Source organism: Parapedobacter deserti (assembly GCF_042646065.1).
Classification (GTDB): domain Bacteria; phylum Bacteroidota; class Bacteroidia; order Sphingobacteriales; family Sphingobacteriaceae; genus Parapedobacter; species Parapedobacter deserti.
This window is the reverse complement of sequence record NZ_JBHRTA010000022.1, coordinates 173,014-278,764: the sequence shown is the minus strand read 5'-3', so window position 1 is coordinate 278,764 and position 105,751 is coordinate 173,014. Positions and strand designations below refer to the sequence as shown.

The following is a 105,751-nucleotide window of genomic DNA, read 5'->3' as shown; positions in this document are numbered from 1 at the left end:
GTAAACATGTACTCTCTACGCTCCTTCATAATCATATTATTTGTGGGCGTAAAACTACAGCCGATCAGTTAATCAGAAAATATGTACTTGGTAGGCCGGATACATTGGAACGGGTTCACTTCATGTTTCTTGCAGATAGCGAAGAAGGAATAGATCATGGCTGCCCGTTGGGCGGCTTCGTGGCTGCCTGCAAAGAGGTAGTTCTTACGTCCAATCGCCACGGGCCTTATTGCGTTTTCGACAAGGTTGTTGTCGATATGCAGGTTTCCATCGTATAAATAGGCCGACAGTCCATCCCACCGGGCATACGCATAGGCCATGGCTTTACCTATCTGGCTTTTGGGCAGGGTGGATTTTATTTCTTCAAAAATCCATTTCCCCAGCTCGTTGATTACCGGTAGCGACTCGGTCAGCCGCAGTTCCTTGATCTGTTCGGCGGCCAGTTTTTCTTCCCGGGCCTTCCGTTCCACCGCATAGAGCTGCTGGATCAACAGCAGCGCCTTTTCCGCCCGAACTTTGTCATTGTCTAAGGCCCGCTCGAATTCTCTTCGTGCATGTGCCCAGCAGGCCAGGTGGATTACGTTTTTGCTCCGTGCATATTTCTCGTACACCGCATACCCATCTGTCTGCAGGTACCCCCTGAAGCTGCCCAATATGGGCAACGGGGCGCTGCTGCCCCGGGTGGGGCTGTAATCGAAAAGTACCGTTCCTTCCAGCGGGGCATGGTACACCCAATAGTATCCCTGGTGGGCCGCGCCTTTTTTATCGCTGTCCAGCACTTTGATGGGGTCGAGTAGGTAAGGGGAATTTCACCCCGAACCTCTCACAGCACCGTGCGTGACAGTCTCCCGTCACACGGCGCTTCCAAATCAGCTTTTACTTTATTTAGTACGGTCTGGCAAGCGTCCAGTGGATGAATAGTTTTGGGTTCTGGTTATAGATTTTCCTCAACCACTGATGTGCTCTCCTTCTTCCCATCTTTTTACGTCTCATAACCCATCGTACCAACTTGAGGTTAATCCAATACCAAAGTCCGTACACCGTCCATCTTGAATACACACAGTAGTAATTAATCCAACCTCTGGCCATTGCGTTCAGGCGTTGGGCGATGTCTTGCAGCTTTCCCATGAAACGCCTGTTCACTACACTCTTCACTTTCTCTCGAACGGATTTCTTCGCATCCTGACTCATACACGGAAAATACGTAAGTTTCCAGCCGTTTTTGGTTGGCCTGCCCAATGGTCGAAATGTATGACCAAGGAAGGTGAACGAAACCGGTACTGGATTTGACTCTCTGTGGATCGAGTTTTTGCAGTATACGATTTTTGTTTTCTCGCTGTTGAGTTCAAGTTTGCACTCCTTCATACGCTTGGTTACCGCATTCTTGATAAATACAGCCTGATTCCAAGTGGTACAGTGGATGATGGCGTCGTCGCAATACCTTTGAAAAGGCATATTACTGTGATGCTTTTCCATCCATTTGTCGAAAACGAAGTGCAGGAAGATGTTGGCCAGTAGAGGACTTATCACTCCACCCTGAGGTGTCCCTTTTTCGCGTTTGTGCACTTTACCCTCACGTACTACGCCCACTTCAAGCCAGCGTTCGATGTACATAATTATCCATTTCTCATCGGTATATACACGCACGGCTTTCATGAGTAGTTCGTGATCAATGTTATCGAAGAAGCCACGAATGTCCAGGTCCACAACCCAGCTGTAGTACCCACAGTTCCGCACCGTTTTAGCCAGCGCATCATGCGCACTCTTGTTCGGACGATAACCGTAGCTGTCCTGATGGAAACTCGCCTCCACCTTGGGTTCAAGATAGCTTTTGACAACCTGTTGGGCTACCCGGTCTGACACCGTAGGTATTCCGAGTCCTCGATAACCTCCACTTTTCTTGGGAATTTGCACTTCCCTTACTGCTTTGGGATGGTAACTGCCCGAGGTCATACGGTTCCAGATTTTATATAGATTACCCGCTAACCGTTCCTCAAACTGTTCCAGACTCTGCGTATCAATCCCAGCACTCCCCTTATTTGCCCGTACTTTTCGGTAAGCATCCAACACCATTTTCTTGGTGATTGGATGTTGCTTTGTTTCATAGTAATCAATCATCCGTTTTACTGTTGTTGTTTATATGAAACTGATCTGGTCACTCCCTTTCCTCCATTTCCATTACAGAAGTTTCATCGGTACTACGGAGTGATCCGTCCCTATGGAAGGCTTTGGCAATTTTGACCTTGTACATGTGTTGCACTTGTGTCCTTGCCTTGGCATCCTCCCATAAGTTCCCTTGTTCCATACGAACACGAACACATCCCCGCCAGTGGCCCCACGGCCCAGACCGGAGGACAACAGCCCGCAAAGCCCGTCGAAACTTTTCCGCATATCGCAATGCCCGTTGTATAAGTAATAACGGTGAGAGGAACCCAGGCTGAACATCAGGCAAGGGCAATCAGCCCGGACAAAAGCCCCAGATCGGCCGAAGGAACTTCCAGCCGTACACCGTTGGGGTAAACAACGGATAAAACAGGATGGCCTGCATTACGCGGTGAACCCATCGGAATGAAACCGCTCTCACCGCCGGACGCATTCTCCTTCCAGCGACTGATCCAATAACTGAACTTACCCAGGGTGATGCCATGCTGCAGACAGAACTCCTGCCGGGTCAAACCACTCTCACGCCACTGGCGGACAAGGGTAAACATATAGTCTCTACGCTCTTTCATATCAAAAATATTTGGGCGTAAAGCTAACGACGATCAATTAATCCGAAAAGATGCAGTTGGTCGGGCGGATACGAAGCTTCCGCCGCTCATACTCCTGACCGTCTTTTTACTCTTGCCGTTACGGCGGTTGGACACACCGGAGGCTTTTTCCTCCCCCAGATGGTTCTCCAGCTCGCCATCGAGCATCGACTCCAATAGGTGTTTCATCAGTGGTGCAAAAACACCGTCCGTGCCACCGGCTTTCTTACCAGCGTACAAACCTTCCATCGCTTCCTGCTTGAAGCGCTCAAAGTCAAATGGGGTTTTCTCTTTCATTAACATGTCACTTGATATTTCGAATTTAACTATTTATTCGTTTTATCCAGTGACACAGTTGGCGTTACACTCTCTCGCTAGGTTTATTTATTGTGAACGCGTCCGTTGTAACTTCGGAGCGTCATATATGGGGTCAAAAGATTGAAACCTACGCAAAAACTCCCAGTCATAATCTTTATCGGTAGTTGGCGATTCATATCTACCAGGATCGCCGTAGGTTTTATTCCCCCATTCGTCTCTTATGGTTACTCCATAACTCGCTCTCACTTGGTTTTCACCAAGATTTTTCAGCTGGAACGGATGTGCCAACTCGGATTCACTTGGACTGATATCGTAAAAAGGATTCATGATTTTTTAGGCTTGTCATACAGATATAGGTTAACCTAGCAATTTAAACTAATTCATTTTACACTTTTTTAGCCTCCTCTGCTTCTTGAACGTTTGCCTTTTTCAACCCTCTCAATTTCCCCAATAGGCTTTCATATTGATAAACCGCCTTTAGAATTTCTTGTGTAAATTCAATGGAGACTTCGATTTCTTCCTTGCCAATTTCTCCGAATGTGTTAGATTCTATATGGGCTGCATCATTACCTAAAAGCCTTAATTCCTGCATTCCATCCCTTAGTTCTTTAGGAACGACTATTTTGGTGCTTAAATCTTGCAGCCGATCATAAAGAGTTTTTCCTACAGCCCCTCGGTCTTTACAAATTTCTTCCAATGTTTTGCGAATCATTATAGCGGAAGCTATAAAGCAATTGTTTGAGTGGCAGGATATTGCTTCAGAAAAGGCATTTAAAATTTTCTCTGGTATATTTTCCTTATTAAATGGGATTGTTGAATTAGGATAGGTAATATTTACTAATCCAACATGGTCTGCTATAAAGAACAAATGTCCGTGACATTCAGCATTTGGACATCTTCTTAAACCAAGGAAATAAGATAGGACCGATTCCTCTAATGCGAGCACATCCTTTATACCACTTAGTCTTTCAAAAGTGCCATAATGGCCACAATGAGGACATCTTAACGCAACATTTGCCCACTTATCTTCTGATCTTGTTTTAGTAAGTAAAACTTTCATTATTCCAGGGTCTGGTTACGTCTCCTTATCCAACAACTTCATAATCTTTTCATTCATCGCGATTACGTTTTCTACCAGTTTCGTGATAAGTTTGGTTTGTTCTTCGTTGGTTGTGTGAAAGGTGCTGTTCTCTTGAATCGCAATAGGAGAGTGTGGCGAATTGCTATTTTCCACTACATGTCCGGAGTCAGATGCCATTAATTGCAAGGGGTCAATATTCAAAAATTCAGCTACACCTTGAATGATTTCAACGGTTATTTTGTTTTCCCCACGCTCATATTTGGTATAATTGGCTTCCGTCATGCTGAGGTGTTCAGCTACCTCCAACGCTTTCTTTTCCCTGAATTTACGATGCTTTGCAAAATTGCGTCCAATAGCTTTATTTTCAAGGATGGTAAATTGGTTTTCTTCATTTAGTTCGGCCATAGTTACTACGGTTAGATTAAACAACTATTTATAGAGGTAAAACTACTAAAAAAAGTAGCATGCGCAAATTTATTTTTTCAACTTTGTAAAAGTAAGGCTTTAGGAAATGGCTTTACGAATGATTGATAGGATTTTTATCGAGTTGCATTAAGAAAAGGAATAATACATTTTATTAACTTTGTCACCCAATAACGAAATTTAGAGGGTGCTCACAAAAAGCCTCGTGATCGTACAAAGCGTAGGAAACTTTAAGAACACAAGGGCGTGAGTGAGCACCCGGACACCCCATAGCCTGGGGATCCGGGTCAACTTGCGGTTTTGTGTTCCAGGTGCTACCTTTGGTAGTAGCTGCTTCGGCAGTGCCGTCCTACGCGGTCCGTTTGTACGATCAGACCAAAAGTGGCCCGGCTCCTTCGGGAGTTTCACCACCCTAGGACAGCGAGGTTTTGATATTTATCAAAACCTATGGAACCACACAAGCAACATGAGCTAACCAAGCAAACGCCTAAAAAGGGGGAGCATCGCCATTCGGTTCGATCCCGGCCCTGGGTACTATCAACATCCAATCTTTACAAAAATACAGTCAAAGCACCCGTTTGATTCGGTTTAAGAAACCTGAATTAACCATTTTTCTTACACCTAAAAAAACATTAGATGAAGCAATTTTTACGCTTAAGGGGCTTGTATTGCCTAAAGCGAACACAAGCAATTGACCATATACATCAACAATACGCATCGGATAAGCGAAATATTTGCGCAGTAGACTCGCAAACACGTTCGGCTTTTCTTCGTACTTTCTTCCCACTTTCTCCTGACATCTGCTATGGATTGGCTAAGGCCTGGCTAACCCGTCGCTATAAAATCGTTAGCCACCGCATGGCTAGGGGATACCCAGGGGATAGCGGACGGCAGAACAGGGTCAGGAGAAAGTCGGGTAAAGGTATGTCCGCGGTTGGGAGAGCCCAGTCAATCCCGTGCTTGAGCCCACCTTCCCTTACCCTTCCTTCGGGTCCTATCCCCATATGTCCCGCATATACTTCGGTAAAAAGGCCCAAAAGCGACACTTTAGCGAAGGGTAAGCGGCTATATAGCGGGAGAAAGGAACATACGGATAGGCAAGGAATGGGGTGGAGACTTGCTGGAGCCTGCTTGGGGTTTGCTTCGGAGCTTGGGTTGAGCTCCGTGCTAACTCGTTCTGCACTCCATCGACGCCGACCAAGCCAAGCCCAGTCGGAGTCCAAACCAAGACCAAACCAAGTCCAGTCGGAGCTCCGAAGCCATACCGAAGAAATCCCTAACAAAAGACGTGGCCATCGGCATGGCAGTCGAAAAGATATCGAAGACTCATGTGTTTGTACCCATGCGAAGGCCCCAGCCCGTAGCGGGCTGGGCCTCGCTTTGGGGTTGGTGGTGTTGCTGCTATGCGGCATCGCGAAAGCGCAATTCCACCAGCCTTCCGAAGTGACCGTACGGATCGGAGAGACTTTGCCCGAGAGCTTCTTTGAAACCGTTCACCAAGCGGTAAACATGCAAACAGGGGAGAAGGCAACGGTCCGGCTGGCTGACCACCGGGATAAACTGATCATCCTTGATTTCTGGGCAAGCTGGTGCGGTCCGTGCATCCATTCGCTCAATAAACTGGATAGCCTCACTCGCCACGATGGTGACGGATATGTCGTAATTCCCGTCACCTACCAATCCATTGACGAAGCATCCCGCGCCTATGAAAAATACGGCTGGCATTTCAACGGAATTGTTGGCGACACTACGCTGGGAAAAATATTTCCGCATAGTGGCATACCGCACATGGTGTGGGTAAAAGACGGCAAGGTTGCAGCAATGCCCCAAACACAATTCGTTACAGCGGAAAGCATCGGTGAAATGCTGGACAACCGTATTCCGGATATCCCGATGGCCAAATTGATATATAACCCAACAAATCCGCTTAGTACAGACAATGAATCGTACAGTGGAAAACTGTTGTATACGGCTGAGCTCACTGCGGGGGACCCCCGGTTCCAGCAACAACGGCTTGGTTTGGTACATCAAGATGGCATGCTGATCCTGAGCGGGGTAAATCTCCCTTTGGTTGAAAGCCTGCTTTTCGGTGCATATCGGTCTTCTATTGCGCCTGGTCTCGGGCCCCACAACGGAATTGTTTTTGAAACAGGGGATAAAGTCGATTCGTTGTTGCGCATGCCGCGCCCGCTGATTACCCAATACGATGATCCGGACGACTACCGCAGTGCCTATGAAACATGGGTGCGGACGTTCCGGTATTCCTACCGCGTCGCGATTCCCGAGGAAATGGGCGAGGATGCGGCATATGTTGCCATGCAGCAGGATATTGTCCGCTTTATTTACAAACGATTTGGATTGCGGGTCTCCATCGAAAACCGTCCGGATCCGGTACTGGTTATCAACCAACACGAAACAGCAAACTAAACTCTCTTCTTACTCATCATGAAATCTTTCTTATTCATTCTTTTTGCCATGGCCGCCTTTTGCCTGTCCGGCCATGCCCAGACCATGCTTTCCGGAACGGTGACCAATGCGGAAGGCCAGCCGGTAGCGGGCGCAACACTGACTGTACTGGGAAGTGGCGCCATCGGAAAGACGGCTACGGGCGGTCGTTTTTCGCTTGCATTGAGCCGCCTGCCTGACACATTGCTGGTGAGCCATCTCGGTTACCAGAGCTATCGCATAGTGATTGGTACGCACACAGAAAATCCGCTGCAAATCGTCCTGCAGACCGGCAGCCACGACCTCGAGGAGGTAATGGTCAACACAGGCTATTACCAGGTTCCGAAAGAGCGCGCTACGGGTTCTTTCGTACAGATTGACAACCGGCTGCTGAACGACATGGTAACCACCAACATACTCGACCGGCTTGAGGGCGTAGTGAACGGGATGGATATGGACCGCCGGGAAATTTTCGGGGAAAACCCCACGGCGCAGTCGCCGGGTATCCGGGTACGGGGCATTGCTACACTTGAATCGAACGAATCGCCGTTAATAGTGGTCGATAACTTCCCATATGAGGCGGATATCAGCACGATCAATCCGAACGATGTGGAAAGCATCACGGTGCTTAAAGATGCCGCTGCCGCGTCGATATGGGGCGCAAGGGCAGGAAATGGGGTAATTGTGGTCACTACAAAAAAAGGGAGATACAACGACAGGACCACTATTTCAGTGACCTCGAACGTGACCATAGGCGAAGAGCCGGACTTATTCTACAACAACCGGTATCTGCCGGCAGCTACGGTGATGGAAATCGAGGAAACACTGTTTAACCGTGGGGATGTATACCCTGAGGAACCGCAGACGGTGACCCCACCCTACGTCGAGCTGCTTATCAAACAACGCGACGGGGAAATATCCGATGCGGAATTCAACAGACAAAAAGCTGTGCTCCAACATACAGATACACGCGCCGACGCTCTGAAGTACCTTTATCAACCGAGCGTGAACCAGCAATATGCCCTAAATATACGGGGTGGAAGCGCCAACTACCGGTACTATGTATCGGGCGGATATGACAATAACCGGCAATCTGTGGTGGGCAACGGCATCCGACGACTGAACCTCGCTATCCAGAATTCATTGCGCGTGGCTAAAAACCTCGAACTGGATGCCGCGCTTTGGTACACCGGACAACAAAGCCAGAACGATGGCATTACGTATACACACGGATTGTCATCCGGTACGTTGGTGGGTATATCGCCCTACCAGCGGCTTGCGGACGAAGCGGGCAATCCGCTGGCCATACCGAGGGATATCCGCGCAGCCTATGCGGATGGCGCCCCATCCGAAGGGCTGGTGGACTGGAACTACCGGCCACTGGACGAAATCCGATTGGCAGATAACCATAGCAAGTCAACGGAAATCCGGCTTAACACCGGATTGGCGTACCGCTTTTTAAACGCGTTCAACCTGCATGTGAAATATCAGTATATCCGGTCCCAAAGTGAAGGGTACTCCTACTATTCACCGGATACCTATTTCGTTAGGAACTTGGTAAACCGCTTTACGCAGGAGGATGGCTTGCGGGTGATTCCAGCTGGTGGAATACTGGACGGCAGGCCGGATACAGAATCGCTGAGCCATTCCGGTCGTGCCCAACTGGACTTTCAGAAAACCATTGCCGGCAATCACGAACTGACTGCCTTGGCAGGTGCCGAAATCCGGCAACGGGTAGCCGAGACATTGCCGGGGTATCGCATGTACGACTATGACCGCAGCACGTTTATCGGTACGGCAAACCTCGATTATTCGCGGTATTATCCGGTACGACCCGTGGGCGCGATGATGATACCAGGCCCAGCGGCCGTGCACCAGCGGCTCACCGATAGGTTTATCTCCTATTTCGTGAACGGGGCTGATACCTATCGGGGCAAATATACAATCTCTGGCAGCCTGAGGTGGGATGCATCGAATCTGTTTGGCGTTAAAACGAATCAGAAAGGCGTGCCGCTATGGTCTGCCGGGGGATCGTGGGAGTTAAGCAGGGAGAACTTCTACCGCTTCAAGCCGCTGCCCTATGTGCGCATGCGGGTAACTTACGGCAGCAGCGGTAACATAAATCCCGATGTAAGTGCATTTCCCATATTCAGCTATGCCGGAACGGATATACGGACGGGCTTTCCCCGTGCGGCGCTGACCAGTGCCGGCAATCCGGACCTGCGGTGGGAAAAGGTAAACACATTTAATGCGGGTGTGGATATGGGGTGGCTAGCCAATCGTATTACAGGCAGCGTGGAGTATTACCTGAAGAATGCTTATGACCTGATCGGGGTGGATTTTATGGATCCGACGTCGGGGATTATCAAAGGTGCAGTGCCGGCGCTGGAAAACCGGATAAACTATGCGGATCTGCGAACGCATGGGGTGGATATCCAGCTCAACGCCGGCATACTGAAAACCGGATTCCGTTGGGATGCCGGGGTGATTTTCAACTATAACCGCAACAGGATTACACACTATAGTACAGCGGAGGTTAACAACATCAGCACCTATTTTGTGTCGCCTCCACCTACGGCAGGCCAATCCAAGGATGTGGTGTATATGCTTCCGTGGTATGGCCTGGATGGACAGACCGGCAAGTCGTTGGTGATGGTAGATGGCGAGCTCGGGATGGATTATCAGGCCTACTATTCAAGTCGGACGGTAGACGATTTGCTGGTGGCCGGAGTCAGTGCGCCGCCGTATTTCGGCTCGCTGCGCAACACCTTTTCATACCACGGCTTCCAGCTATCCGCTAATATGATCTGGAAAGCGGGCCATGTATTCCGGCGCTCATCGCTCACTCCGGGCGCCGAATACAACGGGCCGGGCAACTACCATATGGATTATTTCCGTCGCTGGCAGAAACCGGGCGATGAGCGGTTTACAGATGTGCCTGCTGCCTCCGATACCTATGATACCTATGAGGCTTCGGCATATAGCCGGTCGGCTGCATTGATCACGCCGGGGCATTACTTACGGCTGCAAGATGTAAACCTGAGCTACACATATAGCGGCGATCGATTGAAGGCAGCCGGACTGAAGCAAATCAAACTCTTCTGCTATGTACGGAATGTGGGGCTGTTATGGACGAAAAACAATGTGGGGATCGACCCGGAGTACATCGATGTGGCCTATCCTGCACCACGTACGTATGCTTTGGGTATCAATGTAGAATTTTAATATAGACCATTATGATGAATATCAGATTGCAGCTTATCATGGGCGTACTCATAAGCGGTTGCCTGGCGTGTGGAAAGGAATTTTTGGACATTAAGCGCGACCAATCACAGGTCATTCCTGAACGGATTGAACACCTGCAGGCGTTGCTGGACGATGCGCATCGGACCATGAACGCCAATTCCAGCCATGAGCTGGGCGTGATCGGCGCAGACGAACTGGAACTGGACTTTCAGGTCTGGCAAAATATTCCGAATAGGCCGTACGAGAAAAATGGTTACATCTGGGCGGACGACGTTTACGAGGGCAATGAGGTCAATGATTGGAACAACGCCTACAGAAGGATTCTCTTTGCCAATACCGCCTTGGAAGGCATTGAAAAAATAACGCCCGCCGAAAGCGAAACAGCGGCGTGGAACAATGTAAAGGGTAGTGCACTTTTCTTCCGGGCGCTCAATTACTACCAGCTGGCCCAATTGTTTTGCAAACCCTTTGACGAAGTTACCGCTGATCGTGATCCGGGATTGCCTTTGCGGCTCGTGCCGGATATAACTGCGCAGAAAGGCAGGGGCACCTTGCGGCAGACCTATCAACAGCTCATTGGGGATCTGGAGAATGCACAACCGTATTTGCCGGAAATACCGATAAATTCCCATCGGCCGGGCAAGGCGGCTGTTTATGCGCTACTGGCGCGTGTATACCTCCAAATAGGCGATTATGAAGAAGCACTAAGATTTGCAGACCTGTGCCTTTCCATCCAGCACGGACTGGTCGATCTGAACGATCTGCCGCTGACGGCGAATTATACATTTCCGACTTACGGTCTGGGTAATCCGGAAGTTATTTTCATGTGCAGCATGACCAACATTGCCGTCGTAACGTCGTCACGCATGAATGTTGGCCGCGCGGTTCTTGAACTCTATTCGGATCATGATTTACGGAAGGCGGCGTATTTCAGGGAAGGCACCAACGGTAATATTCTCTTCAAAGGTTCATACATGGGGTCCGGAGGGCTGTTTACCGGCCTGGCGGTAGATGAAGTGCTGCTTATCCGGGCAGAATGCCGCGCCAGGACGGGTTCGTTGGAAGCGGCGATGCAGGATATGAATAGTTTACTGAAGATGCGGTACGCAGAAGAGCATTACGTACCCCTTGATGATCGGAACCGGGCAACGCTGTTGGATTTTATCATCGAGGAACGGATGCGTGAACTTGTGTTGCGCGGCATAAGGTGGGAAGACCTTAGACGGCTGAACAAGGAGCCGGTGTTTGCAAAAACAATCAGAAAAGTGTTAGGCGAAGATGTGTATTCGCTGGGGCCAGGTGATAACAGGTATGTATGGCCGCTTCCGGATAACGCGATAGACCTTGGGGGATATCTGCAAAACGATCGATAATATGAAAAACCCGTTGGAAAGACCATCACGGTATTCCCAACGGGCATCTTCAATTTTAGGATTACAACTCCCTTTGCGCATGCTCCTGGATGCTCACACCCGCGGGCAGGCTGGTGAGGGCTGTACCATCAGCAATAGGAGTACTTGAAGGATTGTTCAACTGCACAGCACATGTGTTGCCTGCGTTTGTTGTGTTGCAATCGGGATCAGCTGGCTCCTCGGTTTCAGGACCTGAAATCTTCAGGTTGCTGTCGGAATAGTCATCCTCGTTCGCATCAATCCGTTCTACGAAGTACCATTGAGCGGCATTCTTTGAACCGCTCATTTCATTCGCCTTGAATGCCGAAAACCCGACAAACGTGGCCGCCAGGGCCAACATGAAAAAGTACTGTTTAATGTATGTTATGGTTTTATTTACCATGTTATGGACTTTTCTTTCGCATTTGGAAAAAAAGCACCCCAAAAAAAGGTTTTGTTTGTAATTGCAATTTGCTTTGCGCGGTTTGCTTTTTGCAAGGTGCGAATAAGCATATTGCGTGTCTATATATACCCGGTCACTGACGTGGAGATTCCGGTCACGTGCCTCCGCGCTTACCCTAGGCAAGTGCGTATTGCGTACTGTGTACAGGCAGGGTAAAGTGCTAATAAGGCCCTGCGCCTGAAGAGTGCGAACCTCCTTGGAAAACGCTTATGGAACGTAGACACACTTGGTTGGTCAGTGGTGCGCCCTGAAACGGGGGATAATCGATCCGCTTGCCGGAATAATTGGGCCGGCTTGCGGTATGGCCTGCGACGGCCACCCCGACGTGCAGGCCACGTGAGCCATATGCCGATGATAGCCAACAGGAGGGCAACCCCATTAAACCAAAGGTGCTCCTCCCAGGTGAGCCCGCTGATGACTGACCCACAACCGCATGGGCGCTTTTCGTACCAGCCCAGCACACCGAAACCGATGAACAGCGTGAAAGCCAGCATCAGGATGGCCGAAAGCCACATGCCTTGATGCGTGCGCCGCCGGTTCCGTGGCCAGGCGAGCAGCACGGCCGCTCCCAGCTCGGCCAGTGGCAGTAGCCAAAACAGGATATCGGCGCTCCATCCGGGAATCGGCTGACGCCGCAGGGTGCTGTGGAACCCCGCAAGGTCCCACAGCTTCTCTACGGCCACCGACACCCACAACGCCAGGAACGCCAACCTGATCATACCTAATAGGATGGATTTCTTTTCCATAGTCCTTGCTTTTTCTTGATGGTGCGAATGCGTTCGGCAACCACCTGCCTCATGTCGCCGAGCCTGCCATTTTTAGTGCGTTGTGAATCGGTAGCGGTATAAAACCAGAACAGGCTGTCCAGCCAGGCGATGCTGTCTGGATCGGTCACCACCGAGCACTGACGATAGCCCATGGATTTGATGCCGAAGCGCCACTCCACGATGCCTGCGGTTTCCGACAGGTAGGCCACCCGTTTATCCTGGGGGTGGTTGTGGTACAGCTGGATGATGAAGGGCGATGCATAGGTGTCGGCATAGACCACGTTGCCGAATCCATGCAGCCAGTCAAGTGCCAGTTGGCTGGTGTGCTCGCGGAATAGCCGCTGCCAGAAGGCTTGGATCATCGCTGGTGTGGTGGCGGAGCTGGGGTGTCTGGATTTTTCGAGCAATGTTTGAATCGTTTTCATCACATTATACTTTAGTTATGAAAACAAAGGTATACTCACAACCAGTCTGTTAAGTTGTCGCGTATAGACAAACGGTTTAGCAATTCGTGTCGGTTTTGGACAACTGGAGTGCAACACGATAGGCTTGAGGTGAGAGACCGTGATGTTTGGTGAACGCCTTGCTAAAAGCTGCAGTGTGATTATAGCCAAAGATATCGGCGATCTCGTAAATGGGCAGATCGGGGTGATCTGTGAGGTAAGTGCCTGCAGCTTCCATATGCACTTGTTTGATGTAAGCGCTTGGCGCGAGTTGCGTGCCGTTTTTGAAAAGGCGCTCTAATTTTTTGGGTGTGATGTGAAATTGATCAGCTATTTCTTTCGGTTCGGGCGCTTGATGGGTTTCGGAAATAACGGATGCAATGTGGGGTTTTATTTCTTTTAGTTTTTCTTCGTCATAGTGGACTTGCCCCTTGCCGTAGAGCAACCCCTTGAAAGCGGAGAACACCCCTTGTAAGTGGGTCTGCAGGTGTTGGTTGAAGTCTTTGCGGCGATTGATACTGGAGGGGCTGGTTAGCTTGATAAGGCGGCGCATAAACAGGGAGTCGGCTTGGACGGATGGACAGTAGTAGTCGTCCGACTTTGGATTGCCCGCCAACAGTGCGGTCAATTCGGCAAAGTCTTCGCCAATAACGGCCAGCTGTGCCGTATGAATGGTGATACTGATGAGTCGCCCAACGTGAGCAGGTACTCGGATAGTATACCGCTGCCCACCGATACGGGCGAGGTAAGCGGTGCCAGGGGCTGATGCCGCCCAATTTGATGGGATGGATGATCCGAAGTGAAAGTGCCCCTCTAAAACGATGGAAAGTACGTAAAGGGGTTGCCGCACGGGTTGGGTAGACAGCAGGAGCGGTTTGGCACTTTGAGTTTCCAGCAAATCAATGGTGAGTAGGCTGTTCCCATAGTATTGCCGGGTGCCGGTGAATGCCGCTGGCTGCGGGTGGTGGTAAACCACGGTGTTGGCAAAAGGGATGGGATGAGCGCATAGCGGGGCGTGATCGCCGAACCGGTAATGGGTTTCGGCGACTTGGAAGGGAAAGTCTATATGGAATAAAACAGACACGCCTCGTAGCTTACCTTGCAAAGGTAGCCGCAGGAGTAAAAGGCCGTATTAACCCGCGTTAAGCGATTTGGTTAACCCGGTTAACCAAAGGCCGTTTTTCTTCCCTAAAAGGCAAGGAGCATGCTCAACGGATGGCGCGGCGGGGTCGGATTGTTCCCCTTCATTTCGCGGAGAATGCGGCTGAGGGATCCCGGAGCAATGCCCACATATGCGGCACGGTGTTTCTTGGGAATGCTATCCAGCAAATCGCCAAAGTCTTCGACCATATGCGCGTACCGTTCTTGGGCTTCGTATTGGTGCAGATTGCGGTCATAGCTGTTCAAGTATATGTTTTGCTTTTTCATGAGCGTTCTGAGGGCTGTTTTTACTTCCGGCACGCGCTCGATAAGTAGTTTAATATCGGCCAGGCTTAATGAGTATACATCGGTGTGCTGTTCGACGGAGATGTCAAACCGGGCCGGTTTTTTTTTGAGCAACGCCCGCCAATCGGTCATCAACGCAGGTTTCAGCCATAGGTAAGGGGCTACCGGAAACAGGTTGCGAAAGCTCTCGCGCGAGCCCATCGCAAAACCGGATAGCTTGATGTATAATTTGCGCGGAATATGATCCTTGAGTATTAATTGGCGCGCGGCCGTGCTATGTTCTTTGCGTAGTAGCGGCGTGAGCAGTACGACAATTTCGGAGTTGAATGAGTTGAGTGCGTCGCAGTTGGCTATCAGTTGTTCAATAAAAAAGTCAAGTACTTGTGTATTCATTGGATGGAATTTTGGTGTGTTTGTAAAATGGGATTTGTTCGTTCAAGATGCGCTTTCAATTGCAGCCATTGCGCAGCGCATAGCATGACGGTGCCGCGTGTTTCGAAGAAGGCGTCGTAGTCGGTTTTCCGCTGGTGCTGCAAGGCAGCCACCCATTCGGGATCGAGCTGATCCTCGCAGGTGCAAGGTTCGCCTTTGGGTAGGACCACCGCCAACGCCACGCCAGTAGGAAGACAAACACACCTATTGGGTTGATGCCAAAATCGCGTAGCCAGCAGCACAGCCAGATAGCGATATGCTTTAAACCGTGTGCGAAGCGTTTCATATGCAATAACACTTTGTTTCAACCTTAAAATTAGGTAGCGTAAGGCAGAAAAAAGAAGCTTTTGCATTGAGTTTCCGCAGATGGTACAGGTTTGTCATCCAATGGTAGCGGATGGTACATGGGCGGTAGCGTTTGGTCTACTTTTTTGCAAGCGCCATCGGGCGTTTCGCGTCCGCCGATTGGCCAAATGTGTCCGGAAAACTGGCTATTCGTGCGCCATTTTGCCGAACCACAAAAATATGTGGTTGCACGTATAAACTACGATGCTTAACTTTGGGTTAAGAAGTATGACCAATATGAGTATATGGATTGATGACGGCCCGGTGACGGGTGCCTAAGCCTATTTTGGTGTTGCACGCGTATCCGGCATTTAATGAAACGGATATGCAGAAACACAGTACTTATTTTTCTTTCTTTTCGCTGAAACATGCTTGGCTGACGCTGGGGCTGTCCTTTTTTGGTGCCTCGCTGCTCTATGGCGATGGCATGGGCCTCCGCTGGGCATTGATCTTTGCTAACCGCCACTACCTGATCGTCTTTTCGGTGGTATTTGCCGTTTCATTCACTGCCGTGACGCTGGTTGACTTCGCTACATCCGCGCTGAATGGATTTGGATGGGCAAATCGTAGGGCGGCCCGCCGCGGCTGGATGCAGGTTGCCGTAGGGGTAGTAGGGGTAGGGATATTGACCTACGGATTGCAGTGGCTGCTGTTTGAGTGGGTGCTTGATGGTGTTTTCAGGTTTTCGCCAAATGCTTTTTTCTTAATGGTGTACTTGCTGCACATGGTCTTGGTCAACCTTGTGGTGTTATTCATCCACGGCATACTGCGGCTCAAACCTACCGGAGCTACGCCGAAAGGCAGTTATTTGACCCACCTGCTTACCCTCGAAGGCAACATCCCGGCAACGGCCGTCCGGTTTTGCTATCATCATCGGCATAAAATGAATCGCGTATGCCTGCGTGACGCGGAGAAGCGATCGGATCCGGTGCTGGAAAACACGCTCGACGAGTTGGAGATGCTGTTGGACCCCGATGAGTTTATGCGCGTGGCACCCGACCTACTTATCCATCAATCGGCCATTTTGGATGATGGCGTGCGGCTTCCGAACCGCAACCGCCAGGTGCGGCTAGTGATGCCGTACACGAAAATAGGTAGCGATGGAGTAGAACGCGAAATCGCCGAAGTGTCGATCAGTCGACGGCGGGTAAGCCGGTTCGACCAATGGCGTAAGGCCTATCGTATGCAAGATCAGCAGTTGTTAAGGTATTGAACGCAGTTAAAAAATACCCGGGCCGGCTGCTGCTCCGGCCCGGTGTATTTGCCATCAGGTGCTGCTGGAACCCGATGGATGACTGTGCTTATTGACGGGCTTGGCCACCGGGGTTCGGAAGGTCTGCACAAATTTTGAAATATCTGAAGCTAAACTTTGAAATATCCGAAAGCAACTTTAAGTATATCTATTTTGAGCGGCCGGAGCGCATGTTCATATTACCACCACAATTGTCCCAAGACGGAACGCTGCTTTAATACCAAAAGTCTGGTGACGGGCCGATGGACGTCTGGTCTTAGATTCTTCCAATGCTTAGTTTACGACTCGCTGCGCGATGAGTGAAATCAAATCGGACGCGACACGATTTGGCTACATCATTCGTTGATTTAGCTACGTCAAGAACTTGGTTGCGGCGCACCTTTGTATCCATGGTTTTAAACATAAAAATTTTAGAAAAATGGATGGTATCAAAGGAAAAGTAGTAGCCATTACCGGAGCGAGTAGTGGCATTGGTGAAGCAATTGCACGGCATTTGGCGGGGCTGGGTGCCAGGGTGGCGTTGGGGGCAAGGCGTGTAGATAATTTGAAAGACGGCCAGTTTGTAAACATTACTTCGGTTGGCGACCGCTGGGTAGGGCCTACCTCTACGGTGTACAGCGCTACGAAATTTGCTGTTCGGGCCATTTCGGATGGGCTGCGCCAGGAAGTAAGCGGCAATATCAGGGTTACGCTGGTAGCGCCCGGAGCAACGGAATCCGAATTAGCGGAAAGCATTTCGGACCCTGCTTTGAAGCAACTGGCTATTGAAAAGTTTAGGACAGATTTACTGCCTGCCGCGGCTATTGCCCGCGCAGTAGCGTATGCCGTATCACAGCCTGCGGATGTGGATGTCAACGAAATTGTTGTAAGGCCTACAGCCCAAAAAGCGTTATAAGAAAAACCTTAAATTAGCAGGATGGAAAAGACATTTCGCTTTAATTCAATAGCTGAGTTTCATGCCTTTTGTAATTTGCCCGCCTTAATAGAACTCGGTGCACGCATGGACGCGATCATTATCTAAGCGGTAACGCATGTTGCTTTGCAGCAGCATTCAATTTCCGTTGTTTGATGAATTGATAGATTGAACCAACCACAAAAAGCAGTAGAACGATTCCAAGTGTTTGTGCAATCAGTGGATCGGTTGGCCCTTTTGCAACGGGACGCCCAACGGGAACACAGGTTAACGTTTGGTTGACTGGTTTGCGTCCATTTTTTGTTTTACTCAATATATTGAGTAATTTTACTCACTGTATTGAGTAAAATCTTAATCATGTTTGCAAGGCCTTATTTACAAACACTTAAGTCTCGGATTAGCGAACCTAGAAATTTTATTCAGGTGGTCATGGGTCCCCGCCAAGTGGGAAAAACTACACTTGTCACCCAATTGACGGCCAGCTATCAGCACGCTTTTCATTTCGTTACGGCTGATGCGGTGCCGGCAGCAGGGACCGTTTGGTTGGAGCAACAATGGGAAACAGCAAGGCTGATGATGAAGCAACAGCAAGCTTCGGAATTTTTGCTCGTGATCGACGAAATTCAGAAGATTGAAAATTGGAGCGAAACGGTCAAATTATTGTGGGATACCGATACCCGTGAGGGGCACAATATGAAGGTTATCCTATTAGGTTCTTCCCGGCTTTTGTTGCAACAAGGGCTTACCGAATCATTGGCTGGTAGGTTTGAGACATCCTATTTGGGGCATTGGTCTTTTAGCGAAATGCGGGACGCGTTTGGGTGGGATGTAGCGACGTATGTATGGTTTGGCGGATATCCTGGAGCTGCATTGCTTAAAGGCGACGAGGACCGTTGGAAAAGGTATGTACATGATTCGTTGATTGAGACAAGTATTTCGCGCGATATCCTGATGCTGACGCGTGTAGACAAACCGGCATTGATGAGGCGGTTGTTCGAGATGGGATGTGTCTATTCGGGAAAAATAGTGGCCTATTCCAAAATGCTGGGCCAGCTCGTAGATGCCGGTAACACGACGACCTTAGCGCATTACCTGGATTTGCTGAACACGGCCGGTTTACTCGGCGGTTTGGAAAAGTATGACCCCAAATTAATCCGTAAACGCTCATCCAGTCCGAAATTCCAGGTACACAATACGGCGTTGATCAGCGCGCAGCGGGATGAGCAGTTTTCAGAAATCCGCCAAAAGCCGGATGAATGGGGACATATGGTGGAATCTGCCGTTGGGGCGCATTTAATCAATAGCGCCTATACCGGAGGATATCAAATTCACTATTGGCGGGAAGGGGGACATGAAGTCGACTTTGTATTGGAACGGCGGGGCAAGGTGGTGGGACTGGAAGTGAAGAGCGGAAAAACGCAGACCGGTGTTAGCATGCCTGCATTCCGAAAAGCTGTAGAACCGGATAAAGTGTTGTTGATCGGGGCATCAGGGATTCCTTGGGAGACGTTTCTGGCGATGGATCCGCTTGAGCTATTTTGAGGTAGCGAAAATCAGTTCCCGATCCGTTTCTGTTCTTCCTCCGCACTCTGCTCGATCTTCCGGTTGCTAAAGGTTTTGCCGGAAGTAAAGGTATAGCTGAAAGAAAGCCCTACCGTTCGGGTAGGCCGTTTCTGGTAAAAATACACGGTGGCGCCACGGTCTTGAGTGACTTCCCGTTCACGTGCCGTGTTGAAAATATCCGTCACATTCAGCCGCAGCCGGGCTTGATTGTTCCATAGGCGTTTGGTGAAGCCGATGTCTACGCTACAGTAATCCGCCATATCCGAGTTGGCGGTGAGGTAAGGCGATCGGTAGAAAGCAAACAAGTCGGCATCACCAATCTTTTTAATTGTGAACACCTGATAGGTACTGATGTTGAAGGAGGTATTGCGGTAATCGGCTTCCGCTATTTGGTAGCGCAGGTAGTACAAATTTAGGTTGTTGGTCATCGACCACCAGGAGCGCACTTTCACCGGTGCATATACACTGGTGCCAAAGCGGTGGCTGTTGCCGAAATTCCGAATTTGATATTCAATCATCTTATCGACCGTTTCCGCGTACTGGGCCATTGTGTTGCTGGTCGTTGCGTAATAGACGTCCCACGATAGCCCGCCGGCCAGGGTTATTCCCGCTTCCACGCGGTCGGTATATTCGGGCAGCAGGTCGGGGTTTCCGATCTGGGCAAGGAAATCGTAGAACTGCAATCGATAGGGGTTAAGGGCTGTGAATGAGGGCCTGCTCAACCTGCGGGTATAGTTGAGCACAAGTGACTTTCTGCCCGCGCTGTCCAGCCGGTGCAAAAGAAATACCGATGGAAACAGGTTGACATACGAACGCCGGAAGCGGATGTCTGCACTTACGGAATTGCCATCCATAATGGTCTGCTCGGCCCGGATTCCAACCTGCGCGCTAAAACGCTTGAATTGGCGTTCGAGCGCGGCATAGCCCATCAATAGCTGCTCCTGATACCGGAAGCGGTTGCTTCGGCCGGGGTCAAGTAGCCATGGGCCGGATTCAAATTGTTCATGTATGACCTCATTATCCCGATCGGTATTCGTGAACTTCAGTCCGGCTTTGAGCTGTGTGGCGGCCAGCCATTGGGTGTAGTCGGTTTGCGCACTATACAGGCGTGTGGTACTGGGCGTTGCATTGTGGAACACGGCATCCCGTTGCGGGTCGGTGTAGCTGGAGCGGAACTGATTGGTATTCGGATTTTCGCTGTGCAGGTAATCTGTAATCAACTTTAGCCCCGAGCCGAGGCTATCCGTTTTCCAGCTGTAGTTCAACGTGGCGCTATTCAATTCCGGCGTGCGTGTCCAAGCCGATGTGGCAGATCCTTCCGTGATGCTTTGCGGATCGATCAACGCGATGTCCGTATCAAACCGCTGGCGTAGGTTGCCCCGATTGAGGTTGGTTTGCAGGCCAATGGATTGATTAGCCGCAAACTCATAGATGGCACCCAAGCGCAGCATGGTCTGCTGGTTGTTGTTTTCACGATTGGTAAAGCTATTGTATGCATGCTGGTCTGGATAACGGATATCGTTGGTGGCGATATAGGAACTTCGATCTTTACCATAACCGCCCGTCCCGAATACGTATAAACTCTTGATTTTATAGTTGAAGGTAGCACCCATGTTGTACGCAGGCCGGTCCACTTGCTGACGATACTGCGTATTCAGCGTGCCGGTAAATCCTTCATCGCGCCCGCGTCTCAATACGATGTGCACGATGCCGCCGGAACCTTCGGCCTCAAATTCCGCGGGTGGATTGGGGAGGATTTCGATCTTCGCGATGTCTTCCGACCGCAAGGTACGGAGGTACTCTGCCAGATCGGCTCCAGACATGCGCTGCACCACGTCATTGATCATGACCATCACTGATTGCCCACGTAAACTGATATTACCATTGGGGTCTACCCACAATCCGGGTGATTTTTGGAGGATTTCCAGGCCGTTGCTCCCGGTTTCCAGTACGCTGCCCTCCACGTTCACAATGAACCGATCAGCCCGTCGTTCAACGGGCGGCCGCTTGGCTTGGACCTGCACTTCCGCCAGTAGACGGTTGTCCCGTTTCAGGATAATTGCCGCGAGTTGCGCCGTATCAGGATACACAAAGGCGAACGCCACGGGTTGGAAACCGATGGAGCTTGCCTTGACGGTATAGGATTGCCCCGCGATGAATGCATGCCGAAGACTGAAATGACCTTGCCGATCTGTGGTACTTCCGGTGAGAAAGCGGTCGGCCGTGTACAATCCGACCGATGCAAAGGCGAGCGGGCGGTCGACACTATCGCGTACATGACCCCGGATCCGTATGCCTTTAGCCTTGGCGGGCTGTATGCCATGCAGTTTCAGGCTACTCACCACGAGCGTTTTGTCGGAAAGCTCGCGGTAAAACAGGTCATGCCCGGGCAGGACCTGTTGAAGCAGCTCATCAATTGCGTATCCACCGGCGGCAACGGATACCGCCATGCTATCGGTGACCACATCGTTGCTGTACACTACATGGTATTTGGATTGCCGGGCAATGATTTCCAACACCGCGACGAGCGAACGCTGTTCATAATTAATCCGGATCGATCCGCTTTGGGCGGCAAGCCGATAACTGCTTAGCAGCAGCAAAAAGACAAGCAGATAAGTAGGCTTTCTCAAAGTCTATTCGATTACAATCCGATTTTCCGTTTCAAAGCGATACGTGAATGGATAGGCTGTCTGCAATACCTTCAATATGTTTTCCAAGGATGTGTCGTCATCAAATGCACCGGTGAATCGGACATCATTTAGTTTTTCAGGACGCACAACGAATTGTACCTTGAATTTTTTACTGATCCGGCGAAGCACGCTTTCCATCGTTTCCACATGGAAGGTAAGGGAATCCGCCGCAGGCCACCAACCCAGTTCGTTTAAGAGCGAATCTTTTGAAAAAGTGGTCAATGCCGCTTGGGTTTGATTGCGCCTGACTTCCAGTTGCTGCATGGGGGATAAGCGAACGGTGGAGTCGTTGCCCGCGGTGCCATCCCGTACGCCGGATACTTCGACGGCGCCTTCAAGCAACGCGACAGTTGCCGAAGGAGCATCTTCATAGGCACGTACCTGAAAAGTGGTGCCCACCACCCGTACCTGTAACGGACCAGCGTGGACAACCAGCGGAAGCGCGCTGTTTTTTGCGACCTCAAAATAGGCTTCTCCGGCCAAGTTGATGGTGCGGTTGTGCTTACCGAAATCGGTATTGTATTGCAGGATAGAGAAAGGGTTTAGAACGATGAATGTGCCATCCGCCAGAGTGATGAACTGTCTGTCCGTTTCCGTTTTGATTGCTGTGAATGCCGGTTCGGCAGGCGACAGGAAGCGCCAGTACAGGGTAATTCCAGTGCCGATGCAAAACAAAATCATGGCGGCCAGTCGTAGCCAGCCACCGCGTCTGCTGATCCGGCCCGGTAGCGCTTCCTGATCAGCCGACTCGTGGGCGACATCCGGAGATTTCTCTGATTCTTCGGCCTCGATGGCTTCCCATAGCCCCGCTAACTTGATGCGATTGGCCATGGTCGGCCGCCGCTTTGTCTGGAAATACAGTTCCAAAACTTCCGCCTGCCGTTTGTAGTCCGTATTCGTATCCAGGATTTCCCTTAGCTTACGCTCCTCTTCCGGCGGCAGCGAGCCCGAAAGTTTTCGGGAAAGTAATTGTAAAAACATTTCTTTATCCATATGGCCTCCTCAGATAACTAAGAAAAAAAATCGACTGGCGCGCCCATGATTGGCATTGCCGGCATCGAAATAGCGTTCCACCACTTCGTTAAGTTGCTTAACGGCCCGATAGACCTGGTTTTCGACCGTACGCACGGAGAGGCCCAACAGTTCGGCCACTTCCCGGCATTTTAGCCGATCTTCTTTAACCATCCGGAAAACCGTCTGGCGTTGGTGGGGCATCAGGTCTACCGCTTCCTCCAAAAGCGACAACAATTCTTTGTACTCCAGCAATTGCTCGGGATTGGCGATTACTGCTGTTTGCAGGCTTGCCTGATCCACTTCATCGATCGGAACCCGCGCATGCCTGTTTTCCCTTTTCAGGTACGTGAGGCAGGCGTTCTTTACCGATTGATAAAGGTAGCGGGTGGGATTGTTGATTTCGTGGAGCGACCCCTTGCGCAGCCAAACCTGCACGAACAGCTCCGAAACCAACTCGTCTGCCGCTTCCTCGCGCTTAACGTACTGTTGCGCAAACTGCTTCAAGTTGTCAAAATGCAGGAGATACAGCTGATCGAACGCCTGTTTTTCGCCGCGCTGTATGCGTGCAAAAAGTGTCCCGGTACTTGTGTGATCCTGCGCCATTGTATGTCTATGTCGCTTCCAATGCTCGGCGTACATTGCCGTAGCGGTCAATCAACCGCCCGGCTGACTGACTATCCAATCCCTTTTCTTCCATCAACATGGTGATGCCGCGCTGCTTTAGTTTGTAATTAGACAGCTGCATATCCACCATCTTGTTTCCTTTAACCCTGCCCAAGCGGATCATGACGGTGGTGCTGATCATGTTTAATACCATTTTTTGGGCCGTACCGGCCTTCATGCGGGTGGAGCCGGTGATCAATTCCGGTCCGGTCAGCACAGCGATCGGATAGGTTGCTTCCGCGGCCATGGGTGTATGGGCATTGCAAACCAAACATCCGGTAAGTAGACCATGGCGGTTGGCCTGTTGCAAGGCGCCGAGTGTATACGGCGTGCTACCCGATGCAGCAATGGCGAATAAGGTATCCCGTTCATGGATGGCAATCGCCGTCAGATCTTTCCAAGCCTGCTCCACGTTGTCTTCAGCAAACTCCACCGGCTTCCGGATGGCCTCGTCGCCTCCTGCAAGGATACCCATCACCCGGTCTGCAGGCACGCCAAACGTAGGGGGGCATTCCGAAGCATCGAGCACACCTAACCGCCCGCTTGTGCCTGCCCCGATGTATACCAGTCGCCCGCCTTTCTCCATGCGCGGCACAACAGCTTCAACGAATGCCTCGATTTGCGGGAGAGCCTGCTGAACCGCCAAGGCAACCTGGTTGTCTTCCTGATTGATCTGTCGCAGCAACGTGCCGACCGATTGCTTTTCGAGGTCTGTGTACCGGGATGATTGTTCTGTCAGTTTTTCCATTGCTCCTTTTTTACGCCTGGCGCCTTTAATGCTTAGCCGCAATAATTATCGTGATCGCCAAGCTGTATATGGATAAGACGAAAAAAAAGAAGAAATTACTCATCTCCACGCAAAAATAACTACGCGTACCGCCAGATCTCCAGGTTCGAGGGCCATATCGGAATGTCGGTCGTGTTCGACCGTTGGGGTCTGCACGAGGGTGGCTCGTGGGTGCTTCGGTTACCATTTGCTTAGTCCTGCCTTAGTCTTCGATTACCATTTCCTTACCTCGGCTTTACCAGTTGCTTACCAGTTCTTTACCATTTTCTTACCAAAGCTTTACCAAAGGTATACCAATTCTTTACCAATTGCTTGCCAAAGGGGTAAATAAAAGGTATGCCAATCCTAAATGAAGTGTATGCGGTTAAAGATGATTTTAGCTAAATTTGCTTCATGAAAATCTCAGATTAGCAAAGCACAAATAGACAGTGATCGAATAGTCAACCGGCTGTTCCAGGGTTATATTTGTTAATTTTTAGCTATATTGAGATGAAAAACTTCTTTGAAAGTCCATTTAAGGGCAAAATCATAAAAGACCATATTACCAATCCGAATATTATTGCCGGAAAGTATTCCTACTATTCGGGCTACTACCATGGGCATCCGTTTGATGACTGTGCCCGATATTTGTTTCCCGACCGGAGTGATGTAGACCAGCTGATTATCGGGGCGTTCTGTTCGATCGGAAGCGGCGTCAGTTTTATCATGGCCGGCAACCAAGGCCATCGGCACGATTGGATATCCAGCTTCCCATTTCACTACATGCCCGAGGTCGAAGCATTCAACGGTGCCATCGACGGATTTGCCAACGCGGGGAATACTGTTGTTGGAAACGATGTATGGATCGGAAGTGAGGCAATGATTATGCCCGGTGTCCGCATCGGCAATGGGGCAGTGATCGGGAGCCGGGCCTTGGTTACAAAAGACGCGGAACCCTATGCCATCGTCGGCGGCAACCCAGCCAGGGTTATAAAAAAGCGATTCAGCGATCAGGACATCGCAATGCTCTTAGCGATTAGCTGGTGGGATTGGGACGAGGACCTGTTGTCAGGGGCTATCCCCATCATCTGCTCGGGTAATGTTCCTGCACTTTACGCCTATTACCATAACTGCGTTGGCTGACAGATTCAGGTGCAAGCATCGATAGGTGCTGCGTCAAAGTAATTTTTCACTAAACAAAGTTTTAATAAGCTTGTTTTTTTTAAGGCGATATGCAATTTAGAACGTTGTTTAGATGAAAGCCGAAAAGTTACCTATCGTACGCTTTGCGCCCAGAGGTGCGGATAGCTTTTATGAGACTGTAACCGGAAGGGTTGCAGCTTATTTCAAAAACAATCATATTTCTCCCTATGCAAATACAGCAATGTGGGTAAAGACGTTCTTTATGCTGCTGCTTTACGTTGCGCCTTATATATTAATGGTCACGGGCAAGGCAGCCGGCAATTATTGGCTGTATTTTACGTTGTGGTTCTTAATGGGGTGGGGAATGGTAGGTATCGGGACTTCAGTCATGCACGATGCCAATCATGGGACTTATTCACCAAATAAGAAAGTGAACAGCTTAATCGGGCACATCTTGGAAATTGTGGGGGGGTATTCCGTGACATGGAAGATCCAGCATAATCTTTTACATCATACCTACACCAACATTGCTGGCTTAGATGATGACATCAGCAGTATTAAATTGTTACGCTTTTCCCCGCGCCAGCCCTGGTATTGGTTTCATCGGTATCAGTATCTTTACGCCTGGTTTTTTTATATGAACATGACGCTTTTCTGGATGACGGCAAAGGATTATCTTCAGGTTGTACGTTATAAACAGCATGACCTGCTGGTCAAACAAAGGGTGTCCCTTGGACAGGCCTTATTCCGTATTACAATGTACAAGCTGTTTTACTACGCATATATATTGGTCTTGCCGATTTTATTTTCTGGTATGCCTTGGTACCTGGTATTGGCTGGATTTCTGCTTATGCATTTCACGGCGGGTTTATTCCTCTCCTGTGTTTTCCAGCCATCGCACATCATGGAAACCTCCGCCTTTGCGGCACCTGTCGAATCGGAGGGGAAAAGCCGGATGGAAGATAGCTGGGCAGTTCATGAATTGGGAAACACGACTAACTTTGCCCGGAATAACCGAATCTTAACCTGGTTTATTGGCGGACTTAATTTTCAGATAGAACACCACCTGTTTACGGGAATCTGCCATGTTCATTATCCCAAAATTGCGCCGATTGTCAAATCGACGACCCAGGAATTCGGCCTGCCTTACTACGAGCAGGAAACGTTCATGAAAGCCCTTCTCCTGCATGCGAAAATGCTAAAGCTTCTTGGAAAACAATAGTTCTTATAATATAAAAATAATGGATAGTTCGACTTATGCCGTGATTGTTGGAAGCGGTAGTTATATTCCGACGAGAAAAATACTGAACGATGATTTTCTCGAACACGCCTTTTATGACAATGACGGCAACAGGCTGAAAAAAACGAATGCGGAGATTATCCAGCAGTTTGGCCGTATTACCGGCATTCAGGAAAGAAGGTACGTGACTGATGACCTGGTGGCATCCGACATTGCCGGCTTCGCCGCAGAGGATGCGTTGGCGTCTGCCGGGATCGACGCAGAAACACTGGACTACATTATTGTTGCTCATAATTTTGGCGACATAAAGGCTGACAATCGCAGAAGTGAGTTCGTGCCGGCACTGGCATCGCGTGTCAAACATCGGCTAACTATCACAAACCCGGCAACTGTTGCCTATGATTTGCCCTTTGGCTGCGCAGGTTGGCTGCAAGGGCTTATTCAGGCTGATTATTATATCCGCGCAGGTAATGCCAAACGGGTATTGGTCATCGGAGCTGAAACGCTGTCCAGGATCAGCGACCCGCACGACAGGGATAGCATGATCTACGCCGATGGTGCCGGGGCTGTTATCCTGGAAGCAAGGGAAAGCGATACACCCATTGGCATATTGGCCCACACCGCTAAGTCTTACGCCGCTGACCTGGCTTATGTACTGCGCATGGACAAGTCTTACAATCCCCACTACGCCCATGACCACCTGTTCCTGAAAATGAATGGCCGCAAACTGTATGAGTATGCATTGAAGGCTGTGCCACAAACCATAAAGGAGTGCCTTGACCAAGCGGGCCTATCGGTCACGGACATCAATAAAGTGCTGATCCATCAGGCAAATGAAAAGATGGATGTGGCCATCCTGAAGAGCTTGTTTGAATTGTATGACCATGATTCCTCGCCGGTAGATATTATGCCAATGACGATATCATGGCTCGGGAACAGCTCCGTGGCCACATTGCCTACGTTGTATGACTTGATGTACAAAGGAAAATTCGTTAATCAGGTCCTACAGCATGGAAGCGTAGTTGTATTTGCTTCAATGGGTGCGGGAGTGAACATGAATGCCGTGGCTTATAAGATACCCAAGGGCTAAGCGAAAGCCCTCACTGGCTGTGTGTTCTTTGTACGGCCATACTTGCGGTAATCGGCCGACAGTGTTTCATCAAACTCATACGATTAATTTATTGTTTGTCTTGACATTTTTAGCTAAATTTGCCCCCGCAAAGCGCGCCAATAGCTCAGCTGGATAGAGCAACGGTTTTCTAAACCGTCGGTCTCAGGTTCGAATCCTGATTGGCGTACCAACGAGCCTCTTGATTCCAAATTGAGGGGCTTTTTTGTTAGGGCCGGCCATTGCGGAGGTCCGGCTTGCGCCAATTAATCATTATCGGATAGTTGAGTTATGGATGTTATGAAGCAAACGATCGGAGTAGTGGGAAGCGGCAGTTGGGCAACCGCCATGATTAAAATGTTGGATGACAACAGGGTCGATAAATCGGTGTACTGGTGGGTGCGCAACAAAGAGACCGCTGAGCATATCCGCACGTATAAGCATAATCCTAACTACCTGAGTGCTATTACCACCAAAATACCCAAACGCCACATCCAAACAGACGTCCGCACTGTTGTTTCGCATGCTGGTATCCTGATTCTCAATACACCGGCAGCGTTTCTGAAAGACGCATTGAAGGGCGTGCCGCGTGAGGCACTGAAAGACAAAATCGTCGTGTCTGCTATCAAAGGAATCATACCCGACGAAAACCAGATCGTCGGTGACTACTTGCAAGAGTACTATCAGGTACCTATAGGCCGCATAGCGGTGATCGGTGGTCCCTGCCATGCGGAGGAAGTATCATCTGAGAAACTGTCGTACCTCACCGTTGCTTCCCAGGATACCGACGTGGCGGCCCTGGTGGCGTCGTTAATCTGCACCCGTTACATCAAAACCATCGTGTCTGACGATATCTATGGAACCGAGTATGCGGCGGTGCTTAAAAACATCTATGCGGTAGCCGGTGGCATTTGCCACGGTGTGGGGTTTGGTGATAATTTCCAGGCGGTATTGGTGTCCAACGCGATCCGGGAAATGGCCGACTTTGTAAATACCGTGCACCCCATCCAACGTGATATCAAGGAATCGGCATATTTAGGTGATCTGCTCGTCACCGCGTATTCACAGTTCAGCCGTAACCGCACGTTTGGGAACATGATCGGTAAAGGATATTCCGCAAAATCGGCGCAGCTGGAAATGAATATGGTGGCTGAGGGGTATTATGCTTCCAACTGCATTCAGCAGATCTGCCTTAAATATGGCATCGATCTGCCGATTTGCAATGCGGTGTACAATGTGCTGTATCAACACCGGTCGCCTGTCCTTGAAATGAAATCCCTTGCTGATAAATTAACCTAACATATGAAAAGAAAAGCGTTACCTTACCGTTTGCTGTCGCTGTTTTTTGCCCTTTGCATTGCATCTTGCGGCATTGTTAAACAGGATCAATCTCCGCCATCGTATGCCAACGGCGTGGTGGTGACTGCGCATCCGGAGGCATCAGCCGTAGGATTGCAGGTACTCAAAGACGGCGGCAATGCCGTAGACGCCGCCGTGGCGGTGCAATTTGCCCTTGCCGTTGTATATCCTAATGCGGGCAACATCGGCGGCGGCGGGTTTATGGTGCACCGGAGCGCAAACGGCGGATTCACCGCGCTGGACTTCAGGGAGGCGGCACCGGCAGCGGCCACCAGGGATATGTACCTGGACGAAGCTGGAAATCCCATTACAGCGCTTAGCCTTCGCGGGCAGCTGGCGTCCGGCGTGCCGGGTGTCGTGGATGGTATGGTCAAAGCGCATCAGGCGCATGGCAAGCTGGACTGGCCCGCGCTGTTACAGCCCGCTATTCGCTTGGCACAACAAGGCTTCCCGATTACCGAAATGCAGGCAAAGGAGCTCAACAGCAGGAAAGAAAGCTTTCAACAGCACAACCCTGAGGGAACGGCACTGGTGAAGGAAACGGAGTGGAAAGCCGGGGATACGCTGGTGCAGACGGAGCTGGCTCACACGCTGTCATTGATCGGCGAGAAGGGCCGTGCCGGCTTCTACGAAGGCGAAACCGCCGATCGGATCGTCGAAGAGATGGCCAGCGGAAACGGCATCATCAGCTACGACGACTTAAGGAACTACGAAGCGAAATGGCGGGAACCGGTGGCTGCTACCTACCGAGGATACCGTGTTGTATCCATGCCCCCTCCTTCGAGCGGCGGAATCGCATTGATCTCCCTGCTGAAATCGGTGGAGGCCTATCCGCTGTCCAAGTGGGGATTCCAGCAGGATTCGACGATGCGCGTGATGATTGAGGCCGAGCGCAGGGTGTATGCCGACCGGGCAACGCACCTGGGTGACCCCGATTTTTATGACGTGCCTCAGGCCATGCTGATCGATTCGGCGTATAATGCCGGGCGGATGGGCAACATGAACTTCAGCCATGCTTCATTCAGCAGCGATATCCACGCCGGCGGCTTGCCTGATGCCGAACATGAGGAAACAACGCACTTTTCAATTGTTGACCAGGAAGGCAACGCCGTAGCGATTACCACAACCATCAACGGGTCATATGGATCGCACGTCGTCGTGGCGGGTGCGGGGTTCTTGTTGAATAACGAGATGGATGACTTTTCGGTTAAACCGGGTGCACCCAACATGTATGGCTTGATCGGTGGCGCAGCTAATGCCATTGAGCCGGGTAAGCGGATGCTCAGCTCCATGACGCCTACTATTCTGGAGAAGGATGGTAAATTGTTTATGGTGGTGGGTACACCCGGCGGATCGACCATCATGACATCGGTGTTCCAAACGATCCTCAACGTTGTGGATTTCGGGATGGGCATTCAGGACGCGGTTGAAGCGCCGAGATTCCATCACCAATGGTTGCCGGATGAAGTAGCGCTTGAAAAAGCGGCGGTAAGCGAGCAGGTGCGCCGCTCCCTGTCTGCTACAGGCTACAAATTGGTAGACCGGAGCAGCATCGGCAGGGTAGACGCGGTACTGGTGTTGCCGGATGGACGCCTGCAGGGTGGCGCTGACCCCCGGGGGGACGACACGGCCTTGGGGTATTGAGGGGAAACGGTAAATAGGACGAAAATGCATAAAGAAGATATCGCCGATCGGTACCGGCACATTCAGGATGGAATATGCAAAGGGCTGGAAGCATTGGATGGAAAGGGTTCCTTTGTTGAGGAACTGTGGCAGCGCGATGGGGGTGGTGGCGGCCGCACCCGGATCATTCAAGATGGGGCGGTCATCGAGAAGGGCGGTGTCAACTTTTCGGCGGTACATGGCGCCCTTCCGGATGCCGTGAAAGAGGCGTTTGGCGTGGACGAATCAAACTTCTTCGCAACGGGCGTTTCCATTGTCATACACCCCGGTAATCCCTTTGTGCCCATCATTCATATGAATATTCGCTATTTTGAGCTGAATGACCAGGTAAGGTGGTTTGGAGGAGGGATTGACCTCACACCGCACTACATTGATCTCGATGATGCGGCTTTTTTCCATGGCGAGCTCAAACGTGTATGCGACGGTTTTGACCCGCTATTTTATCCGAACTTCAAAGCCATCGCTGACCGCTACTTTTACATTAAGCACCGCCAGGAGACCCGTGGCATCGGCGGCATCTTTTATGACCGGCTAACACCGGAGAAGACCTCATTGTCATGGGAGGAAATTTTTGATTTTTCCTGTGCTTTGGGCAATGCGTTTGTCCCAATCTATGCGGAACTGGTAAACAGAAACCGGCAAAGGGACTTTACGGAGGAAAATATACGGTGGCAGCACCTGCGGCGGGGGCGTTATGTGGAGTTCAACCTGGTGTACGATGCCGGGACAAAGTTCGGGCTGGAAACCAACGGCCGCATTGAGTCCATATTGATGAGCCTACCGCCGCATGCACAGTGGGCGTATGATGCTAAGCCGGCACCGGGAAGTGCCGAAGCGCATACGCTGTCAATGCTGAAACAGGGAATAGATTGGTTGTCCCGATAGTCATAACTTACTTTTATTTAGATTACGGATGGTAACATTCAATCGATTTACACTGGACAATGGTTTACGGGTGCTGGTGCACGAAGATACTGCCACGCCCATGGCTGTTGTCAATTTGCTGTATGATGTCGGAGCAAGGGATGAACACCCGGATCAGACGGGTTTTGCTCACCTCTTTGAACACCTGATGTTCGGCGGTTCGGTCAATATCGCCGACTATGATTCGCCGCTGCAGATGGTAGGGGGGCAAAACAACGCGTTTACTTCCAATGATATCACCAATTACTACATCACCCTCCCTGCGGTCAACCTCGAAACCGCGTTCTGGCTGGAGAGCGACCGCATGCTGGGTTTGGCATTCAATGAGAAGAGCCTTGAGGTGCAGCGCAATGTGGTGTGTGAGGAGTTTAAACAGCGCTATCTCAACCAGCCTTATGGTGATGCTTGGCTGCGGTTACGCCCGCTGGCGTATAAGGTGCACCCGTATCGGTGGGCAACCATCGGCAAAGCGCTCGCGCACATCGAGGAGGCCAGAATGAAGGATGTACGCGCATTCTTCGAAGCACACTATACGCCAGATAATGCCATTCTGGTGGTGGCGGGAAACGTGGAAACCGCAGCGGTGGCTCAGCTCGCAGAGAAATGGTTCGGCCCGATTCCGCCTGCCCGGAAAAAGCAGGAGCGCCAGCTGCCACAGGAACCGGAGCAAACGGAGGCCCGTAGGGAAGTGGTGCATGCCGACGTGCCGCTTAATAGTATTTACATGGCTTTTCACGGCCCGGCGCGGCTTGATGATGGATACTATGCGATGGATTTGATTTCTGACCTCCTGTCGCAAGGGGCCTCTTCGCGCCTTTACCGCCGGCTGGTGAAGGAAGAGGAATTATTCAGCGATATAAAGGCCTATCAGACCGGCAATTTAGACGCTAATTTATTTGTGATTGAAAGCAAGCCGCTTCCCGGTGTGCCCGTTGAATTGGCTGAGCAGGCGATATGGACGCAATTGGAAATGCTGAAAGCCGAGCACGTCGAGCCCTATGAGCTACAGAAGGTGAAAAACCGCATGGAGTCTACAATGGTCTTCGCCGAACTGGCAATTCTGGACAAGGCCATGAATCTTGCGTATTTTGAGCTGCTGGGCGATGCGGAAACGTTTAACCACGAGGTAGACCGCTACCTGCGTATTTCGGCTTCCGATATCCAGTGTCAGGCTCAGCAACTGTTTAGGAAAGAGAATTCGTCAACCCTTATTTACCTTGCCACTCCACATGCTTAACCGAACACTTAACCCTGCCCATCAGCCAATAACCGGTTTCGATTTGATCGAACCTGAAAAGCTCACGTTTCCCAATGGTTTGGAGGTTTTTATTTTTAATAGGGGCGATCAGGACCTGGTGCGCATCGAGTGGATCATGGGCAATGTTTTCGCCCAGGAAGACCATACGCTGCTTAATACCACGGTCTGTGAGCTGCTGCTCGAGGGCACGCCTACGCATACCAGTAAACAGATTGCGGAAATGGTCGACTTCCACGGAGCGTTCCTGGTTCCCGAATTCGGCTACGATCAGTCGGCGCTGACGCTGTATTCACTCAATAAACACCTGAAACACCTCCTACCGCTGGTGAAGGATATTCTTACCCATTCGGTGTTCCCCCAAAAGGAACTGGATACGTATGTGCGTAACAACAAACAGAAGCTACAGGTATCACTGAAAAAGAATGCCTTTGTTGCACGCAGACTCCTTAACAAGGCGCTTTTCGGTGATACCCGCTACGGTTTTGTGCCGGAGGTGGCCGACTACGACGCGATCACCAGGGATGCGCTGCTGACATTGTTCAGACGGCAGTACGCCCCTTCAAACTGTACGCTGATCGTATCGGGCAGGGTAACAGCCGATGTTATTGCGGTGCTGCGGCAATTGTTTGGCGATGAGTGGCAGGGGGGTGGGGAGCCACCTTTTATTGACACAGCGCCGTCTTTTGAACCGCCGACGGGGCGATCCATTGTCGACGAGCGCTCGGATGCGCTGCAATCCGCTATCCGGCTGGGATATCAGACCATCCCGCGTTCGCATCCGGATTTCCCGGGATTGCAAGTGCTCAACACCCTGCTGGGCGGCTACTTTGGCTCCCGGCTGATGGCTAATATCCGGGAAGACAAGGGTTATACGTACACGATCGGATCGGGGGTTGTTTCGCTGAAACACGGTGCGTTTTTTACCATTGGCTCGGAAGTGGGGGTGGATGTTACCGCGTCTACGCTTGCTGAAATCGAGAAGGAAATCGATGTGCTCCGGAATGAGCCGGTGGCGGAGGCCGAGTTGGCCCTGGTCAAGAATTACATGATGGGAGCGATGCTGGGTAGTTTGGAAAACGTGTTTTCACATGCGGACAAGTTTAAAAATGTGCATTTTTCGGGGCTCGGCTTGGAATATTATGCGTATTACACAACGGTTGTCAATACCATTACGCCAGAAGAGCTCCGCCGTATTGCCAATACGTACCTTGACTACGATAAGATGGTGAAAGTAATTGTTGGAAGGGTGGTTAATAGTTGATTATTGACCCTTAAGCACTTCAAATAGCGCTTTCCCTTTTAACAGGCACTCGTTATATTCCTCCTCGGCGTCGGCACTGTCCGTTATTGCCCCACCCGTATGGAAGGATAGGTAGCCGGTCTCGGCATTATAGACCATGGTCCGAATGACCACGCTGAAGTCATAATTTCCCTGCGGACTGAAATACCCCAATGCACCGGAATACACACCCCTGCGGCTGTTTTCATAGCTGTCAATCAGTTTCATGGCGCTTATTTTCGGCGCACCGGTCATCGATCCGGGCGGAAAGGTATTGCGTATGGTCGCTGTCGCGCTCATTCCTTCTCGTATCTGACAGGTAATGGTTGAAACCAGTTGATGTACCTGTTTGAAACTATGTATCTGCAAAAGCTCCGAAGCTTTTACCGTGCCGGGCCGGGCGCTGCGGGTAAGGTCATTCCTTACGAGATCGACAATCATGATGTTCTCGCTGATCTCTTTTGGGCTGGCGGCCAGGGCCGCTTTCAGCAGCTCGTCCTTATCGGCGGTTTCGCCACGGGGTGCGGTCCCTTTTATCGGCTGGGAAAGCAGGGTGTCGCCGTTCTTGGACAAAAACCGTTCGGGTGATGCGGAAAGGATATATTTCTCGCCAAACTTAAAAAAGCACGAGAAGGGGGTAGGAGAGACCTCGTTGAGGCGCCGGTATGCGCTCAACGGATTGAGCGATACTTGCTCAGCGAAAAACTCCTGGCATAGGTTGACTTCATAGATGTCCCCTTTGCGGATATGCTGCTGCAGGCCGGCAAACGCGGAGAAATAGGCGGACCGGTTCATCCGATATTTTAAATGTCCACTGAATCCTACCGGTTCATCTGTGATTTCCGTATCCTCGATCTGTTGGATGACAGCCTGTGGGTCCGCCCCCTTGATTTCGGCATTGTACCGGCCGATGAGCAAGGTGTACGCGGGCACGAAAAAATAAGCATCCGGGAATCCGGTACGGTCAGGGTGCTGGGAAGTCAGGTCTTCAGTCTCATTTTTCAGGTCATAGCCCAGGAATCCCGGAATCCAGGTATTCGGATGGCTATCGATAAAGTCTTGCAGCTTGGCAAAGGTGTCACGGCCATCCGAGGTGAAGGAAGCCGTCGCACCGACGGCAATAAACACGTCAATATTGCCGTAATTATCGCGGTAGCCATTGGAATCCAGGTAGCAGACGTTCTCAAACTGCGCCGCCCATTGCAACGCTTTTTGGATGAACGTATCGCTGTCGTCCAGATGGCATGCTAACGAAACCATGGCGCGACGCTGGTTAGCTCAATTGCAAGGTTTGCTTTCGATCCGGGCCCACGGAAAGGTATTTGATCGGTACGCCCAGATGGCGCTCCAGGAAATCGATGTAATCTTGCAGCGTCTGCGGTATCTGCTGTTTGTCGGTAATCCCGCACAGATCCTTATTCCACCCATTCAGCTGCTCGTATACCGGCTCGGGTTTGATCGACACAATGTCGTAGGGCATGTAGTCGATCTTCTCGCCGTTTTGGATGTAATGCGTACATACGTTGATGGTTTCAAATCCGCTGAGCACGTCTGCTTTGGTCATCACCAATTCGGTAACGCCGTTGAGCATAATGGCATACTTAAGTGCAGGAAGGTCTATCCATCCGGTACGGCGGGCACGGCCGGTTGTGGCACCAAACTCGTGGCCCAATTGGCGGAGCCGTTCGCCGGTGTCGTCCGCTAATTCCGTGGGAAAGGGGCCACCCCCCACGCGTGTGCAATAGGCCTTGAAAATGCCGATGACGCGCCCGATTTTCGCCGGCGCTACGCCCAAGCCGGTGCAGGCACCGGCGGCGGTTGTGTTGGAAGAAGTCACAAAAGGATAAGAGCCGAAGTCGATATCCAGCAGGGTACCCTGCGCGCCCTCGGCGAGTATACGCTTGCCCTCGTGAAGGTATTGATTGACCAGGTGCTCGCTGTCTACATGCGGTATGGCTTTAAGAAATTCCACAGCTTCCAAAAAGGCCTGCTCACGCTCGCTGAAGTCAGGGATTTCCCCATAATGCGAAAGGATGGACTTGTGTTTTTCTACTAGCCGTTGATAGCGTTCTTCAAAATCGGGCAATGTGGTGTCTCCAACACGTAAGCCATTTCGCCCGGTCTTGTCCATGTACGTCGGGCCGATACCCTTCAGTGTGGAACCAATCTTGCCGGCACCCATTCTGCTCTCGGACGCCGCATCGAGCAGCTGGTGGGTCGGAAGGATCAGGTGGGCCTTTCGGGCAATGACCAGCTTTCCGGCCGCCACCGGGTCAAACCCGTTCGCTTTAAGGGCATCGAGTTCCCTTTTTAGGATAATCGGATCGATCACCACCCCATTGCCAATGAGATTGAGCGTATCTTTGTGAAAGATACCTGAAGGGATGGTATTCAGTATATATTTCTGCCCATCAAATTCCAGGGTATGCCCAGCGTTCGGGCCACCTTGAAACCGGGCTATCAGATCATACGTCGGACAGAGTACATCGACAATCTTACCTTTCCCCTCGTCGCCCCACTGCAGGCCCAAAAGCACGTCAACTTGCATAGTTTAAATCAGCATTGAAAAAAATGAATCATTGGATTACCAATTCGCGAGGCAAATCTAACATTATTTTGATATTCTCCGACTTTTAAAAGTGAAAGCTACGGCATGGTCGGCCTGCCGGATGCGTGTGTAACGCTGTACGGTAAATGGAACTTAATGAGTTTCAGCTAATTCCCTGAATTTGGAAGATGCTTTGTTAATTTCGCCCTTTTTGCCCGAACAATCACTGCATACGCCATACAGGTTTAGGGAATGGTGCTTGATGTCAAACTTCAAGAGCTCGGCCATCATCGACTGTATCTGGTGAATGCGGGGATCGCAGAACTCGACCACTTTGCCGCATTCGATGCAGATGATATGGTCGTGCTGTTTATAACCGTATGACTTCTCAAACTGCGCCATGTTTTTGCCAAATTGGTGCTTGGTCACCAAATCACACGAAACCAGCAGCTCCAATGTGTTGTACACCGTAGCCCGGCTTACCCGGTATTTTTTATTCTTCATGTGGATATACAAGGATTCCACATCGAAATGGTCGTTGCGCGAATAAATTTCTTCCAGAATCGCATAGCGCTCGGGTGTCTTGCGCAAGCTCTTGTTTTCCAGATAAGCCTCGAAAATTTTTTTAACCGTTTGGTAGTTTTCCGTTTGAGTCATCATCCCCAAGTTTAACGTACAAATCTACATAAAATAGTCGGCATACGCAAATGGAGCGCCGCAGGTCAGTTGTCCGAATCGAACCGGGTGATGCCGGTGATTCCCTTGATTTGCTTTAGGTGTTTGATCAGGTTTTCCAGGTGAGCCGTGTCGTTCACGAAAATCATAATGGAACCCTCGAAGATACCATCGTTGCTTGAAATGGTTATGGAACGGATGTTGACTTTGAAATCGTGGGAAATGACCTTGGTAAGCTTATTGACTAAACCGACGTCATCTATGCCAACGATATGCAAGCCGGTCAGGAAGGCAAGCTCCTTTTGCGAGGTCCACTTGGCTTTTACGATACGGTAGCCGTAGCTGGCCATCAGCTTAGCGGCATTCGGGCAGTTTGTGCGATGTATCTTGATGCCCTCATTGACCGTAATGAAGCCGAAAACGTCATCCCCCGGAATGGGGTTGCAGCAGGGCGAAAGCGTGTAGTCAATCTTTTGGAGGTCATCGCCGATCAGTAACGTTTCATAGTCCTTTTTATTAATTTTATCGACCAGCCCACTGATGTGTGAGTTGAATTGCTGGCCGTTTTGGTGGTCGGACGATTTTTCCCTCAGCGCAAACTCCTTGAGACTTTTGATGTCGATTGCCCCTTTGGCTACGTTGTAAAACAGATCTTGCGATGAAGGATACTTGAAAAACATCGTTAGTTTATTGATGTTTTCCGTGTTATAGGTAATTTTAAGCGACTTCAGTTTGCGTTCAAGAATTTCTTTCCCATCTTCGGCGACCCGCCTCTTTTCTTCTTTAAGTGCCGACTTGATTTTGGATTTTGCCTTGGCGGTCACCACAAAACCAAGCCAGTCATCCTTCGGCGTCTGCTTGCTTGAGGTAATGATTTCCACCTGGTCGCCGTTTTGGAGCTTATGGCTCAGTGGAACCAGCTTGTGGTTTACTTTGGCCCCGATACAGCTGGCTCCGAGGTCGGAGTGTATTTCGAAGGCAAAATCCAGCGCAGTCGCGCCATTGGGAAGCTGGATGAGCGCCCCTTTCGGCGTAAAGATGAAAATCTCGTCCGAAAAGAGGTTCATTTTGAAATCATCAATGAAATCAAGCGCATTAGGCTCCGGATTGCTCAGGATTTCCCGCACTTTTTGTATCCATTGGTCGAGCCCGCTGTCCGAATTGGACTCTTTATACTTCCAGTGGGCAGCAAACCCCTTTTCCGCAATTTCGTTCATCCGGACGGTACGGATCTGTACCTCCACCCATTGCCCTTTCGGTCCCATCACGGTGGTATGCAGCGATTCATAACCGTTAGCTTTAGGTGAGGAGATCCAATCGCGCAGCCTGTCAGGGTTGGGGCGGTACAGGTCGGTTACAATTGAGTACGCCTTCCAGCTGTCGGCTTTCTCCGTTTCCTGGGCCGTATCGATGATGATACGGATCGCAAAAAGATCGTAAACTTCCTCAAAAGGAATCGACTTTTTGCGCATTTTGTTCCAAATGGAATAGATAGACTTTGGCCGGCCGAACACTTTCGCGTCGATGCCCTGCTCATGCAGTATCTCTTTGATAGGTTCCACGAAATTATGGATAAACCGCTCCCTTTCCGCTTTCTTCTCGTTGAGCTTCCGCGCGATAAATTTATACGTGTCGGGGTCTGTATATTTCATGGAAAGGTCTTCCAGCTCCGATTTGATGGCGTACAAGCCGAGGCGGTGCGCCAATGGCGCATACAGGTATGAAGTTTCGGAAGCGATTTTCAATTGCTTGTCCCGCGGCATGAAATCCATGGTGCGCATGTTGTGCAACCTGTCGGCCAACTTGATCAGGATGACCCGCACGTCGTCGGCAAGGGTGAGCAGCATCTTGCGGAAATTTTCCGCCTGCATCGAACTGTTCGGATCGAATATGCCCGATATTTTAGTCAACCCGTCGATGATGCGGGCCACTTTCTTGCCAAACTCTCTTTCGATATCATCGAGCGTAATGTCGGTGTCTTCCACCACATCATGCAGCAACGCACAGACAATAGAGGTGGTACCCAGGCCGATTTCCTCAGCGGCAATCTGGGCAACAGCAACCGGATGGTAGATGTAAGGCTCACCTGATTTCCGGCGCATTTCTTTGTGGCTTTCCAACGCCATGTCAAATGCCTTCCGTATCATCTGCTTGTCGCCGCGCTGCAACGTAGGCTTGCAGACGCGCAGCAATGCGCGGTACCGCTTCCGTATTTCTTTGCTTTCGGCTTCTAAATCGATCACTAATTCTTTCATATATACAGCCTTACACTTTATTGCCAAGAATCCTTATCTTTGTGTCTGGATAACGATAGTTAGACGTGTTGTTTGTCACTTCGTTTAATCCATAAATATACGGATAATAAATGAGATTATCGTGATGGGCGTGTTGAGATCGCTTCTTTTTTGGGGCGCTGTGATGTTTGCTTTTGATGCCGTAGCGCAGGATTCGCTTTCCCAGCAATCCCGCAAGGACCCGCCGCAGCGCCAAACGATGCCAACTGCGATCGTAAATGGTGAGCGCATACCGTGGATGCTTATCCCCGAAGTGGAGGTATCTCGCAAGCGTGTTTTCAAAAATCCCGAAGATAAAGCCCGTTACCTCCGCCTCCGCTACAACGTGATCAAGGTGCTTCCCTATGCAAAATACGCGCAGGACAGGTATCAGCAGCTTTATCGCGATCTGGCGCTGACCGGAAACAAACGCGAGCAGAAGCGGCTTGTAAAAGCCTGCGAAAAGGAAATCAAGGACATGTTCAACCAGGAAGTCAAAAACCTGACCATCTCGCAGGGGGAGATATTGATCAAACTGATCGACCGCCAAACCGGAAACTCCAGCTATGAAGTAGTAAAGGAGCTAAGGGGCGGCGTTACGGCTTTTTTCTATCAGTCTATCGCAAAGGTTTTCGGGCACAACCTTAAAAACACATATAACCCCGAAGAGGAGTTTGAGATCGAAAACATCATCCGCAGTTTGGAACGCCCTACCTATCGATATTTCTGACCAAAATCCGGGTGTATTGCCTATCTTTGCGTCCTGAATCGGACAAGCAAATTGATATGGATACGCAAAATAAACTAGATATATTGGTCATAACGGTACATCCAGACGATGCTGAGCTGGGCTGTGGCGGCACCATTATCAAACACGTGGGGATGGGGCGAAAGGTCGGCGTGGTTGATTTGACCCGTGGTGAGTTGGGCACGCGTGGTACCCCGGAAACCCGGGATGCCGAAGCCCGCAGTGCGGCCCAATTGCTGGGTGTGTCGATAAGGGAAAATTTGGGCATGCGTGACGGCTTTTTCCGCAACGATGAGGCTCATCAGCTTGAAGTGATACGTACCATCCGTAAGTACAGTCCCGAGATCGTCATTACCAATGCGGTACACGATCGCCATCCGGACCACGGGCGGGCCGGCGCGTTGGTTAATGACGCGGTGTTTCTGGCCGGACTGCGTAAAATTGAAACCAGCGAAGCAGAAAGCCCCCAGCAGCCACATCGGCCGCGGCTGTTGCTTCAATTGATCCAGGACCATTATATCAAGCCCGATATCGTCGTTGACATAAGTGATCAATGGGAAAGTAAGATCAATGCGATCAAAGCCTTTCAATCGCAGTTTCATAGTGATAACTATGATAAGGACGAACCGGAGACTTACATTTCCAAGCCGGATTTTCTGGAATATATTGAAGCACGGGCGCGGGAATACGGCAAATACATCGGCGCAAAGTATGCAGAGGGGTACACCTGCCGGAGGTTGCTCGGCGTGGACGACTTATTTGTGCTGAAATAGTGCTGTAGCTTAAACAGCGAAACTCTCACCACACGCACAGGTGCGCGAAGCGTTGGGGTTGTGAAATTCAAACCCTTTCCCGTTCAGGCCGTCGGAGTAATCCAGTTCCGTACCTGCCAGGTAAAGGTAGGACTTGATGTCTAAGCAGATTTTGACACCATTGTCTTCGAAAAACTGGTCTCCTTGCTTCTGTTCGTGGTCAAAATCGAGCTTGTAGCTCAGCCCTGAGCAACCACCGCTTTCAACGGCCACCCGAACGAAATAAGTGTCGTCATAATTTTCCTCGCGCATGATGCCAAGGATACGTTGCTTAGCTTTTTCTGTCACCGTCACCATATTGCTTTTTGACTATAAATATTCAACTTGCACTTACAAATATCGGTAATAAAGACACATCATCAAACAGCCAAGCGTTTGCTGGGTGTCATTTTATGGATAGGGAGACCGCCGGCTGAACACACGCATGAGGTGAAACAGAAAAGGCAGAATAAAAACGCTGCCAAGTAGCAATGCCCAAGCCAGGGCAGTGATGGTTTCTGAATTTCCGGCATGCTCAATCAACGACAGGCCGCCGCCATCCTTGAAAAGTACCAACTCGGGGTAGTGTTGGTAGGTCGCGGCCAATAAGATCATGGTAACCTGGAAGCCGGCTAATATGCGGGCGGCAATGGCTCTCCGCTTCCGGTAAGCGACGAAGGTCAGCCCAAGGGAAACCGTTGCCAAGAGTATCGCTACCTGCCCGATGATATCTCCGAATATCCATGCAATTAAGGGGATACCCGATGACGCGGCTGAGAGGAAAACCAGTGCACCTGCGCCGACGACAAGATAAATCAACCGCTTTGCACTGCGTATCAGTAGTGTCCTGTCGTTTTCATCTTCGACGGCACCGATGGCATAGGTCGCTGCAAGGTATCCGCAGATACAGGTGGTAAAGAGACCGATCGATACCCCGAACCAGCTCAGCCAGCTTTTGATATAGGCAGCTATGAAATCATTGGCATTGAGATCGATCGTACGGGCGACGGTGGCCGCGGCAATGACGCCCAAGAAAAAAGGCGTGATAACGCTTGACCAGGTATAGATGAGCGTATAAACGCGCTGCCACTCGTCGGTTACTGCATCATAGCTGCGGAAAACAAACGCCGTGCCGCGCGCCATAATGCCAAGAAGCATGGCCACTAATGGGATGTGTGTATAGACAGACATTGTGGTGTATATCCGCGGAAAACCTACAAACAGAATGACGATAGCGATGATCAGCCACATGTGGTTGGCTTCCCAGATCGGGCCGATTGCGTGCGACATAATGGTCCGTATGCGCAGCTTATGCTTCCGGTTTGCGATCAACTCAACGATACCTGCACCGAAATCAGCGCCGCCAAGCAGGAGGTATAAACAGATAGAAGCCCAGAGGAATATGATGACAACGTATAGCATGGCCGTAATTAGTTCGATTTGTACTCGGGATCGGTTGTGTCATAGAGCTTTCCCACCATTTTCATTTGGCGGTAAAGCAAAAAGACAACAATCGCAGACAACGATAAAAACACCGCGGTAAACAAATAGAATGAATATACAATGCCTGGCATCGGCGTAACGGCGTCTGCCGTGCGCATTACCTCATAGATGATCCATGGCTGCCGGCCCACTTCCGTAACGACCCATCCGGCTTCAACAGCAATGTAACCCATCGGCGTTGCGATTACAAACAACCGGAGCAGCCACTTGCTGCCTAGCCAGCTCTTCCATTTGAAGAGTGCTGAGAAGTAAATCAAAGCCAGTGCCACCAGTAGCATGCCCAGTGTGATCATGAGCTGAAATGCATAGTGGGTAATGGCCACCGGCGGCCAGTTTTCCTTGGGTATGTCATTTAACCCCGTAACGGGCTTGTCCGAATCGCCATGCGCAAGGAAACTGAGTAATCCAGGTATCTTAATCCCATACCTTACCGATGCGGTTTCTTCATCGGGTATGCCGCCGATGAGAAAAGGTGCGTTTGCCGCTGTTTCAAAATGGGCCTCCATGGCCGCCAGTTTCGCCGGCTGCCGTTTGGCCACATCCTTGGCTGAGATGTCGCCACTGATCGGCTGCAGGAGCGCTGCGATGCAGGCACATAGGGCCGAAATACGGAAAGCCGTAGCATGAAACGTTATGTTTTTGCCCTTGAGAATCATAAATGCATGGACACCAGACACGGCAAATCCGGTGGCCACGAATGCGGCCAGGGTCATGTGCAAAGCCTGAGAAAACCACGCGTCATTGAACATGGCTTTGATCGGATCGATATTGCGGTACTCCCCATCGATGAAGTCAAAACCCGCAGGGCTATTCATCCAAGCATTGGCCGCGACCACCAAAATTCCAGACGCTAATCCGCTCAGCCCGACGATGAGTCCGGTAACCCAATGGAACCAAGGCTTCAGCCGGTCCCAGCCATAGAGGAAAAACCCCAGCGCAATAGCTTCAATGAAAAAAGCCGTGCCCTCCAATGAAAACGGCATGCCGAATATCGGGCCAGCATGTTGCATAAAGGTGGGCCATAGCAGCCCCAGTTCGAAGGAAAGCATGGTGCCTGAAACCGCACCGGTGGCAAACAGAATGGCCACGCCCTTACTCCACGCCTTGGTGAGTCCTTTATAAATCGGTTTGCCCGTCTTCAGGTATATGAAGTGCGATATAGCCATGAAAAAAGGCATAACCATACCAACGCACGCAAATATAATATGAAACCCGAGGGATACAGCCATTTGGGAGCGGGCCGCCATAAGATCATCCATAACGAAGCAATTATGTTTTTAACCGCTTAAAGTTACCTATTTGGGCGATATACGCCTATGCAGCGATACGGTTATTCGCTGAGTTGAATAATTTGTAACCGATCTAAATAATTGCCTTATCAATTTGTTTACGTACTTTTGTGCATGACCTTCGTAAATTATGACAAAATCAAAGCCGTCGTAAAGCGATACCTGAACTTTTTCATTGGGACTCGTGCCGCATTAACGTTTGAAAACAGGCTGTTCAATTCGATTTGCTTGATTGCCATTTTCATTATGGTATTTAATATCCCATTCAACTATTTTTCCGGTCTGCAAATCACGTCGCTGATTTTTGCGATGTTAACGGCGGTTTTGGGGTACATCTATTATTTAGCACGCTTCCGGCAGCGGACGACCGTAGGGTTAATTGTGACATCGTTGCTGGTGATCATACTGTTTGCCGTCAACTACTTCTACAGTGCCGGGATACGCGGGGCCTCACTGCTTTCGTTTATGCTGGCGTTTGTGCTTATCATCATTGTCTCACCCAAAAAGCTGTATGCGTTATGGGTGTCACTCATTCTGCTCGTAGTATATGGCTTGTTATTGGCTGAGTATCGATATCCCGAGTTAGTGCGTGTTTCTTATGCGGATGAAAAAGCACTGTTCGTAGATATTGCATTCACTTACGGAACGGGTGTCATCCTCTGTTTTTTTAGCTTGTTTTACCTCAAAGAGGCCTATAACAGGGAAAAGCGGTCATCCGACCAAAAGGCAATCGAGTTGGAACGGCTGAACGACGAAAAGCTAAAGCTTTTTTCCATTATTTCGCATGATCTGCAGTCTCCCCTGTCATCGTTGCACAGCTATATCCGCCTGGTCTCCAGTGATCGGTTTACGCCGGATGAACGTAAGCAAGTGGAGCAAGGATTGGCGAATGCGCTCCATGGCACACAGGAATTGTTGTCCAATATGTTGGCATGGTCCCAGAGCCAGTTGCGTGGCATCCAGGCGAAGCTGACGCGAAACAACATCAAACAGTTGCTAATGCCTGTTATCGATGTTCAGCGCGTCTATGCTGATCAGAAAAACATCATCCTGGAAGCCGACATAGACAGCTCGTTATGGGCGCTGGTAGACCGGGACATGTTGCAGTTGATTGTACGCAACTTGATCAACAATGCCATTAAGTTTACGACGGCCGGCGGCCGTATCGTTGTTTCAGGAAAAAAAATTGGCACGGTCTGTCAAATTAGCGTTGAGGATAACGGCATTGGAATACCACCCGAAAAACAGGGCGAGTTATTCTCGTTGAAAGTCCAATCGACTTACGGTACGGGTAACGAACGGGGAATAGGGTTGGGGCTATTTCTGTGCCGGGAATACACGCAAGTGCAGAACGGAACGATATCGTTCACCAGTGAGCCTAATATAGGGACCCGTTTCGACATTTCGTTGCAAACGGCTGAATCGGTGCAGGAATTGGAAGTTGCCCGGTTCGCGTAAAAATATCAACGCGTTCCATAATGAACAAAACGTATCCGAAAGAAGTATTTTTTAATGGAGAATGGTTGCCAAGCCAGGCTGCCGCAGTGTCTGTCTTTGATAGGGGATTCATGCTGGGCGACGGTATCTACGAGGTTATTCCTGTCTACGGGCGCCAGCCATTTACAATGGAAGCGCATCTCGGCCGCCTACGTGAGGGGCTCCATGCTGTCGGTATACACTACACCGCGAATGGACTATTGGACCGAGTGAAAGAGGCTGTTGAGCGGGCTGAGTGTGCAGATGGCCTGGTGTACATCCAAGTAACCCGCGGAGTTGCGCCGCGTACACACTATTTTCCCGAAGGCGTAGAACCCACGGTGTTGTTGTATGCATACCCGTTTAATTTTGAAGGGTTTGAAAAGAAACTGGTGGATGTCGTGCTTTCACCCGACCTGAGGTGGCACCGCTGCGACATCAAATCCATATCCTTAATGGCGAACGTGTTGGCAAACAATGCGGCCCGCCAGGCCGGTGTCGTAGAAAATGTGTTTGAACGGGAGGGGTGGATAACTGAGGGTTCGCATACCTCTGTTTTTTTAGTGCATAACGGTACGATATATACCCACCCCAAAGGCCAACATATCCTCCCGGGGATTACCCGCGACATCGTCATTTCAATCGCACGGGAAACCGGCATACCCGTGCGGGAGGAAGCCTTTGCGGTGGCTGACCTGCCACGTGTCGAGGAGGCTTTCCTGACCGGTACAACCATGCAGGTGACTGCCATAGGCGGCATATGGATCAACGGCCGGAAATCCGTGGTCAGCACCGATCGAGGTCCGGTTACGCGGCGCATACAGGAAGCGTTTATCAAGCAGACCAACTCCCTATGACCCGGGTAAGCTATTTTGGATCGGTCGCAGCCTGTAACCACGGCAGCACACGATCAAGCGGAAGTGATTCAACCTTCCTGTTGCCTTTTCCTGCCATCGCCTCGGCCGCAAACAGGGAGTTGATGATGGCTTCTTCTGTGGCCTCGATGGCTGCCATGAAAACCGGAGACATTTGGTCGTTGGTGAGCAGTTCCACCTGATGGGTAGGCGTTTGGGATTGGTGAGCTGTCCGGAGCTGGGTTGCCGTGGAGAAGGCGATCACATAATCACCGCTTCCGTTGGACGCAATTCCCCCGGTCTTGGCTAAGCCCATAAATGCGCGCTTGGCAAGGCGCTCCAGGTTCCTGCTGTCCAGGGGGGCGTCTGTTGCGACAATAATCATGCATGAACCATCTGCATTGTTGAGCAATTGATCGCTGAAGGCGTATTCCTTCAGCCGCTGCCCCACAGGTACGCCGTTGATCTGTAAGACCCCGCCGAAGTTGCTCTGCACCAACACGCCCACCGTATAACCGCCCAATGGTGCCGGCAGCTTACGTGACGCGGTACCGATGCCACCCTTGAAACCGAAGCATACCGTACCCGTGCCAGCGCCAACATTCCCTTCCTCGAGCATACCGCCTTTTGCATGTTGTATGGCGGCGATCACATCCGACTTCGTGATGTGGCGTCCACGTATGTCATTCAGGTATCCGTCGTTGGTTTCCCCGACCACCGCATTGACAGACTGGACATGCTCATTGCCCGGCTGCGCCAGCACGTGGTCGATTAAGGCATCCATCGCGACAGGCACGCTGAGTGTGTTGGTCAGGATTATAGGGGTTTCAATATTACCCAGTTCTTGGATTTGGGTGCTGCCGGTCAGTTTGCCGAAGCCGTTTCCGGCAAATACCGCGGCCGGGACTTTTTCCTGAAATATGTTTCCTCCATGGGGTAAGATCGCGGTGACACCTGTTCTTACCGAGTCACCGATCTGTAACGTGGTATGCCCGACACTTACTCCCGCCACATCGGTAATGGCGTTGGCGGCACCTACAGGCAGCACGCCTATGCGGATACCCAGATCCCTGGGTCGGTTGCTTTGTCCATGGGTAGTGGATGCCGCCGTGCATAGCAGCGTCAACACCATGGGTAGGAACCACCTGATCACTCGCCCTGCTTCCATTTGATGGTGCAGCCAACGGCTTTGGTCGTAGCAGGATCCGGCTTACGGCCCGCTTCCAGCGCTGCTATCGCATCGGCTACAAACTTGGTGTCTGGGTTTCCGCTCCTGCTGTCATTATCTATCGCGCCGATATACTGGAGCACATTGCCCTTATCTGTTTTTTGTAGTAGGAAGGTATGCGGTGTGTGGGTGGCCGCAAACCGCTTCGTTACGATATGGTCAGGGTCAAGCAGGTACGGAAAGGTAAAGCCTTTGTCTTTCGCCCGCTGCTGCATCTGCTCGTATGATTCGCGGGGTTCCACTCCAGCATCGTTCGGATTGATGGCAATGACCGGATAACCTTGTGGGCGGTATTGCCGATCGAGCGCGATGATCCGGTCTTCGTAAGCAACAGCAACGGGGCAGGTATTGCAGGTGAATATCAAAATGAATCCTTTTGCATCGGAATAATCTGCTAATGAAACGTAATCGCCGTTTACATTTTTCAGGCGGAAGTCCTCCACCACATCACCGATTTGGTATCCTTTGTCGGATACAGGGGCATTGGCTGACAGCAGTATTGCCAACCCTACCCATAATACATTAGTCGCTTTCATGGTTTAACTTTTTTATTGTACAATTGAAAGATAATTTTGCTCGAGTTGCTCAAAATTGAATTCCTGCGCTTTGAATATCCGGATACCCTTGTCCGTATTGACGAAAAGCGTCGCGGGGATGGCTCCAGACCATTCTTCGCTGATTTTCGGGATAAAATACTGTTCGTTTTTTTCGTTGAGCAAAAGCACTTCTGCTTTCAGTGCTTTACGTTCAACGAATTTGATCACCGCGCCGAGATCTTGCTTGGCATCTAAACTAACAAAAAGTACACGCAATGGTTTGGCGGCGTATTTTTGCTGTAATTCCTCAAAATGAGGCATTTCAGCGACACATGGTGCGCACCAGGTAGCCCAGAGGTTGACGATGAATGTGGTGTCGCCGCCGCCTGCCAATCGATCTTCGAGCTGATCTAACGTGATCAGTCGTACCGAGTCCTGCGCCCCAGCGACATTTGCCGAGCATACGGCAACCGCGACTGCCAGTATCCACACTGCTTTCATATCAGTAAAGTTAACGAAATATATGCCTTGAAAACCGGTAAGTAACGTAATATTTACTTACTGGACGCTCCCTGCCCGTTTGAAGTACTTGTAATACCAAGAATCGTGCAGGTCGCTGATAATAACCCCTTTGCTGGTTGATACATGGACAAATTTATTGTTATGCAGGTAGATGCCTACATGGTCGATTTGCCCGCGGCCAAACGAGAAGAAAATGAGGTCGCCTTCGTGTAGTTGCCGTTCATATTTGCGCTTGATGCGGTCGGCCATTTCCCTTGACACCCTTGGCAGCGATTTTCCATAGACATCGCGCATGACCATGCCGACGAATGCCGAGCAATCCAGCCCTCTCCGGTCTGTTCCTCCCGAACGGTGCGGGACACCCATCCAGTCGTCGATGTATGCATACAGCGCCGGATTCTGGAGCTTGGCCCTGGGCACACCCAGCACTTGAGCATAGCCGTCAAGCAAAGTGCCACCTGCCACACGTACGTTTTTGGGTGACGAGGTCGCGTCGGTGTAAATGGTGCCTTTTGGCGCCTTTTTGTACGTCGGGGGTTTAGGAGATCTTTCCGGAGGCAGTGCATTCCGACGGGTGAGGCACCCACTGAGCAGCATCACAGCTAATGGCAGCCAACAGAGTAGGCCCGCCCTTGAATAGGTTATCCGGCTCATTTGTATATGGCAACTTCGATTTCGCCTGACTCGGTCACGGCACCGCGGTACATGCCGGCGGTATTGAACGGCATGGCAATATTTCCCTCGTTATCTAATGCGATCATCCCGCCATCACCGCCCATTTCTCCGATTTTGTCTATCACTTTTGATGCAGCCTCAGCGACTGATAGCTTACTGTACGCCATTTGGGCGGCCACGTCATATGCTGCGATGCCACGGATAAAAAACTCACCCCAGCCTGTGCAGGAGACGGCAACGCGTTCATTGGCATACGTGCCCGCGCCGATAATGGGCGCATCTCCCACGCGTCCGTATCGCTTGTTTGTCATCCCACCGGTAGACGTGCCGGCGGCTAGATTGCCTGTTTGGTCGAGGGCAACAGCTCCCACGGTACCGTATTTATAATCGCGATCGCTTCCGGTGCTGCCGGAAAACCCGCCATCGTGATCGAGTTCCACCTTCAGCGAATCCTGTTTCAGTACGCGTTGCAACGCCTTCCAACGATCTTCGGTACGGAAATAACCCGGGGCTACAATTTCAAGCCCCATGGCGTGCGCAAATGTCTCTGCACCATTCCCGGTCAACATCACATGTCCTGACTGCTCCATCACCGCCCGGGCCGCTCTGATGGGGTTCCGGATGGTTGTTACACCCGCAACTGCACCGGCCGACCGATTGGGGCCCCACATGATCGAGGCATCAAGCTCATTCTTGCCGTCATGAGTGAAGACGGCACCTTTGCCCGCGTTGAACAGCGGACTGTCTTCCATCACCACGATGGCCGCTTCGACAGCGTCTAAGCTGCTCTTGCCGGCGTGGAGCGCAGCGTACCCTGCCTTAAGGGCGTTGGTAAGCGCGTCCTTAAAGGCCTGTTCCTGGCCGGAAGTCATGCGCTGCGGCAGGATCGTGCCGGCCCCGCCGTGAATGACCATGACGTAGCGTGTCTGGGCTGACACGGTGGCGAACAGGAGTAGGAGAAACAGACAAAAAGACAACCTGCGAAGTACGTTCATCGTTAATGGATTTTGTTGGCGCCAAAATACAGATTTTTATGTTTCAATGAAACCACGTATCGGTCCATTATCCTGAATGGTGGTCTACTATGTAGAAGATTGTTTACCTTTGCGTCATGGTCATCAAATCGGCGATATTCATAACCAGCAACACCCGGGTGGACAAATTGCCTTCTGCCAATCTTCCGGAGTACGCCTTCATCGGCCGGTCCAACGTGGGCAAATCTTCGCTGATCAATGCTCTTACCGGAAACCGCCATTTAGCCAAAACCTCGCAGACGCCAGGAAAAACGCAGCTGATCAATCATTTTCTGATCAACGATACCTGGTATCTCGTTGACTTGCCCGGGTACGGATTTGCCAAAACGTCCAAAAGTAACCGCGCCGCCTGGGAAAAATTTATCCGCAAATACCTATTGACGCGCGAAAACCTGCAATGTGTGTTCGTGCTGATTGACAGTCGCCTTGAACCGCAGCGGATCGACCTGGACTTCTGTCGCTGGCTGGGAGAAAAAGGGATTCCGTTTATGCTGGTATTTACCAAGGCGGACAAGCAGTCGCAGCTCAAATCGAAAGCCAACATCGATAAATTCCGGAGTGCCTTGCTGCAATGGTTTGAAGAAACACCCCCGCATTTCCTTACCTCTGCTGAAACCCAACTGGGCTGTGAGCAGGTGTTGGCGACGATTGACGAAATCAACAGCAACTTTCAGCAACCGGAATTGACAGATCGGTAAAACCCATGATGAAGAAATATTTTTCACTTGTATTGTTCGCCCATAGCGTTTTTGCTTTGCCGTTTGCCATCATCGGCTTCTTTCTTGCCGTAAACACCACGACGCATGGATTTGATTGGCTTAAGCTTGGCCTTATGCTGGCTTGTATGGTGTTTGCCCGCAATGCGGCCATGGCGTTCAACCGTTACCTCGACCGCGATATCGATGCGGCTAATCCACGGACCGCCCTGCGCGATATTCCGGCCGGGCGGGTAAGTCCGAAGCAGGCGTTGGTGTTTACGATCGTAAACTGTGTGCTTTTTATCACGGCTACCTGGTTTATCAACGCAATTTGTTTCTATCTCGCTCCCGTTGCCCTTGCCGTGGTGCTGGGATACAGCTATATGAAAAGGTTTACGCCGCTATGCCATTTGGTGCTGGGGCTGGGACTTGGCTTGGCCCCAATTGGAGCCTACTTGGTGGTCACCGGTACATTTGATGCCGTGCCCATTTTCTATTCGCTCGCTGTATTGTGTTGGGTGAGTGGTTTTGACATCATCTATGCATTGCAGGATGAAGCGTTTGACCGCGAACACAACCTCAGTTCCATACCGGCTTGGCTGGGGGGGCAGCGGGCGCTGAAGGTATCAGAGGCCCTCCACGTCCTCTCCGCCGTCTTCGTTGTGTTGCCCATGTTCTTTATTCCGCTGGGGTTGTATTATATCGCAGGTGTGGCTTTTTACTGTGCCTTGCTGATCTACCAGCACCGGATCGTCAGCCCCTCGGATTTGAGTAGGGTAGACCGTGCTTTTATGACGACAAACGGTGTTGCCTCCGTGGTGTTCGCCTGCTTTTTTTTGTTAGACATGTTTTTTTAACACCGAGTATGGTGCCGGAAGACATGGTTTCCGAAGCCTGACTTTAGGCTCCGGACTTTTAGACTTTTACAAAAAACGTTTTGCCATTCCCTGAATAAATCCCTTTATTTGCAGAAATCTGAAATCAATGGCGAACCTGCATGAGTTGCTATCCGCAAAAAATATCATTAACTCATACAAGCTTCATCGCCGTTGAAAAGCAAATGATATAGATGAAACTTGCATAAATTGCCACACACAACAGGATGAAATCTGGCGCAGCGACCTCTTTGGCACCACTGAGGACAAATAAGAACAAAAAATTGTGCAAGCTTCATTGCCATTAAGAAACTAGTTATTCGAATGAAAAATTTACTGATAGTAGAGTCACCGGCGAAAGCGAAGACCATAGAGGGGTACTTGGGAAAGGACTTTCTGGTCAAATCGAGCTACGGCCATATCCGTGACTTGGTGAAGACCGACGACGCGATCGATGTCAACGATAATTTTAAACAAAAATATGAGGTTCCTGCCGATAAAAAGGCGGTAGTCAGTGAATTAAAGAAATTAGCTAAAGAAGCGGAAACCGTATGGCTGGCGTCTGACGAGGACCGGGAGGGAGAAGCCATCTCATGGCACCTGTATGAAACCCTGGGACTACGTGATGATAAAACCAAACGGATTGTTTTCCATGAAATTACCAAGCCTGCCATTCTGAAAGCAATCGAATCGCCAAGGGGAATCGATTTCAACCTGGTGAATGCGCAACAGGCGCGACGGGTGCTCGATAGGTTGGTCGGGTTCGAGCTTTCCCCTGTACTGTGGAAGAAGGTCAAACCTTCACTTTCTGCCGGGCGTGTGCAGTCTGTCGCCGTGCGCCTGATTGTAGAGCGCGAACGGGAAATCAACCGGTTCAAACCTGAGGCGGCATTTAAGATTGTGGCTGTCTTCCATACGGGTAATTTAAAAGAGTCGTTCAAGGCGGAGCTGCCTCAGCGGTTTTCTGAAGTTGAGGAGGCGGAGCGTTTTTTGGCGGCATGTGCAGAGGCGACCTTTATGATCAACAGTTTGGAGACCAAGCCGTCGAAGCGCAATCCCGCAGCACCGTTTACAACCTCTACGCTGCAGCAGGAGGCAAGCCGTAAACTCGGCTTCTCTGTGGCCCGCACCATGTCGGTGGCACAACGCCTGTACGAAGCGGGACGCATCACGTATATGCGTACCGATTCTGTCAACCTGAGCGATACAGCCCTGCAGGGTGCCGAACAGGAAATTAAATCGGCTTATGGCGAGAAATATCATAAGCGCCGTCAGTACCGGACAAAATCGGCCGGTGCCCAGGAGGCACACGAAGCGATCAGACCCACGTACTTCGATAGGCATACAATCGATGGAGATAATGCGGAAAAGCGGTTATACGAGTTGATCTGGAAGCGGTCTATCGCCTCGCAGATGAGTGAGGCGGAGTTTGAAAAAACCACAGCCAAAATCGGCATATCTACGCGGAAAGAAGAGCTGGTCGCTAATGGCGAAATCATGCGGTTTGATGGGTTCCTTAAGGTTTATTTCGAGTCTACGGATGATGATCAGGAACCGAATATCGATGACAACGCGGACAATACGCTGTTGCCGCCGTTGCAACAGCACCAGCAGGTGGAACTCAGATCAATGACGGCCACCGAGCGTTTCTCCCGGCCTCCGGCCCGCTACACGGAGGCGAGCCTCGTTAAAAAGCTAGAGGAGCTGGGTATCGGTCGCCCGTCTACCTACGCGCCTACGATATCAACCATCCAAAACCGCGGCTATGCCGTGAAAGAGGACCGTGACGGAAAGCCGAGGGACTACCGTGTTCTTGAGCTGACGGATGGGCGGGTGTCGACTTCTGGCAAAACAGAAATCACCGGAGCAGAAAAATCAAAGTTATTTCCCACCGACATCGGTGTCGTGGTAAATGATTTTCTCGTTGAGCACTTTAAAGGCATTGTCGATTTCAACTTCACCGCTAAAGTCGAAAAGGAGTTTGATGAAATCGCACAGGGGATGAAAGAGTGGACGGATATGCTCCATAGCTTTTATGGTCCGTTTCATACTGAGGTGGAAAGCACCATCAAGCATGCCGACCGTGCAACAAACGAACGCGAACTGGGGATGGATCCGGAAACCGGCAAGCGGGTAAGCGTGCGTATTGGCCGGTTCGGCCCCATGGTGCAGATCGGATCGGCTGATGACGAGGAAAAACCGCGGTTTGCTAGTTTGCGGCCCGGACAAATGATCGAGACCATTACCTTCGAGGAAGCACTTGAGTTATTCAAGCTTCCTAAAAAGGTCGGTGAATTCGAGGACAAGGAGATGACCGTGGCCATTGGCCGCTTCGGACCTTATATCCGCCACGACAATTCGTTCTATTCATTGCCGAAAGGCGTTGATCCGCACGATGTGACAACGGACTCAGCTATTCAGATCATTAAAGACAAGCGGCAGCGGGACAGTGAGAAAATAATCAGAGTGTTCGAGGAAAACCCGGAAGCGCGCATTGAGAACGGACGGTGGGGGCCGTTCATCCGCTTCGGGAAACAGAATATAAAAATACCCAAGGGAGCTGACGTGGAAAACATCGCGTACGCAGATGTACTCAAGTGGGCGGAAGCTGATGACAAAAAGCCTAAGAAAAGGGGGAAGAAGGCATAGCGACCAGCACAACAACGAAGGAACCAAATGCTTAAGCCGGAAAAAAATGAAGAAGGATCTACCAGAAAATATTGTCCAGGATGTTTATATAGCGGTAGTGCTGGAAAGCGATTCACCGTCGGGAAAGGTGTGGAATGTTTACCTCATCAATGAGAAAGAAGAGCAGTTAAAAAATGTGATGGTCAGCTCAAAAGGCTATGGCATCAAGGACGAAAAGGAAGTGAAAACGTCGATCTTGCGGCATTTCATCGGGGATATTGATTCGCTTGATTATGCAAAAATTGAAGCAATTGACGAACAGGTGTTCGGGCTGACGAATGAATATTGGTTGAGTTATTATATCGACGGGACAATTTATGACAAAAAATATATTTTCCTTCCCGAAAGCATTGTTGACGAAAACCTGATCAAAATACCCGTGCTGAACAAGCCCGGTGTACTGATTGGGGGAAACCACTGACCTGCATGGCAAGAACGAATAAAATTATCGCCATTGACGGCTATTCATCATGCGGAAAAAGTACCCTTGCTAAAGCATTGGGCAAGCAACTCCGTTACCTATATGTAGACAGCGGTGCCATGTACCGCGCGGTTACGCTGTATTTTATCCGCAATGCGGTGCCCGTGGATGACGAAGCCAAGGTGACCGATGCGTTGAACCGAATTCACATAGACTTTCATATTGAACCAGATAAAACTAGCATCTACCTGAATGGCGAAGATATATCTGACGAAATCAGGCAGATGTATGTTTCGGATTTCGTCAGTGAGGTAAGCGCTGTCAAGGCCGTTCGCCTGGCCATGGTGGCCCAGCAGCAGCGGTTGGGCCGGGATAAAAATATTGTCATGGATGGCCGGGATATCGGCACAACGGTCTTTCCAGACGCCGACCTGAAAATTTTCATGACGGCAGATCCCAAGGTGCGCGCCGAGCGGCGGTATCTCGAACTGAAAAACAAAGGGGAAAAAATCACGTTGGAAGAAGTGTTCGAAAACCTGGCACACCGCGACTATATCGACACAACACGTGAGGAAAGCCCGTTGGTACGCGCTTCAGATGCGGTCATCCTTGACAATACCGATCTGAACGAGGAAGAACAGCTGCAGTTTGTGCTCGACCGCTTATAGAATCACCTTCACATCCACTACACACGCCTGCCGGGATACTCCGCCAACCCTTTTTCAAGACATACGAGCGCCTTTTTCAAGTCGGCGGTGTTCAGCACATAGGCGAGCCTCACTTCGTTTGTTCCAGCATCAGCGGTACTGTAAAACCCGGTCGCCGGGGCCATCATGACGGTCTGATTTTCATAAGCGAAATGCTCCAGCATCCACTGGCAGAACCGGTCGGCGTTGTCTATGGGAAAGCGGGCTACCACATAAAAGGCACCGCCTGGATTGGGGCAATAGACGCCCGAAATGCGGTTAAGACCCGCGACCAGGACGTCCCGTCTATCGGTGTATTCGGCTTTTACGGCATCAAAGTACTGCTGGGGCGTATCCACGGCTGCTTCGGCCGCAATCTGGGCCACCGCAGGTGGACTGAGCCTTGCTTGTGCAAATTTAAGTGCTGTATTCCAGAGCGCGCTATTTTTTGTGATCATGCATCCGAGACGGGCACCGCAGGCGCTGTACCGCTTCGATACGGTATCCAATACGACGACATGCTGTTCGAGTCCTTCGAGATGCATAGGGGACAGGAACTCGCGTCCGTCATAACAAAATTCGCGGTATGCCTCGTCAGCCAGCAGGAATAGGTCATGTTTGAGACAGAGTTCGCGCAATGCTTCCAATTCTTTTCTGGAATATAAATAACCCGTTGGGTTGTTTGGGTTACAGATAGCGATAGCCTTGGTTTTGTTCGTAATCAGCTCCTCGAAAGCAGCAATGGGTGGCAGCGCAAAACCGTCATCGATATAGGATAGGATTGGCTTGATAATAATACCGGCGGATCGAGCAAAGCCATTGTAATTGGCATAAAACGGTTCCGGGATGATGATTTCCTCTCCGGGGTTGATGCAGGCCTGCATGGCGATGGTAATGGCTTCCGAACCGCCGTTGGTCACCAGGATGTCTTGTGCGGTAATGCCGTATCCCAGTTCGTTGTAGTAGGTGCTTAATTTGTTCCGGTAACTTGCAGTACCTTCCGAGGGCGTATATGCCCACACCTTGAAACTGATGCTTTTAATGGCATCCAGCATCACCTGTGGTGTCTCGATATCGGGCTGGCCGATATTAAGATGATAGATATGCTTGCCTTCTTGTTTAGCCTTATCGGCATATGGGGTGAGTTTTCGGATAGGGGATGCGGGCATCTCGAGCCCCTTTGAAGATATCGACGGCATATTACTGTATGAATTTTGCTGCAATATTACGGATAGCGTTTGAATTAACGGCATAAAAAAACCGCTATCCATAGCGGTTTTAATATGTCTGGGGTATTCTCAAGACTAACCCGTTACTTCACCTTTGATATATAGGGTTTTCACGGGTGTCTTCGTATTGGAACGTACGGTGAAATTCTTGGTAAAGGGTTGCTTGGCAGCCGCGTTGAACGTTACGGAGATGGTGCCCTTTTCGCCTGGCTTTACCGGTGTTTTTGTGTATTCAGCCACCGAACATCCGCAGGAGGGTTTCACTTCGCTGATGATGATGGGTTCGGTGCCTGTGTTTTCAAATGTAAACACATGCGTAACCGGTTTTCCTTGAGGGATTTTACCGAAATCGTGCGTTTCCTTATCGAACTTGAACTCCGCTTTGCTGTTCTGCTGAGCAAGGGTGGTGGAGCAAACAAAGGCAACGAGCATGGTACATATTGTGACAATCTTTTTCATCTTTCTCCTTTTCTTTAGTTTTCTTTTAGTTTTAGTAAATGACCGAACATAAATAGATGGCCAAATTTACTAGATTCCATTGATAAGGTCAAAAAATGTTCCAAAAAGTACCCCGTTTGCAACAGCTTTGCTACAGTTACAGATTTCCTCGCCTGGCTTGCTCGCGTTCGATCGCCTCAAACAACGCCTTGAAATTTCCTGCCCCGAAACTCTGCGCGCCCTTGCGCTGGATGATCTCGAAGAACAGTGTAGGGCGGTCCTGTATGGGTTTGGTAAAGATCTGAAGGAGATAGCCTTCCTCATCTCGGTCAACAAGGATACCCAGTTCGCGGATCGCATTTACTTCCTCATCGATTTCTCCCACACGTGCCGGCAGCATTTCGTAATAGGCATCGGGCGGCGTACCAAGAAATTTAACCCCTCGCTCCCTTAGCAGTTTTACCGTGCGCACGATATCGTTGGTAGCTAGCGCTGCATGTTGCACGCCCTCACCTTCGTAATATTCGAGGTATTCTTCGATCTGGGATTTTTTCTTTCCGTCTGCAGGTTCATTGATAGGGAACTTTACATAGCCGTTGCCGTTGCTCATCACTTTGCTCATCAGTGCGGAATATTCGGTATTAATCTGCTTATCGTCGAAGGAAAGGATGTTGACAAAGCCCATGACGTCCTGATACCATTTTACCGTGTCGTTCATGCGGTTCCACCCGACATTGCCCACGCAATGATCTACGTAGAGCAGTCCGGTTTCGGCAGGGCGGTATTCGGGATCCCACTTCTCATAGCCGGGCATAAAAATTCCGCGGTAGTTTTTGCGTTCAACAAACAGGTGTACGGTCTCTCCATAAGTATAAATACCAGCGGTACGCACTTCGCCGGCGCCGTCGGTCTGCGTTTGCGGTTCTTGATAAGGCTTCGCACCGCGCTTAACGGTTTCTTCAAACGATCGGTAGGCATCGTCCACCCACAGCGCCAGCATTTTTACGCCATCGCCATGTTTTTTGACATGCTCGCTGATGGGATGGTCCGACCGTAAGGCCGATGTCAGCACGATTCTTATTTTTTGCTGCCTGAGTACATAGGAGGCGCGGTCGCGTACGCCGGTTTCGGGTCCGGCATAGGCTTCCGGCTGGAAGCCGAATGCGGTTTGGTAATAATGTGCGGCCTGCTTTGCGTTGCCTACGTACAGTTCGATGAAGTCCGTGCCATTGATGGGCAGGAAATCCCCTGCCTTTGCTATTTTTTCTGCAAATGTTAATGTTTCGTTGGTCATTGTTATTCTTGTTTAAGAAACAGCATACGCATCTCTGCCAACCGGTTGGGGGTGGCGGGGAAGTACGGTTATGCCTGCCATGATTTGTAATAGCCCTTGTCCTCGATTTCCAGTGCCTCTTCGGTGAGCATCAGCGGCCGGAAGGGATCAATCATCACGGCCAATTCATCCGTTTTCGTCTGCCCGATGCTTTTCTCCACGGTGCCGGGGTGCGGACCATGTGGAATGCCGCCGGGGTGGAGCGTGATCTGTCCGCGCTCGACGTTTTTACGGCTCATAAAATCGCCATCTACATAGTAAAGCACCTCGTCCGAATCGACGTTGCTGTGGTTGTAGGGTGCAGGTACGGCCTGAGGATGGTAGTCGTACAGCCGCGGGCAGAAGCTGCAAAGGACGAAATGATCTGTTTCGAATGTTTGATGCACCGGCGGCGGCTGGTGCAGGCGGCCGGTGATGGGTTCGAAGTCGTGTATGGACAGTCCCCACGGAAAGTGATAGCCGTCCCATCCAACGAAATCGAAAGGGTGCGTGCTGTACGTATATGGATACAGCAGCCCTTGTTTTTTTATCAGAATTTTGAACTCGCCTTTTTCATCGTGGGTTTCGAGGCTGCTGGGCAGTTTTATATCGCGCTCGCAGAAAGGCGCGTGTTCCATCAGTTGGCCATGTTCGTTGCGATACCGTTTCGGTGTGCGAACCGGACTGAAGGATTCCACGATCAAGAGGCGGTTTTGCTCGGTGTTGAAGTGGAGCTGGTAAATGACGCCGCGTGGCACAAGCAGGTAATCGCCATATTCAAAAGGTATTTGCCCATATCCGGTTTTGAGCACTCCGCCTCCTTCATGTATAAACAGGATTTCATCGGCCTGGCTGTTCTTGTAGAAGTAATCCGTCATCGAGTGCCTTGGCGCTGCCAGTGATAGGTGGAGGTCATTGTTGACGAGCACGGGCTTACGGCTGTCCAAGAAATCATCGGCGGGAGCAATGTCGAACCCTTTGAGGCTGGTGTGCTTCAGGTGCTTCTCGCGCGCGATTTTAGGTTCCACGGAAAAAGGTTCACTGATTTGTTTGACCAGCGTCGGCGGGTGGCAGTGGTATATCAGCGAATAGGTGCTGGAAAACCCATGCGTCGAGACCAGTTCTTCCGCATATAAGCCGCCGTCGGGCTTCCGGAACACGGTATGGCGTTTATCGGGAATTTTTCCCTGTGTATGATAGATAGGCATAATATTTATATGAGATTAATAAAAATACCGGTTACTAAACGTAACTGCTGGATAGTACATATCGCATAAAGCGATGCTTAATACTGGGCGAAGACAAGCTTGGCTAGGAGTGCCTGTGTAAGTAGCGGCATGCCGATAACCAAGGAGCTGCAGCTGTATGTCACATGTCTTGGTATCATTGTTCAACAATTGGTTTTATGATACGAAGGTACGGATATTTTCCGGACTTCCATCGATAACGGATACATTTTCGGTAGCTGGTACGGTGCGCTGGCTTGCAGTTATGGAACCAGCCGGTGCGGTTGCGGGTTTGGCCGGATACTAAGGTATGTTGAGGTATTTGTGTGTCTGCAAGGAAATTTCCCACTTAGGGTTTTGCTTTACATAATCGACGATAAGCGGTGTCATTTCCTGTGTTTTAGACCATTCCGGTTGCAGGTATAAACGGCAGGAGGGCGGCACGAGTGCTGCATGTTTTTCTGCCCAGGCAAAGTCGCTCTTGTTGAATACAATAACTTTTAACTCGCCTGCCGCCGCGATCACATCGGGTAGCGGCGCCTTGAATTTTTTAGGCGAAAGGCAGACCCAGTCCCAGTGCCCACTTAAAGGATAGGCACCGGAGGTTTCGATAAATGTTTTGATGCCAGCCAGCTGTAGCCCGCGGGTAAGGTAATCAAGGTTGTACAGCAAGGGCTCACCTCCCGTCACCACGACGGCCTTTGAGGGATGCCGCTTTGCCTGTTCAATGATGTCATCAGCGGCGGTGAGTGGATGGAGCTCAGCGTCCCAGCTTTCCTTCACATCACACCAGTGACACCCAACATCACAACCGCCTAAGCGGATAAAATAAGCGGCTTTGCCCGTATGATAGCCTTCACCTTGGATGGTGTAAAATTCTTCCATCAGGGGGAGTTTCGTGCCGTCTTCCGGTACCAGGTGCGCCATGTGTCTTTTTTTGAGGTTGCAAAGGTACGGAATTTAATTGACCGCTAAAGGCTTTGGTGGTCACAATCCGTTTGCTTACTTTTGCCCGAATGGCAAATCGCGCTTGTATCGTGATTTAAGAATATTTCAAATAACACAAAATCATAGTTGTAGATGATTACCATTACCCTACCAGACGGTTCCAGGCGGCAGTATGCACAGGGAACCACAGCAATGCAAATTGCACAATCCATATCAGACGGTTTGGCCCGCAACGTGCTGGCGGCAGAAGTAAACGGCGAAATCTGGGACGCGTCGCGCCCGATCGAACACGATGCTACCGTGCGCCTACTCACTTGGCGCGATAACGAGGGAAAGTCCACCTTTTGGCATTCCTCGGCACACCTTATGGCGGAGGCATTGGAGGCATTGTATCCCGGCATTAAGTTCGGAATAGGGCCGGCTATTGAAACCGGATTCTACTACGACGTGGATTTCGGCGACAGGGAGTTTTCGTCGGATGATTTCAAGCAGATCGAGGATAAAATGATTGAACTGGCGCGTACGAAATCGGAATACGTTCGTAAACCGGTGACTAAGGCCGAGGCGGAGTCCTATTTTGCGACGAAGGGCGACGAATATAAACTTGACCTGATCAAGGATTTGCCGGATGGGAGCATTACGGTCTACACCCAGGGCAACTTCACCGACCTTTGCCGCGGTCCGCATATCCCGAATACGGCCTTTATCAAAGCCGTGAAGCTGACCAATGTAGCCGGAGCGTACTGGCGTGGTGATGAAAGCCGCAAGCAGCTTACCCGTATTTACGGCGTTACGTTTCCCAAGGCCAGCGAACTGGCCGACTACCTCCATATGATCGAAGAGGCCAAGAAGCGCGACCACCGCAAGCTGGGCAGGGAGCTCGAACTGTTTACCTTCTCGGAAAAGGTTGGGCTCGGGTTGCCACTGTGGTTGCCCAAGGGTGCCCGCCTGCGGCAGAAGTTGATCGATTTCCTCCAGCGTGCACAGGTCAAGGCGGGATACGAGCCGGTGGTGACGCCGCACATCGGACACAAGAACCTTTATGTCACATCAGGGCATTACGAAAAGTACGGCGCAGATTCTTTTCAGCCCATCCATACACCGCAGGAGGGCGAGGAGTTCCTGTTAAAACCGATGAACTGCCCGCATCACTGCGAAATTTATAAGACCAAGCCCCGTTCCTACAAGGATTTGCCCATCCGCTATGCCGAATTCGGCACAGTTTACCGCTATGAACAGAGCGGTGAGCTGCACGGACTTACACGCGTACGTGGGTTTACCCAGGACGACGCCCACCTGTTCTGTCGGCCGGACCAAGTGAAGGATGAGTTCAAAAAGGTGATTGACCTTGTGCTCTACGTGTTCGGTGCGCTGGGCTTTGAAGATTATACCGCACAGATCTCCCTTCGCGACCCGGAAAACAAGGGTAAGTATATCGGCACTGAGGAGAACTGGAACCGTGCCGAGCAGGACATCATCGAAGCGGCACATGAAAAGGAACTGAATACGGTCATCGAACTGGGTGAAGCGGCTTTCTACGGACCGAAGCTGGATTTCATGGTGAAGGACGCTTTGGGCCGCAAGTGGCAATTGGGTACGATCCAGGTAGATTATAATCTGCCGGAGCGGTTTGAGCTGGAGTACACAGGCAGCGACAATGCAAAACATAGGCCGGTAATGATTCACCGGGCACCGTTCGGCTCGCTGGAGCGCTTTGTGGCAGTGTTGATTGAGCATTGTGCGGGGCAGTTTCCACTGTGGCTTGCTCCCGAGCAGTTTATCGTGCTTCCGGTCTCCGAAAAATACGAGGAATATGCAAAAAAACTTTTAGAATCGCTTAATAATTCCGATATTCGCGGCCTAATAGATTTGCGCGACGAGAAGGTGGGACGGAAGATCCGTGACGCGGAAATCAAAAAGATACCGTACATGTTGATTGTTGGGGAAAAGGAAGAGGAAAGTGGCATGGTTTCTGTGCGGAAACACGGTCAAGGAGACATGGGATCGGTGACGATAAACGAATTTAGCGCACAATTAATAAAAGAGATAACCGTTTAATTATTTTAGACATTTGGCATTAAACAGACCAGGATTCAGAGGCCCGCGGCCTCCGTTCAGAAAGAAGGAGCCGGAACACCGTATCAACGAACATATTAGGGTACCCGAGGTACGATTAGTAGGTGACAATGTGGAGCAGGGGGTATACCCCACGCGTAAAGCATTGGAGTTTGCTGACGAATTGGAACTGGATTTAGTGGAGATCTCGCCAAATGCCAGCCCTCCGGTTTGCAGAATTATTGATTACAGTAAATTCATTTACGAGCAGAAGAAGAAGCAAAAGGAGATCAAGGCAAACGCCAAGCAAACGGTCATCAAGGAAATCCGCTTCGGACCGAATACCAGCGACCATGACTTTGAATTCAAACTGAAGCACGCGATTAAATTCCTGGAAGCAGGGGAAAAGGTGCGTGCTTACGTCCACTTCAAAGGACGGGCTATTGTGTACAAAGAGCAGGGTGAAATTCTGCTGTTGCGCTTTGCACAGGCGCTGGAGGAATACGGCAAGGTTGAGCTGCTACCGAAGTTGGAGGGTAAGCGCATGTTCCTCACCGTAGCACCGAAAACGGCAGCTAAAAAATAATAGAATCTGACAAATTGATATAAAATTAGTAATCATGCCAAAAGTAAAAACCAATTCCAGTGCTAAAAAGCGCTTTAAGCTTACTGGAACAGGTAAGGTTGCCCGCAAACATGCGTTCAAGAGTCACATCCTGACCAAGAAAAGCACCAAGCGCAAACGCAATCTGACCCAGACCGGTTTAGTGTCTGAAGCTGATATGGGCAACGTAAGTCGTATGCTTGCCATCGGCAAATAACTTGAGAAAGTTATAGCAAAGTAGAAAGTAAAAAATCATTAACCAGGTATTGGGTTGTAAGACCGTTGCGAAACACGGCGCCTGCTACCAAAATTAGAAAATTATGCCACGTTCGGTTAACGCAGTAGCGTCGAGAAGAAGACGCAAGAAAATCCTCAAAATGGCCAAGGGCTATTATGGGGCACGCAGCAAGGTTTATACCGTTGCGAAAAACACAGTAGAAAAGGGCTTGCAGTACGCCTATCGCGACCGCAAAACCAAAAAAAGGGAATTTAGGGCACTATGGATACAGCGTATCAATGCCGGCGCCCGCGAACACGGGATTTCATACTCTCAATTGATGGGTAAGTTGAATGCCAAGAATATCGGATTGAACCGTAAGGTGCTGGCCGATCTGGCCATGAACCATCCTGAGGCATTCAAAGCCGTAGTTGACGCAGCGAAATAGAGTTTAAACCCGAATATCGATTTTGTCAGGAAAAAGGAGGCTCAATGGCCTCTTTTTTTATGCACCGATCACTGATATCCAGCAGATGAAACATCAAACGGTGCGCTGTATCTAATTGGCCGCTGCCGCTATTTTCAACAGCAGATCGACCAGCCGGTTGGAATAGCCATATTCATTGTCGTACCAACCCACCACCTTGGTCAATCCACCCACTACAGAGGTTAGCAGTGCATCAAAGACACAGGAATATGGACTGTTGATAATATCTACGGAAACAATCGGATCTTCCGTATACAGGAGAACGTCTTTCAATGTTCCCGCAGCAGCTTTTTTAAACGCTGTATTGATCTCTTCGACGGTCGGTTGGGTCTGCAACGTGCAAGTGAAATCCGTTAGTGAACCATTTAGAACCGGTACGCGGATACCCGCCCCACCCAGCCTGCCATCCAGGTGAGGGAATACCGAGGTAACGGCTTTGGCAGCTCCAGTAGTGGTTGGAATGATGGAGGAAGACGCAGCGCGCGCCCTGCGCAGGTCGCGGTGCGGAGCGTCGTGAAGGTTTTGGTCTCCGGTCATGCTGTGTATGGTGGTGATGTAACCGTCTTTAATGCCCCAATGTTCGTCCAATACCTTGACCAGCGGCGCCACATTGTTGGTGGTACATGAAGCATTTGATAATAAGGGCGCACGCAGGTTGATCGTTTCGTCATTGACGCCCAAAACCACGGTTGGGATATCGCGGTCAGGCGACGGCGCTGATATAATCACTTGCTTTGCACCGGCTTCGAGGTGCGCCGTAGCGGCGAGTTGAGTGGTGAATCTGCCCGTAGATTCGATGACGATGTCAATGCCAAGCCTTTTCCATGGAAGGTCCCCGGGGCTCTGTTCTGCAAACACGGTGATCCTGTCGCCGTCGATGACCAGCTCACGATCCCCGGTTGCCACAGTGCCGGGATAAGTGCCATGGACAGAGTCGTACTTGAAAAGATGGGCCAGCGTAGGGGTATCCGCAAGGTCATTAACCGCCACTACGCGGATATCGCCCGATTGGCGCAATAGGATGTTGCGGAGTGTGTTCCGGCCAATGCGGCCGAATCCATTGATTGCAATGTTCAGCATGTTTCGGATTTCAACGGTTTTGCATGTATGCAAAGTTACAGTTTTAGCTGATAAGCGATAAAAACAATTTGTGCCGGTGTGGGTTGTTAAAGCATGAAGGAAAAAGAAAGTTTAGAACCCCGCGACTCCACGCAGGTTCGTAAAAAAGGCAAGCAAGTCGTGAAGCGGGCGGAAGACAAAGACTACGAACGAAAAGACGCAGATATGGGCAGCCCTGCACTGAAACGGAAGTTCAGTGAACAACCACCGACCAAGCGTAATTCGAGAACCTGATCTTGTCCAGTCCGTCGACCACGGTCAAACGCGGTGTACGATGGGCGGTGCGGAGACCTAGTTCTTCAGCGCATCAATTACCGCTCTCGCGGGTCGCTCGCCATTCCAAGAGGTTTTAAGCCGTCCGTCCGGACCATACACGTATGTGGCGGGATACTGTGACGGAATGTGAAATCTGTTGATGAAGTCCGCGTTCCGGTCGTATAACATTTCGACGTTCGGTTTATCCACAAGCGGCTTTGCCCACGTTTCGAGGAAGGTGCTCATCAATCCCGGATCGTTCATCGACACGAAATAAATGTTAACATCTTTAAGTTCGCCATAATGCTTTCCGATGTCATGCGCTTCGTGCTGGCAGTGGCCGCAAGTAGGGTCAAAGAGGATAAAGGCTTTATTGCCATTTTTGGGAAGATCCTGTTTGGTAAAGCGAATGCCGCTCCGCAGGATGTAAAACGTAAATTCCGGGATCACCTGTGCCGGCTGGGCGGTGGTAGGCTGATGCGGTACCGGATCGTGGAACTGCGTTGTCTCCTGGCGCTCCGCGGTTGATGCTGACGGCTGCTTATCGGCACCGGCGGGTCTCCCGCTGTTTCCGCAGGCAAACGCCGATAACATAAGGGCAACGGCAACAAGCCTGCAGTGAAAGTTCATTTTCGTCATCATGGTTGCAAAGATAATGATTATCCCTGCAGTTTCCTCACCAAAAGCTGGCAGGTACAGCTGTCTTTGAGCTCCATTATGATCTCCTTATCGACCAGTACCCGGTCTATGGTCTGCTGGTTGTAGTAACGGATCGTGATGAGTTCCAATCCGCGTTGGTGGGCCACGTCATACCGTGCTCTTAGATCATCCAGCAACGCTAGTACATTGTCTCCGGTATCATCGATACTGACGGAAAAGCTTACGGCGCTATTGTGCATCATATTCACCTTAATTTTATGCAGGTGAAAGCGGCTGAAAATATCGCTCAGGTTGTCTTCTACGATGAAGGAAAAGTCTTTGGGTAGAATGGAAACCAATACCTGGTTGACCTTAAAAATAAATGACGGCACGGGGAGCGACCCGTTGGTCCCGCGTATTTGCGTTCCGCCGTTTTCAATGTCAACAAATGATTTGACATACAGTGTGATGTCTTTGTTTTGCAGAGGTTTGATGGTTTTGGGATGAATGACCGTGGCGCCGTAGTAGGTAAGTTCAATGGCATCGAGGTACGATAGTTCGGGTATCAGCAGGGTTTCGTCAAACCATTTAGGGTCCGCATTCAGCACGCCGGGCACATCCTTCCATATGGTTACACTCTCGGCTCCGAGACAGGCTGCAAAAATGGCTGCGGAATAGTCAGAGCCTTCACGGCCCAGGGTTGTCGTGAAGTTTTCTGTCGTGGAGCCGATGAAGCCCTGTGTGACAACCAGCTGTTTTTCCAGTATATCGGGAATCGCGCTCCGAATGCGGATCTCCGTAGCCGCCCAATCCACATGGGCTTCGCGATGTGTATTGTCTGTGACGATATATTCCCTCGCATCGAGCCATTTGCTTTTGACGCCGATCTCATTTAGGTAATGGGATACTATTGTTGTTGAAACGAGCTCGCCTATGGAGACAATCTGGTCGTACAGGTAATCAAACGGGTCTGCCGGATATTCCTCCAGTATCCATTCGATTTCTACGAAGCGGTTGGCCACTTCATTGAAAACGGGATGATTGTCATCCGCAAATAGCGCATGCATAATATCGTCATGATACTGTTTCGTTTGCTGCAACAAAGCAAATGGATCGTCCTGCTGTTTCGTATAGGCGATGGTCAGTTCTTCGAGCAGATTTGTGGTCTTCCCCATGGCTGAAACCACGATCAGTAACGTGTTGTTCCGATGTGAGGAAATGATACGGCCGAGGTTTACCACACCTTCGGCATCCTTTACGGATGCTCCTCCGAATTTGAATACTTGCATGTAAGGTTAACGATTACTTGTTTAATTCCGAGACAATATGCGTTGCCCGATCAGTTAGTAGCCTTTCGATATCGGAATAAGGCACGCGGAGCTCCGTCTGCCCGTCTACATACGGTTTGATTTCGTAGATGTTGTAAAGGAAAAGTATGCTGTCTTGCTCCAGTGCGAAATTGTCCGGAAGGCTAAAACGCCCTTGGTCAAAAAAATAACGGTCTTCGAGCGCTTCGTTTACTCTGAGGTTTTCCTGCTTCCTGAAATAACGCTCGGCTACGGCATTTAACTCGTTTTGGTATTGTTTCGTTACGACATCATCCAGCGTGAACGTTCTGCGATTGGCGATATCGTAATGCCTGAACACCGTTGCATAGTTGCCGTGGGCACCGCCGGTGTAGGTTGATACGTTTATAGCCAGCCCTAGATAAGACGGGGTAAGCTGATATACCTTTGCGTGTGACTCCGACGTCCATATGCGCGGAAACGGATCAGACTTATGGAAGTTGTCGAACTCGCCGATAAAGACCTGAGCGGTATGCGCTACGGTAGCCGTGTCGTCACCGAGTAATGAAGTCAGGATAAACCGGTTTACAGCGGAATCGGCAAATTCGGGGTAGGAAACGGTAAAAAACGCGGTATCCGTTGTTTCAGCGGTTTTAATGAGGTTTTTACTGTATTTTGTATACGTCCTATACTCATATGCCATGGTGTCGGCTGTCGCCGTTTGGTAGCTCGTGTCCTTGGTGTCTGAACGTTGGTTGCACGCGGTGAAAGCCGCCAATCCTGCCAATACGGCTATGCCATAATTTATTGCCTTGATCCTCATATTGCTAAATTTACAATCCGAATTTTATGATTTGCACTCCAGCGAAACATTCACCCACCCTTCGCCAAACGTTGCGCCGTACTTTTTATAAAACCTGATGGCGGGCTCGTTCCAATCTAATACCTGCCAGACCATACCGCTGTAATTTCTCTTCTTACAAAGATCGAGCGTCTCATCGAACAGCAGTTTGCCGATGCCTTTCCCACGCATGCTTTCGGTAACGATGATGTCTTCCAGGTAGAGCCTTCGCCCTTTCCATGTGGAATATCGAATGTAAAAGAGAGACATCCCTACGATAGTGCCTGCCACTTCAGCAACGAAGGCTTCCCAGACAGGGGCTTCTCCAAACCCGGCCTCAAGAAATTCTTCCAGGCTTACCGTAACGGCATCTGGTTCTCTTTCGTACACCGCCAATTCGTTGATTAACTCCAGCATCCGCGGGCAATCAGCGGGTTCGGCTTTGCGGATAATCCGATTCATCAGCGAATTACCATTCATCGGTTGCCAAATATGGTGCTTCCCAGGCGCACCATGGTGCTTCCCTGTTCGATGGCTATTTTGTAATCAGCCGACATTCCCATGGAAAGCGTGTCGAAATAAGGCGTATCCTTGAAAAAACTCGCCTTTATGCCATCGAATAATGACTTTAGTTCGCAAAACTCTTCTTTGACCACCCGCTGGTTATCCGTATTGGTTGCGATGCCCATCAACCCGCGGATCCGTACGTGCTGCAACCGGGGGAATTCTTCCGAACGGAGCAGCTCGATCAATTCAATGTGATCGAGTCCGAATTTGGTGTCCTCTGAAGCGATATGGATTTGTAGGAGGCAGTCGATAATCCGTTCGTGTTTTTTTCCGTGCTTGTCGATTTCTTTCAGCAATTTCAAACTGTCCACTGAATGGATCATGTTGATGAAAGAGGCAATGTATTTTACCTTATTGCTTTGCAGGTGGCCGATAAGGTGCCATTCGATGTCTTTCGGAAGTTCGTCGTGCTTTGCCACCAGCTCCTGCACAATGTTTTCGCCGAAAACGCGTTGGCCAGCATGGTAGGCTTCCAGTATTTCTTCAACTGACCTGGTCTTCGAGACGGCAATAAGTTTCACGCCTAAACGGCTTAACTCTTCTTGGATGGCGTTTATCTGATCGGCAATTCCCATAAATGCGGTGTTGTTTTATAAGTTTCATCTGTTCACAACTTATGCTCTCAGCGGCAGATGAGAGACCGACAACCTGCGAAGCGCTTGTGAACGCCGCTTTATACTGACGCGACCGGGCACAATTGCTTTTCATGTGCAATTTGTCTAAGTTTGCACAAAACTACGAAACCCCCGGGGAATAGCCAATAGGGTGGGGAGTTTAAGTAAATGAGTTGAGTGGTCGATTGTTTAGGGTGGAAAATGCGATAAAAGGCGTTAAGCCTATGCCAGAAAGTTTAGATCTGAACAGCATGCAACGGTTGCTGACCATTGTGTTGGTCGTATTTTTCTGTGTTTCCTGTGGCGAGAAAATACCTGAGGACGTAATTCCGAAGAAGCAAATGCCCGGGGTATTGGTTGACGTGCACTTGGCTGACGGACAGCTTGCGTCAATTCCGATCGATTCGGCGCGGGCTTACCGCGACGCTTACTATCAACTTATTTTCGACCGGCATCAGATTGATTCGGCGATGTTTGGGAGAAGCGTCCGATTCTATGCAACACGTCCTCACATCATGAATGAACTATATGCCGAGGTTGAAAAACAGTTAAACGCGTTTAACCTGGCTGAACAGAAGGCTGTTGAGCAAAAATATCTGCTGCAGCAACGGGCGGATTCCATCAGGAATGCGAGGCAGCGGGATAGCTTGCACAGGATAGCACGCGATTCATTGGACTTCAAACGTAAGCGGTACCTGCTTTTCCTGAATGCCCCGGATAGCGTTTATGGTAAGCCGGATTCGCTGACCTTCGAGAAGTTGCAGCACCGGATGCTGGAGACAATTGGCTTGCCGAAGGAGCCGGTGGCCAGCCAGCTTCCGACGCCCCCCGGCAACGTTCCACCCACGCTGCCGAAGCAATCTCCCAAATCGGAGGAGCGACCGGTGCTGCGGCCGCCGGAAATGATTAGATAACTATGGTTTACCCAGACAATGCCGTAGATAAGCTTGGCTTTACGGATATAAAAACACTGATCAAAACGAAATGCCTGAGCCAGCCCGGCAGGGACCTGGTAGCGAAGATTCAACCGCAGACCCGCTTTGACCAAATTGACCGGTTTTTGCGGCAGGCACATGAGTTCAAGCAATTGTTGACTAATGACACGCCGCTTCCGGTCGACCACCTGTATCCCATCCGTCCGTTGGCGGAAAAAGTACGGGTAGCGGGAAGCTTCCTGTCAGCGGAGGAGTTATATAGCCTGCTGCTTTCCTTGAAGACCGTGTTTGCCATAATCGGCTATTTCAACGAAAGAGCCGGGCAGTACCCGAATTTAGAGGCACTATTTGAGCACCTTCCCATAGAAAAAGGAATCGTTTCTGCCATCGAACGGGTCGTCGATGCAAAGGGCAACGTGAAAACGAGCGCCTCGCCGGCGCTGGCGGAAATTACCGCCAACATCGCAAAGGCGGAGCAGGAAGCCCGCAAGCGTATCGATCAGGTGTTCAGGGCTGCCCAGCAAGCCGGATGGACCGCCGACGGCAACCTGACCATCCGGGATGGCAGGCTCTGCATACCTTTGCTGGCTGAACACAAACGCAAGGTAAAGGGCTGGATACACGACGAATCGGCTACCGGGCAAACGGTTTACATCGAGCCGGAGGAGGTATTCCATCTAAACAATAAGGTACGGGATCTTGAATTCGACAAACGACGGGAAGTTATCCGCATCTTAACCGAGCTCACGGACGAGTTGCGTCCGCACATACCACTGCTCTTAGACTACCACAACCTGCTGAGCAAGGTAGACTTCGTGCGTGCAAAGGCACTGTTTGCGCTTGACATCGAAGGTGAAATGCCCGAATTACATAAAGACACATCCATTTCACTACACAATGCGAGGCATCCCTTACTGTTGCTTAATTTCAAAGGTACGCAACAGACCGTAGTGCCACTGAATGTCGATATAAATGCCCAACAGCGCATCATCGTGGTCTCCGGACCGAACGCAGGGGGGAAGTCCGTATGCATGAAGACCATTGGATTGCTTCAGCTGATGGTTCAATCGGGGCTGCTTATTCCGGCAGACACCACCTCCAAAATTGGGATATTCCGGCAACTGTTCGCGGATATCGGAGATGATCAGTCAATAGAGAGCGATCTGAGTACGTATAGTGCGCATCTCTCGAAAATGAAACATTTTACCGAGCATGCAGATGCCAAGACGCTTATACTTATCGATGAGTTTGGCACAGGTACAGATCCGCTGTTCGGCGGTCCGATTGCAGAGGCCGTACTGGAAGTGCTTAATGGAAAAGGGGTAAGGGGCGTAGTGACCACACATTATTCCAACCTTAAAGTGTTCGCCAGCAATGCTGCCGGACTTGAAAATGCCTCCATGCTGTTCGATAATGTAGCTATGCGCCCGATGTATATCCTTCAGACCGGTAAACCGGGAAGCTCGTATGCTTTTGAAATTGCCGAAAAAATCGGGCTGGCACCCGCTGTTTTACAAGCGGCCAGGCAGAAAATAGGCGCTCAGCAAAAGCGGGTGGATACCTTGCTCGTTGATTTAGAGCGCGACAAGAAAGCGGTTTATGAAGCGAAAGCAGCCATAGCGCAGAAAGAGAGGCAGCTTGCAAAGCTGAAGGAAGAAAATGAGAAGCTGCAGGCTTATTTGGATGAAAATAAAAGAACGATTATCCATAAGGCCCGAGAAGAAGCCAGGGATATTATCAGGAACGCGAATAAGCTGGTCGAAAACACCATAGCGGGGATCAAGGAAAGCCAAGCGGAGAAGGAGAAGACCAAGGCGCTGCGGAAACAATTGGACGAGGAGCAGAAGAGGCATGCCATAACAACCGGCCAGCAGCAAGCTAAGCCCAAACAAAATCAATCCGACGAGGTTGCTATCAATGTAGATGACTGGGTTAAAATAATCGGAACGGGCAATGAGGCACAGGTGATCAGCGTTTCAAAGAACAATCTTGTGCTGGCCATGGGTGAATTGCGAACGGTACAGAAGCGGACGAATGTAGTACGTATTGACAAAAAAAATAAGCAAACACGTTCGCGGCAGGCGCATCAGGGCCGCGTCACAGACGAGGTGGCGTCTTTCAGGCCTGAAGTGGACGTGCGGGGTATGCGCACAGAGGCTGCCATCAACCAAATCGAGAAGTACCTGGACCGGGCGGTGATGATGGGCTTTCCGAGTCTAAAGATTGTACACGGCAAAGGAGACGGAATTTTACGTAAATTTATCCGGGACTACCTGCGAAAATATGGCGAGGTGGCTCGAATTGAAGATGAGCACCCAGACAGGGGAGGCGAGGGGATAACATATGCTTATTTAGAATAACAATGGAATTTTTGCCAGAAAACAACGATTTGATCGCCTTAGGCGTGTCTATCCTTGCCGGCAGCCTGGTGGGGTTGGAGCGGGAGTATAAAAATAAATCGGCCGGCTTCCGCACGATTGTGTTGATTTGTTTGGGCGCTACCGCGTTTACTATTGCGTCGAGGCACGGTGTTGGCAGCGACGACCGCATTGCAGCAAATATTATCACTGGTATCGGCTTTATCGGAGCGGGTGTGATTTTCAAGGACAAGTTTTCTGTGATGGGGCTTACAACAGCTGCCGTGATCTGGATGGTGGCGGGGATCGGAATGGCTGCGGGCATCGGTTATTATGGGCTTTCAATCACGCTGTCGGTTCTTACGGTACTCGTGTTGGCAATGTTCAATAAGGTGGAACATGCCATGGAACGGATTTTCCTGACACGCACGCTCCTCGTTGTTTTTCACGATATGGATGTCAAAAACCTGGAGGAGCTGAGACGCGCAATGGACAATCACCACATCAAGTATGCGCGCAAGACGATCAGCAAACGGGCGGGCAAACTGTCCGTGGTATTCGAGCTGACAGCCGACAGGAAAAATCTTCAACACTTCAACAATGAGATGATGGGTTTGGTTTATGTAGAGGAATTCTACTACAATTCCTGAGGGTAAATCTTTCCTTCGCTTGGCCGCCTCGACAAGCACGAACAGCTTAATCTTTTAACCTTTTGCAAACAATTCTTTTTGCATGAGCTTTCTGTTAATGGCTTTCCGATTTCAGACGTTGGCAAAGCCGTGTGTTTTTATCATAGTATATTAATGGTTTGTTAACATGGTGGTGCCCTAGAATTAAGGTACGCTTTTTACATTTGTTCGAAAACAACACACACACAATAAAAAACAGTCAGCATGAAGAAGTTTCTACTTTCAACAACGATGTTGTTCATCGCGGTATTATTGGCGCGTGGCCAAGTGACAACCAGCAGCATGACCGGTTCTGTTTTGCAGCAAAATGGCCTTGCCTCTGCCGGAGCCACCGTGCGGGCGACACATGTGCCAAGTGGCACAGCTTACACCACGTCAACGAACGAGAGTGGCCGGTTCAACCTGACCAATATGCGGATTGGCGGGCCTTACCGCGTTGAGATCACCTACGTGGGCCAGTCGCCCGAGGTGTATGAAGATATCTTTCTCCAACTTGGCCAGCCATATGTATTAAATGCGGTGTTCGGCAGCGGGAGCACCGCGCTTGACGAAGTAATCATCACCGCCTCGGGTACGATGAAAGTGGACCGGACAGGTGCCAGCACAAACGTGAGTACGCGGCAACTTGAAAACCTGCCACAGGTTAACCGGAGTGTACTTGAGTTTACGCGGCTTACTCCGCAGGCTACTGGTAATTCGTTTGCGGGGCGTGATGCGCGCTACAACAACCTCCAGATTGATGGGGCGAATTTCAACAATGGCTTTGGGCTGAGCAGCAACCCGATTCCAGGCGGTAATTCACAACCGATATCGCTGGATGCAATAGAAGAAATCCAAGTGAATATCGCACCGTTTGACGTTACCCAAAGCGGGTTTACGGGAGCTGGCATCAACGCGGTGACCCGCAGCGGTACCAACACCGTTCAAGGATCTGCATATTATTTTGGCCAAAACCAAAACCTGCAAGGGTATCGGATAGGGGAGGTGACGGTTGAAAAGGTAGACGCGGCAAAGCGAAACTTCGGTTTCCGTGTTGGCGGGCCGATTGTCCGTGATAAGTTGTTTCTCTTTATCAACGCAGAACGGGAAGAAGCAACCGGGGCCAACGCCTCCGGAGCGATTCTCTGGCGCGCATCCGAAAACGGGATCGCCGACCCCGACAATAACATTGCCAGGACCAGCCGTTCAGACCTGGAGGCGGTCCGTAATCACTTGATCAACGTTTGGGGGTATGACCCTGGCCGATATGAGGGCTATGCAAATGAAGCGGAAGAAGGAAGTACCAAGTTGCTTGCCCGATTGGATTGGAATATCAACGACAGGCATAAGTTTGCACTTCGGTATAATCAGGTGGTGGGAAATTCCATGCAGTTGGCCAATAATAATTCTGGTCCTAATCCGAGAAGCCAGACCAACCGTGTAAGCCAAAACTCAATTACATTTGAAAACGGACATTACGCTTTCAAAAACATCGTCCGCTCCATAACAGCAGAGCTAAACAGCAATTTCAACTCTAGTCTTTCCAACCAATTTCTGGCAACGTATTCGCGTATTCAAGATACCAGAAGCACACCCAGCGATCATCTTTTTCCATTCGTGGATATCTGGGACGGCACGGCAAATGGCAATAATTACATGAGTTTTGGTACCGAGCTGTTCTCGTATAAAAACGACGTTATCAACAACAACTATTCTTTCATAAACAACCTCACCTTACAAGCCGACAACCATAACTTTACTTTCGGCGCAGCATTTGAAATTCAGAACTTTGGTAATAGCTACACGCGGATGGGTACATCGTATTACCGATATGCCTCCGTGGCCGACTTTCTGACTACCGGTACGCCCGGTGAGGTTGCGCCGATCATGTTTGGTCTTACGTATCCCTACGAAGGGCAGGATACCTATGCACGGATCAATTTCGGCCTGGCATCGCTGTATGCACAGGATCGCTGGAATGTTGCGGATAACCTAACGGTGACCTACGGTCTACGGGCTGAGCTTCCCATCTACATGAATAAATTGACACCGAATCCTGCAATTGATGCACTACGGCTATTGGATGTCAATGGAAACCCAACGAACTATCATTCTGGTCTGTGGCCGAAATCCAGGTTGCTTGTGTCGCCCCGTTTCGGGTTGAATTATGATGTATTCGGCGACCGCTCATTGGTGCTTCGTGGTGGAACCGGATTTTTCTCGGGTCGTGTTCCGTTTGTGTGGTTGACGAATATGCCCACCAACGCAGGTGTACTACAGAATACCGTAGAGCCGAATGGCTATGGTGCTGTGGCCGATTGGATTGGAAACGTGCGCTTCAATCCCGATCCATACTATCACCTGAATAATCCGCCTGCCGGGGCAGAAAACGTCTTTATCAGAACGCCCCAGGACGGTGCCCCTAATTCGTTTGCCCTGGTAGACCGTAACTTCAAAATGCCCATGGTTTGGCGGACCAGCATTGGTGGAGATTACAATATCCCGAACACACCGCTGGTGGTTACGGGTGATTTCCTATACACAAAGGACATTAATGCGGTATTTCAATACGGCGCGAACAGGAGGACACCAAATACGTGGTTGAACTATGGTTCTTCCGGCGAGGTGGGAGACTATGGCGACAACCGGGCGTTTTTCCCGTCAGGAGTAGGTGCATCCAGCCCTGCAGCGTTTAATAGTGCGATCGGCGCCAATAATGCAACAATCCTGACCAACACAAATGTAAAAGGTTACGCGCTCAGTGCTACATTGGGCCTCAGCGTACCGTACTATCGCGGACTTAGTGGAAGTCTCTTTTATACTTATTCCGATGCTAAAGAAGTGAGTGCCAATTCCGGGTCCAGTGCAAGTTCGGCTTGGGGCGGCACGGCGACGATCAATGGGCCTAACGATCAGATCCTTTTCCCATCGGCTTTTGCCATGCCTCACCGTGTTGTGGCCAACTTGAATTACCGCATCGAATATGCGAACGCCCTGGCCACGACTGTTGGCGTCTATTATAATGGCGCGGCGCAAAACCGGTTTTCATACACTTACACCTCTGATATCAATAGAGATGGATACGCTGTGGATCTCGTTTATTTACCTAAAGACTTGAGCACGCTGCAGTTTGTCGATCGGGTTGATGCAAACGGCAACTTGCTCTTTACCGCCGCCCAGCAACGACAGGCGCTTGAAACGTTCATCAATGAAAATGGATTGGAGAAATACCGGGGTAAGTACTTACCAAGAAACGGATTCCTGATGCCCTGGCTGAACCGCTTTGATGTAAGGGTGTTGCAGGATATTTTTACCAACATTGGACCGCGCAGACATTCGCTGCAGTTGAGTGTCGATGTAATCAACTTCGGAAATCTGCTGAACAAAGACTGGGGTATACAAAGCCGCTTGAACACCGCGCAGAACTTGTTTGGGAACAGTTTGGTGCCGGGCACAGACAGCCAAGGCAGGCCAGTCCTGAATACGGTGGCAACACCTGAGTCGGGCATCCCCACGTTCAATATGAATGTTGTCAATGGCGAGCTCCCTACCACTCCATTTCAAAATGTAAGTACCGTGGCTACGACGTGGCAAATGCAGCTGGGGCTGAGATATATATTTTAATGCCGGATTGCAACAGCTAATCAAAAAGGCGGCCTTCTGTAAAATTGAAGGCCGCCTTTTTGTTCTATGCTTATTTTCCTGCCTCGGCTTCCTTCCTGATTTTACTATGGCGTTTGCCATAAATAAAGTAAATCACTACCCCGATAGCCATCCAAATGGCCAGGCGTTCCCAGCTCTCGATGGGCAGCGAAGCCATCATAGCGATGCACACGACGATGCCAAGAATCGGAACCAACGGGACCAACGGCGTGCGGAATGGCCGCGGTGTATTGGGGTTTGTCTTGCGCAACACCAGGATGCCGATGCATACCAATGTAAACGCGAACAACGTACCGATACTCACCATATGGCCCAGATCTGATACGGGTACGAAGCCAGTAAATATGCTGACAAAAGCCATAAAGATCAGGTTGGTTTTCCAGGGTGTTTGGTTTTTGGATAGGTCCGAAAAGAATTTAGGCAAGAGGCCGTCTTTGCTCATGGTATAGAATACACGGCTTTGGCCAAGCAGCATCACCAAAATCACCGAGGTGTAGCCCGTTAGTATGGCGATTATGAGCGCGGTATTTAGAAAGGTGTACCCCGTCTTGGCAAATGCCGTAGCCACGGGTTTGGCATCGCCGGCAAACAACTGATAATTCTCCAGGCCGGTCATTACGTAAGAAAACAATACGTATAGTACCGTACAGACCAATAACGAGCCAATGATACCGATGGGCATGCCCTTCTGCGGATTTTTTGCCTCCTGGGCGGCCGTGCTTACCGCATCAAAGCCGATAAAAGCAAAGAACACGACGCCCGCGCCGCGCATGATACCGCTGATACCGAACTGACCGAAATAGTCACCTGTGAAGAATTCGAAAAACCCTAATTGGCCGGACTTTACCAGTTCCTCACCTTCGTTTGTAGGAATGAACGGGGCATGGTTGAGTGGATTGATAAAACTCCAACCGAGCGCGATAAAGACCAACACGACAGCCACTTTCACGACGACCAGGATGTTGTTTACCAACGACGACTCCTGGGTTCCTCTAATCAATAACAGGGAAAGTAAGCACACAATCATAATGGCTGGGAGATTAATAATGCCCCCTTCCCACGGCCCATGCAGAAAATTATGTGGGATATGTATGCCAAATTCGAGTAAAAACTGGTTTAGATACTGTGACCAACTTGAGGCGACGGTAGCCGCACCAAGGGCGTATTCAAGCACCAGATCCCATCCGATAATCCAAGCTACGAATTCGCCCATGGTGGCGTATGAGTAAGTGTATGCACTACCGGCTACGGGAATCATGGCGGCAAACTCTGCATAGCAAAGCCCTGCAAACGCGCATCCGACAGCTGCCACAATGAATGAGATGGTCACCGCTGGTCCGGCGTTTTCAGCCGCCGCTATACCTGTGAGGGAAAAGAGGCCGGCGCCAATGATAGCGCCAACGCCCAGCGCAACCAAACCGCCACTTGATAATGTCCGTTTAAGTGTGCCTTCGCCGCTTTCCGATGCTTCGGCAACCAATGTAGGAATCGATTTTTTATATAACATACTGCTTTTCTTTTAGCAATTTAGGTTTTCCAGTTAGTACTAGCCAAACCTACAAATTTTTATTTTTTATGTGTACATTTTTTTGCTGTCGCCGTATGTAGTGTTTTGTTTTCAAAAAGGCTGATGGTTACGGATAAAAAAAAGGAGCTGTGCTAACAAACCCCTTTTTGCAACGTGAATCCCTTTGGACATATACACTACGCTATTGGTGCTTTTGCGCGAGGGAATATGCTTTTTCCTGTTCGACGTTTGGCATCACTTTTTCTATAGCCGTTTCTGTGTCGGCAATAGCATCGAGGCTGCCGCCTCCGACACTGATATGGGGGGCGATAACCAGGGACACAATAGACATCAGTTTAATCAGGATGTTCATCGATGGGCCAGATGTATCTTTGAACGGATCACCCACCGTGTCGCCGGTTACCGATGCTTTGTGCGCATCTGACCCTTTGTACTCCATTTTACCGTTGATCTCCACACCTGCCTCAAACGACTTTTTAGCATTATCCCACGCCCCGCCCGCATTGTTTTGAAACATTCCCAGCAATACGCCGGACACGGTAACGCCAGCTAATAAGCCGCCAAGGATTTCTGCGGAAGAAGTATCTTCGAAAACACCTTTGAAGCCAAAGCCCACCAGGATGGGAACAACCAGCGCGATGGCACCCGGAGCAATCATTTCACGGATAGAAGCTTTAGTTGAAATAGCCACGCATTTGTCATATTCGGGTTTGGCTTTGTATTCCATGATACCGGGTATCTCGCGGAACTGCCGGCGTACTTCCTCAACCATAGCCATGGCTGCACGGCCTACTGCTGCGATGGCCAGCGATGAAAAAATAAACGGAATCATCGCCCCGATAAACAGCGCGCCCAATACCGGTGCTTTGTATAAGTCTATGGAATCAATACCTGCTATGCCCACGAAGGCAGCAAACAGTGCTAGTGCAGTCAACGCCGCTGAGGCAATGGCAAAACCTTTGCCGGTGGCGGCAGTGGTGTTGCCCACGGCATCCAATTTATCGGTACGCTCACGCACCTCTTTGGGCAGTCCGCTCATTTCGGCGATGCCACCGGCATTATCAGCGATCGGACCGAATGCGTCGATTGCCAGCTGCATGGCTGTCGTGGCCATCATACCGGCCGCGGCAATAGCTACGCCGTATAAACCGGCAAATGCGTAAGACGTGATGATGCCGCCGGCGAGTATAATCGTCGGCACGGCGGTGGATTCCATGCCGACAGACAGGCCACCGATGATGTTGGTTGCATGGCCGGTGGATGACTGTTTTACGATGGAAGTGACCGGGCGTTTACCCATGGCCGTGTAATACTCAGTGACAATGCTCATCAATGCACCGACGATGAGTCCGATCACAATGGAAAAGAACACATCGAGCGAGGTGAAAGATACGCCCCGCAAATGCAGTTGATCGGGAAGCAGCCAGCCGACCACAAAATAGGAAGCAATAGCTGTAAACACGATGGACGACCAGTTGCCAAGGTTTAGCGCTTGTTGAACATCGCCCTGGTCGTTTTTTATCCTTACCAAAGAGGCACCCGCGATAGAGAAAATCAACCCTAAGCCGGCGATCAAAATCGGAAGCAGTATCGGGGCGATGCCTCCAAAATTGTCGTCCGATATAATTTCACGGCCCAGCACCATCGTGGCTAAGATTGTGGCCACATAAGAGCCGAAAAGGTCGGCACCCATGCCAGCAACATCTCCCACGTTGTCGCCTACGTTATCCGCAATAGTAGCGGGGTTGCGCACATCGTCTTCCGGAATGCCGGCTTCCACTTTGCCGACCAGATCGGCGCCGACATCGGCTGCTTTGGTATAAATACCACCACCCACTCGGGCGAAGAGCGCGATGGACTCGGCGCCAAGGGAAAATCCTGCCAGCACTTCAAGTGCTTTCTCCATTTCAAGGCCGTTGACATTGCCGCCGGTGCTGACCACAAACATTTGATAGAAAATGATGAATAGTGTCCCCATGCCCAACACGGCCAGACCGGCTACGCCGAGGCCCATGACAGTGCCGCCGGTAAACGACACCCTGAGCGCTTTTACGAGGCTGCTCCGCGCAGCCTGCGTAGTGCGCACATTGGCCTTGGTGGCAATGTTCATGCCGATGTATCCGGCAAAAGCTGAAATTACCGCCCCGATAATGAACGAAATGGCGATAACCCAGCTGGAGGTTTCTACCAATGTGCCGGACCACGCCAACAGGATGGCGGCAATGATTACGAAATAGGAGAGAACCTTCCATTCCGCCCGCAGGAAAGCCATCGCGCCCTCCGCGATGTGGCCGGCCAGTGATTGCATTCCTTCTTCGCCCGCGTCTTGCCTAACGACCCACGCTGACTTTACAATCATAACGATAATGCCAACCAGTCCGAGCACTGGAATCAAATAAATCAAATTTGCTTGTAGAAAATCCATCATAACCGATTCTATTGTTTACAAATGCGTTACATTATCAAAAAATAGGTCTCAACAGCGCGTGGCCAAAAATAAGATGCTTATTGTAATTATCAAATTTATTTGTATGAATTCGTAAGTTTTCGAATAGACTTTTATTGTTTCTTGTTTTGTTATCGCTTACGCGGCATTTCACGGTTTATTTCAGTGATGTCTACACCGTCTTTGTGGTCGCCCAGCAGATGTTCGCAGAAATAATCACCCATTTTCCAGAAGAAATACTCGGTCATGTCGCCGAAGCCGTGACGTTGGCCCGGCAGCAATAGAAAATCAAACCGTTTGTTGGCCTTGATGAGTGCCTCTGCCATGCGGATGGTGTTGGCAGGGTGTACATTGTTGTCGATATCGCCCGTCGCGAGCAGCAGGCGCCCTTTTAGATTCCCGGCGAGTTCAGTGTTTTTCTCAATGGCATAGGAGAAGGTCGTATCACCTTTGGATGATACGCGCTCAGTGACGCCGTGATGCCGCTCGCTCCACCAGCGGTTGTAGATGTTGTTTTCGTGATTGCCGGCACCAGATACCGCCACCTTGAAGAAGTCCGGATAAACCAGCATTGCCGCCGTAGACATGAAGCCACCACCGGAATGCCCCGTGATCCCTACCCGGTTGATGTCGATGAACGGATGGCGGTCGGCCAATTGTTCGGCGGCGGCTTTCTTATCGGCCAAGCCGTAATCCCGCAAGTTGCCGTACCCGTAATTGTGATACCATTTCGAACGCGCGGGATGTCCGCCCCGGTTGCCTACGGTAATGACCACAAAGCCGAATTGAGCCAAGCGGTCAATGCGGTCCATGCTGCGGCCGAACGCTTTGTTTACCGCTTCGGTCTGCGGTCCTGGATAAACATACTCGATAAGCGGATATGTCTTGGTGGAGTCGAAATCAAACGGCTTGTACATGACGCCGTACAGATCAGTGATGCCGTCATCTGCCTTTACGCTGAACGGTTCGGGAAATTGGTATCCTGCCGCAAAGAGCTGCGATAGGTCGGCCGTCTCCAGATCCAGGATTTTCTGTCCTGCGCTGTTAAAAAGGGCTGATTGGGGCACAGTGTTTACCCGTGAATAGTTGTTAATGAAAAACTGGTTGTTTTCATCCATGTCGGCTTGGTGGTCATAGTCGCCTGGATTGAGAAGCTTTATGCCGCTACCATTGAGGTTAATGCTGTAAAGGTGCTGATAATAGGGGTCTTCGCCAGATTCGCGGCCATTGGCGACGAAATATAGCGTGCGGGTTTTTTCATTCACCCCTGCCACATCGGAACAATAGAACTCGCCCGAGGTGATCTGGTTCTTTATGTTGCCGTTGCCATCATACAGGTAATAGTGCCCCCATCCATCGCGTTGTGACCAGAAAATAAATTCGTCGCCGCCATTGATTAACTCAGGCCGCCGGATATCGAGGTAGGTGTTTGCGCGTTCTTCCACCAGCACCGATACCTTTCCGTCGACACTTACGGTACCCATATCAATACGCTTAAGGTCCCGGCTGCTCCGGGCGAAGAAAAACCGGTCGTTGGTACCCAACCATGTGTTGACCTGTATATCGTCAAGATTTCTCTTGGGGGGCTGAGGCTTCGTCCATACGGACAGGGTCTGGTTTTTAAAAGCGGCTACATTGATCTGACGTGGTTGCTTGGTGGCAAAATCAAAGAGGTATAATCCCTGTTCGGTGCTGTCTGTTTCTCCGGGCATCTGGTACTTATACGTTTCCAATGTTGGGCGCTTGCCGCCGACGTTGTTAATGACCCAAAGGGCATTGAGGTGCCGGTTGTCTTTGCGTGTCACGACGAAATGCCTTCCATCGGGCGACCAAATAATACCTGCGCGCTTGCGCTTGTTTTTCTCATCTTCATCTACTTTTTCATCGCCCGTGGTGACACTTCGGTCATCACCGCCCCATGCGAAATACTGCACCCCATCGGTGGTAAACTGATGCTCCACAATGGTACTGTCCTTTTCGTCCTTCCGTGCTTTTTCATAATTTTCTCGATCCATCCAGAACAGGTTGTAATTCTTTGCAAAAATGACTGTATTCGTGTCCGGTGAAAACGAGGCCCACGACAGCTGCGGTTTGGGCTTCAATGAATCGGCGAGTTCCACGAGCTGCCGGGTTTGCAGGTCGTATTCCAGGTAAAATACCTTTTTTTTGAGCGAATCGGTTTTGTTCTTGCTTTTCTCTCGCTCCTCCTTGCTTTTCAAGGTGTCCTTGGTGCTGTTTACCTCAAAGCGAATACGTCGTTCGTCATCCGTGAATGTCAGGGTGCGGATGTCGAGGTGCTGAGCATCAAACGGGTCTTTGACAATCCGTGTAAGCTGTGCTGCGAGATCGGCGTTGTCAAATAACGGGTCCTTACGGCGGTTGGCCGGATCAACAACGTACCAGTTTTTTCCTGCCGGAGTTTCATATGTATACCAGAAACGATTGGTGTGTTTGAGCCATCTCGGGCTTACTGTAGTGGAAAAAATCAAGCGTTTTAGCTTTTCAGGCGAAAATCGGGCTGCCAGTTGGTAATTTGCTTTGGGATTTTGTAAATTTTCTTGCGCGTAGCCGACGGTTAACGCTAAAAACGCCGACAGCAATAGGGCATAACCTTTGTGCATGGTCAATTAAATGATAAAACAGTGAATACCGCGCAAGATATGGGTTTTGGTCGATATGATGGGGCTCAGGAATGTAATATTCGCGTGATTTGGAAAACCAGAAGACCGAAGTCGGCAAAAATTCACAGATTTTTAAACGCAACTTCGGTCTTCTGTTTTCAGAACCTGGCTAACGGATCGTCCACAGGTAAACCTTGTCGTTGCCCACTTCCACGACTTTCTCTGCTTCCCAATCGCCCATGTCAAAATCGTGCGATACGATACGGCTTCCGGGTTTCAGCTCTTTCTGCAATTTAGACCTCAGTTTCAAATTTACAGACGGGAGCAAATACATGGTAACCACATTAGCCTTGCTGAAATCAAAATCAAACAAGTTACCTTCCACGAATTTCACCTTGTCTGTGACGCCAGCCTTCTGCGCATTTTGGTTGGCCTCCTTGATACGCTGCGGATTGAGGTCCACACCCACGCCCGTGGCACCAAATTTTTTGGCTGCTGTGATGACGATGCGGCCATCGCCGCAGCCAAGGTCATACACTACATCTCCTGGCTTGACCCCAGCCAGTTCCAGCATTTTTTCTACCGTTTCCTGATTAGTGGGCACGTAAGGCACATCAAGTTGCGGTTCTTGGGCATACACACTCGTGCATACGCATACAAATAGGGCAATCAACCAATTTTTAACGTTGTTCATCATGTTCATTTTTTGTGTTACACATCAGTTATTTATAAACAATTTATTACCAAGACTTGTTTCGGAGCTGTTATCTTGCCTTATCGGATAAAGAAGAAAAACAGCGTGCCCAGCGCCAATATCGCCACGCCTACCAATGCGCCTACGCCTGTATAGGCCAAACTGGCATAAAGCAAATACGCGCATGAAGCACAAAAAATGATCGGCGTAAGCGGATACCAAGGCACCTTGAAGGGGCGTGGTGTATTCGGTTCCTTTTTACGCAACACAAATAGAGCGATACCGATCGCCAGGAAAAAAAACCAAAATACTGGAGCGGTAAAATCCACCATCGACTGAAACCCGTTGCGAGTCACCGCCCCCAAACCGATCAGGGCCAGTGCCACGAGGCATTGCACGATCAGGGCATTGACCGGGGTGGAGGTTTTGGTGTTCCATTTTCCCAAAAAACCGAATATTTTGAAATCGCGTCCCAGTGCATAGTTTGTTCGGGCTCCAGTAAATATGGTTGCATTAACGGAGGTTAATGCCATCATAGCTACCAGCACACCGATGAGGACCACACCGGGCTCTCCCATAGTCGCACGCATTAGATCTACACCTACCGCATCGGAGACTGCCATCCGCTCAATACCTAGCACATTTAGGAATGCAAGATTGATCAGTAAATATATTGCAGTAATAATCAATATGCTGATTATCAATACATGGACCATTTTCCGGGAACCACTCTTCAACTCAGCGGAGATATAACCTGCTTCATTCCATCCGCCAAATGTGAGCAGGACGAATACCATGGCAAGTCCCAGTGCGGTCGTGTTCCCTTCGGCGCTAGGCAGGGCGCTCAGCTCTGAGGCAGAAGGGGTAAACAAAAACCCGGCGATAACAACCATTAATAGTCCGGCAAATTGTATGGAAAGCAATAACTTTTGCGTGCCTGCACCAAACTGGACACCAACGATGTTGATCGCAGTAAGCGCGATGACGACCAGCCCGGCGTAGAGCGCGGAGGCGAATTCGCCAAGGGGATATAATTGCGAGATGTAATCGCCTACAATATAAGCGAGCAGTGCAACTGACCCGGTTTGAATAACGCTGACCCTCGCCCAAGCGAATAAAAAAGCAAAGCGCTTTCCGAAGGCACGCATCAAAAAATGATAATCGCCCCCGGTGTTGGGAAATGACGTACTGAGCTCCGCATAACATAGCGCACCGACCAGGGAGACGAATCCACCCAGCAACCAAACCAACACAAACATTTCCGAGCTACCCGTATTGGCGGCCACCAAACTAGGCGTACGGAAGAGGCCGGCACCGACGACCACACCAACGATGATGACGATCGCATCCACCATGCGTAATACAGGTTTCGGCGTGTTGTGGTCATTGAAAGGGGTTTTAGTAGCGTGGTTAGTGGCTTGGCCGTTTTGATGCACATTCAGGGCATACCCTGCCTTGCTTTCTTCTTTCATGTTACGGTTCTAAACGATCTTAACGATTGGTGTTCGGTAAAAATACAATTGGGTATGCGGTATGTTTACCATGACTTGTAATATTTTTGTGAAGATCGGTGATCGTAAGCCGCTACTGGAAAAACTTCTCGCTGAAATTGACCAGAAATAGTTCTTTGGTTGCACGGGTGCAGGCCGTATAGAGCCACCGGAGAAATTCGATATCCAGCAACTCGTCGGTGAGGTAACCTTGATCGACAAACACCGCTTGCCATTGCCCGCCCTGGGCTTTATGGCAGGTAACAGCCATGGCGAATTTGATGTGCAGTGCGTTGTAGTATGGGTCGGCCTTCAGCGCAGTCATGCGTTCTTTTTTATCTGCAATGTCAGCGTAATCTGCCATGACAGCCTCAAAGAAGCGCTGTTGATCCGCCGGTTGCAAACTTGGTGCATCGCTGTAGAGGGTGTCAAGAATCACCCGGCAGTCTATCGGTTCGATCTCATCAGTGTCCATAAACTCCAGACTGACGTCCGCAAACCGGAACCCGTGCTGCTCATGGAGATTGCGCACCCTGCGCACCCGTGCCATGTCGCCGTTTGCAATGAATCCGGTTCGATTTGAGTCGGCCGAGAGCCAGTAATAATTATTACGCACCACCATGATGTAGTCGCCCCCAGTCAGTTCTTCGTCCCTGAATAGGATGCGGTTGCGGATATGCTGATTGTATAAGTTAGCATTTTTATTTGAGCGGCAAATCACGATGGTGTTTTCCATCCCGTATTTGTCGTAGGCATAATGCAACCCTTCGATCAGCCGTTCGCCGGTCATGCGGAATATATCTGGATAACCTTTTACCATAAATCGTGGAAACGCTGGGGTTGAAGGCGTATCTTGTGTTTCTTGCAATTGAGCCCGGATTGCTGTGGCATTATGGAGAATCCCCGAATGCTTTTCCTGCCGGACCACCACAGTAAGCTCGTAGCCGAATACCCGAATTCCGAAGTTCCGGCTAAGCCATCCGCCATCCAATGCGGGACTCTGCAATAGCCCGACAGGGGGCAGCTGTGCCATGTCGCCTACAAACATCAACCGGCAATTTTCGCCGTTACTTACATAACTGACCAAATCTTCGAGGAGGCTTCTGCCGTTGAAAGAAAGGCGTTCGTTCGAGATCATCGATGCCTCGTCTACGATGAACAACGTGTCAGTATGCGGGTTGTCTGCCATGCCAAATGCCATGTCAGGGGATAAGGCACTCTTTTTTCGGTAAATTTTCTTGTGTATGGTGGAGGCCTTCCTGCCCGAATAATTGCTCATCACCTTTGCTGCCCGGCCCGTGGGGGCAAGTAGCACAGTGCGCATGTTCAGCGCTGGGGCAACGCTGGTTAACGTGCTGATTACGGTTGTTTTACCTGTACCGGCATACCCGGTGAGTACAAAACAGCTTGCGTTGTCCGCATACTCGAGGAAGGCAGCGATTTGCCGGAATGCCTCCTGTTGTTGCGCCGTTGGCTGCAGTGGAAAACGACTGGCAATTAATTCAGCGATATGCACCCTCAAAGGTACCCAAAAGTTTGGTACAACGAATTTATCTAAGTAAGTTTGTCACGGCGAATAATGATGATCACGTATACTTCGGCAGATTTCGACATGCAGCGGACGGCTGGCTACACCTTGCTTGCAACGGTGGCACAGGATGAGTGCGCGTTGGCTATTGTAGACCAAGCAAGGAGGTTGAAAGCGTTGCAGACCTATGATTCAGCCCTTGTGCCGCAAGCGGTCGAAAATCTGTTGGGCCGCAGTTTCCAACACGTGAAGGTATCCGTTTTTGATAGTCGCTACATGTTTGTTCCTACCGAGGTATTTGATGATACCTATCAACAAGTTTACCGGCGCTACCTCCCCGACGAAGGCCTTGTAAATTTTGAGGTGTCAACCATCGCATCGCTTGGTGTAAACATGCTCTATCAGGCTAATAGGCTGGATTTAGCGCCTTTTACTGCGCGCTTTCCGCTGCTGCAAGCTTATCCTTTCATACAGGTGTTGCTGTGCAGTACAGCAGCGTTTGGCACCGGAGCAGACAACCCTGTCGTGGTGCTCGACATCACGTCGTCCCGGATGGCGATCTGCCTGTTTGATCAGGGAAAGTTCATCTACGGTAACGATTTTGAAACATATAGCACAGCCGACTTTACCTATTACCTGCTTTCCGTGCTGGAACATGTTGACTGGGTAAATAAAAAGCCTCACATTTACTTATCGGGAGATATAGCCTTGGGTGACGAACGTCACGGGTTGCTTTCTGAATACGGGTGGACCACGGCATTCCTGGATAGTGGATCGCTTACTGGGGTTGCTGTCCCCGAAGAACTGATGCAACTCAAGCATCGATTCCTTACGCTTTTCGGTCTCGTAGTATGCGGATAATAGGAGGGAGCCATGCGGGTTTGCGATTGCATCCGCCGGCGACTCTTCCGGTCCGTCCAACAACGGACATGGCCAAGGAAGCACTTTTCAATATCCTGCAAAATCGCATGGATTTCAAGGAGATACACGCGTTGGATCTGTTTGCTGGCACAGGTAATCTAGCGTTTGAGTTGGCCTCCCGGGGTGCTGCCGAAGTTGTGGCTGTCGATATCCACTTCAAATGTGCACGGTTTATAAAGGATACAGCCAGCAAGCTGAACCTGAGCGCGATTAAAGCCATTAAAGCAGATGCGCTGAAATTTATTGCGGCGTGTGCCGAGAAATTTGATTTTATATTTGCGGATCCCCCATATGATCTTCCCCAGCTTCCCCAGCTTCCGGACCAGGTACTTAAAAGGGGAATGTTGAAACCCGGTGGCATATTGGTCTTGGAGCACTCGTCGACACGCACTGTCGGCGCGCATGCGAACCTGATCGATACACGGAAATATGGGTACTCGTCGTTTTCGTTTTATCAGCTATAAAGTAGGGTTGACTTGACTTGTCATTGCCGCCGGAATCAGCTATTTTTGGAAAAAAGATAAGCATGAAAATCGCTGTATTCCCCGGTTCTTTTGACCCGATCACTAATGCGCATGTAGACATTATCGAACGTGCGGCGCTGCTTTTTGACAAAATATACGTGGCTGTTGGAACGAACACAACAAAGAAGGGCTTTTTTAGCCACGATGAGCGGGTGGAGATTATTCATCATGTGTTCCGAAACCGGGATTCTATCAAACCTGTTCGATTTGAAGGGCTTACTGTTGATTTTTGCCGTGAAGTGGGCGCCCGCTATATCTTGCGAGGCATGCGAAACGCTGGGGACTTTGAGTTTGAGAAAGCCATCGCCCAAAATAATACGGTACTTGACCCGGGCATCGAGACAATATTTCTGGTTAGCAGTAGCGGTTTATCCCATATATCATCCACCATCATCCGCGAGATTCTTATCAACAATGGCGACGCAAGTCAACTGGTGCCAGAAGCAGTGATGAGTGCCGTGACACGTAAATCAACAGTTGCAGGGCGCGCTAATGACTGACTGCTACCGTATCCAAGATATCCGCAATCAGCGGATAAGTGTTTTTCCTGACCTTGTTGAACTTACCCTTGCTCAGCCATGCGGCTTCGGTGATATCCTCTTCGAGTTGCGGCTTTAGCTTGGGCACTTTATTAACGGCCATCTCGTACCAATTGGTCTTTTTGAGCACCAACTCCCCTTTCATGACATAAACGTGGTAGCTGGTCATCAGTTTCGTTCCCAGATAGTCCACCTTAATGCCGCATTCCTCCTCGACTTCGCGTACAGCAGCTTGCTTCATGGATTCTCCAGCATCTATTTTTCCTTTTGGCAAGTCCCATTTTCCCAACCGATAAATAAACAAATAATTGCCGTCTCCATTTTTTACTAACCCGCCGGCGGCTTTAATTACCTTTACTTGTTTTTTAATCGAGCTGAAAATGTCTTTCGGCTTTTTTATTAATAGGAAATAGGTTACGGGGGCTGCGTGATCTTTCACTTGCTTGAAAAGTTTTTCCAAGTCAAGATCTTGATGATCAATTGATTGAACATTGGTAAGGTTTTTGGGTATAAAATCTGCCAAAACGAGGGCGGATTGGTTCATATAAATTTTATAGATTTGCGCCATGAATAATATGAATGAGGTTGCACAAAAAGTTGCCGAATCATTATTGCAAATTAAAGCAATTAAATTACAACCCAAAAAACCTTTTACTTGGGCATCGGGTTGGAAGTCGCCGATTTACTGCGACAATCGTGTAGCTTTGTCCCATCCGCCGATCCGTACGTATATTCGCCAAAAGCTCTCCGAATTGATCCAAGAGGAATTCGGTTCGGTACAAATGATTTCCGGTGTCGCCACTGCGGGCATACCACAGGGAGTGTTGGTGGCACAAGACTTAGGGCTGCCCTTCACTTATGTGAGGAGCAGTTCGAAAGACCACGGTCGACAAAATCAAATAGAGGGAGAAGTTGTCAGTGGGCAACGTGTGGTGGTTGTTGAAGATCTGATTTCCACCGGCAAAAGCAGTTTACAGGCTGTTCAAGCGTTGCGAGATGCTGATTGTAACGTGGTTGGTCTGGTTTCCATTTTCACTTACGGCTTTTCGGAAGCGGAAAAAAACTTTGCTGATGCAAAGTGCAGATACCTCAGCTTATGCGATTATGACACCCTTTTAGCGGTTGCCGCCAAGCATAACTATATTTTGAACAATGACATCGAACTGCTGGAAAAGTGGCGAGCAAACCCCGCAAATTGGTCGCCTGACCACGAGTGAGAAATTCAATTGTTATCAATGACTGTTATTGACAATCAAGTGGTCGTAAACAGGCCGGTAGCTGAAGTATACGGTTTTCTGGCTGATTGCAACAACCATCAGCAACTGATGCCAGAGGAAGCTTACAACTGGTCGTCGACACGCGACACGGCGAGTTTTGCCATCAAGAATATGGCAAAGCTCTCCATCAAAGTGAACAATCGGAATGAAAATAGTGAAGTGGTATTCGGGCCGTCGGAGAAAGTACCGTTTGACGTAACGCTCCGGTGGAGAGTAGAGCCTCAGGGCGATCACGCTACACTAGCGTCGCTGGTCGTTGAAGCGGAGCTTAATATGATGATGAAGATGCTGGCTGCGAAGCCGTTGCAAAAATTAGTGGATGCGCAGGTAGGGAAGTTAAAGGAGATACTAGAAAAATAAGCTTCGAGCTGATTTTCATACCAAATAAAAAATCCCAATGATTTTCGATCGTTGGGATTTTTTATTTTTTTATTTGGTGGTATCAAGCCATTGGCTAAACTACCCGTTCAATTGCTCCGCAACAAAGTCCCAGTTGACCACATTCCACCAATTGGTGATGTACTCTGGCCTCCGGTTTTGGTAGTGCAAATAATACGCATGTTCCCATACGTCGAGCCCTAGCAGCGGTCTGCCTTTTATTTCTACGTCGTCCATCAGCGGATTGTCCTGATTGGGGGTAGAGCCAATTTTCAATGTGCCGTTGTCGCTTACCAGCCAAGCCCAACCCGAACCGAACCTGCCGGCGCCTGCAGCGGCAAATTGTTCTTTAAATTGATCGAATGAACCAAAGGCTCCATTGATGGCGTCAGCCAACTCGCCGCTTGGCGCGTTACCATCCACTGGCGCACGCAGCGATTTCCAGAAAAACGAGTGGTTCCAGGCACCGCCACCGTTGTTCCGTATCTTTGCAGATAATTTCGAGATGTTAGCAAATAGCTCTTCGGGCGAGGAATAAGTTACCTCTTCCGCCTGAATCGCCTCATTTACGTTGGAAATGTAAGCGGTATGGTGCTTGGTGTAATGAATTTCCATTGTCCGCGCATCAATGTGGGGTGCCAATGCATCATATTCGTATCCCAATGGATCTTGGGAAAACTGGAGAGGATCGTCTGATCCGCCGCCTGATGAATCACCAGTAGCGTTCGGTGAACTGCATCCCACTAATGTGTTTAGTGGATTGACACCCATGGCGGTAGATGCAACTGTTGCTGCCGAAATGCCAATGGTAGTCCGTAAAAAATTTCTTCTGTTGGTCGTTGCCATAAGGGGTAAGAGATTTGATTTACAGCTTTAAATACAACCAAAATTAAACATTTGTTTTTAAATCCAGCGGATTAATTGGCATTTTGCATGGATATTTTGAAAAAAATGAGGTACTTACGCAATCCTAAGAATCAGTTCATCCTTAGACATGCGTACTTTTTTCTGCTTGACCAACCAATCGTTTTCCTGGTCGCGATAGCCCAAGGGCAACAGTGTCACACTTTTAAGTCCTTGTTGAGGCAACTGCAATAGTTCGTCGAGTGCAGCATTGTCAAAGCCTTCCATGGGCGTTGCATCCACTTGAAGTTCTGCAGCGGCGGCAATAGCCAAACCAAAAGCAATATACGCTTGCCGGGCAGCATGCTCAAAATTTGTATCCGCGGATCTGGTTAGATAGATGTTTTTCAGCCGCGTCTTGTAATCATCAAACGAATCGGGAGGGAGTCCGCGTTCGGATGCGATACGGGCAAAGACGTGGTCTATCCGTTCAGCGCTATAGTTGTCCCAAGCTGCGAAGACCAGCAGGTGTGAGCCGTCGGTGATCTGGCTTTGGTCGAAAGCAATCGGTCGGATCTTGCTTTTTAGCTCCTGATTGGTAATCACGATGATCCGGAACGGCTGCAAGCCGGACGATGTGGGCGCCAGGTACGCCGCTTCCAAAACTTTGTCTACCTTTTCCTGGGGCACAGGCTGGCCATTCATTTTCTTGGTGGCATAACGCCAGTTCAATGCTTCTAATAATTGCATAATCGTAGTAGCTAATTAATGTTAATAGTTAATGTTTAGTATTCAACTGTTTTTACGTCAGCTCGTGTTTTTACGTTCAGCTCGTCAGCGCCTTGATGAAACCCGAAACAGCATCTTCGAGCGTCAGCTTTGCTTTTTCAGGGCATCCCGGCGTCGATATCAAACTCATTGCTACGAGCCCATGCAAGATGGACCAAAATGTAGTGGCCTTTAAGTGGACGTCCGTTCCCGGTTGGTTTCCGGCTTTCGCCGCTGCTTCTATAGTAGAATGAAAGATATCACTCACTTCCTTGATTTCGCCGATCTCCTTGACCATTTCGCAAGTGGGAATGCCCAATCCATACATAATCTGGTAATGTTTCGGATGCTGGATTGCGAAGTCCCAGTAGGCACCGGAGAGTGCCATTAGCTGCGCATTCGCATTATCTTGCTCCCCTTTCGCACGGCGGAGCTTTTCCGCCAGCAAGGCATATCCTTCCTGCGAAAATGCCTCAAGGATGGCATCCTTACTTTCAAAATGCTTGTACACCACCGGTGTGCTGTACTCGATGGCCTCAGCAATCCGACGGATCGATAACGCCTGCCAGCCCTCTTCCTCAACAATCTGCCACGACTGCCGGAGTATAGTTGACCGCACTTCCTCCATTTGCCGCTGTTTACGTTCTGATATTCCCATTGTTTACGGTGTTATAAAAACCTAACGATGTCAGCAAAAATAACAACCATTAACATAACGGAGGGTATAACGTTTCAAAAACGACAATCACATGACAAGGTTATTTTGCCTGCCGGGAGAAAAGCATGTGGCCAGCCAACATCAGCACCACAAAGCCGGTGCCTACAATGGTAACACCAGTCCACTGAAAATGTCCCCATGCAATGGATGCAATCAACGTGCCGAGGGACCCGCCGACGAAATAGCTCGTCATGTAGATGGTATTCACCCGGTTGGTTGCTTCCGGATGTTTGGCGAAGATAACGGACTGGTTAATCAGGTGTATCGCCTGGAGCGCCATGTCTATAAGCAGTACGCCAATGATCAAGCCCCAATACCGCGTTGATCCTGGGGAGCCGATGAACCACCATGAAAACAATGCAAGGCCTGAAAGTGCAACGATAAGCTTATTACGGTCAAGGCGGTCTATTGTCTTGCCAAGCATTGCCGGCACCAGTGCGCCGGCAATGCCCAGGATTCCGAATGCGCCGGCGACGTCGCTGCCCGCACGGAATGGTTGGCCCTCCAGGTGGAATACCAGCGTCGTCCAAAAGGCTGCAAAGGAAGCAAAGCTACACGCGCCGCGCCATGAGGCCAACCGCAAGGCTGCGTCTGTCCGGAAATAGTGAACCAGCGAATGCATCAGCGAACGGTAGCTGCCATGGAAGGAGGGTTTTATTTCCGGCAACGTTTTCATTACGACTATCCAATAGGCAAACATGACAATGGCACCGATAAAGAACATATAGCGCCAGCCCATGTGCTGTCCCACGAAGCCACTGATGATCCGTGATGCGAGGATACCGATGAGCAAACCGCTCATCACCATGCCGATTGACCGGCTTCTCTCCTTTGGTGCCGCCAGCGTGGCGGCGAGAGGCACGAAAAGCTGCGGTATAATGCACGTGAGACCGATAAAAAAGCTGGCAACGGTCAACCACGACAATTCGTGACTGAATGAGGCCAGCAGCAGCGATACGACAATAAACGGAAAAATAGCCACGATCAGCCGCCTCCGGTAGAACATATCGGCCAGCGGAACCAGAAAAAACAGGCCTACCGCATAGCCGATTTGCGTAATCGAGGCCACTGCACTTGCCTCGCGTTCTGAAACTCGGAAATCTGCCGCAATAAGTGCCAACAGTGGTTGGTTATAATAATTGTTCGCTACCACAAGCCCGGCCCCAACGGTCATCAGCCATAAGGTCCGGCTACTTAGGTGGGACGGCTGTTCTTCACGACGAGAATCTGCCATTAGCTAGTAGGTATTTGCTGCCCCGCGTGGTTTAGCACTGTATTGATAACAGAGCAAAAGTCCGCCAAGGTATATGCTGTGTATCAGTTGTACCGATACCGCGTTCCAATTTTCGATGAGCGAGCTACCGAAAATCAACAGGGTCATGATGACGAGACCCGTTATTAAGGCTTGGCTGAACCAGCGGCCGCTGATCAGCCACACGCCTGTTATAAATTCACTGAAAACAAGGATATATCCGAAGGCGAAGACCACGCCCTGCGGAAGTGGTGTATCGGCAAATTGCTGGGCCATGTTCAACGCAAATGCATGTAGTTTTGGCAATCTTACGAGGCCATGGCCGAGAAACGATATAGCGATGGGTAGCCGTACGACAAAAGCGATGATTTTCTGATCAGTCATATTGCGCTGGGTTTGTAGCTTTGCAAAGATACATCCATTTGCTGTCGGGACAATCGGGTTTGTAAATTGTTTCAAGCAAAATGTTCATGTACAAAAAACAATAAAAGAGTTATAACTTTGGCACATGTCAATAACCAATAACAATATGTCAAGGACACAGCAGTTCATCGATAGAGAATTGCAATACAGTGCTCATAACTACCACCCCTTGCCCGTTGTGCTGGAACGCGGTGAAGGGGTACACCTGTGGGACGTCGAAGGCAAACGCTACTACGATTTCCTCTCGGGGTATTCAGCCGTAAACCAAGGGCACTGCCATCCAAAGATCGTCGGTGCGCTCGTTGAGCAAGCCCAAAAGCTAACGTTAACCTCCCGGGCTTTCCATAGCGATTTGCTGGGGGAATATGCTGGTTATGTCACGACGTATTTCGGGTACGACAAAGTATTGCCGATGAACAGCGGGGTGGAGGCAGTGGAAACAGCGCTGAAGCTCGCCCGCCGGTGGGGATACGATAAAAAGGGTATTCCGGAAAACCAAGCCAAAATCATAACCGTCGAAGGCAATTTCCACGGCCGTACGCTCAACGTGGTGTCGTTCAGTACAGACCCATCCTCCCGTGAGGGTTTTGGCCCCTTTATGCCAGGATATGAAGTTGTGGCTTACAACGATCTGGAAGCGCTATCGAAAGCGCTACAAGACCCATCTGTGGCCGGCTTCCTTGTAGAGCCTATCCAGGGCGAAGCCGGTGTGTACGTGCCGGATGACGGCTATCTTGCGGCAGCCTACTCCTTATGCAAGCAGGCCAACGTGTTGTTCATCGGGGATGAAATACAGACGGGCCTTGCCCGGACAGGAAAGATGCTAGCCTGTGACCATGAAAACGTCCGCCCGGATATACTGATTTTGGGAAAAGCACTAAGCGGCGGTGTGCTGCCCGTGTCATCGGTATTGGCTGACGACGAGGTGATGCTATGCATCAGGCCCGGCGAACACGGATCTACGTATGGAGGCAATCCCTTGGCATGTAAAGTGGCAATAGCTGCGCTGGAGGTGATCAAGGACGAACGGCTGGCCGAACGAGCGGACGAACTGGGCGAACATTTTCGTGAACGCATACGGGCGCTCGACCATCCCAACATAAAGGAGGTGCGGGGAAAAGGCTTGTTGAATGCTGTTGTCATCAAACACGGAAACCCTGAAGCCGCATGGAAACTTTGCTTAGCACTAAAAGAGGATGGTCTTCTTGCCAAACCGACGCATGGAGATAAAATTCGGTTTGCACCACCGCTGGTGATTACCAAGGAACAGCTCGATGAATGCATTAGTATTATCGGAAAGAGCTTGGCAAGTTTGGCATGAACCTGATAATGTCGTAACTTCGCGCAAAATCAGCGATGCAGCATTACCATCACAGACCAGCGCGCGAAAAGCGCGAAACGAACCAGCATATTTACGGGATCAGAGCGGTTATCGAAGCTATTGACAGCGGTAAGGAAATCGAGTCGCTTTTTGTTCAACGCGGATTGGGAGGAGCATTGTTCCTTGAATTGAAGCAGTTGCTCAAGCAGCATGACATCAGTTATCAGCAAGTACCGATCGAAAAGCTTAACCGCATGACGCGCAAAAATCACCAAGGTGTCATCGCAGTCATTTCGCCGATTACTTACCAACGGATCGAAAATATTGTGCCGATGATTTACGAAAGGGGGGAAGTCCCGTTGTTGCTGATCTTAGATGGCGTCACCGATGTCCGCAATTTCGGAGCCATCGCCCGTACGGCAGAATGTGCCGGCGTCCATGCGCTCATTGTGCCCAAAAGGGGCTCAGCTGAAATCAACCCGGATGCCATCAAGACCTCTGCAGGAGCGCTGTATAAAATTAACGTATGCAGAGAAGAAAGTCTTACTAAAACGGCACGCCTTCTTCAGGAATCGGGCATCCAGCTGATCGCCTGTACCGAAAAAACGGAACATGACCTATATCAGATCGATTACACCGTGCCCAGCGCGTTGGTGCTAGGCTCGGAAGAACAGGGTATCTCCGATGAGCTAATCCGCTTGGCCGACCACTTGGCAAAAATTCCCTTGGCTGGATCCATCGCTTCGCTCAATGTATCTGTGTCTGCGGGTGTCGCGTTGTATGAGGCGGTACGGCAGCGGAGCGTCTTCGAACGTTGACAACCCCTCAGCTGGCCTCCATCGCTACCTTGGCTCGTTCCTGCTTTTTCCTTTTGTGCTTATTACTTGGTCGCCTTTTGCCGTAAGTACCATTGACGATTTTCCCGCGTTTGGTTTTTTTATCTCCTTTTCCCATATCGAACAGTGTTTCTCAGGTTAACAATATCCATGAAATCAAGTTCAAAAAAATCCGAACTAAATTAATAAATAACCAATAATAATAAAATTCCGAGACCTGACATTTTTTCATTTTCATCTTTCCCTGGCATTTAACTATAAGTTAATTGATTCTTTAACGGGTTTTTTATCAGTGCTTTATATAGATTACGTAAATGGAAAAATAAGCATAATTTTTATCCATAATCGCATGTCCGGTAAATGTTCCTATCTTCGTGGGGAATGAGAAAGAGCTATAAGTTGCAAGATTGTTCCATTGAGGTAGGAATTAAAGAGGGGCTAATTCAGATTACAAGTGATAAATGCTTTAGGCTTGCGATTTCACGCGCACCCGAACAGATAGCTTCACTCCTGGTGGGTCAGGTCAAGGCAGATTATTATTTGCACTTTGGCAAAGCGCTCCAGGTTGGCGACGATTCCTTAATTGTGGAAATCTGGGGGCACATATATTTTGAATATTTTTTACAGAAATACGGTAGGTTTCTGCGCATTATTTTCTTTGGCGCTTTATACAACCGTTTATGCCGATCGTGTGAGGTGATTGATTGTGGCGAACGTGAAAAAGATCCCAACAGAAGAATCTGGGACAAGCTTGGGCCGCATCGTAAACGGATCGCGCGATGGTTGCCCAAAATCAATTCCTGACGGGGTAATGCGGTAGAGTCGGTTACCGTGCGCAAAAGCGCCGAAAGGGAGTAACTAACGTCGAGCAGAACCCGGTCATGCCACTTCGCGCATGTCCACGGCTACCACGCGCGACACGCCCTGTTCAACCATCGTTACCCCGTAAATAATGTCCGTGCTGGCGATCGTACGCTTATTATGCGATACGATGATGAATTGCGATTGGTTGGAAAACTTGCGGATGATGTTGTTGAACTTATCAATGTTGGTATCATCAAGCGGGGCATCTACCTCGTCGAAGATACAGAATGGTGCCGGCTTAAGCAGGTAAAGGGCGAATAGCAGCGCCGTGGATGTCAAGGTCTTTTCACCGCCTGACAGTTGATTGATAGACAACGGGCGCTTACCTTTGGGGCGTGCCATAATGTCGATGTCGGATTCCAATGGATTACTGGGGTCTGAGAGTATCAGATCGCAAGTGTCTTCCTCGTTGAATAGCGAGCGGAATACGTTAATGAAGTTTTCGCGCACACGAGTGAAAGCGTCCATGAAGTTTTCGCGTGCGGTTTCATCGATCTCCTGTATGGTTTCCAACAAGGAATTTTTAGCATCCAAAAGGTCTTGTTTTTCCTTGACAATAAAGGTGTACCGTTCGTTCATCTCCTGATAGGCTTCCATTGCCATGGGATTGATACTGCCGAAATCATCCAGTTGCTTGCGCAGTTTTTCCGTTTTCTGACGGAGTGCCTCTTCGTCCTCTTCGGGCTGCGGCTGCACTACCCCGTCGTCACCTGGCATTAAATCGTTGATATCGATGGAAAATTCGACAGACAGCCGCTCTTTCAGCGCGTTTAGCTCGAGCTTCAGGCTGGTTTTTTTATCCCGGAGCTCATCAAAAATGAAGTTCACCTGTTCCTTTTGCCGCCGTAGTTGTGTGATCTCTTCCTCGGTCTCATTGATCTTTGCACGAGAGGCATAGTAGTCTTCCTCGACTTCGTGCAGCCCCTTTTCAAATGCTTCTTTCTGAGTGTACATGGCAAGGAGATCTTCGTCCGAGTCATCTACATGCTGTAGCGTGTCTTTGATGGATGCCTGCACCTGTTCAAATTCATCCCTATTCTTCGCAATCCGGCCCTCATAGGTATCCCGGAGTGTCTCACGGTATTCCAGGTCCTTTTCGACGCCTGATACCTTGTTTTGCTGCTGATGAAAGCGTATGTTTTCTTGATTGAATGCCGATGTTCGTTCAGTGAGTACCTCCGAAAGTTCGCGGAAGACCGCCTGCATTTCTGCCAGTGATGCGCTTCGTCGTTCATTTTCGGATTGGAGGGTTTGCAGCGATGGCTCGGCACGTTTCAGCTCATCGGCGATACTGGCCATTTTTGCCTCGATATCCTGTTTGCGGTTTTGGCTGTTGGTAATGAACGCGTGGTATTGTTCCTGCTTGGTTTTAACAGACACCAGCTCGTGATTCAGCCGGTTGAGCTGTTGTCCCACTTCTTCCATGCGAGGTTTCTGGGAACTGCCTTTTAGGGCGGCAAGCCGTTGGGTTTCTTCAGCAACCCTGCCTTGCTGGGCGGAGTTCAATTGTCCTAACGACTTGATTTCTTTCGCCAGATTTTCGAGATTTTTAGCCCGGCCGATGCGCTTTCCTTCAAAAAGCCCGACCGACCCGCCGGCCATACCTAGTCTGTTTATACTGAATTTACCGCTCTTGTGCAGCACAGCGATTCCGTCGGTCGGCAGCTCGTCACCAGGCCATTGCTCATCGTCGGCCCGAAGCACGAAAACATTATGCAGCAGGATGCGGCACAACGGGAGGTATTGCGCTTCCACATCGATGATTTCCATCGCATGGACGAGCCGTCCGTCCGTTGCAGCTGCGGTTTCCGGTATGCGGAGGCCGCTGATTGCGTCGAGTACGAAAAAATTGGCCCTTCCCCGGGCGGCGTCGCTCAATAGCTGGATAGCCTGCACCGCTTCCTCTTGCGCCTGCACCACATAGTGGTTCATATAGGGCTCCAGATAATTTTCGACGGCTATGCGATATTCCTCTTTGCAGAATAGGATGTCTGAAAATAAAGGATAGTGTTTTTTCCAACCGGCGTTTTTACGTAGGAAACGTATCGACTCGGGGAAGCCCTCCAGGTTGTCAACCAATGATTTGGTGAGGTTGTACTCATTCTGCTTTGCATCCAGTTGCCGGTTATTCCGGATCAGCTCATCCTTGAGCGACTGAAGGATGGCTTCGGTGTCAGCGATACGGTGCTGCAATTCGCTTTCTGACTTTGCCGCCGCGTCGTAGTCCTGCTGTAAAGCTTGTGTTTGACCCTCCAATCGGTCTACCAGTACGTTGAACTGGTCGAGTTCGGAAACCTTGGACTCCACATCGTTTACATTGCGCTGGCTCTCCTGCGCTAAGGCATCATGCTGGATGCGCATGACAGCGATTTCCTTTTCGAGTTTATGGATAGCGTTTTGCAGTTCGTTTCGCGCGCGCATGGCTGCGTCCAGCTTATTTTTAGCCGTCTGCTGCTGACCTCGCAACTCGTCTACTTCAGCTTTTTGCTGCTGCAATGACGCGGAAATGGTGTCGAGCTTCTGTTGCTCGGTAAGCCGCTCCTCGTTGAGCCGTTTGATGTTGTACAGCGCATGGTTAAGCTGCTGCTTATCTTGCGAAATATCCTCGCTGAGGCGCTTCTCCTTCTCCTGAAGATTCCGGAGCTGCTCGTTTTTAACCTTTTTTTCGCTCTCGTAGGCCCGAATTTTGCCAACGTATTCGCTGGTTGCCTTCTGCTGTACGGAAAGGTTTTTCTCTTTGGCAAGGCTTTCCTGTTTTAGTTGCTGAAGCTGGGCCTCCAGCTTGGCAGTTGCCGCGCCGATTCGTGTCTGCTCAGTGCGCTGTGCCAGCTCCTGCTCGTCAAGCCGGGACAGCGATTCGCTAAAATGTGCAATCCGGTAAGTTGCCAATGCCACGCTGAGCATCTTATACTGCTCTTTGAGCCGGTAATAGCGCTCGGCCTTTTTGGCTTGGTTTTCCAGCGTCTTGAGGTTTCTCTCAATTTCAAAGAGGAGGTCCTCCACCCGTTCCAGATCCCCTTCCGTATCTTTTAATTTACTGAGTGTTTGCCTTTTGCGAACTTTATATTTAGAAATACCTGATGCTTCTTCAAAGAGATTACGGCGTGAGTTATCTTTATTATTGATGATCTCATCGATCATCTTCAGTTCGATAATGGAATAGGAATCAGCACCGATCCCGGTATCGAGGAAAAGATCGGTGATGTCCTTAAGCCGGCATTTGACGTCATTGAGCCGGTATTCACTTTCTCCGCTACGGTACAACTTGCGGGTAATGGTTACTTGTGAAAACTCCGTGGGAAGAATATTCCTGGTGTTGTCGAAGGAAAGAGATACCTCAGCTAGGTTGGCCGCTTTGCGATTTTTTGTACCATTGAAAATGATATTTTCCATCTTTTCGGAACGGAGCATGCGGGTGCTTTGTTCGCCAAGCACCCAACGTATGGCATCCACCACGTTGGATTTGCCACAACCGTTGGGGCCGACAATGGCTGTTACGCCTTCGTTGAAATGGATCGTGATCTTATCACCGAAACTTTTAAATCCTTTTATTTCGAGCTTGGTCAGTTGCATCTGTGCCGCTATCTCTGTTCCGTGGCGAATTTAAGAAATTGGATTGATTAACTACATGTATAGCCTATCTTTGCCCGAAAGATAAGCGAGTATGGGATACAGCAGCCTAACTGAGTGCGTAAATGACCTGGAGCGGCACGGTCACTTGATTCGAATCAAAGATGAGGTAGACCCATACCTGGAGATGGCTGCCATACATATGCGTGTCTACCAGGCACAGGGGCCGGCCCTGCTGTTTGAAAACATCAAAGGAAGCTCATTTCCTGCTGTTTCTAACTTGTTTGGCACGCTTGAGCGGTCTCGATTTATGTTTAGGGATACACTTGATAAGATCAAGGTACTGGTTGACGTTAAGTCAAACCCGATGCAGGCCATCAAAAACCCGTTCCGGTATGCCCATGTGGCGGCGACGGCCCTGTCGGCGTTGCCTTGGAAAAAAAGGAGCGGTGCGCCGATCCTGTACGGTACCACGCGTATCAGTCAACTTCCGCAGATCGTGAATTGGCCAATGGACGGCGGGCCGTTTGTGACCATGCCCCAGGTATATACCGAAGACGTGACTAAGCCCGGCCCCATGCACGCCAACCTCGGCATGTATCGAATCCAACTTGCGGGCAATGACTACGTGCAGGACACCGAAGTCGGGCTCCACTATCAGCTGCACCGTGGCATCGGCGTACACCAGACCATGGCCAACGCCCTTGGACAGCCACTGAAGGTGAGTATTTTTGTGGGTGGCCCGCCCTCACATCCGTTGGCAGCTGTGATGCCGCTACCGGAAGGATTGTCAGAGCTTACGTTTGCGGGCGCATTAGGCAACAGGCGCTTCCGCTATTTTTATGACGAGGAGGGGTTTTGTATTTCGGCGGATGCGGACTTCGTGATCACGGGCACCGTCTATCCCGGTGAAAATAAACCGGAGGGGCCATTTGGCGACCACCTAGGCTATTACAGCCTGGTACACCCCTTTCCGCTGATGCGAGTACACAAGGTTTATCACCGGAAGAATCCGATTTGGTCGTTTACCGTTGTGGGACGCCCACCCCAAGAAGACACCAGTTTTGGGGCGTTGATACACGAGATTACCGGGTCGGCCATTCCGCAGGAAATAAATGGTCTTCATGCTGTCCACGCCGTCGATGCTGCCGGAGTGCACCCGTTGCTGTTTGCCATCGGTAGCGAGCGGTATACGCCTTACCTGCAGACCGACCGGCCGCAGGAAATCCTCACCATTGCCAACCAAATCCTCGGTAAAAACCAATTGAGTCTGGCGAAATACCTTTTTATATCGGCTTATCAAGATGATCCCAAACTTGATATCCATGACATACCGGCATTTTTGAAACACATACTCGAACGGATCGATCCCGAACGCGACTTGCATTTCCATACCAGGACGACCATTGACACACTGGATTATTCCGGAGATGGGTTGAATACCGGTTCGAAGGTGGTTTTTGCTGCTGCGGGAAGTAAAAAGCGAGACCTCGCCGTAGTGCTACCGGGCGGTTTCCAGTTGCCTAAGCCGTTTCAGGCCTGCAAGCTGGCCCTGCCGGGTGTGCTGGCAGTCGAAGCCCCGCCATTTACAAACTATGAGAATGAGGCAGTGAATATCGACCGGTGGAGTACAGCGGCCGAAACGGTTGATTTTTCCGGCATCACACTGATCGTGCTTTGTGATGATGCGGCGTTTACCGCAGATAGCGTCAATAACTTGGTATGGGTAGCATTTACACGAAGCAACCCATCGTACGACATACATGGCGTCCGCAGCTTCATCGAACATAAGCACTGGGGTTGCCGCGGACCGGTGATCATTGATGCCCGTAAGAAGCCCCACCATGCCCCCGAGCTGATCGAAGACCCCGATGTGGAAAAGCGCGTGAGCGCAATGGGAGCAAAGGGCAAACCGCTGCATGGCATTATATAGAACAGCACATACAACCAACCCGCATCGAACAATCGCGCCGCTAGTCTGTTAGATCAAATACGAGCGTACTAAACGATTATTTAAAATAAGTGTATCGTTATGAAAAAAGTATTGATGATACTCACTTCACATGCGGGTATGGAAAATACCGACAGCAAAACCGGTGTCTGGCTTGGTGAATTTACCGATCCCTACTACGAATTTGTGGACCAAGGCCATACAGTGGTATTGGCTAGTCCGGCGGGGGGCGAGCCTCCAGTGGACCCGATGAGTAAGTTAGTGGAACACATTACACCCTCCAACCGACGCTTCAACGACGACCCTGAAGCGCAACGCCTGTTTGGCAACACATTGATGCTTGACACGATGGTAGCGGATGCTTTTGATGCGCTGTTCTTACCGGGCGGCCATGGTCCGTTGTGGGACCTTGCCCGGGATCTAACCAGCGGAAAACTGATACTGGACTTTTTAAGCCAAGGGAAACCGGTGGGCGCGGTGTGCCATGGTCCGGCTGCCCTCATCAAGGCCGCTGAACTACAACCGGGCCTGTTGCGGGGCAAGCGGATTACCGCATTCACCAATACGGAGGAGAGTCTGGTTGCACGCATCGGCAATATCCCCTTTAAGCTGGAATCGACACTGCGAGAACTCGGCGCCGATTTCCAGGCCTCCACCATTCCGTTTTCGATCCACGTCGAGACAGATGGACTCCTGGTGACCGGACAGAATCCGATGTCTGCCGGACCTGCGGCACGTGCCGTTATACAGTTGCTTGGGGCAGCGGGTGAAGCAGGTGCCATCGATCCACTACCGTGATTGGACAAATTAGCCTTTATAACGGAACCATTTTGCAAGCTCTTTGTAGCTTGGTTTTTTGCCGTACATCAGGATGCCGACGCGGTAAATGCGTGCGGCCACCCAGGTGGTCAGGACGAAGCCACCAACCAGCAATCCCAGCGATAGCGCAATTTGCCATTCCGGTACACCGAACGGGATACGCACAAGCATCGCGATAGGAGAGGTAAACGGTATCATGCTCAGCCAGAACGCGAGCGGCCCGTGGGGGTCGTTGATCAGGACACCGAAAGACAGGATATATGTAAACAGCAAGGGTATTGTGATGGGAAACATAAACTGTTGCGTTTCGGTTTCACTATCCACCGCGGATCCGACCGCAGCGAACAGTGCGCTGTACAATAAGTAGCCCCCAAAGAAATAAAGCAGGAATGTAATAATAATGGTCTGAAAATCGACCTTGCCCAGTTCCTGTTTCACTGTGCTAAACATACCGCCGTCTGATTTTGCTGCGGATTGGATTTCTTCACCCGGCAAACCCTGCTGACTCTCGATCTGTGCTTTGATGTCCTGTCTATCCAACATACCTGCGCCGGCGATGCCCATCAGCGCGGAAGATAGTACAATCCATAAAGTGAACTGGGTGAGCCCGACCAACCCGATGCCGATGATCTTGCCCATCATCAGCTGGAACGGCTTGACCGACGAAATGATCACCTCGACAATGCGATTATTTTTCTCTTCAATGATGCCCCTCATCACCTGCGCTCCATAAAGGAACAGGCAGATATATACCAAGATGGATAGAAACATAGCAATCCCCATAGCAGCACCTGCGCTGCTGTCTTTTTCTCCCTCTTCGGTAATTTCCTTGGCCATGAGCCGTACCTTGGGGCTGATACGATCCACGGTAGCACGGTCGATACCGGCTTCGGCAAATGCGATATCCCGGAGCACGTTTTCCAGCTGACGGCTTACGTCATTCTGCACACTGAGGCTTGCAGTTTCTTTTGCTAACAACTCAACCTGAGCGGAAGAGACTACATTTGCTGGAATAACCAAGAGAAAAGTTTTTTCCTTTTCGCTCAGTATGTGAG

96 protein-coding genes, 1 tRNA gene and 2 pseudogenes (1 of these 99 cut by a window edge) are annotated in these 105,751 nt (G+C 50.2%); 43 read left to right on the top strand and 56 right to left on the bottom strand.

The features are described 5' to 3' along the window. Positions 1 to 89: 89 nt before the first annotated feature. The 8 genes and pseudogenes from tnpC to ACFOET_RS07980 form a co-directional block, all read right to left on the bottom strand. A pseudogene (gene tnpC / locus ACFOET_RS08015) lies at positions 90 to 788 on the bottom strand (IS66 family transposase); the annotation flags it as partial. 97 nt (positions 789 to 885) lie between these two features. Continuing rightward, positions 886 to 2,118 carry a group II intron reverse transcriptase/maturase gene (ltrA, locus tag ACFOET_RS08010; protein WP_379021352.1) on the bottom strand — a complete coding sequence of 411 codons (1,233 nt, stop codon included), beginning with the start codon at positions 2,116 to 2,118 and terminating at the stop codon, positions 886 to 888. A 60-nt stretch (positions 2,119 to 2,178) separates the two neighbouring features. Further along, positions 2,179 to 2,445, bottom strand: a complete 267-nt coding sequence (gene tnpB, locus ACFOET_RS08005) for an IS66 family insertion sequence element accessory protein TnpB (protein WP_379021350.1) — start codon at positions 2,443 to 2,445, stop codon at positions 2,179 to 2,181. Next, entirely contained in the window at positions 2,445 to 2,732 is a 288-nt protein-coding gene (gene tnpA / locus ACFOET_RS08000; protein ID WP_379021348.1) for an IS66 family insertion sequence element accessory protein TnpA, read from the bottom strand. Before tnpA ends, tnpB begins: the two co-directional genes overlap by 1 nt. Before the next feature lie 72 nt (positions 2,733 to 2,804). After that, positions 2,805 to 3,047 (bottom strand): annotated as a pseudogene (locus ACFOET_RS07995) (IS256 family transposase); the annotation flags it as partial. 87 nt (positions 3,048 to 3,134) lie between these two features. Then, positions 3,135 to 3,395, bottom strand: a complete 261-nt coding sequence (locus ACFOET_RS07990; protein WP_379021344.1) for a hypothetical protein — start codon at positions 3,393 to 3,395, stop codon at positions 3,135 to 3,137. 58 nt (positions 3,396 to 3,453) lie between these two features. Next, positions 3,454 to 4,128 (bottom strand): DUF4145 domain-containing protein, encoded by a 675-nt coding sequence (locus ACFOET_RS07985; RefSeq protein ID WP_379021342.1) that lies wholly within the window; start codon positions 4,126 to 4,128, stop codon positions 3,454 to 3,456. Positions 4,129 to 4,143: 15 nt separating this feature from the next. Beyond that, positions 4,144 to 4,554, bottom strand: a complete 411-nt coding sequence (locus ACFOET_RS07980; protein ID WP_379021340.1) for a helix-turn-helix domain-containing protein — start codon at positions 4,552 to 4,554, stop codon at positions 4,144 to 4,146. A gap of 1,122 nt (positions 4,555 to 5,676) precedes the next feature. Between ACFOET_RS07980 and ACFOET_RS07975 the strand changes: the two genes are divergently transcribed. Genes ACFOET_RS07975 through ACFOET_RS07965 form a run of 3 tightly spaced genes read left to right on the top strand, consistent with a single transcriptional unit; the run spans position 5,677 to position 11,636 of the window. Continuing rightward, on the top strand, positions 5,677 to 6,999 hold the full coding sequence (locus ACFOET_RS07975) for a TlpA family protein disulfide reductase (RefSeq protein ID WP_379021338.1): 1,323 nt from the start codon (positions 5,677 to 5,679) through the stop codon (positions 6,997 to 6,999). A gap of 18 nt (positions 7,000 to 7,017) precedes the next feature. Beyond that, complete coding sequence (locus ACFOET_RS07970) at positions 7,018 to 10,242, top strand: SusC/RagA family TonB-linked outer membrane protein (protein WP_379021336.1); 3,225 nt, start codon at positions 7,018 to 7,020, stop codon at positions 10,240 to 10,242. An 11-nt stretch (positions 10,243 to 10,253) separates the two neighbouring features. Continuing rightward, the gene (locus tag ACFOET_RS07965) at positions 10,254 to 11,636 is read left to right on the top strand and encodes a RagB/SusD family nutrient uptake outer membrane protein (protein WP_379021334.1); all 1,383 of its coding nucleotides are present in this window, start codon (positions 10,254 to 10,256) and stop codon (positions 11,634 to 11,636) included. Positions 11,637 to 11,697: 61 nt separating this feature from the next. On the opposite strand, the gene ACFOET_RS07960 is transcribed toward ACFOET_RS07965, so the two are convergent. The 6 genes from ACFOET_RS07960 to ACFOET_RS07935 form a co-directional block, all read right to left on the bottom strand. Then, on the bottom strand, positions 11,698 to 12,057 hold the full coding sequence (locus tag ACFOET_RS07960; RefSeq protein WP_379021332.1) for a hypothetical protein: 360 nt from the start codon (positions 12,055 to 12,057) through the stop codon (positions 11,698 to 11,700). A gap of 170 nt (positions 12,058 to 12,227) precedes the next feature. Beyond that, positions 12,228 to 12,863 (bottom strand): MauE/DoxX family redox-associated membrane protein, encoded by a 636-nt coding sequence (locus ACFOET_RS07955; RefSeq protein WP_379021330.1) that lies wholly within the window; start codon positions 12,861 to 12,863, stop codon positions 12,228 to 12,230. Further along, the gene (locus ACFOET_RS07950) at positions 12,839 to 13,246 is read right to left on the bottom strand and encodes a hypothetical protein (RefSeq protein ID WP_379021328.1); all 408 of its coding nucleotides are present in this window, start codon (positions 13,244 to 13,246) and stop codon (positions 12,839 to 12,841) included. Before ACFOET_RS07950 ends, ACFOET_RS07955 begins: the two co-directional genes overlap by 25 nt. 139 nt (positions 13,247 to 13,385) lie before the next feature. Next, complete coding sequence (locus ACFOET_RS07945) at positions 13,386 to 14,411, bottom strand: helix-turn-helix domain-containing protein (RefSeq protein ID WP_379021326.1); 1,026 nt, start codon at positions 14,409 to 14,411, stop codon at positions 13,386 to 13,388. A gap of 104 nt (positions 14,412 to 14,515) precedes the next feature. Beyond that, entirely contained in the window at positions 14,516 to 15,166 is a 651-nt protein-coding gene (locus ACFOET_RS07940) for a Crp/Fnr family transcriptional regulator (protein ID WP_379021324.1), read from the bottom strand. After that, positions 15,163 to 15,513 (bottom strand): hypothetical protein, encoded by a 351-nt coding sequence (locus tag ACFOET_RS07935; protein WP_379021322.1) that lies wholly within the window; start codon positions 15,511 to 15,513, stop codon positions 15,163 to 15,165. Before ACFOET_RS07935 ends, ACFOET_RS07940 begins: the two co-directional genes overlap by 4 nt. 362 nt (positions 15,514 to 15,875) lie before the next feature. Here ACFOET_RS07935 and ACFOET_RS07930 point away from each other — a divergent pair, with 362 nt between their 5' ends. The 3 genes from ACFOET_RS07930 (at position 15,876) to ACFOET_RS07920 (ending at position 19,257) form a co-directional block, all read left to right on the top strand. Beyond that, positions 15,876 to 16,763 (top strand): hypothetical protein, encoded by an 888-nt coding sequence (locus tag ACFOET_RS07930; RefSeq protein ID WP_379021320.1) that lies wholly within the window; start codon positions 15,876 to 15,878, stop codon positions 16,761 to 16,763. 457 nt (positions 16,764 to 17,220) lie between these two features. Beyond that, positions 17,221 to 17,697, top strand: a complete 477-nt coding sequence (locus tag ACFOET_RS07925) for an SDR family oxidoreductase (protein ID WP_379021318.1) — start codon at positions 17,221 to 17,223, stop codon at positions 17,695 to 17,697. Between the two features lie 375 nt (positions 17,698 to 18,072). Continuing rightward, on the top strand, positions 18,073 to 19,257 hold the full coding sequence (locus ACFOET_RS07920; RefSeq protein ID WP_379021316.1) for an ATP-binding protein: 1,185 nt from the start codon (positions 18,073 to 18,075) through the stop codon (positions 19,255 to 19,257). 11 nt (positions 19,258 to 19,268) lie between these two features. On the opposite strand, the gene ACFOET_RS07915 is transcribed toward ACFOET_RS07920, so the two are convergent. The 4 genes from ACFOET_RS07915 to murQ are packed head-to-tail and all read right to left on the bottom strand — an operon-like array spanning position 19,269 to position 24,393. Continuing rightward, positions 19,269 to 21,908: an outer membrane beta-barrel protein gene (locus ACFOET_RS07915; protein WP_379021314.1), complete on the bottom strand. Its 2,640-nt coding sequence runs from the start codon at positions 21,906 to 21,908 to the stop codon at positions 19,269 to 19,271. 3 nt (positions 21,909 to 21,911) lie between these two features. Further along, complete coding sequence (locus ACFOET_RS07910; RefSeq protein WP_379021312.1) at positions 21,912 to 22,949, bottom strand: FecR family protein; 1,038 nt, start codon at positions 22,947 to 22,949, stop codon at positions 21,912 to 21,914. Between the two features lie 21 nt (positions 22,950 to 22,970). Continuing rightward, positions 22,971 to 23,585: an RNA polymerase sigma-70 factor gene (locus ACFOET_RS07905; protein ID WP_379021310.1), complete on the bottom strand. Its 615-nt coding sequence runs from the start codon at positions 23,583 to 23,585 to the stop codon at positions 22,971 to 22,973. A 7-nt stretch (positions 23,586 to 23,592) separates the two neighbouring features. After that, positions 23,593 to 24,393 (bottom strand): N-acetylmuramic acid 6-phosphate etherase, encoded by an 801-nt coding sequence (gene murQ, locus ACFOET_RS07900; RefSeq protein WP_379021308.1) that lies wholly within the window; start codon positions 24,391 to 24,393, stop codon positions 23,593 to 23,595. A gap of 528 nt (positions 24,394 to 24,921) precedes the next feature. On the opposite strand from murQ, the gene catB reads away from it, so the two are divergent. The 9 genes from catB to ACFOET_RS07855 all read left to right on the top strand — a co-directional run bounded on the left by catB (position 24,922) and on the right by ACFOET_RS07855 (position 34,387). Next, the gene (gene catB / locus ACFOET_RS07895; RefSeq protein WP_379021306.1) at positions 24,922 to 25,554 is read left to right on the top strand and encodes a type B chloramphenicol O-acetyltransferase; all 633 of its coding nucleotides are present in this window, start codon (positions 24,922 to 24,924) and stop codon (positions 25,552 to 25,554) included. Positions 25,555 to 25,666: 112 nt separating this feature from the next. After that, positions 25,667 to 26,776: a fatty acid desaturase family protein gene (locus tag ACFOET_RS07890; RefSeq protein ID WP_379021304.1), complete on the top strand. Its 1,110-nt coding sequence runs from the start codon at positions 25,667 to 25,669 to the stop codon at positions 26,774 to 26,776. Positions 26,777 to 26,795: 19 nt separating this feature from the next. After that, a complete protein-coding gene (locus ACFOET_RS07885) occupies positions 26,796 to 27,884 on the top strand; it encodes a 3-oxoacyl-ACP synthase III family protein (RefSeq protein WP_379021302.1) in 1,089 nt (362 codons plus the stop codon). A gap of 134 nt (positions 27,885 to 28,018) precedes the next feature. Beyond that, positions 28,019 to 28,095 (top strand) — tRNA-Arg (locus ACFOET_RS07880). 107 nt (positions 28,096 to 28,202) lie between these two features. Next, the gene (locus tag ACFOET_RS07875) at positions 28,203 to 29,201 is read left to right on the top strand and encodes an NAD(P)H-dependent glycerol-3-phosphate dehydrogenase (RefSeq protein WP_379021300.1); all 999 of its coding nucleotides are present in this window, start codon (positions 28,203 to 28,205) and stop codon (positions 29,199 to 29,201) included. A gap of 3 nt (positions 29,202 to 29,204) precedes the next feature. Beyond that, positions 29,205 to 30,905: a gamma-glutamyltransferase gene (ggt, locus tag ACFOET_RS07870; protein WP_379021298.1), complete on the top strand. Its 1,701-nt coding sequence runs from the start codon at positions 29,205 to 29,207 to the stop codon at positions 30,903 to 30,905. Between the two features lie 24 nt (positions 30,906 to 30,929). After that, positions 30,930 to 31,829 (top strand): oxygen-dependent coproporphyrinogen oxidase, encoded by a 900-nt coding sequence (gene hemF, locus ACFOET_RS07865; RefSeq protein WP_379021296.1) that lies wholly within the window; start codon positions 30,930 to 30,932, stop codon positions 31,827 to 31,829. Positions 31,830 to 31,857: 28 nt separating this feature from the next. Further along, positions 31,858 to 33,105 (top strand): M16 family metallopeptidase, encoded by a 1,248-nt coding sequence (locus ACFOET_RS07860; RefSeq protein ID WP_379021294.1) that lies wholly within the window; start codon positions 31,858 to 31,860, stop codon positions 33,103 to 33,105. Continuing rightward, the gene (locus ACFOET_RS07855; protein WP_379021292.1) at positions 33,098 to 34,387 is read left to right on the top strand and encodes a M16 family metallopeptidase; all 1,290 of its coding nucleotides are present in this window, start codon (positions 33,098 to 33,100) and stop codon (positions 34,385 to 34,387) included. The genes ACFOET_RS07860 and ACFOET_RS07855 overlap by 8 nt, the downstream gene beginning before the upstream one ends. Here ACFOET_RS07855 and ACFOET_RS07850 read toward each other — a convergent pair whose 3' ends face one another. From ACFOET_RS07850 to ACFOET_RS07835, 4 genes are all read right to left on the bottom strand, one after another. Further along, positions 34,388 to 35,665 (bottom strand): anthranilate synthase component I family protein, encoded by a 1,278-nt coding sequence (locus ACFOET_RS07850; RefSeq protein ID WP_379021290.1) that lies wholly within the window; start codon positions 35,663 to 35,665, stop codon positions 34,388 to 34,390. It lies immediately after the preceding gene. 13 nt (positions 35,666 to 35,678) lie between these two features. Continuing rightward, positions 35,679 to 36,953, bottom strand: a complete 1,275-nt coding sequence (locus tag ACFOET_RS07845; RefSeq protein ID WP_379021288.1) for an adenylosuccinate synthase — start codon at positions 36,951 to 36,953, stop codon at positions 35,679 to 35,681. A 153-nt stretch (positions 36,954 to 37,106) separates the two neighbouring features. Then, a complete protein-coding gene (locus ACFOET_RS07840; protein WP_379021368.1) occupies positions 37,107 to 37,610 on the bottom strand; it encodes a Fur family transcriptional regulator in 504 nt (167 codons plus the stop codon). A 65-nt stretch (positions 37,611 to 37,675) separates the two neighbouring features. Beyond that, positions 37,676 to 39,883, bottom strand: coding sequence for a RelA/SpoT family protein (locus tag ACFOET_RS07835; RefSeq protein WP_379021286.1), 2,208 nt, complete (start codon positions 39,881 to 39,883; stop codon positions 37,676 to 37,678). A gap of 124 nt (positions 39,884 to 40,007) precedes the next feature. Here ACFOET_RS07835 and ACFOET_RS07830 point away from each other — a divergent pair, with 124 nt between their 5' ends. Together ACFOET_RS07830 and bshB1 are read left to right on the top strand one after the other, a co-directional pair. Beyond that, complete coding sequence (locus ACFOET_RS07830) at positions 40,008 to 40,631, top strand: DUF4294 domain-containing protein (RefSeq protein ID WP_379021284.1); 624 nt, start codon at positions 40,008 to 40,010, stop codon at positions 40,629 to 40,631. 56 nt (positions 40,632 to 40,687) lie between these two features. After that, complete coding sequence (gene bshB1 / locus ACFOET_RS07825; RefSeq protein WP_379021282.1) at positions 40,688 to 41,422, top strand: bacillithiol biosynthesis deacetylase BshB1; 735 nt, start codon at positions 40,688 to 40,690, stop codon at positions 41,420 to 41,422. 9 nt (positions 41,423 to 41,431) lie between these two features. Here the strand turns inward: bshB1 and ACFOET_RS07820 are convergent, their stop codons facing one another. The 3 genes from ACFOET_RS07820 to ACFOET_RS07810 all read right to left on the bottom strand — a co-directional run bounded on the left by ACFOET_RS07820 (position 41,432) and on the right by ACFOET_RS07810 (position 44,202). Beyond that, positions 41,432 to 41,758 (bottom strand): HesB/IscA family protein, encoded by a 327-nt coding sequence (locus ACFOET_RS07820; RefSeq protein WP_379021280.1) that lies wholly within the window; start codon positions 41,756 to 41,758, stop codon positions 41,432 to 41,434. 93 nt (positions 41,759 to 41,851) lie between these two features. Then, a complete protein-coding gene (locus ACFOET_RS07815) occupies positions 41,852 to 42,862 on the bottom strand; it encodes a cytochrome d ubiquinol oxidase subunit II (RefSeq protein WP_379021278.1) in 1,011 nt (336 codons plus the stop codon). 8 nt (positions 42,863 to 42,870) lie between these two features. Beyond that, on the bottom strand, positions 42,871 to 44,202 hold the full coding sequence (locus tag ACFOET_RS07810) for a cytochrome ubiquinol oxidase subunit I (protein ID WP_379021276.1): 1,332 nt from the start codon (positions 44,200 to 44,202) through the stop codon (positions 42,871 to 42,873). Positions 44,203 to 44,346: 144 nt separating this feature from the next. On the opposite strand from ACFOET_RS07810, the gene ACFOET_RS07805 reads away from it, so the two are divergent. Together ACFOET_RS07805 and ACFOET_RS07800 are read left to right on the top strand one after the other, a co-directional pair. Next, positions 44,347 to 45,690: an ATP-binding protein gene (locus ACFOET_RS07805; RefSeq protein ID WP_379021274.1), complete on the top strand. Its 1,344-nt coding sequence runs from the start codon at positions 44,347 to 44,349 to the stop codon at positions 45,688 to 45,690. Positions 45,691 to 45,710: 20 nt separating this feature from the next. After that, positions 45,711 to 46,565 carry an aminotransferase class IV gene (locus ACFOET_RS07800; protein WP_379021272.1) on the top strand — a complete coding sequence of 285 codons (855 nt, stop codon included), beginning with the start codon at positions 45,711 to 45,713 and terminating at the stop codon, positions 46,563 to 46,565. 10 nt (positions 46,566 to 46,575) lie between these two features. On the opposite strand, the gene ACFOET_RS07795 is transcribed toward ACFOET_RS07800, so the two are convergent. The 5 genes from ACFOET_RS07795 to ACFOET_RS07775 are packed head-to-tail and all read right to left on the bottom strand — an operon-like array spanning position 46,576 to position 50,518. Further along, on the bottom strand, positions 46,576 to 47,730 hold the full coding sequence (locus ACFOET_RS07795; RefSeq protein WP_379021270.1) for a DmpA family aminopeptidase: 1,155 nt from the start codon (positions 47,728 to 47,730) through the stop codon (positions 46,576 to 46,578). Beyond that, entirely contained in the window at positions 47,712 to 48,326 is a 615-nt protein-coding gene (locus ACFOET_RS07790; protein WP_379021268.1) for a thioredoxin family protein, read from the bottom strand. The genes ACFOET_RS07795 and ACFOET_RS07790 overlap by 19 nt, the downstream gene beginning before the upstream one ends. A gap of 12 nt (positions 48,327 to 48,338) precedes the next feature. After that, the gene (locus ACFOET_RS07785) at positions 48,339 to 48,827 is read right to left on the bottom strand and encodes a TlpA disulfide reductase family protein (RefSeq protein ID WP_379021266.1); all 489 of its coding nucleotides are present in this window, start codon (positions 48,825 to 48,827) and stop codon (positions 48,339 to 48,341) included. Positions 48,828 to 48,884: 57 nt separating this feature from the next. Continuing rightward, complete coding sequence (locus ACFOET_RS07780; RefSeq protein WP_379021264.1) at positions 48,885 to 49,502, bottom strand: C40 family peptidase; 618 nt, start codon at positions 49,500 to 49,502, stop codon at positions 48,885 to 48,887. Continuing rightward, positions 49,499 to 50,518, bottom strand: a complete 1,020-nt coding sequence (locus tag ACFOET_RS07775) for an isoaspartyl peptidase/L-asparaginase family protein (protein WP_379021262.1) — start codon at positions 50,516 to 50,518, stop codon at positions 49,499 to 49,501. The genes ACFOET_RS07780 and ACFOET_RS07775 overlap by 4 nt, the downstream gene beginning before the upstream one ends. 116 nt (positions 50,519 to 50,634) lie before the next feature. Between ACFOET_RS07775 and yihA the strand changes: the two genes are divergently transcribed. The 5 genes from yihA to cmk all read left to right on the top strand — a co-directional run bounded on the left by yihA (position 50,635) and on the right by cmk (position 55,907). Continuing rightward, positions 50,635 to 51,255 (top strand): ribosome biogenesis GTP-binding protein YihA/YsxC, encoded by a 621-nt coding sequence (gene yihA, locus ACFOET_RS07770; protein WP_379021260.1) that lies wholly within the window; start codon positions 50,635 to 50,637, stop codon positions 51,253 to 51,255. An 8-nt stretch (positions 51,256 to 51,263) separates the two neighbouring features. Continuing rightward, positions 51,264 to 52,112, top strand: coding sequence for a UbiA-like polyprenyltransferase (locus ACFOET_RS07765; RefSeq protein ID WP_379021366.1), 849 nt, complete (start codon positions 51,264 to 51,266; stop codon positions 52,110 to 52,112). A 342-nt stretch (positions 52,113 to 52,454) separates the two neighbouring features. Then, positions 52,455 to 54,779, top strand: a complete 2,325-nt coding sequence (topA, locus tag ACFOET_RS07760) for a type I DNA topoisomerase (RefSeq protein WP_379021258.1) — start codon at positions 52,455 to 52,457, stop codon at positions 54,777 to 54,779. A gap of 46 nt (positions 54,780 to 54,825) precedes the next feature. Beyond that, on the top strand, positions 54,826 to 55,239 hold the full coding sequence (locus ACFOET_RS07755; protein ID WP_379021256.1) for a hypothetical protein: 414 nt from the start codon (positions 54,826 to 54,828) through the stop codon (positions 55,237 to 55,239). Between the two features lie 5 nt (positions 55,240 to 55,244). Beyond that, a complete protein-coding gene (cmk, locus tag ACFOET_RS07750; protein ID WP_379021254.1) occupies positions 55,245 to 55,907 on the top strand; it encodes a (d)CMP kinase in 663 nt (220 codons plus the stop codon). Between the two features lie 17 nt (positions 55,908 to 55,924). Here cmk and ACFOET_RS07745 read toward each other — a convergent pair whose 3' ends face one another. From ACFOET_RS07745 to ACFOET_RS07725, 5 genes are all read right to left on the bottom strand, one after another. Then, a complete protein-coding gene (locus ACFOET_RS07745; protein WP_379021364.1) occupies positions 55,925 to 57,124 on the bottom strand; it encodes a pyridoxal phosphate-dependent aminotransferase in 1,200 nt (399 codons plus the stop codon). A gap of 105 nt (positions 57,125 to 57,229) precedes the next feature. Continuing rightward, complete coding sequence (locus ACFOET_RS07740) at positions 57,230 to 57,613, bottom strand: DUF1573 domain-containing protein (RefSeq protein ID WP_379021252.1); 384 nt, start codon at positions 57,611 to 57,613, stop codon at positions 57,230 to 57,232. Between the two features lie 136 nt (positions 57,614 to 57,749). Continuing rightward, positions 57,750 to 58,886, bottom strand: coding sequence for a 4-hydroxyphenylpyruvate dioxygenase (hppD, locus tag ACFOET_RS07735; RefSeq protein ID WP_379021250.1), 1,137 nt, complete (start codon positions 58,884 to 58,886; stop codon positions 57,750 to 57,752). 68 nt (positions 58,887 to 58,954) lie between these two features. Then, positions 58,955 to 60,112 (bottom strand): homogentisate 1,2-dioxygenase, encoded by a 1,158-nt coding sequence (locus ACFOET_RS07730; protein ID WP_379021248.1) that lies wholly within the window; start codon positions 60,110 to 60,112, stop codon positions 58,955 to 58,957. 321 nt (positions 60,113 to 60,433) lie between these two features. Continuing rightward, a complete protein-coding gene (locus ACFOET_RS07725) occupies positions 60,434 to 61,057 on the bottom strand; it encodes a 7-carboxy-7-deazaguanine synthase QueE (RefSeq protein ID WP_379021246.1) in 624 nt (207 codons plus the stop codon). 153 nt (positions 61,058 to 61,210) lie between these two features. Here ACFOET_RS07725 and thrS point away from each other — a divergent pair, with 153 nt between their 5' ends. From thrS to rplT, 4 genes are all read left to right on the top strand, one after another. Beyond that, positions 61,211 to 63,136 carry a threonine--tRNA ligase gene (thrS, locus tag ACFOET_RS07720; protein WP_379021244.1) on the top strand — a complete coding sequence of 642 codons (1,926 nt, stop codon included), beginning with the start codon at positions 61,211 to 61,213 and terminating at the stop codon, positions 63,134 to 63,136. Positions 63,137 to 63,149: 13 nt separating this feature from the next. Next, positions 63,150 to 63,719, top strand: a complete 570-nt coding sequence (gene infC / locus ACFOET_RS07715) for a translation initiation factor IF-3 (protein ID WP_379021242.1) — start codon at positions 63,150 to 63,152, stop codon at positions 63,717 to 63,719. A 34-nt stretch (positions 63,720 to 63,753) separates the two neighbouring features. Continuing rightward, a complete protein-coding gene (rpmI, locus tag ACFOET_RS07710) occupies positions 63,754 to 63,954 on the top strand; it encodes a 50S ribosomal protein L35 (protein WP_379021240.1) in 201 nt (66 codons plus the stop codon). Positions 63,955 to 64,057: 103 nt separating this feature from the next. Further along, positions 64,058 to 64,402: a 50S ribosomal protein L20 gene (rplT, locus tag ACFOET_RS07705; RefSeq protein ID WP_379021238.1), complete on the top strand. Its 345-nt coding sequence runs from the start codon at positions 64,058 to 64,060 to the stop codon at positions 64,400 to 64,402. A gap of 111 nt (positions 64,403 to 64,513) precedes the next feature. On the opposite strand, the gene gap is transcribed toward rplT, so the two are convergent. Further along, a complete protein-coding gene (gene gap / locus ACFOET_RS07700) occupies positions 64,514 to 65,521 on the bottom strand; it encodes a type I glyceraldehyde-3-phosphate dehydrogenase (protein WP_379021236.1) in 1,008 nt (335 codons plus the stop codon). Positions 65,522 to 65,614: 93 nt separating this feature from the next. On the opposite strand from gap, the gene ACFOET_RS07695 reads away from it, so the two are divergent. After that, entirely contained in the window at positions 65,615 to 65,794 is a 180-nt protein-coding gene (locus ACFOET_RS07695; protein WP_379021234.1) for a hypothetical protein, read from the top strand. A gap of 57 nt (positions 65,795 to 65,851) precedes the next feature. On the opposite strand, the gene ACFOET_RS07690 is transcribed toward ACFOET_RS07695, so the two are convergent. Genes ACFOET_RS07690 through ACFOET_RS07670 form a run of 5 tightly spaced genes read right to left on the bottom strand, consistent with a single transcriptional unit; the run spans position 65,852 to position 69,723 of the window. After that, the gene (locus ACFOET_RS07690; protein ID WP_379021232.1) at positions 65,852 to 66,457 is read right to left on the bottom strand and encodes a peroxiredoxin family protein; all 606 of its coding nucleotides are present in this window, start codon (positions 66,455 to 66,457) and stop codon (positions 65,852 to 65,854) included. A gap of 17 nt (positions 66,458 to 66,474) precedes the next feature. Further along, positions 66,475 to 67,743, bottom strand: coding sequence for an aspartate kinase (locus tag ACFOET_RS07685; RefSeq protein ID WP_379021230.1), 1,269 nt, complete (start codon positions 67,741 to 67,743; stop codon positions 66,475 to 66,477). Positions 67,744 to 67,756: 13 nt separating this feature from the next. Continuing rightward, positions 67,757 to 68,563 (bottom strand): DUF3298 and DUF4163 domain-containing protein, encoded by an 807-nt coding sequence (locus ACFOET_RS07680; RefSeq protein WP_379021228.1) that lies wholly within the window; start codon positions 68,561 to 68,563, stop codon positions 67,757 to 67,759. A gap of 24 nt (positions 68,564 to 68,587) precedes the next feature. Then, positions 68,588 to 69,043, bottom strand: coding sequence for a GNAT family N-acetyltransferase (locus tag ACFOET_RS07675; protein ID WP_379021362.1), 456 nt, complete (start codon positions 69,041 to 69,043; stop codon positions 68,588 to 68,590). 14 nt (positions 69,044 to 69,057) lie between these two features. After that, positions 69,058 to 69,723, bottom strand: a complete 666-nt coding sequence (locus tag ACFOET_RS07670) for a YggS family pyridoxal phosphate-dependent enzyme (protein WP_379021226.1) — start codon at positions 69,721 to 69,723, stop codon at positions 69,058 to 69,060. 263 nt (positions 69,724 to 69,986) lie between these two features. Between ACFOET_RS07670 and ACFOET_RS07665 the strand changes: the two genes are divergently transcribed. From ACFOET_RS07665 to ACFOET_RS07650, 4 genes are all read left to right on the top strand, one after another. After that, positions 69,987 to 70,676, top strand: a complete 690-nt coding sequence (locus ACFOET_RS07665; RefSeq protein WP_379021224.1) for a DUF4296 domain-containing protein — start codon at positions 69,987 to 69,989, stop codon at positions 70,674 to 70,676. Between the two features lie 2 nt (positions 70,677 to 70,678). Continuing rightward, positions 70,679 to 73,057: an endonuclease MutS2 gene (locus ACFOET_RS07660; RefSeq protein ID WP_379021222.1), complete on the top strand. Its 2,379-nt coding sequence runs from the start codon at positions 70,679 to 70,681 to the stop codon at positions 73,055 to 73,057. Positions 73,058 to 73,059: 2 nt separating this feature from the next. Next, positions 73,060 to 73,704: an MgtC/SapB family protein gene (locus ACFOET_RS07655; RefSeq protein ID WP_379021220.1), complete on the top strand. Its 645-nt coding sequence runs from the start codon at positions 73,060 to 73,062 to the stop codon at positions 73,702 to 73,704. Between the two features lie 243 nt (positions 73,705 to 73,947). Next, the gene (locus ACFOET_RS07650) at positions 73,948 to 77,346 is read left to right on the top strand and encodes a TonB-dependent receptor (protein WP_379021218.1); all 3,399 of its coding nucleotides are present in this window, start codon (positions 73,948 to 73,950) and stop codon (positions 77,344 to 77,346) included. A 70-nt stretch (positions 77,347 to 77,416) separates the two neighbouring features. On the opposite strand, the gene ACFOET_RS07645 is transcribed toward ACFOET_RS07650, so the two are convergent. The 6 genes from ACFOET_RS07645 to ACFOET_RS07620 form a co-directional block, all read right to left on the bottom strand. Next, a complete protein-coding gene (locus ACFOET_RS07645) occupies positions 77,417 to 78,892 on the bottom strand; it encodes an amino acid permease (protein ID WP_379021216.1) in 1,476 nt (491 codons plus the stop codon). 202 nt (positions 78,893 to 79,094) lie between these two features. Further along, positions 79,095 to 81,338, bottom strand: coding sequence for a sodium-translocating pyrophosphatase (locus ACFOET_RS07640; protein WP_379021360.1), 2,244 nt, complete (start codon positions 81,336 to 81,338; stop codon positions 79,095 to 79,097). 152 nt (positions 81,339 to 81,490) lie between these two features. Beyond that, positions 81,491 to 83,980, bottom strand: a complete 2,490-nt coding sequence (locus ACFOET_RS07635) for a S9 family peptidase (RefSeq protein WP_379021214.1) — start codon at positions 83,978 to 83,980, stop codon at positions 81,491 to 81,493. A 169-nt stretch (positions 83,981 to 84,149) separates the two neighbouring features. Next, on the bottom strand, positions 84,150 to 84,677 hold the full coding sequence (locus tag ACFOET_RS07630; protein WP_379021212.1) for an SAM-dependent methyltransferase: 528 nt from the start codon (positions 84,675 to 84,677) through the stop codon (positions 84,150 to 84,152). 77 nt (positions 84,678 to 84,754) lie between these two features. Continuing rightward, positions 84,755 to 86,146, bottom strand: coding sequence for an APC family permease (locus ACFOET_RS07625; RefSeq protein WP_379021210.1), 1,392 nt, complete (start codon positions 86,144 to 86,146; stop codon positions 84,755 to 84,757). A 112-nt stretch (positions 86,147 to 86,258) separates the two neighbouring features. After that, the gene (locus tag ACFOET_RS07620; RefSeq protein ID WP_379021358.1) at positions 86,259 to 87,680 is read right to left on the bottom strand and encodes an ATP-dependent DNA helicase; all 1,422 of its coding nucleotides are present in this window, start codon (positions 87,678 to 87,680) and stop codon (positions 86,259 to 86,261) included. A 63-nt stretch (positions 87,681 to 87,743) separates the two neighbouring features. Between ACFOET_RS07620 and ACFOET_RS07615 the strand changes: the two genes are divergently transcribed. The 3 genes from ACFOET_RS07615 (at position 87,744) to coaD (ending at position 89,637) form a co-directional block, all read left to right on the top strand. Then, positions 87,744 to 88,553 carry a DUF3822 family protein gene (locus ACFOET_RS07615; protein ID WP_379021208.1) on the top strand — a complete coding sequence of 270 codons (810 nt, stop codon included), beginning with the start codon at positions 87,744 to 87,746 and terminating at the stop codon, positions 88,551 to 88,553. Continuing rightward, positions 88,544 to 89,077: a 16S rRNA (guanine(966)-N(2))-methyltransferase RsmD gene (rsmD, locus tag ACFOET_RS07610; protein ID WP_379021206.1), complete on the top strand. Its 534-nt coding sequence runs from the start codon at positions 88,544 to 88,546 to the stop codon at positions 89,075 to 89,077. The genes ACFOET_RS07615 and rsmD overlap by 10 nt, the downstream gene beginning before the upstream one ends. 62 nt (positions 89,078 to 89,139) lie before the next feature. Next, positions 89,140 to 89,637, top strand: a complete 498-nt coding sequence (coaD, locus tag ACFOET_RS07605; RefSeq protein WP_379021204.1) for a pantetheine-phosphate adenylyltransferase — start codon at positions 89,140 to 89,142, stop codon at positions 89,635 to 89,637. On the opposite strand, the gene ACFOET_RS07600 is transcribed toward coaD, so the two are convergent. After that, complete coding sequence (locus ACFOET_RS07600; RefSeq protein WP_379021202.1) at positions 89,627 to 90,115, bottom strand: NUDIX hydrolase; 489 nt, start codon at positions 90,113 to 90,115, stop codon at positions 89,627 to 89,629. The genes coaD and ACFOET_RS07600 overlap by 11 nt on opposite strands. A gap of 127 nt (positions 90,116 to 90,242) precedes the next feature. Here ACFOET_RS07600 and pyrE point away from each other — a divergent pair, with 127 nt between their 5' ends. Further along, entirely contained in the window at positions 90,243 to 90,893 is a 651-nt protein-coding gene (pyrE, locus tag ACFOET_RS07595) for an orotate phosphoribosyltransferase (RefSeq protein WP_379021201.1), read from the top strand. Positions 90,894 to 90,911: 18 nt separating this feature from the next. After that, positions 90,912 to 91,313 carry an SRPBCC family protein gene (locus tag ACFOET_RS07590; protein WP_379021199.1) on the top strand — a complete coding sequence of 134 codons (402 nt, stop codon included), beginning with the start codon at positions 90,912 to 90,914 and terminating at the stop codon, positions 91,311 to 91,313. Positions 91,314 to 91,412: 99 nt separating this feature from the next. Here the strand turns inward: ACFOET_RS07590 and ACFOET_RS07585 are convergent, their stop codons facing one another. From ACFOET_RS07585 to ACFOET_RS07565, 5 genes are all read right to left on the bottom strand, one after another. Beyond that, on the bottom strand, positions 91,413 to 92,177 hold the full coding sequence (locus tag ACFOET_RS07585) for a superoxide dismutase (protein WP_379021197.1): 765 nt from the start codon (positions 92,175 to 92,177) through the stop codon (positions 91,413 to 91,415). Between the two features lie 114 nt (positions 92,178 to 92,291). After that, a complete protein-coding gene (locus ACFOET_RS07580; protein WP_379021195.1) occupies positions 92,292 to 92,924 on the bottom strand; it encodes a nitroreductase family protein in 633 nt (210 codons plus the stop codon). 76 nt (positions 92,925 to 93,000) lie between these two features. Beyond that, positions 93,001 to 93,600, bottom strand: coding sequence for a TetR/AcrR family transcriptional regulator (locus tag ACFOET_RS07575; protein WP_379021193.1), 600 nt, complete (start codon positions 93,598 to 93,600; stop codon positions 93,001 to 93,003). Between the two features lie 100 nt (positions 93,601 to 93,700). Continuing rightward, positions 93,701 to 94,894: an MFS transporter gene (locus ACFOET_RS07570; protein WP_379021191.1), complete on the bottom strand. Its 1,194-nt coding sequence runs from the start codon at positions 94,892 to 94,894 to the stop codon at positions 93,701 to 93,703. Positions 94,895 to 94,897: 3 nt separating this feature from the next. Continuing rightward, a complete protein-coding gene (locus tag ACFOET_RS07565) occupies positions 94,898 to 95,296 on the bottom strand; it encodes a DoxX family protein (RefSeq protein ID WP_379021189.1) in 399 nt (132 codons plus the stop codon). Positions 95,297 to 95,441: 145 nt separating this feature from the next. Here ACFOET_RS07565 and rocD point away from each other — a divergent pair, with 145 nt between their 5' ends. Further along, a complete protein-coding gene (gene rocD / locus ACFOET_RS07560) occupies positions 95,442 to 96,656 on the top strand; it encodes an ornithine--oxo-acid transaminase (RefSeq protein ID WP_379021187.1) in 1,215 nt (404 codons plus the stop codon). 35 nt (positions 96,657 to 96,691) lie between these two features. Further along, entirely contained in the window at positions 96,692 to 97,474 is a 783-nt protein-coding gene (gene rlmB / locus ACFOET_RS07555; protein WP_379021185.1) for a 23S rRNA (guanosine(2251)-2'-O)-methyltransferase RlmB, read from the top strand. 7 nt (positions 97,475 to 97,481) lie between these two features. On the opposite strand, the gene ACFOET_RS07550 is transcribed toward rlmB, so the two are convergent. After that, positions 97,482 to 97,610, bottom strand: a complete 129-nt coding sequence (locus tag ACFOET_RS07550) for a 30S ribosomal protein THX (RefSeq protein WP_379021183.1) — start codon at positions 97,608 to 97,610, stop codon at positions 97,482 to 97,484. 263 nt (positions 97,611 to 97,873) lie between these two features. Between ACFOET_RS07550 and ACFOET_RS07545 the strand changes: the two genes are divergently transcribed. Then, entirely contained in the window at positions 97,874 to 98,296 is a 423-nt protein-coding gene (locus ACFOET_RS07545) for a hypothetical protein (RefSeq protein WP_379021181.1), read from the top strand. 75 nt (positions 98,297 to 98,371) lie between these two features. On the opposite strand, the gene smc is transcribed toward ACFOET_RS07545, so the two are convergent. Then, positions 98,372 to 101,929: a chromosome segregation protein SMC gene (gene smc / locus ACFOET_RS07540; protein ID WP_379021179.1), complete on the bottom strand. Its 3,558-nt coding sequence runs from the start codon at positions 101,927 to 101,929 to the stop codon at positions 98,372 to 98,374. A 91-nt stretch (positions 101,930 to 102,020) separates the two neighbouring features. Between smc and ACFOET_RS07535 the strand changes: the two genes are divergently transcribed. Next, the gene (locus ACFOET_RS07535; RefSeq protein WP_379021177.1) at positions 102,021 to 103,859 is read left to right on the top strand and encodes a UbiD family decarboxylase; all 1,839 of its coding nucleotides are present in this window, start codon (positions 102,021 to 102,023) and stop codon (positions 103,857 to 103,859) included. A 99-nt stretch (positions 103,860 to 103,958) separates the two neighbouring features. Beyond that, on the top strand, positions 103,959 to 104,675 hold the full coding sequence (locus ACFOET_RS07530; protein ID WP_379021175.1) for a type 1 glutamine amidotransferase domain-containing protein: 717 nt from the start codon (positions 103,959 to 103,961) through the stop codon (positions 104,673 to 104,675). A 9-nt stretch (positions 104,676 to 104,684) separates the two neighbouring features. On the opposite strand, the gene ACFOET_RS07525 is transcribed toward ACFOET_RS07530, so the two are convergent. After that, positions 104,685 to 105,751: the 3' portion of an ABC transporter permease gene (locus ACFOET_RS07525; protein WP_379021173.1), read on the bottom strand. Its footprint extends 259 nt past the window's final position; 1,067 of the gene's 1,326 nt are visible here — the last part of the coding sequence; its start codon lies off the right edge, out of view; its stop codon occupies positions 104,685 to 104,687.

Excerpts from the sequence above, each read along its gene's own strand:
- catB (WP_379021306.1), top strand. The coding sequence starts at position 24,922 with ATGAAAAACTTCTTTGAAAGTCCATTTAAGGGCAAAATCATAAAAGAC.
- ACFOET_RS07815 (WP_379021278.1), bottom strand. The coding sequence starts at position 42,862 with ATGCTATACGTTGTCATCATATTCCTCTGGGCTTCTATCTGTTTATAC.
- ACFOET_RS07835 (WP_379021286.1), bottom strand. The coding sequence starts at position 39,883 with ATGAAAGAATTAGTGATCGATTTAGAAGCCGAAAGCAAAGAAATACGG.
- tnpB (WP_379021350.1), bottom strand. The coding sequence starts at position 2,445 with ATGTTCAGCCTGGGTTCCTCTCACCGTTATTACTTATACAACGGGCAT.
- ACFOET_RS07675 (WP_379021362.1), bottom strand. The coding sequence starts at position 69,043 with ATGAATCGGATTATCCGCAAAGCCGAACCCGCTGATTGCCCGCGGATG.
- murQ (WP_379021308.1), bottom strand. The coding sequence starts at position 24,393 with ATGGAAAAACTGACAGAACAATCATCCCGGTACACAGACCTCGAAAAG.
- hemF (WP_379021296.1), top strand. The coding sequence starts at position 30,930 with ATGCATAAAGAAGATATCGCCGATCGGTACCGGCACATTCAGGATGGA.
- ACFOET_RS07920 (WP_379021316.1), top strand. The coding sequence starts at position 18,073 with ATGTTTGCAAGGCCTTATTTACAAACACTTAAGTCTCGGATTAGCGAA.
- ACFOET_RS07830 (WP_379021284.1), top strand. The coding sequence starts at position 40,008 with ATGGGCGTGTTGAGATCGCTTCTTTTTTGGGGCGCTGTGATGTTTGCT.
- cmk (WP_379021254.1), top strand. The coding sequence starts at position 55,245 with ATGGCAAGAACGAATAAAATTATCGCCATTGACGGCTATTCATCATGC.
- ACFOET_RS07590 (WP_379021199.1), top strand. The coding sequence starts at position 90,912 with ATGACTGTTATTGACAATCAAGTGGTCGTAAACAGGCCGGTAGCTGAA.
- ACFOET_RS07755 (WP_379021256.1), top strand. The coding sequence starts at position 54,826 with ATGAAGAAGGATCTACCAGAAAATATTGTCCAGGATGTTTATATAGCG.
- yihA (WP_379021260.1), top strand. The coding sequence starts at position 50,635 with ATGGTCATCAAATCGGCGATATTCATAACCAGCAACACCCGGGTGGAC.
- ACFOET_RS07665 (WP_379021224.1), top strand. The coding sequence starts at position 69,987 with ATGCCAGAAAGTTTAGATCTGAACAGCATGCAACGGTTGCTGACCATT.
- ACFOET_RS07950 (WP_379021328.1), bottom strand. The coding sequence starts at position 13,246 with ATGATCCAAGCCTTCTGGCAGCGGCTATTCCGCGAGCACACCAGCCAA.
- ACFOET_RS07805 (WP_379021274.1), top strand. The coding sequence starts at position 44,347 with ATGACCTTCGTAAATTATGACAAAATCAAAGCCGTCGTAAAGCGATAC.
- ACFOET_RS07630 (WP_379021212.1), bottom strand. The coding sequence starts at position 84,677 with ATGATGAACAACGTTAAAAATTGGTTGATTGCCCTATTTGTATGCGTA.
- bshB1 (WP_379021282.1), top strand. The coding sequence starts at position 40,688 with ATGGATACGCAAAATAAACTAGATATATTGGTCATAACGGTACATCCA.
- ACFOET_RS07810 (WP_379021276.1), bottom strand. The coding sequence starts at position 44,202 with ATGGATGATCTTATGGCGGCCCGCTCCCAAATGGCTGTATCCCTCGGG.
- ACFOET_RS07775 (WP_379021262.1), bottom strand. The coding sequence starts at position 50,518 with ATGAACGTACTTCGCAGGTTGTCTTTTTGTCTGTTTCTCCTACTCCTG.
- hppD (WP_379021250.1), bottom strand. The coding sequence starts at position 58,886 with ATGACCAACGAAACATTAACATTTGCAGAAAAAATAGCAAAGGCAGGG.
- ACFOET_RS07925 (WP_379021318.1), top strand. The coding sequence starts at position 17,221 with ATGGATGGTATCAAAGGAAAAGTAGTAGCCATTACCGGAGCGAGTAGT.
- rsmD (WP_379021206.1), top strand. The coding sequence starts at position 88,544 with ATGCGGATAATAGGAGGGAGCCATGCGGGTTTGCGATTGCATCCGCCG.
- ACFOET_RS07820 (WP_379021280.1), bottom strand. The coding sequence starts at position 41,758 with ATGGTGACGGTGACAGAAAAAGCTAAGCAACGTATCCTTGGCATCATG.
- ltrA (WP_379021352.1), bottom strand. The coding sequence starts at position 2,118 with ATGATTGATTACTATGAAACAAAGCAACATCCAATCACCAAGAAAATG.
- ACFOET_RS07860 (WP_379021294.1), top strand. The coding sequence starts at position 31,858 with ATGGTAACATTCAATCGATTTACACTGGACAATGGTTTACGGGTGCTG.
- ACFOET_RS07570 (WP_379021191.1), bottom strand. The coding sequence starts at position 94,894 with ATGGCAGATTCTCGTCGTGAAGAACAGCCGTCCCACCTAAGTAGCCGG.
- ACFOET_RS07680 (WP_379021228.1), bottom strand. The coding sequence starts at position 68,563 with ATGAGGATCAAGGCAATAAATTATGGCATAGCCGTATTGGCAGGATTG.
- ACFOET_RS07660 (WP_379021222.1), top strand. The coding sequence starts at position 70,679 with ATGGTTTACCCAGACAATGCCGTAGATAAGCTTGGCTTTACGGATATA.
- ACFOET_RS07580 (WP_379021195.1), bottom strand. The coding sequence starts at position 92,924 with ATGCAATTATTAGAAGCATTGAACTGGCGTTATGCCACCAAGAAAATG.
- ACFOET_RS07615 (WP_379021208.1), top strand. The coding sequence starts at position 87,744 with ATGATGATCACGTATACTTCGGCAGATTTCGACATGCAGCGGACGGCT.
- ACFOET_RS07960 (WP_379021332.1), bottom strand. The coding sequence starts at position 12,057 with ATGGTAAATAAAACCATAACATACATTAAACAGTACTTTTTCATGTTG.
- ACFOET_RS07985 (WP_379021342.1), bottom strand. The coding sequence starts at position 4,128 with ATGAAAGTTTTACTTACTAAAACAAGATCAGAAGATAAGTGGGCAAAT.
- ACFOET_RS07940 (WP_379021324.1), bottom strand. The coding sequence starts at position 15,166 with ATGAATACACAAGTACTTGACTTTTTTATTGAACAACTGATAGCCAAC.
- pyrE (WP_379021201.1), top strand. The coding sequence starts at position 90,243 with ATGAATAATATGAATGAGGTTGCACAAAAAGTTGCCGAATCATTATTG.
- rocD (WP_379021187.1), top strand. The coding sequence starts at position 95,442 with ATGTCAAGGACACAGCAGTTCATCGATAGAGAATTGCAATACAGTGCT.
- ACFOET_RS07740 (WP_379021252.1), bottom strand. The coding sequence starts at position 57,613 with ATGAAAAAGATTGTCACAATATGTACCATGCTCGTTGCCTTTGTTTGC.
- ACFOET_RS07990 (WP_379021344.1), bottom strand. The coding sequence starts at position 3,395 with ATGAATCCTTTTTACGATATCAGTCCAAGTGAATCCGAGTTGGCACAT.
- topA (WP_379021258.1), top strand. The coding sequence starts at position 52,455 with ATGAAAAATTTACTGATAGTAGAGTCACCGGCGAAAGCGAAGACCATA.
- ACFOET_RS07685 (WP_379021230.1), bottom strand. The coding sequence starts at position 67,743 with ATGCAAGTATTCAAATTCGGAGGAGCATCCGTAAAGGATGCCGAAGGT.
- ACFOET_RS07745 (WP_379021364.1), bottom strand. The coding sequence starts at position 57,124 with ATGCCGTCGATATCTTCAAAGGGGCTCGAGATGCCCGCATCCCCTATC.
- ACFOET_RS07655 (WP_379021220.1), top strand. The coding sequence starts at position 73,060 with ATGGAATTTTTGCCAGAAAACAACGATTTGATCGCCTTAGGCGTGTCT.
- ACFOET_RS07690 (WP_379021232.1), bottom strand. The coding sequence starts at position 66,457 with ATGATGACGAAAATGAACTTTCACTGCAGGCTTGTTGCCGTTGCCCTT.
- ACFOET_RS07890 (WP_379021304.1), top strand. The coding sequence starts at position 25,667 with ATGAAAGCCGAAAAGTTACCTATCGTACGCTTTGCGCCCAGAGGTGCG.
- ACFOET_RS07780 (WP_379021264.1), bottom strand. The coding sequence starts at position 49,502 with ATGAGCCGGATAACCTATTCAAGGGCGGGCCTACTCTGTTGGCTGCCA.
- ACFOET_RS07840 (WP_379021368.1), bottom strand. The coding sequence starts at position 37,610 with ATGACTCAAACGGAAAACTACCAAACGGTTAAAAAAATTTTCGAGGCT.
- ACFOET_RS07765 (WP_379021366.1), top strand. The coding sequence starts at position 51,264 with ATGAAGAAATATTTTTCACTTGTATTGTTCGCCCATAGCGTTTTTGCT.
- ACFOET_RS07530 (WP_379021175.1), top strand. The coding sequence starts at position 103,959 with ATGAAAAAAGTATTGATGATACTCACTTCACATGCGGGTATGGAAAAT.
- ACFOET_RS07790 (WP_379021268.1), bottom strand. The coding sequence starts at position 48,326 with ATGAAAGCGACTAATGTATTATGGGTAGGGTTGGCAATACTGCTGTCA.
- ACFOET_RS07625 (WP_379021210.1), bottom strand. The coding sequence starts at position 86,146 with ATGAAAGAAGAAAGCAAGGCAGGGTATGCCCTGAATGTGCATCAAAAC.
- ACFOET_RS07645 (WP_379021216.1), bottom strand. The coding sequence starts at position 78,892 with ATGTTATATAAAAAATCGATTCCTACATTGGTTGCCGAAGCATCGGAA.
- smc (WP_379021179.1), bottom strand. The coding sequence starts at position 101,929 with ATGCAACTGACCAAGCTCGAAATAAAAGGATTTAAAAGTTTCGGTGAT.
- tnpA (WP_379021348.1), bottom strand. The coding sequence starts at position 2,732 with ATGAAAGAGCGTAGAGACTATATGTTTACCCTTGTCCGCCAGTGGCGT.
- ACFOET_RS07845 (WP_379021288.1), bottom strand. The coding sequence starts at position 36,953 with ATGCAAGTTGACGTGCTTTTGGGCCTGCAGTGGGGCGACGAGGGGAAA.
- ACFOET_RS07850 (WP_379021290.1), bottom strand. The coding sequence starts at position 35,665 with ATGGTTTCGTTAGCATGCCATCTGGACGACAGCGATACGTTCATCCAA.
- ACFOET_RS07910 (WP_379021312.1), bottom strand. The coding sequence starts at position 22,949 with ATGTTTTTACAATTACTTTCCCGAAAACTTTCGGGCTCGCTGCCGCCG.
- ACFOET_RS07975 (WP_379021338.1), top strand. The coding sequence starts at position 5,677 with ATGGGGTGGAGACTTGCTGGAGCCTGCTTGGGGTTTGCTTCGGAGCTT.
- rplT (WP_379021238.1), top strand. The coding sequence starts at position 64,058 with ATGCCACGTTCGGTTAACGCAGTAGCGTCGAGAAGAAGACGCAAGAAA.
- ACFOET_RS07885 (WP_379021302.1), top strand. The coding sequence starts at position 26,796 with ATGGATAGTTCGACTTATGCCGTGATTGTTGGAAGCGGTAGTTATATT.
- ACFOET_RS07955 (WP_379021330.1), bottom strand. The coding sequence starts at position 12,863 with ATGGAAAAGAAATCCATCCTATTAGGTATGATCAGGTTGGCGTTCCTG.
- coaD (WP_379021204.1), top strand. The coding sequence starts at position 89,140 with ATGAAAATCGCTGTATTCCCCGGTTCTTTTGACCCGATCACTAATGCG.
- ACFOET_RS07535 (WP_379021177.1), top strand. The coding sequence starts at position 102,021 with ATGGGATACAGCAGCCTAACTGAGTGCGTAAATGACCTGGAGCGGCAC.
- ACFOET_RS07795 (WP_379021270.1), bottom strand. The coding sequence starts at position 47,730 with ATGGAAGCAGGGCGAGTGATCAGGTGGTTCCTACCCATGGTGTTGACG.
- ACFOET_RS07565 (WP_379021189.1), bottom strand. The coding sequence starts at position 95,296 with ATGACTGATCAGAAAATCATCGCTTTTGTCGTACGGCTACCCATCGCT.
- ACFOET_RS07965 (WP_379021334.1), top strand. The coding sequence starts at position 10,254 with ATGATGAATATCAGATTGCAGCTTATCATGGGCGTACTCATAAGCGGT.
- rpmI (WP_379021240.1), top strand. The coding sequence starts at position 63,754 with ATGCCAAAAGTAAAAACCAATTCCAGTGCTAAAAAGCGCTTTAAGCTT.
- ACFOET_RS07695 (WP_379021234.1), top strand. The coding sequence starts at position 65,615 with ATGAAGGAAAAAGAAAGTTTAGAACCCCGCGACTCCACGCAGGTTCGT.
- ACFOET_RS07980 (WP_379021340.1), bottom strand. The coding sequence starts at position 4,554 with ATGGCCGAACTAAATGAAGAAAACCAATTTACCATCCTTGAAAATAAA.
- ACFOET_RS07550 (WP_379021183.1), bottom strand. The coding sequence starts at position 97,610 with ATGGGAAAAGGAGATAAAAAAACCAAACGCGGGAAAATCGTCAATGGT.
- ACFOET_RS07635 (WP_379021214.1), bottom strand. The coding sequence starts at position 83,980 with ATGCACAAAGGTTATGCCCTATTGCTGTCGGCGTTTTTAGCGTTAACC.
- ACFOET_RS07930 (WP_379021320.1), top strand. The coding sequence starts at position 15,876 with ATGCAGAAACACAGTACTTATTTTTCTTTCTTTTCGCTGAAACATGCT.
- ACFOET_RS07575 (WP_379021193.1), bottom strand. The coding sequence starts at position 93,600 with ATGGGAATATCAGAACGTAAACAGCGGCAAATGGAGGAAGTGCGGTCA.
- ggt (WP_379021298.1), top strand. The coding sequence starts at position 29,205 with ATGAAAAGAAAAGCGTTACCTTACCGTTTGCTGTCGCTGTTTTTTGCC.
- ACFOET_RS07785 (WP_379021266.1), bottom strand. The coding sequence starts at position 48,827 with ATGAAAGCAGTGTGGATACTGGCAGTCGCGGTTGCCGTATGCTCGGCA.
- ACFOET_RS07640 (WP_379021360.1), bottom strand. The coding sequence starts at position 81,338 with ATGGATTTTCTACAAGCAAATTTGATTTATTTGATTCCAGTGCTCGGA.
- ACFOET_RS07905 (WP_379021310.1), bottom strand. The coding sequence starts at position 23,585 with ATGGCGCAGGATCACACAAGTACCGGGACACTTTTTGCACGCATACAG.
- ACFOET_RS07545 (WP_379021181.1), top strand. The coding sequence starts at position 97,874 with ATGAGAAAGAGCTATAAGTTGCAAGATTGTTCCATTGAGGTAGGAATT.
- ACFOET_RS07650 (WP_379021218.1), top strand. The coding sequence starts at position 73,948 with ATGAAGAAGTTTCTACTTTCAACAACGATGTTGTTCATCGCGGTATTA.
- gap (WP_379021236.1), bottom strand. The coding sequence starts at position 65,521 with ATGCTGAACATTGCAATCAATGGATTCGGCCGCATTGGCCGGAACACA.
- rlmB (WP_379021185.1), top strand. The coding sequence starts at position 96,692 with ATGCAGCATTACCATCACAGACCAGCGCGCGAAAAGCGCGAAACGAAC.
- ACFOET_RS07855 (WP_379021292.1), top strand. The coding sequence starts at position 33,098 with ATGCTTAACCGAACACTTAACCCTGCCCATCAGCCAATAACCGGTTTC.
- ACFOET_RS07875 (WP_379021300.1), top strand. The coding sequence starts at position 28,203 with ATGAAGCAAACGATCGGAGTAGTGGGAAGCGGCAGTTGGGCAACCGCC.
- ACFOET_RS07730 (WP_379021248.1), bottom strand. The coding sequence starts at position 60,112 with ATGCCTATCTATCATACACAGGGAAAAATTCCCGATAAACGCCATACC.
- ACFOET_RS07725 (WP_379021246.1), bottom strand. The coding sequence starts at position 61,057 with ATGGCGCACCTGGTACCGGAAGACGGCACGAAACTCCCCCTGATGGAA.
- ACFOET_RS07970 (WP_379021336.1), top strand. The coding sequence starts at position 7,018 with ATGAAATCTTTCTTATTCATTCTTTTTGCCATGGCCGCCTTTTGCCTG.
- ACFOET_RS07585 (WP_379021197.1), bottom strand. The coding sequence starts at position 92,177 with ATGGCAACGACCAACAGAAGAAATTTTTTACGGACTACCATTGGCATT.
- ACFOET_RS07800 (WP_379021272.1), top strand. The coding sequence starts at position 45,711 with ATGAACAAAACGTATCCGAAAGAAGTATTTTTTAATGGAGAATGGTTG.
- ACFOET_RS07670 (WP_379021226.1), bottom strand. The coding sequence starts at position 69,723 with ATGGGAATTGCCGATCAGATAAACGCCATCCAAGAAGAGTTAAGCCGT.
- thrS (WP_379021244.1), top strand. The coding sequence starts at position 61,211 with ATGATTACCATTACCCTACCAGACGGTTCCAGGCGGCAGTATGCACAG.